Source organism: Parasedimentitalea psychrophila (assembly GCF_030285785.1).
In the GTDB taxonomy this organism is placed as follows: Bacteria; Pseudomonadota; Alphaproteobacteria; order Rhodobacterales; family Rhodobacteraceae; genus Parasedimentitalea; species Parasedimentitalea psychrophila.
The window spans coordinates 1,249,821-1,359,302 of sequence record NZ_CP127247.1 but is presented as its reverse complement, the minus strand read 5'-3'; the positions used below and the strand labels follow the sequence as shown (position 1 = coordinate 1,359,302).

Sequence of the window (109,482 nt, the reverse complement as noted above, 5' to 3'; positions counted from 1 at the left end):
CGGCCCTGCGGCACCGTCGTTCGCGTCGGCGCAAGGCGGCCCGCAAGGGCGACCAGATCCATTTCCGCAAACTGATCCGCCAAAGCCTCGCAACCGGGGGTGAGCCGCTCAGCTTGCCCAAGAAACACCGCCCGGACCGGCCGCTGAAGATCGTGGCGCTCTGTGATGTTTCCGGGTCGATGACGCTATACGCGCAGGTGTTTCTGGCGTTCCTGGCCGGTCTGATGCGGGCAGATGATGCCTGCGATGCCTATCTTTTCCACACCCGTCTGGTGCGCATCGCTGACGCCCTGCGAGATAGGGATGCGTTGCGCGCCTTGGGGCGGATGTCTGTTCTTGCGGATGGCTTTGGTGGCGGTTCCAAAATTGGGGCCTCGCTGCAGCAATTTTCCCGCAGCTATGCCCGCCGTTTTGTCGATGGGCGCAGCGTCGTGCTGATCCTCTCGGATGGCTATGACACCGATGCCCCCGAATTGCTCGGCACTGCGCTGGCCAAGCTGAAAAAACGCGGCTGCAAAATCATCTGGCTGAATCCGCTCAAGGGCTGGGCTGGCTACCAGCCGATTGCCCAGGGCATGGCTGCGGCCTTGCCTCATCTCGATCTCTTTCGCGCTGCCAACCGGCTTGCCGATCTGGCTGCCCTAGAACCGGAGCTGACCCGCCTGTGACCCTCGCTGAATTGACAGATCAGGACATCGCCACATTGGCCCAGAAACTAAGGGACAAGGGGGCGCCTTTTGCCATTGCCACGGTGGTGCGCACTCTTGGTCTTACCGCTGCCAAGCCCGGCGCCAAGGCTCTGCTGAGCGCCGACGGAACCATTCAGCAGGGCTGGATCGGCGGCGGCTGCGTGCGCGCGGCGCTTGCCAAGGCGGCCAAACGGGCGATGGCCGAGGGCACCCCGCAGCTGATTTCCTTACATCCGCAAGAAGTGCTGGCCGAAAAAGGTGTGGTTGCAGGCGACGATCTCGACGGCGTGCGCTTTGCCCGCAACGGCTGCCCGTCCAAGGGCTCGATGGATATCTTTGTCGAACCGATCCTGCCGCTGCCTGAATTGGTGATCTTTGGCGCCTCGCCCGTCGCGCAATGCCTGGCTAAGCTTGGCGCGCAATTCAAATGGTCTGTTCAGGAAGCCGAAGCCAAAACTGCGATCGCGCCGTTGCCGGACGCGGCGCGGCGGATGATTGTGGTGGCGACACAGGGCAAGGATGACGCCGCCAGCCTGACCTCGGCGCTGACAGCCGAAGCTGAGTTTGTCGCCTTTGTCGGCAGTCGCCGCAAATTCAAATCGCTGTCCGAAAAGCTGATTCAGGCAGGCATCGAGTCGCAAAAGCTGGCTCAGGTGCAGGCCCCGGCAGGACTGGCCATAGAGGCGGTAACGCCCGAGGAAATCGCGCTTTCCATCCTGGCACAATTGACCCTGGTCCGGCGCCGCAACCATCGGACTGAAAGCGTGCCGGATGGGTAACACTGAAAACAAACCCGCAGCAAAGCCGGGCGCGGTGACAGCTGTGGTGCTCCGTCTGCAAGGCCTTTTTCGCTGGCCCAAACTGACCGCCGATCAGGCCGAAACCCTGGCCACAATCAAATTCCCCTGTTGTTAAGAAAGACAAGACTATGGAACTGAACGATGAAATCATCATCGATGCCCCAATGACCCGGGTTTATGAAGCACTGAACGATCCCGACATCCTTGAGCAGTGCATTCCGGGTTGTGAAGAGTTGATCAAGCATTCGGATACTGAATTGGAAGCCAAGGTTGTGCTGAAAATTGGGCCGGTCAAGGCCCGTTTTGGCGGCAATGTTGTATTGGACACTTCGGGCGCACCCGGCGCGTTTTCACTGACTGGGCAAGGCAACGGCGGGGCTGCGGGTCACGCCAAAGGCGGCGCAGATGTTACCCTGGAGGAGGTCGATGGCAAAACTGTGCTGAAATACACCGCCAAAGCAGAAATCGGCGGCAAACTGGCGCAGCTTGGTGGGCGATTGATCCAAAGCACTGCAAAAAAGCTGGCAGCAAAGTTCTTTAAGAAATTCGCGGAAGTTGTGGCCCCGGTTGAGGCCTGACGTGATTTGATCCAGCTCTGCGGCCAATGATGGACATGAGTTATAGCCTATCAGCATCGCTCTGGTGGGCTATGGCTGGACGCAAGATTGCCGGTGGTAGCGGTTGAAAATGTGCAATCCGCCCGGCGTTTTGTTCCGCGCCAGCCGCGGGGCAGCCCTTGAGGTCTCGCTCACAGGTCAAAGCTGCGGCTGTGCTTGTTTGCCGTCAGACGTCCCAGCCAAATTTCATCAATTATGCGCCTCTATCAAGGCGGCCAGCGCGGCGGTTTCTTCATCGGTCAAATCCGTCAGCGGCGAACGCACTGGCCCTGCCTCGAAGCCAACCAGGCGAACGCCTGCCTTGATTGCTGATACTGCGTAGCCACGCTTGCGATCGCGAATATCCATGAAGGGGTAAAAGAAGGATTTCAGGATTTCGTCTGTCCGGTTTTTGTTGCCGCTGCGCAGTGCCTTGTAGAATTCCTGTGCCAGCGCAGGAACAAAGTTGAACACAGCTGACGAGTAGGTGGTAAATCCGGCACCAAGGTAGGCATCAGCGAACAATTCAGCAGTCGGCATCCCCCCGAGATAGGTCAACCGGTCACCGATCACTGCAGTAATCTTGTGCACCTCGGCAATATTCCCGGTGCCATCCTTAAAGCCAATGAGATTCGGACAACTGTCACAAAGCCGCGATAGCGTGTCGGCATTCACCTGAAGAATACCACGATTATAGACCATAACCCCAATGGAGACGGAGTCGCATACCGCCTTAATGTGGGAATACAGCCCCTCTTGAGGGGCGTCGATCAGGTAGTGCGGCAATAGCAGGATACCGTCAGCCCCGGCCTTTTCTGCGGCGCGAGCGATTTCGACCGCCATCGGGGTGCCGTAGCCGCAGCCCGCGATGATGGGTGTATCGCCTGATGCCGATTTTGCACTTGCTACAATTTCCGGCACTTCAGTCGGGTGCAGTGAAAAGAACTCACCGGTGCCTCCAGTGGCAAAAAGCGCGGTGGCCTCGAAACCAGCCAGCCAGTTGATATGCGCCTCATAAGGCGCAGGATTAAACCGCCCGCCTTCGTCAAATGATGTCACCGGGAAAGACAATAGGCCCGCGCCGAGAGCTGTTTTGAGAATCTGAGGGTCCATGTCCGTGTTCCTTGTTGGTAAATGAACTTTGGACACAACATATGTTTGCAATATGACTTGTCAACAACTTATCATATAAGTTACGAGAGGGCTACCTGAGTAACTCCCGGTAACGGTCGCCTCCCCCCTTTAGGTGCTGGCGCATGGCGGCGCGGGCTCCATCCTCATCCTGATCTGAGATAGCACGGGCAATTTTTCCATGTTCCAGAACGATCTGCTGAAGGTATCGACCTGTGGCGGCTTCACCCTCGCTGGGTGAGAGTTGCTTGCGGGGGATGACGCGCCCGCCCATGAGATCGAGGAACTCCACAAAGCGGGGATTGTTTGTTGCGGCTGCAATCGCCTGATGGAAGGCATAATCGGCTTCTGCCGTTGAAGCCCCCTGTCGAATGAGCTCCTCCATTTCCTTGTGGCTCTCCAGAATGGCGCCTTCCTGCGCCGGTGATCGCCGCTTGGCAGCAAGGGCAGCGGCTTCAACTTCAACAGCAGTGCGGAGCTCCAGCATTTCAATAATTGATGAAATCTTGTTTAAATCAAATGATTTAAGCATTCCATCTGAGGGCATTGTCTGGCGGATGACAAAAACGCCGGCCCCCTGTCTTGCCTCAGCCAGCCCGTCAGAGCGAAGCGAGGCGATGGCCTCGCGGACCACCGTTCTGCTGACCTTGTAGGCAGACGTTAACTCAGCTTCGCTTGGTAGCTTTTCGCCGACCTGGACGCTGCCGTTGAGAATTAGCCCACGCAGAGTGGAGGTTAGCGTCTCAACCAGATTGGTGCGCCGCTTTCGGGGTTGGGTGTTTTCTGTGGCGGTCATGGCTCGGGCGCGCTCCTGCTTTCACTTGCATGTCATTCTTAGCGTGAGGGAGGGCAATCGACAACAATTGATAAATATGTTGACATCACTTATCTTATATATGCATTTTGCGAGGCAAATATATATGATGACTTCGGGATGGTAGGGCGGATCTCATGCCTTCGCTGACAGCACCGCCGCAGTAAGAATTTTTGCTGTCCCCCTGGAGCCCTAATCTCCACCGCGCTTTTGATGAAGGAATAATAAATGCCCACTGGAAATCACTTGATCGCTGGAACTTGGGTCGCGGGAGATGAGACATTCAAATCGGACCCCATCCAGGGGACATCCCATGCATACTCGGTTGGAACGCCCGCCCATGTGGACGCTGCGGTGGAGGCCGCAGAAGCTGCGTTTTGGAGTTTCGGATTTTCCACCCGCAAACAACGCGCCGTCTTTCTGAATACGATTGCCGACGAAATCGAGGCCCGGGCCGAAGAGATCACCAAAATCGGCTGTCAGGAAAGTGGCCTGCCCGAAGCCCGCCTGCAGGGGGAACGCGGCCGTACTGTCGGTCAGTTGCGGCTGTTCGCGGATCACATTCTGCAAGGCAACTACCTGGATGCCCGTCACGACAAAGCCTTACCGGACCGCGCGCCCTTGCCGCGCCCGGATCTGAAACTGTTTCAGCGGCCGGTTGGCCCGGTTGCCGTATTTGGCGCCTCTAACTTCCCGCTGGCCTTCTCCACCGCCGGTGGAGACACCGCCGCTGCCTTGGCGGCCGGCTGCCCGGTGGTGGTCAAAGGCCACTCGGCGCATCCAGGAACAGGCGAAATCGTGGCCGAGGCGATCGACGCTGCAATTGTCAAATGTGGCATTCATCCCGGCGTCTTTTCCCTGGTTCAGGGCGGCAAGCGCGATGTTGGAACCCGCCTTGTGCAGCACACGCTGATCAAGGCCGTTGGCTTTACCGGTAGCCTTGCCGGTGGCCGCGCGCTCTTTGATCTTTGCGCGCAGCGCCCTGAACCTATTCCGTTTTTCGGCGAACTGGGGTCCGTCAATCCGATGTTCCTGCTGCCTGCGGCGGCGAGAGCACGGGGCGCTGAAATCGGCTGCGGCTGGGCGGGATCGCTAACCATGGGCGCCGGCCAGTTCTGCACCAAACCCGGCATTGCCGTGGTCTTGAAAAATCAGGCCGCAGCCTTTGTTTCGGCCACCCAAGAGGCGCTGTCACAGGTTGGCGCTCAGACCATGCTGACCGACGGTATCGCCCAGGCTTACCGCGCCGGACAGACCCGGATAGCCTCAGGCGCCGGGGTTCAGGACCTGCTGACATCCAGCTGCGATCAGCGCAATGCCACACCTTATCTCTATCAGACCACCGCGTCTGACTGGCTCGGCAACCCTGCATTGGGCGAAGAGGTATTCGGCCCGCTGGGCCTGGTTGTTGTCGCGGATGATCTGGACCAAATGCACCAGGTGGCGCGGGCTCTTCAGGGGCAGCTGACCTGCACCATACACATGGATGACGGCGACATCGAAGCCGCCCGGACATTGATGCCGATCCTCGAGCGCAAAGCAGGCCGTATTCTTGCCAACGGGTTCCCCACAGGTGTGGAGGTCGCCGATACAATGGTCCACGGCGGCCCTTATCCGGCTTCGACCAATTTCGGGGCCACGTCCGTCGGTACGCTGTCTATCCGTCGCTTTCTGCGTCCGGTTTGTTATCAGAACATTCCAAACGAAATTTTACCGGCGAACTAGGGGCTGTTGCCGTTGCAATGTAGACGGCAGGGGGGCTAGGCCGAGGCGTTCTGCAGGATCAACCGACTGCTCACCGAGTCGAGATGGACCCGCATCGCCTCGGCTGCGTCGTCTGGTTTTTTCTGCACGATCGCGTCATAAATTGCATTGTGCTCGGCATGAGACGGATGGCTGGCAGAGGGTCCTGAAGTTGTCCGTTGCGTCTGCCAAACATGAGAGCGACGCACAGCGTTCAGGGTTTCAAAAACGGTCATCAGCAACTTGTTCCGCGTCGCGGTCGCAACTGCGTAGTGGAAGCGGTTGTCCCATGCTTCAAATATGCGCCAATCCTTCGCCTCGCGACAACGCCGATTGCAGCGCCTAAGTTCGCCATGCTCCGTCGAAACACCGTTCAGTGCGGCCAGTCCTGCCAGTTTAGGCTCAATAACCAGCCGTGCGTCGCCGATCTCTTTCGGTGTGGTAATGCCGCTGAGATATCGGACCTCGGAGAGGTTCAGGACCGAACGTGCCCCGATAAAGGTTCCGCGCCCGACCTGACGCCAAACGCGCCCTTCGCCCTCCAGAACGCTCATCGCGCTGCGAAAGTCAGAACGGGTCATTCCGAGTTCTTCGCACAGCATCCGTTCCGGTGGGATCCGGGCGTTCAGAGAGAAATTATGCTCTTCAATATAGGAGCTTAGCTTTTCGAGTGCTTCGGAGGCGCGTTGTGAGGGCATGGAACTACCAATGACACAATTGGTCACGGTTTTCATCTGTTAATTTTCCGCAGTGGAACTGAAAATCGGAATAAGTTTTCGAGACTTAGGCATCCGGCTGACTGGATAGCATGACGTCTCTGTCCGGTCTTGCCCATGGGCAGCTTTTAAGGAAAATATGATGAACAAGCTCACACTCTCGCTCGCATGTACGCAGACGGACCGGGCGGCGCCGATCCTTGATGGTCGGATTTCCATCTCTGGCTGCGATGTCATCCCTTTGCCGGGGATAACACAGACGATCTTTCGCCAAGTGCTGGATGAGCAGGCGTTTGATATAGCCGAGATGTCTATGGCCAGCCATTTGATCCAGGTCGATCGGGGGGTTCGCGATTACGTCGCGATCCCGGTCTTTCTGTCGCGTAGCTTTCGCCATTCCTCTATCTACATCAACAAAGACAGCGGTATCAAAAAGCCAGAGGATCTTCGCGGGCGAACGATTGGCGTCCAGCAGTTTCAGCAAACCGTGGGACTGTGGGTGCGCGGCATGCTCGGGGACCAGTACGGGGTGCGCAGTCAGGACGTGAAGTGGATGAATGGCGGGTTTGAAGCGCCAGGCGGCGGCGAGCGGTTGCAGCTTGATCTGCCCGAGGCCATCAGCCTGGAACCAATTCCGGCAACCGAGACATTGAACGAAATGTTGGCCGACGGTCGCCTTGACGCGCTGATCGCAACCAAGCCGCCCTCGTCTTTTGCCAGCGGTGATCCGCGGGTCGGGCGCCTGTTTCCCGATTATCCCAGCGTGGAGAAAGAGTATTACCGCAACACCGAGGCCTTTCCGATCATGCATTGCGTCGTCATCCGGCAGAGCCTTGTGGATGCGCACCCCTGGCTGCCCGCCGAAGTGTTCAAGGCGTTTGTACAAGCCAAGGCCCTGGCGCTTGAGGAAATGAAGCAGGTCAACATCCTGCGGCTAACTTTGCCGTGGATCGCCGAAACCGCCGCTGAAGTCCGCGACCTGATTGGCGAGAACGTATGGAAATACGGCTTCAAGGAGAGCAAACCAGAGATGGAAACTATGCTGCGCTATGCGCATGGCGATGGTCTTACGGGGCGGCTTTTGGCACCCGAAGACGTCTTTCACGCAAGCCCCCTAACCCTGGCCGATAAAATTTAACTTAGGAGAATACTGATGCCCGATACATATAAATCTCAAGAAGATCCGCTTTTTTCCGGACTGTTCGATCCGACGATTACCAGCATTCCAGAGGGTGTGTCGCAGCCGAATCCTGACCCGGTTCCGCAAGCCGCAAACATGGGCGTGTGGAAGGAAGAGCCGCGCATGCCAATTGCAACAGCGGAAATGGGCGTTGTCGCTTGCAACGGAAAGGTCCATGTCATTGGTGGCTATGCACGCGGCAAAGCCAACAGCGACTACCATCAGGTGTTTGACCCGGCCACCGGAGAATGGACGCTGAAAGCGCCGATCCCCTATGCCTGCAATCACCTTTGTATGACGGTGATCGGATCGAAAATTTACAGTTTCGGCGGTTTTATCGAACAGAACCGCTGCCCGCATTCAAACTGCTTTGTCTACGATGCCGATGCGGATGAATGGGAAAGAATTCCAAACCTGCTGCGCCCCCGTGGGGCGATTTCATCGGTTGTTCTGGACGGGAAAATTCATCTTTTGGGTGGTCGCAATGTGCGTTCGGTCGATTGGCATGAGATCTACGATCCGGTGACCCGGACCTACGAATTTCTGAACGAAATGCGCGGCTCGACGCCGACTCAGCCCTTCGCCGGTCAGCGCTGCCATATGGGCGCAGTTGTTGCGGATGGAAAAATTCACTGCATCGGCGGTCGCAAGGATTCCTACGATTTCAACACTGGCCTGCATTCTGTCTTTGATCCCGAGATGCGCACCTGGTCGTTTCGTGGCGGCATGCCGACCATTCGCAGCGGCCATTGCGCGGCCTATGTAGATGGCAAGATCCTTGCCTTTGGCGGCGAGGCACGTGGATTGGTCTTCGAGGCGAACGAGGCTTACGATCCGGCAACTGACAGCTGGGAGGTCGTTGCGCCAATGCCCGTTCCACGGCACGGCCTGCATGGCCAAACAGCGGCCGTCATCGGCAATAAGGTTTACGTGCCGGGTGGTGCGCCAATCACCGGCGGCAGCGTGCAGGGCGCTTACCACGACTCGTTTACTTTCGGATAACCCCGTCAATAAACTGAAAACTTGCCGGGGCCGCACCAGCCATATCTGGGTGCGGCCCCGGCTTTGTATTGATTGGTGGAAAAAACGCTCGCCAGTCCCAGTTCCAGTCCCAGTGCATGGCGGAGAACCGTCTGACTGCGGTAATGTTTGTGCTTTTTCGAGCATCCGCAGGCTCCCCAGTTATCAGGTGCTGAGATGCAGCAATTCACGGTTTTTGGGAGGAGGTGAGGCGGCAACCAATGCAGCAATTGGTGTGCAATCTGCCTATTCACAGGCGCTCTGGTGGCGATATGTTTCCTATATGTCAAGCGCGCCGGTCCCGATCCAAGAGGGCAGGATTGAGCGCACAGATGCGAGGAAGAGAGGAAAGATAACAGGCATGGGTTCGGGGGGGAGATCGAACGATCCAGGCAAAAGAATAATGGAAGCAATATGTAAGGGGAGACTTAAAAATGAAAAATTTTCTAAAGACAACGCAGAGCATTCTTTCTGCCGCAGCGCTGGTGGCGCCTGCGACGATGATGTTCGCAACTGCGTCAACCGCTCAGGATGGTGACTATCCGTCCAAGCCGATGGAACTGGTTTGTACCACCTCTCCGGGGTCTGGTACCGCGGTATGGTGCGAAATGCTGGCCGTTGAACTGGCGAAAGACGACTATCTGGGCGTTCCTATTAAGGTTACCTATATGAACGGCGGCTCTAATCACGAACCCACGGTCTATTTGTCGGATCAGGCGGCTGATGGCTATACGTTCATGCACATGAGCCGCAGCTTTACCAGTTACTTCAACCTGCCACACTTCACCAAAACGCCGGATGATTTCCATCTCCTGGCCAAGTTTGAAGAGACGGTTTACGGCGTTGGCGTAAGGTGCGACGATCCTGACATCAGCAGCTGGGACGATCTGGTCGCATACAACGAGGCCAATCCGGGTGAGCTGGCCATGGGCTCAAACAAGGTGGGATCAACGCACCACCTGCAGCACACCATGATTGGTCTGGATCCAGCCGGGGCCGATATGCGCTTTGTGCCCTACAAAGGCACCGGCGAAGTGGTGAAGGATGTTGTGGGGGGCCACCTTCGCGTTGGCTTCGCTCAGCCTGGCCGGTGGAATACACATATCGAAGCAGGCACGATTTGCCCGATTTTGATCCTCAATGAAGAACGGTTGGATCATCCGCTGTGGGCCGAGGTTCCGTCGATCCGTGAGGCCGGAATGAGCTATGATGTGCCGCACCAGTGGCAGGGCTTTATGGTGAAAGCCGGCACCCCGCCAGAGCGCATGGATATTCTTGCAGCGGCAATGGAAAAAGTGACCACTTCCGACCAGTACAGAAACGTCTACATGGCGCAGAACCCGCATGTTGTTCCTGCGTTTGATGCTGCGGATCGTGACAAACTCATGGCCGATTTCAAGACCGCTGTGGGTGTGACACGTGAGTTCCTGCTTGAGATTGGAATGATCGAGGGAAGCTGACGTCTGACTTTGGTGTTGTGACGTTACTCAACCCAGCCCCGCAGGTTCGCCTGCGGGGCAAGGAACGGCGGGGGCTAGCCGAAGGGCCCACCTCGTTTTACGCTTCGAAATTATACAAGTTGGACTAATCTCAATGCTCGTTCATTTAAGATCGTTGAGGCTCCCGCGGCGCCTCTGCCTACTGATTTCCGTGGCCGCGACACTGGCAGCTGCTGCCTTTCTATACTGGAAGGCCGCGCACTTGCCGCCGTCTATTCTGCTGGGCTACCCCGGCGATGGTTTCTTTCCCAAGATTTCCCTGGCGGTGATATTGATCTTTGGAAGCCTGCTGCTGGTGAGCACATTTTTTGCGTCTGATGCTGAGGCGGCTCACACACCGGAAAATGCCGAAGAGGCCGACGAAAACAGCAGCGGTCCGATCAAATTCGACCTTGTGGAAGCAAGTTTGATCCTGGGCGTTTCGCTTGCATATATGAGCCTGCTTCGGCCGCTCGGGCTAGAGATCGCAACGACTATATTCATGTTTGTGCTGCTGTTTCCAAGATTGCTTATGCCTGCACCAAAAGCGGCCGCCGTTGCACTGGGCGGCGCACTGATCACCATGGTGCTGGTGTACTTTGCTTTCGTCATCGGTCTGAATGTGCCTCTGCCGTTGAAATTCCTTCCCGTTTTCCTAGGCGAGTACTAAAAAATCATGGAAAATCTATTTCTATATCTCGGACCTGCATTGCTGAATATGGGCAGTATTCCTGTGCTCGTCGCGATCATATCAGGCGTTACATTCGGGGTGGTCCTTGGTGCCCTTCCGGGCTTTGGAAGTTCCCAATCTCTGGCGCTGCTGTTTCCACTGACATTTGCCATGCCAGCAGATGTGGCGATCATATTCTTTCTCGCGGTCTATTCCGCAGCAGAATACGGCGGCTCTATACCCGCAATTCTAATAAGAACGCCCGGTACGCCAGCGCAGGCTGTTACAGTTTTGGATGGCTATGCACTTGCTCAAAAAGGTTATCCGAACCGCGCCCTTAAGATTTCACTGGTTTCCGGGGTGATTGGCGGCATCTCCAGCACCCTGATTTTCATCTTCGTTGGCGGCTGGATTGCCAGTATCGCGCTCGAGTTCGGTCCGGGCGAAATGTTTGCTTTAGGACTTTTTGGCCTGTCGATCATCGGCAGCTTCTTTGGGCGGGATCCAACCCGAGGCTTTCTTGCCGCAGGGCTTGGTTTGTTCCTGTCCACAATAGGCAGTTCCGATTTCGGCGGGATGCGCTTTACCTTCAATCAGGGCTTCCTTACCGATGGTATCCCGCTTGTTGTCGTCATTATCGCCTTTCTTGCCGGCCCCGAGGCGCTTCGGCTGCTGATCTCTCACCGCAAAACTGTGGAGACGCCAAAGACCGTCCTTCAACACGACGCTCAGAAGACTGATGACCGGCTGCAGAAGGGCGACATGATCAGGCTGATCCCGACTTGGATTCGCTGCAGCTTGATTGGCACGGCGATTGGCGCAATCCCAGGTGCCGGGGCCTCAATTGGCTCGCTTATCGCTTATGGCGAAGAAAAGCGCTGGTCGAAGCGGCCAAAGGAAGAATTCGGCACCGGCATTCCCGAAGGCCTGGCTGCGCCGGAGACCGCCAACAATGCCGTAGTGGCGGGTACACTTGTGCCCTCTCTGACGCTGGGTATTCCCGGATCGGGGTCTGCCGCCATCCTTCTGAGCGTGCTCATTAGCAAGGGGATCGTACCTGGGCCGCTGTTGTTCGGGGCAGAGCCAGAGCTTATCACCACGATCTTTGTTGGGCTGATATTCATCAACATCTGGTTGCTGATACTGGGTCTGATCTACACCCGCGGCTTTGCCTATATCTCAAACGTCGCGCGGCGCATTCTCGGACCGTTTGTGTTCATCCTGATCCTGCTGGGCACCTATGCCTATGCCAATTATACCGCGCATGTGGTTATGGTCATTGTCTTTAGTCTTGTGGCTTATTGGATGGTCAAGATCGACATCCCCGTTGTTCCGGTGGTTCTTGCCTTTGTTATGGGGCCGATTATCGAGACAAACATGTCGCGCGCGATGACGATCCATGCAGGCGATCTTAGCGTGGTGCTGGCGCGACCGATCACACTTACCATTCTGGCGCTCGCCCTTGCCACCTTTCTCTACAGCGCCTTTGGCAGCATGCGAAGCAAGGCAGTAAGCCAGGGCAAATTGCAGGAATAAGCGGCGAACGAACTGCCTGCCGGTTCCGCTTGGACGGCGTCACAACCTGTTGGCGCCCAATTGAAGACTTGAAGGACAACGAAGATGGACAAACCCAATCTCGATATCGTTCTGCGTATGCAGGACAATGTCACGCCGCTAAGGGACGGACAGGTGTCCGTCGATGGATTCGACCTGACAATCCATGACGAGGAGGCGATGGACGGGGCCTTTCGACGCATGGTCCGCACCAACGAATTCGCGATCAGCGAGCTGGCGTTGACGACCTATGTTGCGGCCCGCGAACAGGGCGCCGAGTTTACTGCACTTCCCATATTCCTGGTGCGGGAGTTCCACCACGGGGCCATCCTGTTCAACCGCAATGCCGGGATCACCGACCCCAAACAATTGGCCGGCCAGAGCGTCGGCGTTGACCGGGGCTACACGGTCACCACCGGTGTATGGGCGCGCGAGATCCTGGCCAAGGAACACGGGCTTAGCCCGGAAAGCGTAAACTGGGTGCTGACCAGCGACGATCATGTGGCAGAGTTTCGCCCGCCGGCGAATACCCGACAATTGGAGGCCGGACGTGATCTGAGGCAAGAGCTTCAGACCGGTGCGTTGCCGGCGACCATTGGGTTTTTCAAGGAAGATATCCCCGCGGAATATGACAATGTGGTGCCTCTGCATGCCGATGGGCTTGCCGCCGGGCTGAACGCATTCGACCAGCGCGGACACTACCCGATCAATCATCTGATGGTGGTGCGCAATGATGTGCTGGCGCGTTATCCTGAGTTGCCAAAAGCCCTGTTCAAGGCTTTCACCGCCTCCAAGCAGATCTACATCAATCGGCTGCGGGCTGGCGATATCGAGACCCCAACGCCTATCGACAAGATGCACCAACGGATACTGGAGCGCGGTGCCGACCCCCTTCCCTACGGCATCGCCCCCAACCGGGCATTGCTTGAGGGCTATCTGGACCAATGCTTGTCGCAGGGCGTGCTGACCCAACCGGTGACGCTTGAGGACCTCTTTGAGCCATCGACGTTTGACCTTATTGGCTGAAATGTCCGGGTGCCAATTGCAATTGGGCCAAGACAGATGCTGGCCTCTGTGTCGCAATTTACATCTCACCACTGATTATAGTCATCAGCGGCCAAAGGCTAAGGGGGGCGTCCAGTGAACGCCTCCCTCTAACGGATCTGTCGAAACGCCTGTTGCTAGGCAATCAAGCGGCCAAGACGATTGCTTCAGCCACCATCACCGCGCAACCCAGCCGCCTCAATTCCAGCCATGGCACAGATTTCGTCATTGTCGCCGGTGTCGCCCGAGATCCCGACAGCGCCAATGATCTGGCCGTTGGAATTCTTGATCAGGACACCGCCCGGGGCCGGCACACAGCGCCCGCCAGAGGCGTCAGAGGCGGCGCTCATGAAACCGGGTACTTTTTGCGCCCGCTTGGCAAGATCGCGGGAGCCCAATCCGAACCCCAGCGCTCCATAGGCCTTACCATTTGCCAGCTCATACCGCAGGATTCCGCTGCCATCCTCGCGCTTGGCGGCCACAATATGCCCGCCGGCGTCCAAGATGATGACCGTCAGCGGATCATAGCTGTTTTCACGGCCCGTTGCGAGCGCGGTATCCACAATGACAGAGGCGTCCTTGAGTGAAATAGTGGTCATGTTTGTATTCCTTTTTTCAGGCAGTTTTCTTTAGGCAGTGGTGTTCAGAGATTGCTGGGCACGCTCCAACAAGGTCTTGGTGATCTCAATCCCTTCGGCGCAGACCTCGTAGGGAGAGCGCTGCCAAAACTCGGGGTTCGGCGCTTCGTAACTCAGGTAGCCGTGGTAGCCGATCTCGCTCAGCCGGGTGAACAGGTGGTTCCAGTCAATGATGCCCTTGCCCGGAACCAACCGGTCAATCGGTCGCCGCACCCCTGGTGCCGGCTGAGGCGGCACATCGCTGTACTGAAAGGCAAATAATTCCGCGCCGCTGACAGTGCTCAGGCCACCCCGAATGCCTTCGCTGCGCTGCAGGTGATAGGCATCCAGCAACATGCCGCAGTTTTGCTGACCCGCTCCGGTTATGATCTGCCGCAATACCTCGGTGCGATTGACAACCGGGTGCTGGGAATTGAACTCCAGCGCCAGTTTCAGCCCGTGTTCGGCGACGATAGCCCCTGCGGTCCGGGTGGCGGCGGTGGCGTCGGCGACGGTGCCGGTCACCTGACCCGGAGCGCTCATGATCATGTCACAGCCAAGTGCGCTGGCAATCTCGCAAGTCTCGTGCAGAACGTCAAACAACCGCTTCTGTTCGTCCGGAGGCGTGAAGAACCAGCCGTATTCGGTGCCCAGTACACCCAGCTGGAGGCCGCTGTCCCGGATCATTGAAATAACGTCCTGTTTGCGCATTCCGCGATCATAGCAATCGACGATGTCGCTTCTTCGGATTTCAATGGCATCAAACCCAGCCTTGGCAGCCGCATCCAGACAGACGTCAAGCGGCGTGGTATGGATGGTCCATGTGTGAAGGGCAGTTCTAAAGTTACGGATCATGATTTTCGTCTACTTCAAAGAATTATGTGAACGCATTGCGCATATCTGCTGGACCGCAATGGCTGCGGCTACAAAATGACAGTTGGGCAGGTTTGTTCGTGTCCATGTGCAGTCACATGGCTCCGAACTGGTGCCTTCATATCGGAGGTCCAAACCGAGCCGTGATTTTTCGGGTGATGACATGCGCTCCTTGCAACCAAGGCGGTTGGCGGAGCGGGATTTGCTTGCTCCAGTGATGAAATTCCCGTCTCAGACTAGGGGCATTCTGGAGTGGGCGGAATTTCAAAGCGGAACCATTTGGCCAATTGGGTCAGCGACACCCCTTACCAAGCTGCGGGTCCTGCATATAGCCAATGCAGCGAATGACTTGCCGTTTGCCGTTCCGGTTGAAGCAAGCATGCATGAGAAAACAAGCGGATGCTGAAGGGGAGAATGAAATGGGAAAAGGTGTTGCAGTGGTGACTGGCGCAGGCAGCGGAGTGGGGCGTGCGGCGGCGCTGGCGTTGTTGAACGACGGCTGGTCCGTCGGCTTGGCCGGTCGCAGATCAGATGTGCTGGAGGAAACCGCCTCCATGGCCACCGCAGGGACGCCATTGGTTGTGCCGACGGATGTGACCATGCCTGAAGAGGTGGAAAACTTGTTTGCCACTGTGACCGAAACCTTTGGGCGGTTGGACACATTGTTCAACAATGCCGGTGGCGGCGCGCCCAGCACCAATTTCGGAGAGGTAACCTATGACACCTGGCTCAGGGTTGTTGAGGTCAATTTGAACGGGATGTTCCTCTGCGCAAATGCGGCCTATCGCACCATGCGTGATCAGTCGCCTCAAGGCGGTCGCATTATCAACAATGGCTCATTGTCGGCCCATGCGCCAAGGCCGGGATCGGCGCCTTATACCACCACCAAACATGCGATCACCGGTCTGACAAAATGCATTGCCCTGGACGGTCGGGCGCATAATATCGTCTGTGCTCAGATCGACATTGGCAACGCGGCGACACCGATGACTGCCCGCATGGCAGGCGGTGTTCCACAGCCCAATGGCACAGTGGTATCAGAGCCCACGATGGACGCCGCCAATGTTGGCGACACGATCCTGCTGATGGCAAACATGGATCTGTCGGCAAACATGCAATCGGTTATGGTGATGTCCTCGCAAATGCCGTTCCTGGGCCGGGGCTGAACCAGGTAAGTCAGGCCGCTGGCTTTGATCCAGAACCCCGTCATGACAGGACTAGAGTGATGAAAATATGCATATTTGGCGCCGGTGCGGTCGGCGGATATCTCGCGACGCGATGTCATCTGGGCGGCGCCGAGACCTCTGTCATTGCCCGCGGTCAGAACCTTGCCGCAATTCGCAGCGCCGGGTTGCGGGTGCAGACCCCTGAGGGCGCGCTAATGGCCCCGGTTGCGGCGACTGAGGACCCCAGGGAGCTGGGGCCACAGGACGTGGTGATCGTGGCGGTGAAAGCGCCCGCACTTGCCGGGGTTGCCCGGGCCATCGGGCCTTTGCTTGGTCCCGGTACTGCGGTGGTCTTTGCGATGAACGGAATCCCGTGGTGGTACTTCTACCGCCACGGCGGCAACCTGGACGGCACCCAGCTTGCCACCATTGATCCCGAGCGCGCAGTCTGGGAGGCCGTCGGACCCGAACGCGCCCTGGGCTGTGTGGTCTATTCGGCCAGCGAAGTGGTGTCACCCGGCGTTGTGCGGCTGGCGCAGGCAAACAGCCGTCTGGTCATTGGCGAACCCGATGGCACCGTATCGGCCCGCGCGACCGCAGTCGCGGATGTCCTCACCGGTGGAGGGCTGGCAACATCGGTCACCGGTGACATTCGCGATGTGATCTGGTCGAAACTGCAGAACAACGTGGCCTCCGGCCTGATGGCCATTCTGACCCAATGCACCGTTGATCAGATCACAGCGCGACCCTCCTGCGAGGCCGCCATGCGGGGGCTGTTGGCTGAAATCATTGCTGTCGCTGAAGCGCTCGGTCGGGCGCCCTCACGCGATATCGACAAGGTGGTCGCGCATATGCAGGCGCTGGCGCACAAGCCCAGTATCCTCCAGGATCTTGAGCAAGGCCGGAAGATGGAGATCGAGTCGCTCTATACAATCATCCTGCGCCTGGCGGAAATGGTCGGGGTCGCAACCCCGAAGCTTGATCTGATGGTGACACTGGCAAGCCTGCGTGCCGAAGCTGCGGGGCTCAATGATTTTTCCAGCCAGCATTAGACGTTGAGTGGGACACTGTCACAGTGACCTCCTCAGCGCGCAAAGGTCTGCGAGGCTGCTGGGGTCAGGCAGGGCCTGCTACCGTGCCGCAGCTGTCGAAGACGTCCATGCGGTGCAGCGGATGGTCTGTGCCGGTGTTCACTTTGCTGCGGTTGCCTTGGCCGAGGTGGCCGGGACCTGAAGCAGGATGCTGCGCGACTGCGAGGCGAACTCGCGGCGGAACAGAACCGCCAGGGTCAGCAGGGTGGCGCCGATTAGCGCCACCGAACCGGCCAGCCAGGCCAGTGCTGCCAGCGCAAAATAGGTGGAGCGCATACCGATGTTGAAGCTGCGGGCGGCGGTGATGCTGAGCTCGGCCGCCTGGGCGGCGCGGGGCAGCGACAGCGGATCATCGGGGTCGTTGGGCACTGCCGCCATCAGCACCGAGCAATAGCCGAACAGCCGATGGGCCCAGACATATTTCAAAAACGAGTTGGTCAGCAGCAGCAGCGCGGTCAGCAGTTTGATCTCCCAGACAAAGGCAGGCACGGTGCTTTGGGTCAGGTCGTTGGCAACACCGGCCAGTTGGTCGGTATTGCCAATAAGGGCGAGGCCGCCGCCAATGGCAATCATCGAGGCCGAGGTGAAAAATATGGCGCCCTGACGCAGGCTGCTGATCAGTTGCGCGTCAAACATCCGAGGTTGCCGGGTCACCATTTGCACCATCCAGTCACGCCGGAAGTCGGCCATCAGCACCGAGACCGAGGGGCGCCCGGGTCTGGGATTTTCAATCCGCCAGCCGATCCACATCCAGCTGCCAATCAGCAGGGCAAGGGCGGTGATGTCGAGGGCGGAAAACAGGTTCAGTCGTTCGGTCCAGTTCATGCCGTAGTCTAGCGTGACATTTTGGTTCTTGCCAGCGTCCATGGATTGGTAATAATATTTTACCAAAAGGAGAGCCCCATGGAGATGCCATCCCCCAACCCCGCCATTCTGGCACGCAAAGCCGAGTTGGCCGCCAGGCTGTCAGCGGTCTTGCCCGCGGATGCGTTGATCCAGGACGAGGTCGAAACCCGCGCCTATGAATGTGACGCGCTGACCGCCTATCGCTGTCCGCCGCTGCTGGTGGTGCTGCCGCGCACCACGCAGCAAGTGTCGCAGGTGCTGCGTATCTGTCACCAGGAGGGGGTGCCGGTGGTGCCGCGTGGGGCGGGGACCTCGCTGGCGGGCGGCGCGTTGCCGACCGCGGATTCGGTCATTCTGGGTGTCGCCCGGATGAACGAGGTGCTGGAGACGGATTATGACAACCGGGTGATTCGGGTGCAGACCGGGCGCACCAACCTGAGTGTTTCGGGAGCGGTGGAGGAAGAGGACTTCTTTTATGCGCCGGATCCGTCATCGCAACTGGCCTGTGCGATTGCCGGCAATATCGCGATGAATTCAGGCGGCGCGCATTGTCTTAAGTATGGCGTGACCACCAACAATCTGATGGGGGTGACGCTGGTGATGATGGATGGCACCGTGGTCGAGATTGGCGGTGCCCATCTGGATGCAGGGGGCCTTGATCTGTTGGGGGTGATCTGCGGCAGCGAGGGTCAACTGGGCGTGGTGACCGAGGCGACATTGCGGATTTTGCACAAGCCCGAGGGTGCGCGGCCGGTGTTGATTGGCTATGACAGCAACGAGGTGGCCGGCGCCTGTGTCAGCGACATCATCAAGGCCGGTGTTTTGCCGGTGGCGATCGAATTCATGGACCGTCCGTGCATTGAGGCCTGCGAGGCCTTTGCAAAGGCCGGCTATCCCATGTGTGAGGCCTTGCTGATCATCGAGGTCGAGGGCAGCCCGGATGAGATCGATCATCAGTTGAAACTGATCACCGAGATTGCCCGCTCGCATAATCCGGTTGAGCTGCGCGAAGCACAGGATGCCGAGGAGGCTGGGCGGATCTGGCTGGGGCGCAAGTCGGCCTTTGGTGCCATGGGGCAGATTAACGATTACATGTGTCTGGATGGCACCATCCCGGTAACCGAACTGCCGATGGTGCTGCGCCGGATTGGTGAGCTGTCCAAGCAGTACGGGTTGGATGTGGCGAATGTGTTCCATGCCGGTGATGGCAATATGCATCCGCTGATTCTGTTTGATGCTAATAAACCGGGGGATCTGGAGCTCTGCGAAGAGTTTGGTGCTGATATCCTGAAGCTCTGTGTTGAGGCGGGGGGATGTTTGACCGGTGAGCATGGTGTGGGGGTCGAGAAGCGCGACCTGATGCTGCATCAATATGCGCCTGAGGATCTGGAAGCGCAGCTGAAGGTCAAGGATGTGTTTGACCCGCAGTGGCTGCTGAACCCGGCGAAAGTGTTTCCTCTGGCGGTGACCGAGGCGCGGCGCGTTGGCGGCGTGGCGGCGCAGTAGCAGTGGGGGCGCTGCCCCCGTCCTGCGGACTCCCCCGAGGTATTTGGAACAAGAAGAAGATGATGACACCTGAGACAGAAGCTGAATTGATCGAGTTTGTTGCCGGGGCTGCGGCGCCGCTGGCTGTATGTGGCGGCGGCACCCGTGGGTTTGAAGTGGCAGGCGAGACGCTGAGCACCCGTGGTTTGACAGGGGTTGAGCTGTATGAGCCGGGCGCCTTGACGCTGGTGGCGCGGGCGGGAACGCCGGTTCGTGAGATTGAGGCCCTGTTGGCGCAGAGCGGCCAGCGGCTGGCGTTTGAGCCGATGGACCATCGCGGCTTGCTGGCAACCGGTGGCGAGCCGACGATTGGGGGGGTGTTCGCGGCCAATGTCTCGGGACCCCGGCGCATTCAATGTGGCGCGGCGCGGGATTTCCTGTTGGGGGTGCGGTTTGTCGATGGCACCGGGCAGGTGGTCAAGAATGGCGGTCGGGTGATGAAGAATGTCACTGGCTATGATCTGGTCAAGCTGATGGCCGGGGCGCATGGCACCCTGGGGGTGTTGAGCGAAGTGTCCTTTAAGGTGCTGCCAATCCCCGAGGCGCAAGCGACTGTGCGTATTGCCGATGTCGATCTGGCGGTGGCGGTCCGGGTGATGTCAGCGGCGCTGGGATCACCCTATGATGTGAGTGGAGTAGCCTATGATCCTGACATCCGCAGTGCCCATATCCGGGTCGAAGGATTTGCCGGCTCGGTTGGCTATCGGGCCGATCGGCTGAGTAGTGAACTGGCGCGGTTTGGCAGCGCAGAGCAAGTGGACGGCAGTGCCGAATTGTGGCGTGGCATTTGCGATGTCGCGGCGTTTCACGGGCGCGAAGGGGATGTCTGGCGGATCTCGGTCAAGCCCTCCGATGCGGTGGCGCTGGCGGATCAGCTGCAGGCAGAGGCGCTTCAGTTTGACTGGGGCGGTGGGCTGGTCTGGGCCTTGGTTGCAAAGGACACCGACCTGCGGGCGCGGATGGCTGTGCCGGGACATGCGACACTGGTGCGCGGTAGCGCTGAGACGCGGGCACGGTTGCGGCAGTTTCAGCCGCAGCCTGCACCACTGGCGGCGATTTCCGCAGGGTTGCGGGCCAAGTTTGATCCTAGAGGGATCCTTAATCCGGGGTTGATGGGATAGAGCCATGCAAACGACATTTACCAAAGACCAACTGCGTGATCCGGCGATTGCGCGCTCAAATGAAATCCTGCGGTCCTGTGTGCATTGCGGCTTTTGCACCGCCACCTGTCCGACCTATCAGGTGTTGGGAGATGAGCTGGATAGCCCGCGCGGTAGGGTCTATCTGATCAAGGATATGCTGGAGAACAACCGGGTTCCGGACGAGAAAACGGTCAAGCATATTGATCGCTGCCTGTCCTGTCTGGCCTGTATGACCACCTGTCCCAGTGGCGTGCATTACATGCATCTGGTGGATCATGCGCGCGCCTATATTGAGACCCATTATAAGCGGCCCTTCAGTGATCGCGCCCTGCGCTGGATCCTGGCGCGGATCCTGCCTTATCCGGGGCGGTTTCGACTGGCGTTGTATGGCGCCAAGCTGGCCCGGCCGTTGCGTGGCCTGATGCCGGACCCACGGCTGAAGGCGATGCTGGAGATGGCGCCGAGGCAGATCCCTCCGGTCAGTCGCAATGATGATCCGCAGAGTTTTGCTGCCACTGAGCCGCGCAAGAAACGGGTGGCGCTGATGACTGGTTGCGCCCAGAAGGCGCTGAACACCGATATCAACGACGCCACCATCCGGCTGCTGACGCGGCTGGGCTGCGAGGTGGTTGTGGCCGAGGGGGCGGGCTGCTGCGGGGCCTTGACCCATCACATGGGACGCGAGGATGAGAGCCACGCGACGGCAGCCAAAAACATTCACGCCTGGGTGGCGGAAATGGATGGCAAGGGGCTGGATGCGATTGTCATCAATACCAGCGGTTGTGGCACCACGGTCAAGGATTACGGCCATATGTTCCGCAACGACCCGCTGGCGGCAGATGCGGCGCGGGTGTCGGAGCGGGCGATGGATGTGTCGGAGTTGCTGATGCAGCTGGACCTGCCACTGGGCGCGGACAAGGGGTTGACGGTTGCCTATCACGCCGCCTGTTCACTGCAGCATGGCCAGCAGATCAAGACATATCCCAAGACGCTGTTGAAACGGGCCGGGTTCAAGGTGGTGGAGCCGACAGACAGTCATCTGTGTTGTGGCTCGGCCGGCACCTATAATTTACTGCAGCCCGAGATCTCGGGGCAGTTGAAGGCGCGCAAGATCAAGACGCTGGAGGCCAGAAAGCCGGATCTAATCGCGGCGGGCAATATCGGCTGCATGATGCAGATCGGCTCTGGGACAGAGCTGCCGATTATGCATACGGTTGAGTTGCTGGACTGGGCAACCGGCGGGCCGCAGCCGCCAGCCCTGACGCAACCGGGCAAGCGCGCGCCACAAATTCCACGGCTGCGCTGATGCAGCATCGGTCACATATGCAGGTCACATATGCAGGAATCACCTGTACTCATGCGGGCTTTGCCGTAATTTTGCCGTGAGGCGTCTCTAGTCTGCGTTTCACAGAGTGTTGGAGGTGAGTTTTTGCGACAATTGGTGATGGTATGTTTGATGGCGCTGGCGCCTTTGGTGGCCGCCGCACAGGACAGCCGGTTGTTGCGGATGGACACCACCGATGCGGGGCGGCAATGGCAGGCTGTGGGCCGTCTTGATGTCAACGGAGAGGGGTTTTGTACCGGTGCGCTGATCGCCCCTGATCTGGTGCTGACTGCGGCCCATTGCCTGTTTGATAGCCGGACCAAGGCCCAGCTGCGGCCGGAAACCATCGAGTTTCTGGCCGGTTGGCGCAATGGGCGTGCCTCGGCCTATCGCTGGGTGCGCCGGGCTGTGGTGCATCCGGATTATACCTATGCCGGTCAGGTTTCCACCGAGCGAGTGCGCAATGATATCGCCCTGCTGCAATTGCAGCATCCCATCCGCAATACCACGGTCACCCCGTTTGAAACAGATGTTCGGCCCGGCAAGGGCGCCCGCATCGGTGTGGTTTCTTATGCCTATGACCGCGCTGAGGCGCCTTCGCTGCAGGAAGTCTGCGCGGTGATGGCCCGCCAGCAAGGGGTGCTGGTGATGTCCTGCGACGTTGATTTCGGCTCTTCCGGTGCGCCAGTGTTTTCCTTTGACGGCGGGGTGCCGCGGATCGTTTCGGTGGTCTCAGCCAAGGCCGAGGTCGACGGCGAACAGGTGTCGCTTGGCTCGGCGCTGGCTGAGGAGCTGGATCTGCTGCGGGTACAGTTGAGCGACGTGCAGATCGGCAGCCGGTTGCCGCCCGGAGTGGGCCGGGTGAAAGTCGGCGAAGGGCGCAATAGCACCGGCGCAAAGTTCATCCAGCAATGAGCGCGCTTCTGAAGGCTCTTGCTGCCTGTGCTGCGATGGCTTTGACCGGGGCCGCGCTGGCGGAAAGTACCAGCCTGCGCCAGCTTTCCGACCGCGAGGATCTTCTTGGCTGGGAGGCCGTGGGGCGGCTGGATTTTGCCGGAAAAGGGTTTTGCAGCGGCACCCTGATTGCGCCGGATCTGGTGCTCACCGCAGCCCATTGCGTTTATGACAGAGACGGGCAATTGCGCGCCGTGAGCCAGATTCAGTTCCGGGCCGGATTGCAGGATGGCAGGGCCATCGCAGAACGCCAGGCGCTGCAGATTGCGGCCCATCCGGGGTACCGCCCCGAACGTGGTCCCGATGCTGAAAATGTCATCCATGATGTGGCGCTGATCCGGCTTGAGAACCCGATCAGCAGCTTTGAGGCGGATCCTTTTGTGCTGCATTCAGGTCGCAACTACGGCGACGAAATTTCTGTCACCTCTTATGGCATGGGTCGTGCGGAGGTCCCGTCGCGGCAGCGAAGCTGCACCCTGATGGCAGAGTTTCAGCAGGTGATGATGATTGATTGCAACGTGACCTTCGGCTCCTCCGGTGCGCCGGTCTTCTCACAAGTTGGCGGCCGCGGCCGGATCTTGTCGGTGGTCTCAAGCGGCGGCATCTATCAGGGCCGCAAAGTGGCTTTTGGCATGCAGCTGGCGGATCGGGTGGCCGAGTTGAAGGCGCAACTGCGACGTAATCCAGTGGCGGCGGTGGACCGGCGGATCAAGCGGGTACGGGTTGGCGGCGGCAATGGGGTGAGCGGTGCAAAATTCATCCGGCCCGGCGGCTGAGGCCCTCTTGAAAGGCGCAATTGGGTAATTATCTCAGTGTCATCCGGATCGCCTCTGATGGGGTCCGGTGATGAGATGCCTGTCCCACTACGGGAAGGCGCACCCTATATCGCTCTGAATGAGGATAATTTATGCGTAGTTTTGATTTTGCCCCGCTGCACCGGGCTTCTATTGGTTTTGACCAGATCGCGGATCTGATGGACCGGGCGCTAAGCGCAGATGGGACGCAGCCCAGTTACCCACCCTACAACATCGAAAAAACCGAAGGTGAGGCCTATCGTATCTCAATTGCCGTGGCCGGGTTTTCCGCGGCGGACCTGAATGTGGAAGTCAAGGAAAACCGGTTGATTGTCACCGCCAAGAAAGCCCCTGACGAGAGCGAACGCAGTTATCTGCACCGCGGCATTGCCACCCGCGCCTTTGAGCGGCGCTTTACCCTGGCCGATCATGTTCGGGTGACAGGGGCCAGCCATGCGGATGGAATGTTGCACATCGAATTGCAACGCGAAGTGCCCGAGGCCCTGAAGCCCCGGCGCATTGAGATCTCCTCCATGAGCGCTAAAGCCAATCTGGTAGAGGCACAAACCGTCAACTAACGCGTTGCCAACATGCCCCCCCAACACGCCCGGCTGTTGGGGGATCTAAATCTCCGTTTTCCCGTTCGAGCCAGTGTTCAAATGCGGTGGTCAAATGCGGTGGCAAAAGGCTGTGATCAAATGCGGTGGCGCGAGGTCGTGAAAATTGATACACTGTGAACTGGAAACGCTCCGGATCGATCTTCTGCCAGAGATCGTGTGAGGACCGGGTCAACATATTTCCCTCGTTAACCCGGCCTGGATCCCCTTGGTTGCCCACCAAGGGGATTTCTCGTTGTCAGGGCTCGGGCTGCTAGGGTTCGGGCGGCTGACCGGCTGCCTCCCCCTATTGGCTGAGACTCTGTGCCAGCCGCATCAGTTGCACCGCCTGAGCGCGGTAGCCGAAAGCATCATCGCCTTTGGCACCATTGGCCAGGTCAATCGCCTGAGCGTAGGACCAGTTGCCCAAGTAAGGGCTGTTCTGCAGCAGCTGGCCAAAGCCGGCAATGGCACTGGCGAATACCATGTCCGGGGTGGCCTCGCCGCCGGGCAGGATCGGGGTTTCGATCAGGTTGCTGGTGTGCTCGCCGGGGCGTTTGTAGCGCAGCCGCAGGAAACCGTACTCTGCGCTGGTCGCGGTCTCTTCCGCGGCTTGATAGCGCAGCGGGTCACTCAGCCGGGCCGGGCTGCCAACCGGGGTGATCTCATAGATCGCGGTCACCGAATGGCCAGCGCCGATTTCGCCGGCGTCGACCCGGTCGTTGTTGAAATCCTCGCGGTTCAGGGCGCGGGTTTCATAGCCGATCAGCCGGTATTCGGCGATCTGGGCGGGGTTGAACTCGACCTGGATCTTGACGTCATTGGCAATCGGGAACAAGGCGCCGCTGAGCTGATCCACCAGCGTTTTCTGCGCCTCGGAGAGGGTGTCGATATAGGCCGCCTGACCGTTGCCGGTCTGCGCCAGCGCCTGCATGGTGGCGTCATCCAGATTGCCGCGTCCAAAGCCCAGCACCGACAGATAGGTGCCGGTTTCACGTTTCTTGGCGATGAAATCCTTCAGCGCGTCCGGGTCATGGATGCCGACGTTGAAATCGCCGTCGGTGGCCAGAATGATGCGGCTGACATCACCGTCCTCGCTCATGGCTTCGGCGGTGGCATAGGCCTGTTGCAGCCCGGCTTGTCCAGCGGTTGCGCCGCCTGCGTCCAGCCTATCCAGTGCCGCCAGGATGGTGGCGCGGTCGCTGGCTGGGGTCGGGTCGAGCACCTGACCGGCGGAACCGGCATAGGCGACGATGGCGACCTTATCCTCGGGGCGCAGCTGGGCCAGCATCAACTGGAAGCTCTGCTTGAGCAGGGGCAGTTTGTTGGGAGCATCCATGCTGCCCGATGTATCGATCAGGAACACAAGGTTTAGTGGTGGGCGCGTGTCCAGCGCCGGTTTCTCGCCCTGCAGCGCGATGTGCACCAATTGTGTGTCCGGGTTCCATGGGGTGGCGATCACCGTGGCACGGGTTGAAAACGGCACTTCTTCGAGGGGAGCGGCGTAGTCATAGGGGAAATAATTCACCATTTCCTCGATCCGTACCTGTTCGGGGCTGGGCAGGCGGCCAGTGTTGAGGCTGGAGCGCAGGATCGCATAAGAGGCGGTGTCGACGTCGATTGAAAAGGTCGAGACCGGCTCATCAGTGGTGATTTTCAGCGGATTAGGCTCTGCGTCTGGATAGGCCTCGGTGTCTGCCTCGATCCGCAGTTGGGTATCGTCGACATATCCAGGTGGAGGGCTGGGCAGCGAGCGCGCTTCCATTTTGGCTGTGGCAGATGGCCTGGCCATGACAGAGGTTGATGAGGAGAGCCCGGCAAGAGTGTCCACAGGCGCAGCCATGTCGGCTTGCTCGGCGATAACCGGGGCCTCCATTGGCGCCACACTGAGTTCTTCGGCTTCCCCTGTGGCTTGCAGCCGGGTGCGCCCGTCGCCGTCAAGCGAACCGGCGAGGCTTTCGACAACAGCGGCTTCAGGGTTGGGAGCGGTCAGCCCATCGGGGCCCTGCTGCAGGCTGGGCAGATAGGCAAACAGCCCAACGGCAACCAGAGCGGTTGAGGCGGTGAGCGCCTGACGGGTGGAAATGGCTTTGAACATGGAAACTACTCCTCTGAAGAGACCCTTTTGCGGGTGATCAGAGGTGAAACGGGGCTGCGCAGCCTTTTCTTGGCGGGCGGCAAAGTTTTTTTCCGCCAGGGCGATATTGTCGGCTTTGCGCGTCGCATCAGGCGTCGGCGTGGCGGCGCGCATGGCGGTTTTCAGATCGTCAAAATCATCGAAGTCGTCAAAGGGGTCGCTCATGGGGCGTCCTCCTGTTGTTTCAGGGCGCGCAGATGTTTCTTGGCCTCAGACACCCGCCAGCTGATGGTGCCGGGCGAGACCTGGAGGATCTCGGCGGCGTCGGCATGGGTTACCTCGTCCAGTATCAGCGCCAGCGTGTCGCGCAGATCGTCGGGCAGGCCGCGCATGGCGCCGGTGAGCCAGTCAATCTGGCTGTTGGTCTCAGCGATGGCGGCCTGACGGTCCAGCTCCCAATCGCCCCAGCCGCTGGCGGCCTTGTTGTGGGTGGCGGCGCGGCGGCGGCGGTCATGGGCGGCATTGACCACCACCCGGTAGAGCCAGGTGCTAAAGCGGGCGCTGGGCTGGTAATGTGCCATTTTGTCGGGCAGCGCGGCGCAGATGTCCTGGGTCAGATCCTCGGCCTCGGCGCGCTGGCCGGTCATCCGGTAGGCCAGTCCGAAGACACGATCATAGTGGCGACCAAGCAGGGCTGAAAACGCCTCTGCATCGCCCGCCGCTGCAGCCGCAGCCAATTGTTGATCCTCTACCATCATACGCATTACGTAAATTGTAACGCAGACCGATGCCAGTTTCTTGGCGCGATCAGGTCGATTACGTTATTTTTGGTCAGAAAGGTTTTTTGGGCGCTATACTTATCATTTTTAATTGCTATACTTATCATTTTTGAGGGCTGTACTTATCATTGACTTCAATATGAGGCCGAGTTTACAATTTATTTGCCAAGTGACTTTACGTTTTTTCCTAAGAGTTACAATATTTTAGTTGAAAAAACACATCTCTGATGCGAGCTCTATCGAGTGGGGATTGCACAGGCAATACCCGCACCATAGCGAGGCAAGCCCTTGCTCAGGCCTTGGATTATTGTCTGGAATGGAAGGAAAAAGCAGAATGGCTGAACAAGCTGAGGTTGTCCGATCCAGTTTTTCGCGGGTTTTTGCCAAAAAGGCAGAATTGACCAACCGCTTTTACCATCACTTTTTCCTGGCCCAGCCCGAAATCGAGGTCATGTTCACCAAGAATTTCGGTATCCAAAAGGAAATGTTTTCCTCCATGCTGGCACTGGTTGTGCGGGCTCTGGAGCAACCGGAATTATTTTACTTGCTGACGGACAAGCTGCGCAAACAGCATGCGCCCCTGGCGATCAATAAGGAGCAATGGAGAGCCGCTGTTGACGCCTTGATACTGGCATTTCGTGAGGTTCTGCAGGACGATCTTTCTGCCGAGGAAGATGCGGCATGGGCGGCTGCCGCAACTGCGTTGGTTGGCGCGATGGCCGTTCCTGACGATCGACCAAAGACCGGTGATCCTTTGGTCTGACGGGGCAACCCAGAGAGTTTTGGTGGCGCCGCGCTTTCGCAAGGGAGAACGTTGAACGCGCCCGCCGTGGGGCGAACGCGTTACCGTTGCTCAGCGCAACAGGATTTTGGCTCAGGGGCCGAAGCGGCTGATCAGACCGACATGCAGATGTATTTCATCTCCAGATAGTCCTCGATGCCGTGGTGGCTGCCTTCGCGGCCCAGACCCGATTGCTTGACGCCGCCAAAGGGCGCCAGTTCGGTCGAGATGATGCCGGTGTTGACGCCAACAATGCCATATTCCAGCGCCTCGGCCACCTTGTATACGCGGCTGAGATCCTTGGCGTAGAAGTATGACGCCAGACCAAAGATGGTGTCATTGGCCAATGCGATGACCTCGTCCTCATCCTCGAATTTGAACAGCGGCGCCAGCGGGCCAAAGGTCTCGTCGGTGCTGAACAGCATGTCCTTGGTGGCACCGGTGAGAATTGTCGGCTGGAAAAATGTGCCGCCCAGTTCAGACGGGTTGCCGCCCAGAATGACCTCGGCGCCTTTGGCGGTGGCGTCGGCGATATGGGCCTCAACCTTGGCCACGGCCTTGGCGTTGATCAGCGGACCAAAATGGATGCCGTCATCCAAGCCGTCACCGACGTGCATTTTCTCGACAGCGGCCTTGAGCTTGGCTGCGAAGGCGTCATAGACGCCGGACTGCACGTAGATCCGGTTGGCGCAGACACAGGTCTGGCCGTTGTTGCGGAACTTGCACATGATGGCGCCCTCAACAGCGGCATCCAGATCGGCATCGTCGAACACGATAAACGGCGCATTGCCGCCCAGTTCCATCGAGCATTTCATCACCGTGTCCGCCGCCTGACGCATCAGGATGCGGCCCACCTCGGTTGAGCCGGTGAAGGTCAGTTTGCGCACCGCGTTGTTCTCGCAGAACTCTTTACCGGTTTCGGAGGCATTTGACGTGGGCACCACGCTGAACACACCAGCCGGGATGCCGGCGCGATCCGCCAGCACCGCAAGTGCGGTGGCCGACAATGGGGTCAGTTCGGCGGGGCGGGCGACAAAGGCACAGCCGGCCGCCAGCGCCGGACCCGCCTTGCGGGTGATCATCGCATTGGGAAAGTTCCACGGGGTGATCGAGGCGGCAACACCAATGGGCTGTTTCAGCACGGTGATGCGTTTGTCACGCTGGTGACCGGGGATGGTTTCGCCGTAGATGCGCTTGGCCTCTTCGGCAAAGAATTCGATGAACGAGGCACCATAGGCGATCTCGCCCCGGGCCTCGGCCAGCGGCTTGCCCATTTCAGCGGTCAGGATGACGGCCAGATCTTCCTGGTTCGCCATCATCAGATCATACCATTTGCGCAGCACGTTGGCGCGCTCTTTGCCGGTCCACTTGGCCCAGTCTTTCTGCGCCGCTTCGGCCTGAGCAATCGTCCCTGCAACCTGCGGGCGACTGATGTCGGCAACATCAGCGATCACATCCCCACGGGCGGGGTTTGTAACCGCGAATGTAGTGTCGCCCTCGACAAACTGGCCGCCGATATAGGCGCGGGTTTCCAGCAAGCTGGGATCTCTCAGCAGGGTGGGAAGATCGGTGATGGTGTCGAGCATGGAGGCCTCCTGAAATTTCTTTCGCCGATGCAAAGCATTTAGCATTAGACTTGTCCAGCAGGACCGGTAAGTCCAGATTGAACTGATAACAGATTAAGGAAGCCCACATGGATCTCACCGAGGCATATACCAACGGGGCCTTTATCAAAGGGGCCGACGATTTTCCACCGCGCTGGAGCGCCCAGGCTGAGGGTTTTCGCAGCAGCCTAGGGGATCGCGCCACGCTGGATATTGCCTATGGCCCATCTGAGCGGAACAGGTTTGATCTGTTTCTGCCGGAAGAAAAACCCAAAGGGCTGCTGGTGTTTGTGCATGGCGGCTACTGGCGGGCCTTTGATAAGAGCTTTTGGTCGCATCTGGCGGCTGGACCGCTGGCGCGGGGCTGGGCTGTTGCAATACCGTCTTATGACCTGTGCCCGCAGGTATCGATTGCCGAAATCTCGCGTCAGATCGCAGCCTCGGTCACCCGAAGCGCGGCCGAGGTCGAGGGTCCGATTTCATTGGCGGGGCATTCGGCTGGCGGCCATCTGGTGGCCCGGATGCTGGACAAGAGCCTGCTGGCCCCCGAGGTGGCGGCGCGGCTGCGCAACGTGCTGTCGATCTCGCCGGTGTCGGATCTTCGCCCCTTGTTGCAGACCTCGATGAACGAAGATTTCAAACTGGATCAGGCCTCGGCCGAGGCCGAAAGTCCGGTGCTGATGCATGATCGCCATGACGCCGCCGTGACGGCCTGGGTGGGCAGTGATGAGCGCTCGGCCTTCCTGGATCAGGCCCGGTGGCTGGCCGAGGCCTGGGGATGTGCTCATGTGGTGGATCCGGACAAACATCATTTCGACGTCATTGATGCGCTTTGCGACGCGAATAGCGAAATGGTGGCAGTGGTCACAAAATAACACTTGCGCGGCGGAGCAATCCGCCGCAGTTTCCAGCCGAGGGTCAGGCGATGGCGTCGCCGCATGGATCTCCATGCTGCCCCCTCTCTTAAAACCGTCCTGAACGCCGGGACCTTTCTTGTAAGAAGGAAGGGTCAAACATGACTTCACGTCCTGAAATGTATCGTTTTCACAATGGTGAAAAAGCACCTTTGCAATTTGCCCAAGGCGAATATGCCAGCCGCGTAGCAGGTCTGCGCAAAATCATGGTGGACAAAGGCGTGACCGCCGCTGTTTTTACCTCGATGCATAATATCTCGTATTATTCGGGCTTTACCTACTGCGCCTTTGGCCGCCCTTACGGGTTGGTTGTCACCGCCGAGGACTGTGTGACGATTTCAGCCGGTATTGATGCGGGCCAGCCCTGGCGCCGGTGTTTTGGCGACAACATCACCTATACCGACTGGCAGCGCGACAACTACTGGCGGGCGATTCTGTCGGTCTCCGGTGCAGACGCGGTTGTCGGCTTTGAGAGCGACCACCTGTCGCTGCTACAAAAGACCAAGCTGGATAGCTACCTGAAGCCAAAATCCACCGTGGACCTGTATCAGGCCACCATGGTGCAGCGGATGGCCAAGTCCGAGGCCGAGATCGAAATGATCCGTCAGGGCGCTGCGGTGGCTGATGTCGGTGGTTTTGCCATTCGCGATGCGATCCGTGAGGGCGTGCGCGAGATCGACGTGGCGATGGCCGGGCGTGACGCGATGGAACTGGAGATTGCCAAGCGCTTTCCCGATGCCGAATACCGTGACAGCTGGGTCTGGTTCCAGTCGGGCATCAACACCGATGGCGCCCACAACCCGGTCACCGCGCGCAAGCTTCAACGCGGCGATATCCTGTCGCTGAACACCTTCCCGATGATCTCGGGCTATTACACCGCGCTGGAACGGACCCTGTTTGTCGGCGAAGTGGACGCCGCCAGCCTGAAGATCTGGGAGGCCAATGTGGCGGCCCATGAATATGGTATCTCGCTGCTGAAACCCGGTGCCAGCTGTTCTGACATCACCCATAAGATCAACGCCTTCTTTGAAGAGCGCGACATGCTGCAATACCGCACCTTTGGCTATGGCCACTCGTTCGGGGTGTTGTCGCATTACTATGGTCGCGAGGCAGGTCTGGAACTGCGCGAGGATATCGACACGGTGCTGGAACCCGGCATGGTGATCTCGATGGAGCCGATGCTGACCATTGCCGACGGCCAACCCGGTGCCGGTGGCTACCGCGAGCATGATATCCTGGTGATCCACGAAGACGACAACGAAAACGTCACTAAGTACCCCTATGGGCCTGAGTTCAACGTGGTTGGCTGAACAGGCGGAGCCCCTGCAGCCACTGTAGGGTGCGTGCTGGCACGCACCGCTGATATCCAAGGAAGCCGCGCTTAGGGCGCGGCTTTTTTATTGCGACAATACCTTTCCTTCCCTTTACCGGCCTTGTCTGCGAAGCTCTGCTTGAATTTATAGATTTAGGTCGCCCGGGGGATGTAAATTATATTTACATACCTATGTTATGGGCAAGGATTTACGGGGAAGGAAAAGGGATTATGGCGTTTTCGAATTTTGAGAACATGGTGGATGAGACCCAGAGCAAGGTGAAAGAGTCGCAAGCCAAGATCGCGAATTTGACCTCGCGGATTGAGGCGGCGCGCGACAAGATCTCGGCGGGGGAAGATGCCACCATCGACATTGAAAACGCCACCCTTGAGGACGTACATGCCCATACCGAGGTGATGAACTCAAATATTGCCGAGCTGATCATGGGTCTGGATGACGTGACCTCGGGGTTTTCGCAGGATTTCGACGAGATGCGCAACAAGACCGGCTGGGAGAGTTTTGTTGGACTCTTTGCCGCTGGCAAGTCGGATTCGATGCGTCAGGAACGTATGCGCACCGCCAGTATTGACGACAAGCTGCAGGATCTGATCGCCAAATCCGATACCATCGTTCAGCTGCTGGAGGGCCAGTTGGCGGTGCTGGACGAGCAGAAGGACAAGGTGCAGGTCAACCTGACCGAAACTCTGGACGAGCGCGAGGCCACTGTGCAAGAGCTGGAGAATGTGCGGGCAGAAATTCTGACGCTGGATCCCAAGATCATCGCGCTGGAGGGGCTGATCTCGGTTGAGCAGGACGCCGCCGCGCGCACCAAGCTGGAAACCGAACTGGCGGAGTTGAACGCCGGTTACAACGCGATGATCCAAGATGAGCAGGTCAAGCTGGCAAAGTCCCAGACGCTGGAGCGTTATATCGAGAAGGGCAAGACCTGGGTTGATAGCCTGCAGAACCAGGCGGCGACGCAGATGGTGCTGATCAACAAGCTGCAGACCGACACCCAGCAGCGGGTGGTGCTGTATGATGCGCTGACCAAGTCGTTGAAAACCGCACAGCAGCAGGACGTTGCACACCGGATCAACGAAATTGGGGTGAAAACCGACCAAGAGGCACAGACCGCAATGGCGGCGATTGGCACCGCGACCAACCAGAAGATGGCCGATATGTTAGAGGCCCACGGCGATCACATGGTGTTTGCCCGTGATGTGCTGGAGAAGAAGGCCAAGGCGGATGAACGCTTTGCCCGCCGGTTTGCCAAGATCGTCGAGAAGCATGACAAGAACCTGTATGGTGGGTGAGCTTGTCCTCAGTTACTTTTCCGACTGACAAAAGGACACGGATGATATTGGAATGAAAATTCAAGAAAGACAGATACTTCGTTCCGCCTTTTTACTTGCTTTGCTATTCGCAACAGGATGCGCCGGAGCCCTGTTCATTCTTCGAACTGATGGGGCGATGGTCGCGTGCATTGGAGCTATTATGATGTCGGCAATTATTGGCTTCATTTGGCTAGCGGCAGAGGTGACAAATGCCTTGCGTCGGATTGGGTTGGGGGAAGGAACTGCACAGCTGTATGGCCAAGCTCATGCCAAAAGAATTTTTGGAGACGATTTTGAGAGGGACCGTAAAAATGACTGATCCCGCCAAAGACCACACAGGCCTCAGTGACACCTTCGCCTCGCGCCGGTATTTTCGCAAGTTTGAGATCATTACCGGGCATCTGACCCGCGTGGCGGCAACGATGCAGGGTGAGGGGGCGCTGGGCAAGCATGATGTCAAGGCGCTGACCAGCTATCTGATGCGGCTGAACTTCACCTTTCGGGCGCTCTCCATGAAATACCTGCTGGTGGGGCGGGATACGGGGCGGTTCTTTGGATCGTTAGCGATGGACCGGCGCGACAGTGGCTTTCCGGTGGCCTCGGAACTGTTGACCATGGCCAATGATGCGCAGCAGGCAGAGCGGCATCTGGTCAATATGCCCTCGGAGGAGCAGCTCAAGGACGACATGGTGCGCAAGATCATCTCGGACCAAGAGGTGCCCACCAAGCTGCAATTCGCGCTGTCGCAGCGGCTGTATTATCAGGAGTTGCTGAAGGGCGATCTGTTCTGGACCCAGAATGATCCGGTGTGTCAGTGGCTGGGCATGGCGCAGGGGGATCGGCGCCGGTTTCTGATCCACTGGGCCGCCTATGACAGTCAAGTCAATCTGCCGGTGATCTATCTGCTGGAGCTGGAGGACAGCGGCAAGACCGCACTGCCCAAAGATCAGTATCGCTGGCCCGAAGTGCAGGCGCATCTGATGGCGCAGGGGTTGGCGGGGTTGAAGCTGCTGACCATCGCCAAGGGCTTTGACGAGGATTTTGACCAGCTGCACCCCAAACACCTGCGCCGGTATCATGTGGGACCGATGTATTCGTCGGCCTACACCGAGCAGTCGGGGCCATTGCGGCGGGTGCTGGAGGAGGCCGGATCGCCGCCCGGTCAGGACTGGGCGCTGGCCTGGACCATGGAGGAGCTGAGCAGCGAGGATGTGCGCCAAGAACGGTCGGGCTGGTTTGGCAAGGTAGAGCGCGAAGTGTTTGCGCTGGATCCCTTTGGCGGGCGTGGCGCGGACACTGGCGCGACGCATACGCAGCGCTCGATCATCCTGCCGCAGCGCCCATTTCAGGTGCTGGCTGAGCAGGACCCTCCGGGGTTTGGGGATGTGCGCAAATTTGTGGTCAGCGAGCGCGGCCAGGTGTTGCGCTATTAGATTTTGAGCCTCCGGCGGGGATATTTTTAGCCAGATGAAACTGGATCGGGATTTGAGGCGCCAGGGCTTGGTTTGGAGGGAGTTGGATTGTGAAGGGACGTCATTTGCTAGCCGTAGTGCTGTTGGGGCTGGCTGTTGCATGTACGCCAGTGGTTCGCCCCTCTGCTGAGGTGGTGTCACAACGACTGACCGAACCCGACTTGGATGTCCAAGCGTATCAGCAATGGCTGTTGCGCCGCGGCTATCGGCGTTTGGATCGTGAGGACGAAGCAGGGCCCTGGCCCACAACAGGTCCGTGTTTTGAAAAGACTAGGGGAAACATGCTTGCCGGGGCAGTTCTTGTGCGGGTGTGTTTTGCGGATGATGAGCATCCTATTGTGCTGTCGGGTGTTTCTCTGGGGTTTCGGTGGACCGAGGTCTACCCGGTCGACATGAGAACATCAGGTGACCAGGAAGGCAGCGATTTTAGAGTTTTAAGTGAGACATTGGAGACCATGACAAAATGAGCCTTTCTAGCGATCAGATGGAACTGCGTGAGGAGGAGATCCGCAAGCATTACGGTGCGGCGGCTTTGATATTGGAGGGGTTTGATCACACGCCGCGTATTGCCAAGGCGCAGGCTGTGGCGGCGCCAGAACGCTCGGCTGGGTTGGGCACGCGGCGGCGGTTTCGCTCTACCACGCCTGGGCTGGTGACGCGATCCACCGCGCGGCCCGAGGGGGTGCATCTGGTGGCGCGGATTGCGGCGGCGGATGAGGATGATCCGCTGACCTCGCCGTTGCAGGCGACGGCGCAGCATGTGTTGCGCCGGGCGCTGGCGGTGGCGCTGGCGGTGGGCGAGGCCTACTCTGAGGTTTCCGGGTTGGCAGAGTTGAAGCGGGCCAATCTGGCCGGATCGCTGGACGCCGGGCGCAAGGGTGAGTTTGGCGAGTTGCTGGCGGCGGAGGCGTTGGCGGTGTTGCATGTGTTTGCCAATGCTACGGCCTATTTGCTGGCGCCGCATGCCAGTGAGGTGCAGGTCGAGGTGGGCGATGTTGAGGAGTTGCTGACCGACAATGCTCAACTGGCGCTGCATGGTGCCTTGTGGGAGCTGGACCAGAAGCTGGCGCAATATGCACCGGATGATGCGGCGCTGATTGCCACCATTGCGGCCTACGGTGAGCAGTTGATGGAGAAGGTCAGCTTGCGGGCGCAGACTGCGCCTAGGCTGGCGCCCTTCACCGGGGCTGCCTGGCATGTGGAGGCGGATGATCTGACCATTCGCGGCTTTGAACCGGCGGCCAAGGGTAAATCAACCACGCTGACCATGAGTTTCAAGAAACCGCACGAGGTGGTGGGAAACCATATCGCCAAATATCAGGCTTTGAGGCTGTCCAAGATGCTGATGGCCTATGATTTTGAGCGCCGGTTGAACCCCTTTGCTGAACTCGGTGGGTTTATCTTTACCTTTATGGGCGATGGCAAGCCGGGCACCGGCAAGACCACGCTGATCCAGATGATGGCCGGGCTGGTGCATGATTACTGTCAGGTGGCGGGCTATCCGTTCCGCTATCAGAACCTGAGCACCGATAATATCGACAGCTATCAGGGTAAATCGGGACAGAACGCCAAGGCGTTTATCAACGGTATCATCGACCCCACCGCAATTGGTTTTGGCACCATCGACGACATCGACCAGCTGGCGGGCAAGCGCGGCGACCGGCAGTCGTCGGCCGGGCAGCTGGAGATCACTGCGGTGCTGATGGAGAGCTTTGCCGGCGCCAATACCGTAATCCGCGGCAATTGCACCTTTGGCATGTTCTCCAACTATCCGGAAAACGTCGATGATGCGCTGCGCCAGCGGGCGGGGGCGCGGTTCCTGGTCGATGGGCCGCAATCGCGCGAGGATTATATCGATATCCTGAGCCTGCTGATGGGCAAGAACCACGCCATTCCACTGGGTGAACACCAACCCTTTGCGGCGCAGGAGATCAAAGCGGCGGTGGCGCGCTCATTCGAGGCGCACGCAAAGCCGCAGGAGCCGGGATTGCTGGAGGTGTTTGACCGCGCCGAGAGCCAGATCGGCGCCCTCGATACCATCGCCAAGCTGGGCAGCTATCTGAAGATGATCCAACAGGCCGACGAGCGGTTCACTGGTCGCGCCATCAAGAACATCACCGATGCCGTGAAGGTGCGGGCGATGGATTTTGAGCTGCCGGATGACTGGATGGAGAACCCCGAGCTGTTCCTGTTTCGTGATTACGACACCAAGAAAGCAATGATCGAGGAGCTGCGGGTGCCGATTTCCGTCGACATGGTGATCCAGGAGATCAACCGCTACGCCGATTCTGAGTTCCGCTATGCCGACAAGTCGGACGAGGTGGCGATTGACACCATGGTGCGCGATTTTGAACGGCAGGAAGAGGCCAAGCGGCGGTATTTGGAGGGGAAGGGGTGAAGAATGCTGACTGATATTTTTGCTGTTCGGTACGAAGAAACGGAGCTTTTTAGGACGCTACTACGTCGTGAAAGAAGGGCATTGCATCAGTGTTTCACTGTGTTGGAAGACTTCCATCCTTACTGGGGACAGGAGAAATCAGCCTTAAAAAAGAGTAGAGCTTTCTGGGAGGAGCTGCAAAAACGACTTGCGAATGAGTTGGGAGTTCGAAGCCTGTCCCATTCTTGGTACCAAGCCGATGTGGGCTTAGGTGAGTTTCATCGCAAAGAAACCAAAAAGCGGGCGGATATTGAAATCTGTCGAAATTGGTATGAGTTAGCGATACAAGACGCCGAGAATGTAGATGAGTACATAAAGGAACGTCTCAGTCTTATTGAGCTTGGCTTACGGCTAAAATTCGAGCGCGCGGAGCACTGTAGGGAATACCTTCAATCAGGTGAGTCAGCAGTATCAATTATTGCCAGTGGCTATTCAAACGAGATTGACAACTATCACCGGATCTCCTCTGAGATTAACACCAGGTTTCGCACTGCCCGGTTTCCACTGAACTATCATAATGGATTCTTCCAAATTGAAGCAGATGAAATCATCTCAAATGAAATTGAACAGCCATTTTGGAGCTTAGTTTCTGAGCCGAAATGGAACAATGTTGATATGGACATGAAAGAAGCAGTCGATCAGCGAGATAATGGAGGCAAGGACCCTGCGTTATTTGCTGCCAAGGCTTTAGAGAGTACGATAAAAATCATTTCTGATGAACTTGGCGAAACACATGGCAGCGAAAGAGGTGCTCATAGCTATATCGACAACATTGCGAAAAAGGCAGTGGTATTCTTGAGTGAGTGGGAGAAAGAACTGCTGAAGTCCTACTTTACCAAAGTTCGCAATCAGTTAGGCCATGGGCCGGGTAGCGAGCCCATGCCACGACTGTCTCCGCAGCAGACCAGTTGGGCCATTGAAAGTGCGATGTCATGGGTAAAGCTGTTGGTTCTACGGCTGGAAAGCCTAAGTGTGGTTCCCGCATGAAGCACCTCATCCAACACGGCCTGATGTTCGGCAACCTGTTCCATGTTTCCTCACCTGCCTTGGTAGAGCGCTATAACCGGGCCCTGCAACATCTGACCGGCAAAACCACCGCGCTGACGGATTTTCATGTGGATATATCCGGTTACAGCCCTGAGATCGGCGATGAGCTAGGCGATGATCTGTACCTAAACCACAAGGGCGTCAATCGGCAGTTTATTCTGCTCAGCACCGAGCAGAAAGGCGCGCCGTTGCTGAACGCGCAGTTCTCGGTCAACCGCGATATTCTGCGGCGGTTTATTGTCGATAATGAGCGCCAGCTGTTTGCCCTGACTGCCACAGATGCGGTGGCCGGCGAGCTGGTGAACTCAGTCTTTGAAATCGACAGTCCGGCGCGGTTGTTTGATATTCATAAAATCCAGATTGAGGCAGATACCACCAAGGGCACTCTGCGTCATGCGGCGCATTTGGGGGCGCTGGTGGACCGCTTTAAAGGCGAGGATGACGGCTGGTTTGACGATGTGCTGATCGCTGAGATGATCACAACGGCAAAGCAGACCGGTGATATCACCCGCAACCCGGTGACGCTGAAGCACGAGGCATTCGGGCAGGACAATTTCTGGACCGCGCATTTTGGCGGGCTGTATCTGTTTCAGAGCCTCGCGCATCCGGCCCTGATTGCCAGCGGCACCAAACCCACCGATGAGCTGCCGATCAAATATGTGTTTGATCTGGACGAGCGGAGCCGCATTGCCAAGTTCCTCGATTACAACGATTTGGTCGAACCGGTGGTCAAGGCGCGCGGCGTCGATGGCGAGGCAATCCTGCGGCAAAAGATGGATTTCATTGCAGCGGATGCGCTGGCCGCCAAGGGCCATGATCTGACCGGGTTGCACCGCTCCAAACTGCGGCGGCTGACGGCGCAACATGCCAGCGATCTGCCGCCGGAATACGAAGGTCTGGCGGCAATGCTGCGCTGGGCGGATTCGGGCGGGAAATGGCCAAGGATCAGTTCAGAGCATCCGGCCTATTTCTACAGCCTGCGGGCGGCCGATACGCCGGACCGGGATCTGGTCAATATGCTGCTGGCGGAGCTGACCCGGCTGGATATCCGCCAGCTGTTCATCTGTCACAAGGCGCTGTTCTATCGCCTCTACCGGGATTGGCCCGAGGCAAAGCGGGCTTATGTGGTGCAGTTCCTGGCCAATGAATACGCGGTGGACAAGGCCGGCGCGCGCGACGCGCTTTTTGGCCATGAACCTGATATGTCTGGGGACGACGCGCCGCTGGGCCGCGCCGGCATGCCCAAGGTGCGGGCGCGGGATCGGCTGGTTGAGCGGGTTGGCCCCTGGGGTGCGGTGACCCGCGAAAGGAGCCGCTAGATGTTTCCGCTGATACGCCTGTTGTTCATCCTGCTGATCGTGTTGACGGTTGTCTATGTGCTGGTGTCGCTGTACTCGCGGGCCGTGCGCCGCTCCAAGCTCAGGCAGCACTGGAAGCAAAAAGGCCTGAGTGTTGATCGCGATACCTTTGTGCGGCGCGGGCTGAAAAAATACGATGGCTCGATCCGGCGCAAGCTGATCTTGCTGGTCTATATCATTCCACTGGGGGCGATTGCGCTGCTGGTTTATGTCATGAATTTCATGTGAGGAGGGCCACAGATGGTCTATGTCAAATGGGTGATCCTGGTCACCTTCTGGGTGCTGTTCGGATCCGTCCTCCACTATACGCTGCCGCAGCACGATGTGGTTCGGGTTGTCAGCACCGATGTGCGCCGGGTTGATTTTGGCGCCAACTCAATATTCTGGGCGCAACAGGATACCGCGCAGGAAACCGCGACAACGGTGAATCGCGATGTGCGTTTTGTCGAGGCATTCTATGAAAACGGCAAGCCGATGGTGTTTCGCAACGAAGACACTGGCTGGGGCTGGCCGCCGTATTTCAAGCTCGACAGCTCAAACCTGCAGGCCGAGTTGACGGATCTGGTGTCCACCAAGGCCGAGCCGCAATGGGTGGTGTTGCGCCACTACGGCTGGCGCAATGAGTTCTATTCAATCTACCCCAATGCGATTTCGGTCAAACCGGTTGACGGGCCGGACTACAGCGCCACCAATTGGTTCAACATCGTCTTCCTGACCCTGCTGGCGGCACTGTTCTGGGCGATCTACGTACGCTGGCGCCGGTTCCGCCGGGCGCGGATTGATCCGGTGCTGGCGGATGTGGAGGACAGTCTCTATGCGGCGGGGGATGCCCTGTCCGAGAAACGCAGTGGTGTTCGCCGTTGGCTGGGCAGTTGGAAGAAAAAGTGATTAGGGGCCGCCAGTTACGCGGCCCTCAGCCCGTTTAGGACGGATACGCTCTGGCGGAGATAACCGGGCTGATTAGTCCTCAAACAGGTGGCGCGTCTGCGCCAGCTGCAGTGCCTTGTCCTGCGATACGCCAAAGAACGCCATCAGTTTAGCAGAGTTGATCTCGCTGCTATCGGACTGGCGGATGCGAAAATGGCGGCTGAAACCGGCGTCACGAATGCGATCTGCCTCGTGGGTAATGTCATTGCGTATGGTCGGAAGCAGCCGACCTAAGGTCGCGGGCGAGGTCCGCTCACCGGCCAGACCAACCCGTCGCGCATGTCCACTCAGGTAGTCGTCGGAAAAGTCACAGTCGATCTGCAACAGCCGGGTCAGCGAGCGGTCGGAAAAGAAGTCATGCATCAGCTCCAGATTGGACGGATCCATGCAGACAACCAGCTGGTCGCTGTCGTGATGCTCGAACAGCATCCGCATCAATGCGCGGCGATGGCGGGTGCGTTTGCCAAGAGAGGATTGAATGCCGCCCAGATCGGGCAGGACGGTGCTGTCTTCGTCGAACAGGTATTCGATGGTTGGTATTTCGGTCACCTGGCTGACCTGTTCGACCAGCCGTTTGGCCACATGCCATTTCTTGCAGACCACAATCATCAGCTGGCGCTCCCGCCCCAGCGAGCTTTCGGTCTCCCAGAAGCGCGTCCCAAACCGCCGACCGGCCCGGCCCTGATCGGTGAGAAATTTAAACAGGCTGCGGCCTTCGTTGGAGATCTGAAAATCTATGTTGCGAGAGGCATATAGCTTGCCCAACCGGGATTTCAGCCGTTTTGCGCCGGGGCTGATTTTACGCGCAAACAGGAAATCCTGGCTGAGCAACAGGTCATAGTGGTCGTTGTGAAAGGTCACCGGCATGCCATAATCGGTGAACATCAAAAACGTCAGCGTGCGAGGGTCGATTTCGCTTTCCTTGACCAGATGGCGCACCAGCGTCTGGAAAAAGGTCTCGTCCGGGATCCAGCTGGTGCGGAAAAACCGCATCACGTCCTTGCGGGCGCGGGTGAAGTCCAAAATCCACTCAATGGTGCGCCGCCGCAGGCACCACCACTGGCTGCCGATCTGGACCTGAATGTCGCCGGGGATGTCGCGTTTGAGTCCGAGGCGTTTTTGCAGCTCTAACGCCGCATAGAACAGGGTCTTGTGGTTGCGCTCGTTGAAGAAGTGGCGATAAATCAGCCGCTCCTCCTTCATCCCGGTTTTGATCCAGTCGCTGTCAAAAAAGTCAAAACTCTCGATAAAATCGCGGTCGTTCTGATCCAGGTAATTATGGGTGAACTCGGCGGTCTTGATGGCCATGCAATCGCCGGACAGCATGTAGAAATGGGTGGCGCGGGGGAAATCCGCTGCGGCGGCTTCAACCGCCAGCAGGGTGGCCTGAACCAGCGACCATTCGCCCCAGCCGCATTTGATGCGCTTGCCCACAAAGGTGACATTGGGGTTATGGTCCAGCGCCGCGCGGATCAGCGCATAAGAGGCAGGATCGGCGCTGGCATCAAAGTGGATCGCCATGCAATCGCCGACCGCAGTCAGCTGTTCCGCCTGCTGAATAATTGCCTCAGGATCTTTATGGCAGAGCAGAATATATGCGATTTTTGCCATTATGAGGACAATACACCTGAATTCTTTACATTGTATCCCTTGATAGGGGCGAAGTCCGATTGAATAAACCAGTTAGTTCTGGTTTTTTCATATAGATGTCTGCAATCGTCAGTAACCGCAAAAATTGCAGCACGGGTGGAGGTTAGAGTCTATGGGGTTTCCGGGCACTTGGATGACGAGTAGCGAAAGCGTGGTGTACCGTGTGGTGCCCAAATGCGCCTGTTCGACCATTGGTCAGATCATGTATTATTCCGATCACGGCGAATTCTTTGACGGCGATATCCATGATGCCAAGTCCGGCATGCACAAATGGGCACTGGACGACAGCCAGGGGCCAATATCGCGCAATGTGCAGGGCCATCAGTCTTATGCGTTCACCTGTGTGCGCAATCCCTACACCAGGGTTCTAAGCTCGTTCTTCGACAAGATATGCGGCATCCAGCGCAATGGGCGGCGCTATCGCGGTAATCTGGTGCCAAAGCTCACTTATGAATATGGCATCGAGGTTGGCGGTGACGACGGCAAACAAGAGTTTGACCAGATCCGCAGTTTCCGCCGCTTCTTGCTGTTTGTGCGCGATACCGTCCGCTATCGCCGCCCGATGGATCCTGACATTCACTGGTCCGCGATGTCGGGCCATGTGTCCACCTTCATCTGGAACGGCGGAAAATACGACAAGATCATCTGGACCGAGAACTTTAACGACGGCATGGCGGATGTTCTGAATGCGATCGAGACGCCGCAGACGGTCGATCTGAGCGCAATCCCGCGGTTCAACGAAAGTGAAGGCCACGGGCCCAAACGGGCGCATCCGGTGGAGGATTACTTTGACGATCTGTCGATGCATCTGATCTATGAAATCTACAAACGCGACTTTGATCTGTTCAAATATGATTTTGAGGATCCGTCCAACAAGATGCCAATCGGCGAGATTGATCTGGACGAGGTCCACGCCAAGCTGGGCGACTAGCACCTATCTGCCCTGATGCGGGATTCGCGCATCAGGATGGGGCTTTGCGCGTGATCGACCGCATATTTTCATTTGTACTTCTCCAGTTTGCGCATTTTGCGCATGGGTTTTCCGCTATCAGGGATGGGAACACGACAGGAGAAAATACCGATGAGTAGTAAGATGCATGTCTATCAAACAATAGCCGAAGCGGTCAGCGACCACAGCGTCGATACGATGTTTGGGCTGATGGGCGACGCCAATCTATTCATGGTGGACAGCTTTGTGCGCGACTGCGACGGGCGGTTTGTCCCGGCTGCACATGAGGGCAGCTCGGTGCTGATGGCGCTGGCCTATGCCCAGGTCTCAGGCCGGGTCGGGGTGGCGACGGTGACCCACGGCCCCGCCCTGACCAATTGCATCACCGCCCTGACCGAAGGGGCGCGCGGCCATATTCCCATGGTTCTGCTGGCCGGCGACACCCCGGTGGCCAACCCGCGTCACCTGCAGGGGATTGATCAGCGCGAGTTGGTCAAAGCCTCGGGCGCCGGGTTTGTGCAGCTGCGCGCCCCCGAAACGATTGGCATGGATGTCGCCCGCGCTTTCTACCGGGCGCAGGTCGAACGCCGCCCCATCGTGCTCAACATGCCGGCCGATTTCATGTGGGAAGAGGCCAACCACAAGACACAGGTGCTCGACGTGTTCACTGCACCTGGTGGGGTGGCGCAGGGCGACACTCTGGACGAGGCCATCGGCATGATCGCCTCGGCGCGGCGTCCACTGATCCTTGCCGGCGGCGGCGCGGTGGCGGCGCGGGATCAGTTGATCCGGCTGGCCGACCGGCTTGAGGCGCCACTGGCCACAACGCTCAAGGCCAAGGGTCTGTTCAACGACCATCCCTATAACATCGACATCTTTGGCACCCTGTCGACCCCCGCTGCCTATGATCTGATCGCCCAGTCCGATTGCATCGTCTGTTTCGGCACCGCGTTGCATGATTTCACCACCGACCGTGGCAAATTGATGAAGGACAAGCGGATCGTGCAGGTGGATATCGAACCCACCGCCATCGGTGGCGGCTTGCACCCGGACGCCGCACTGGTGGCCGATGCGGGGCTAACCGCCGAGACCATTCTGTATTGGCTGGATGAGGCCGAGATCCCCGCCAGCGGCTTTACCCGCGAGCTGAACATTGAAACGCTGACCACCCATCCCACTGGCTCGGACAAAACAGCCGATGGCTGTGTGAACTATGTCCAGGCGCTGGAACGGCTGGAACAGGCGCTGCCAAAGGACCGGGTGCTGGTCACCGACGGTGGCCGCTTCATGACTGAAGTCTGGTGCCGCATCTCGGCGCCCGATCCACAAAGCTTTGTGGTGACAGCGAATTTCGGCTCTATCGGGCTTGGCCTGCAAGAGGCCATAGGCGCCGGGCTGGCCGCGCCGGAGCGGCCGGTGGTGCTGTTTAGCGGTGACGGTGGTTTCATGATGGGTGGCATCAATGAATTCAACACTGCCGTGCGTCTAGGGCTCGACCTGATCGTTATCGTCGCCAATGATTCCGCTTACGGCGCCGAACATATCCAGTTTCTCGATCGCAAGATGGATCCCAGCCTGACGGAATTCCACTGGCCATCGTTCGCCGGAATTGCCACCGCGCTTGGCGGTCAGGGATTTGAGGTCCGCAGCAGTGAGGAACTGGAGGCCGCCCTTGCGGCGCTGGGAACCCGCAAAGGCCCGGTGCTGATCGAGCTGCGGCTTGATCCGCACGACGTGCCGCGCATGCGCCTCTGACGCGCGCCGATTGAAACACCACAGCGCAAGCGCCCAAAGCGGCGCTTGCCACTTATCACGTCAGGCGCCGTGCACCGCATCCGGGTGGGCCGCAGCAAAAGCCGGGTGCTGCGAACAGGCCGCGTCCACTGCGACCAACCGGGGCAGATCGGCAAAATCAACACCCCAGCGCCGGGCGTTATACAGCTGTGGCATCAGGCAGATGTCAGCCAGCCCCGGTGCCTTGCCGGTGCAATAAGGCTGCTGCTCAAACGCCTCTAGCAGGCTCTCAAACGCCTCAAGTCCGGGGCGGATAAACCGCGCCATCCAGGCCTCGCGGGTGACAGATGGATCGGCAGCGATTGAGGCCGCATAGGCAACCACCTGCAGATTGCACACCGGATGCAGATCCACCGCGATGCACTGCGCCAGCGCCTGGGCCTGCACGCGCAATGCGGGGTCTTTGGGCAGCAGTCCCATCTCGCGGGTTTGATCCAGATAGTCGAGGATCGCCAGGGACTGTGTCAGCTGCAACCCGTCGATCTCCAGCACCGGCACCAGCCCTTGCGGATTGCGCGCCAGATGGGCCGCAGATCGCTGCTCGCCCTTGACCAGATCAACCGAGACAGCCCGATAGGGGATCGCCGCCAGGTTCAGCGCAATGCGCAGCCTATAGCTGGCGGAGGATCGCCAATAATCATACAGAACTGTCTCACTCATGCCTTATCCCCCACTCGGTGTGCTAATCAGTCAGTGTAGGGTGCGTGCTGGCACGCACCCCTGTCCAGCCTATACGTCGCTGAGCTCTTTCGAGTGCATCCACTCGGCGTGTTTGGGTGCTTTTTTGGTCTTCGACCATTCCTCCAGCATATCCCACTTCACCGCGTCCAGCTTGGCCAGCATCGCCTCTTCCTTTGGATCAGCACAGGCCAGCTCTACCCGGTGACCATTGGGATCAAAGAAATAGATCGAATGGAAGATCGAGTGGTCGGTGACGCCGAGAACCTCGACACCATTGCTGACAAGATGATCCCTGAATTCCAGCAGCGTGTCGCGGTCTTTGACCTTGAAGGCGATATGCTGCACCCAGATCGGAGTGTTTGGGTCACGGCCCATTTCCGGCTTGGTTGGCAGCTCAAAGAACGCCAGCACGTTGCCATTGCCCGCATCCATAAAGACATGCATGTAGGGGTCCGGCTCGTGGGTTGAGGGCACATGGTCCTCGGCAATCGCCAGCACAAAGTCCATCTTCAGCATGGTGTTATACCATTCCACGGTCTGCTTGGCATCTTTGCAGCGATAGGCAACGTGGTGGATCTGTTCGATTTTCATGTCGTTATTCCTCCGGGGTTTGGTTCAAAGCGGCGGCAGCCAGCGCCTGGGTCAAAATTGCGCGATTGCCCACATGGTTGGCCAGCACCAGTACCAGCCGGGCGTTCAGCGCATCGCTTTGTGGCTTGCTGAGACCCTCGTGGTTGGCCAGCAGCTCGGCGTAAAAGTCATCACCACCGTCGATATTCGGGGTCAGGATCAGTTGGTCGGACATCGGGCTACTCCTGGCCTGTGGCGCGGCGGATGGCGGCGCGGAATTGGTTTTCATCAAAGCTGGGGCGGCGAGCTGCGACATGCTGATCCGGCCGGATCAAATAGACGCCAGTTTCGCAATCCCCCAGATAACGCTCTTTTAGGGCCAGGGATTTGTCGTCCTTGACCGATAGGGCCAGTCGGGTGACGGTGATGCCACCCTCCTCGATCAGATCGGGGGCCTCCGCGTCAATGGTCAGCAGGGTGAACTTGTTCGCCAGTTTCGGCAGCAGATAACCATCCTCTAGCAGCACATCGGGGCAGGCCGATCCGGGCCTTGTGCGGTCCGGACCGCTCAGCGCATCCGCCGAGTTCAGGGTTGAGCCGTCATAGGTGCAGGGCACCGACAGTCGGCCTGAGTTGACCAGTGGGCGGGCAAACTCATGATGCTCGGACAGATCCAGCACCGCATCGCGCAACAGGCGTGACATTTCCGATTTTGGGGTGATGAAATCGGTCGAGCGGCTGGAGTTCAGGATGTTCTCATCGGCACCGTAAACCCGCTCAGCATCGTAGGTGTCCAGCAGGCTTTCGGGGGCCTTGCCATCAATCACCAGCTTCAGCTTCCAGACCAGGTTGTCGGTATCCTGCAGGCCTGAATTGGCCCCACGGGCGCCAAAGGGGCTGACCTGATGCGCCGCATCGCCGGCAAACAACACCCGATCATGACGGAACTGTTCCATGCGGCGACACTGGAAGGTATAGATCGACACCCACTCCAGCTCAAACTCCACATCGTCACCCAGCATTGCTTTCAGGCGCGGAATGACGTTCTCGGGACGCTTCTCGCGCTCCTTGTCGATATCCCAGCCCAGTTGCAGGTCAATGCGCCAGACGTTATCGGGCTGCTTGTGCAGCAGGGCAGACTGGCCCTTGTTGAAGGGCGGATCAAACCAGAACCAGCGCTCGGTGGGGAAATCGGCTTCCATCACCACATCGGCAATCAGGAAGTTATCCTCGAACACCCGGCCGACAAAATCCTTGCCCAGCATCGTCCGCGCCGGAGATCCGGCCCCATCACAGGCAATCAGCCAGTCGGCCTCAAGATTATATGAGCCTTCGGGGGTGTCGATCTCAATGGTGACATGGTCCGGGTGGGTGCCAATGGCTGAGACTTTGTTGCGGCCGCGGATCTCGATCGGCGCGCCCTTGGCCTGCATTTCGCGGACCCGGTTCACCATGTATTCCTCAAAATAATATTGCTGAAGATTGATGAAGGCGGGGAATTGGTGGCCGTCTTCGGACAGCAGATTAAAGTCATAGACCGGGCGCTCATCAAAGAACACCTTGCCGACATTCCACTGCACACCTTTGTCGACCATCGGGGTGCCACATCCCAATCGGTCAAGGATTTCCAGCGGCCGTTTGGCAAAACAAATGGCCCGCGAGCCAAAGCTCACCTTGTCATTGTCATCCAGCACCACAACTTCAACGCCCTGCTGGGCCAGGTCGATGGCAGCGCCCAGACCAACGGGTCCGGCGCCTATCACAATGACCTTATGGCGCACAGGTGTGGATGCATCCTGATCCGCATGACGCGCGTAGGGGTACATAGGGACTTCAAAAATCTTATTCATCTGGTCTCCTCCCAAGATGAGTGTGCGCAGGGCACAGTTTCACCGGCTCCCGGCGACAGGTCGCCGGGAGTATTTGCTTATTTTCTCATTATTCAGGCTACGGCGACACGATCTGGATCAATGCCTTTTGCCTGTTTCATTGGTTTTTTTTGGGCTTGGTTGCGGTCGAACCCCGCAAAGGTTCAACCGCAGCCAGGTGTTGAAAAAGCGACCCTTCGCTTTAGCCCTGCAGGGCCTCCCACATTTCGATGTCACGCTGGGCGGTCCAGATGCGCGGGTTTTCGATGCCGCGGGCCTCGTCAAAGGCGCGGGCGACGTTGAAGGGCAGGCAATGCTCGTAGATGGCGTAATCCTTGAATTTTGGATCACATTCTTCGCGCACCGCGTCCCAGGCCTCTTTCAGGGTGCCGTTGCGGGCCGCAACCCGGGCGGCGGGGCGATAGGTGCTTTCGACAAAATCACGGGTGTTTTCAATGGCAGCAGAGACCATGTCCTTGCCGATCAGCGCATCGCCGCGACCCGGTGCAATGGCGTCGACGTCAAAGGATGAGATCGCATCCAGAGTATCACCCCAGTCGCTGAAATGTCCGTCGCCGCAATAGCAGGCCGAGTGGTATTCGACGATGTCACCGGTGAACATGACGTTTTCATCCGGCACATGGATGACGATATCGCCCGCAGTATGGGCGCGGCCCAGATGCATCAGGTCGATGCGGCGGTTGCCCAGATAGACGGTCATGTCTTCGCTGAAGGTGGTGGTGGGGTAGGTCAGGCCAGGAATGCTCTCATGGCCCTCAAACAGGCGCGGGAAGCGCTGGAATTCGCTGTCCCAGTCTTCTTGTCCGCGTTCCACCACCATGGCGCGGGCCCTGTCGCCCATGATGATCTGTTCGGCGCCAAAAGCCGAGGCCCCCAGCACCCGCACCGCGTGGTAGTGGGTCAGCACCACGTGGCTGATCGGCTTGTCGGTGACCGAGCGCACACAGTCGATGACCTTGTTGGCCAGCCGCGGGGTGGCCTGCGCCTCGATGATCATCACGCTATCGTCGCCGATGATGACGCCCGAGTTTGGATCGCCCTCGGCGGTGAAGGCATAAATGTCCTTGCCGATTTCATCAAAGGTGATTTTCTTTTCCGACATGTCCCCTTGGGACGCGAATGCTTTGGCCATGGTATTAGTCCTTATGTGTCAGCGCCAGTGGAGGGTTTGGGAGCCTCCGGCGGGAGTATTTTCTCAAAGAAGAAGCCGGTTAGTTTTCTTGCAGGAATTCTAGGCGGTTGCCGAACGGATCTTTGGTAAAGAACCGTTCGCGCCCCTTTATTGTGGTGTCCCAGGTCAACGCGTGACCTGCGGTTTCAAGCCGCGCAGCAAGCGCGGCTATGTCGGTGGTGCGAAAGCCAGGATGGGCTTTCAGTGCTGGAGCAAACGGCTCTTCGACGCCAAGGTGCAACTCGGCTCCAGCCAGCGCATACCAAAGCCCGCCACGCGCCTGCAGAGTTTTGGGTTTGGGGATCTCGCACAAGCCGACCAACTCTCCCCAAAAGGCGCGGCACTGGTCCTCGCCTCCCTTGGGGATCGCAATCTGGATATGGTCAAGCGCGAGAGTCATGATTTAGCCCCAGGTTTTCGCAGGCAGGATTTTGCCGCTGCAGTCGCCAAAGCCGATGGTGAAGCCCTTGCCTCGGGCATTGCCGCGCAGGGTCAGGGTATCGCCGTCCTCGATGAAACCACGGGTCTCGCCGGTGTCGAGGGTGAAGGGTTCACGTCCGGCCCAGCTCAGCTCCATCAGCGAGCCGAATTCAGAGCGGTCAGGTCCAGAGATGGTGCCCGAGCCCAGCAGATCGCCGGTGTTCATTTCGCAGCCACCACTAGCGTGGTGGCACAGCTGTTCGGCGGCTGAATAATACATGCGGCTATAGTTGGTCTTGGACAGCGAGGTGGCTTTGTCGGCGCCCTCGGGCTGCATCAGCACCTCAAGCTCGATATCAAACAGCCCGTCTTTGCTGCCGTGCAGATAGGGCAGTAGCTGTTTTTCGCGCGGCGGTGTTGGGGCGCGGAAATCTTCCAGCGCTGCCGAGGTGACAATCCACGGCGAGATCGAGGTGCCAAAGGCCTTGCCCTGGAACGGGCCCAGCGGCTGGTATTCCCAGCCCTGGATGTCGCGCGCCGACCAGTCGTTCAGCAGCACATAGCCAAAGATCATTGCGTCCGCTTCGTCGACGGTGATTGGCTGGCCCAGTTCACTACAGGTGCCAACAATCGCGCCCATCTCCAGCTCGATATCCAACCGTTTGCTGGGCCCGAACGAGGGCATCTCGGCATCGGGGGCTTTGGTCTGGCCATTGGGGCGGTGGATGTCGGTGCCCGAGACCACCACCGAGGAGGCGCGGCCATTGTAGCCGATGGGGATGTGCAGCCAGTTGGCTGGCAGATCGGGTGAGCCGCGCAGGATGGCGCCCATGTTCTTGGCGTGCTGCATCCCGGCGTAGAAATCGGTGTATTCGCTGACCGCAAGTGGCATGTGCAGATCGGCATCACCCATCGGCACCAGCAGCACTTCCACTTTAGCCTGCTCGGCAGCCCCCTTGCCCAACAGTGCAGTCAGCCGTGCCCGCAGGGCGGCCCAGACAGCGGGACCTTCCTCCATCAGGGCGTTCCAGAACGGCACGTCAAACAGCGGATCGTCGGTCAGCGCGATCAGGCCCGATTCCTCGGCGATCTGCATGTCCAGGATCATGTCGCCAATGGCAACGCCACAGCGTGGTTCGCCGTCAGCGGTGGAAAACACGCCGTAGGGCAGGTTGTTCAGCGGAAAGGGGTGGGCGGCGTCATTGGCCGAAGCGACCCAGCTTTTCATCAAAGACATGTGGGGGGTTCCTTTTGGTCGAGGGAAATGGTCAGCCCGTCGGTTCCGATAAACAGCGGGCCCGACCATTCACGGCAGGTTTCGGTCTGCCAGTCTGTTTCAGTGAAATCGGGGTCGTCACAAGGGACGAGGTGATTCAGGGCGAGACGTTTGACGCCGGCTTGGCTGGCGATGCGGCCCACCTGGTCGGCGGGGCTGTGCGAGCGCTCCAGATGGTGGCGCAACCGGTCATCGCCATTGCCAACCCGGGCACAGAGCGCGTCGATGCCGGCCGAGAGCATGGCCTCATGTACCAGCAGGTCCGCGCCCTTGGAGAAATCGATCATTTCGGGGATCGGGGCGGTGTCACCGGACAGCACAACGCTGTGGTCCTTACCGGTCAGGCGCAGGGCAAAGCTGTCGGAGATCGGCGGATGGGCGTTGCGGATTACATCCATGGTCAGCGGGCCCAGCTGCATCTGCCCCGGTTCGATCACCTGAATATCGGCCAATGGCGCAAAGTCAGGGCGGCCCTCATCGCGCAGGCGCAGGGAAATGTCGAACTCCATCGATTGCTGAAATCCGGCCCAATAGGCATCTAACCCCTTAGGGCCGATGACCGGCACGGGACGGGTCAATCCTGCGGTCCAGGCGGTGTGCAGCAGTGGCCCCAGTTCAAGATAGTGGTCGGAATGCAGATGGGTGATCACGATGGCATCCAGATCGGTCAGCGCCACGCCGGCGTCGCAGAGGCCGCGCGACACGCCTAGACCGGCATCCACCAGAATTGTCTGCCCATCCATCTGCACCAGAATAGCAGTGGGCATCCGGGTGCCGGGGCGGATGGCGGGGCCGCCTTTGGTGCCCAGCAGTACAACTTGGTTTTTGCGCATCAATCGCCGCCTTTTTCCTTAGGGCCTGCCCGCTACGAAGCGGGTCAATCTGGACAGGTTATTTCTTGCCGGGCGTGCCGTCGAACTTCTTTTCGAGATCCGACCAGCAATCAATATAGTCATCCTGCAACGGCGCCTCATTGGCTGCAAAGGCGGTTAGATGCTGCGGGAAGCGGGTTTCGATCATGAACGACATGGTATTGTCCAGTTTTTCGGGGCCGAGGTTGGCATTCGAGGCGCCCTCAAAGGCGTTTTTGTCCGGTCCGTGTGGGATCATCATATTATGCAGGCTCATGCCGCCGGGGATGAACCCCTTGGGTTTGGCATCATACTGGCCGTAGATATTGCCCATCAGTTCCGACATGATGTTCTTATGATACCACGGCGGGCGGAAGGTGTCTTCGGCCACCATCCAGCGCTCGCGGAACAGCACAAAGTCGATATTGGCGGTGCCCGCTTGGCCGGAAGGAGCCGTCAGCACGGTAAAAATCGAGGGATCCGGGTGGTCGAACAGGATGGCGCCCACCGGGCAATAGGTGCGCAGGTCGTATTTCACCGGCGCATAATTGCCGTGCCAGGCCACCACGTCCAGCGGCGATTGGCCAATCTTAGTCTGGTGGAATTGGCCGCACCATTTGATGGTCACGGTTGAGGGCACCTCGCGGTTCTCATACGCCGCAACCGGCGCTTTGAAGTCGCGCGGGTTGGCCATGCAGTTGGCGCCAATCGGGCCGCGGCCGGGCAGCTCGAATTTCTGGCCGTAGTTCTCGCAGACAAAACCGCGCGCCGGACCTTCCAGCACCTCGACCCGGTACAGCAGACCGCGTGGCAGAATGGCGACCTCCTGCGGTTCCACGTCGATGATCCCCAGCTCGGTGCAGAACCGCAACCGGCCCTCTTGGGGGATCACCAGCATCTCGGAATCGGCGGAATAGAAATAGCTGTCGACCATCGAATCCGTCACCAGGTAGATATGTGTCGCCATGCCGACCTGGGTGTTCACATCCCCCGCCGTGGTCATGGTGCGCATGCCGGTCAGCCAGGTCAGGGGGGTGTCGCTGTGCGGCATTGGGTCCCAGCGGTACTGGCCCAGGCTGATCACAACCGGGTCCACATTGGGCGCAGATTTCCACTGTGGCAGGTCAATCTTGCTGTAGCGGTGGCTGTGCTTGACGCTGGGCCGGATGCGATAGCACCAGGTGCGTTCGTTCTGATGGCTGGGCGCGGTAAAGGCGGTGCCCGAGAGCTGCTCGCCATACAGACCGTACTCGCATTTCTGTGGCGAGTTCATGCCCTGGGGCAGCGCTCCGGGCAGCGCCTCGGTTTCATAATCGTTGCCAAAGCCGGACATATAGCCTTGGTGCGGGCCCGCCAGCGAGGGGGCCTGGATCATCTCATGGGGATCAACAGGTCGGGTCATTGCGCGTTCCTTTTCGGTCTCGTTGCTTCGATAATAGTTGATTTTGTAACTAACAAGGGATAGGAGGCCCGGATGACAGAAAAAGATGACTTTACGCTGCAGGATTTCCTGCCCTTCCTGCTGAACCGCGCCGCCGAGGAGTGTTCGCTCGAGTTTCAGGGCGAATATAAGAACCGGTATGGCATGCTGCGGACCGAGTGGCGGGTGCTGTTCCATCTTGGCATTCATGGCAGCATGACTGCCAAAGACATCAGCTTGCGGGCGAAAATCCATAAGACCAAGATTAGCCGGGCGGTTGCCAAACTGGCGGCGCGCAGGTTTGTGACCCGTGATCGGGACGAGAATGATCGCCGTGCGGAACATTTGGCGCTGACACCTGCGGGGGAAATGGCCTATCGTGACCTGCGTTCGGTTGCCAAAACTTATGACGCAAAACTGACGTCCCAATTCAGCGCAGACGAGGCCGCCCTGCTGCGCCGTCTGCTGAAGAAAATTTCCGGGATAGACCCATAGTAATTTGGTATCGGCATGCCCACATCACGGGCGAACCAAAAGAGGCCTGAATGACTGAGACTGATAACATCGCGGCACCGCTGATTGCCTGGATAATTGAGCAGGGGCTCCACGGTGTCAGCCGTGAGGACATTCTTAAGGGCTACTGCGAACGCCTGGTTCAGGCGGGTATTCCACTGTTGCGGTTTCATGTCGCGCAGCGGGCCTTTCATCCCAAGTTCGGCGGTATTGGCTTTAGCTGGACCGGTGCCGAGGGCCTGTCTCACCAGTATTTTCAACGTCAGGAAACGCCAATCGACGCTTGGCTGCAAAGTCCGTTCTACAGGATGCTGGAGCTGGGCAGCGAAGAATTCCGCTCCTCCTTTGGGGCCGCGGACATGACCGATTTCCCTTTGATGCGAGACTTGTCGAAAACCGGCGCGACAGACTATTTTGCAACCAGACTGATGTTTGGCGCGCCGGACGATGGGGCAAATGATCCCAATAACCCCGCCGAAGGCATGATGGTATCCTGGACCTCGGATCAGGAGGGCGGATTTTCCGACGCTGATCTGTCGCTGTTCCGCACCTTATTGCCCTATCTAGGGCTGGCGCTGAAATCGTCGTCGCATCGGCAGATGGCCAGCGACCTGCTGCAGGTCTATTTGGGCCGGGATGCGGGTCGGCGGGTGCTGTCAGGCGAGATCCAGCGTGGCTCATCGCAAAAAATCGACGCGGTGATCTGTTACTTCGACCTCAAAGGCTTTACCCGCCTGGCCGAGCAGCTGCCCGGGCCGGATCTGATCGACATGCTGAACGACTATTTCGCGCTGGCTGTGGCCACCATTCAGGGCTTCGGCGGCAATATCCTCAAATTCATGGGCGATGGCATCCTGACCATGTTTGACCTTGGCAGCGTTCAAGAGGATGCAAAGGCGGCGCTGGATGCGGCCAGCGAATTGCGGACAAAAATCGCAGAGCGCAATATCGAGCGGGCCAGTGCGGGCCTGCCAGTGGCGGATTTCACCCTGGCGCTGCATGCGGGTGAAATCCTGTACGGCAATATCGGCGCCGAGAACCGGCTGGATTTCACGGTCATTGGACCCACCGTCAACCTGACCTCGCGGATCTCGGGACTGCACCGCGAGGTGGGGCAAAGCATTATCGTGTCCGAGGTGGTGCAACGGGCGGCGCAGCCGTCGCCACATGATCTGGTGTCGCTGGGGCGCTATATGCTGCGCGGCGTTGCCGAGCCGATTGAGCTCTATACGATTTTTGATGGCGCCAAGTGAGAGCCACCGCCAAAGCAGCGGCTCCTTGCGTCAGATATTGACGTCGACGCCGGGCAGCTTGACCGCCTTCATCATGTCGCGCAGCTCTTGCCGGGCGGCGATGTTGGAAATGTTCAGCTGCTTGACGCCGATGTCTTTCAGATCCAGCAGCGTCAGCCCACGCGGGAACAGCTCACGGAAAATCACCCGCTCGGAAAAACCCGGGGCAACCCGAAAGCCGATGCGCTTGGACAGCATGCTGATGGCGCGCTCCATCTTTTCCTTGTTGAGCATCCGCTGGGTGCCAACCCGGTTGCGGATCACCACCCAGTCAATCGGCCTTAGCCCGGCCTGGGCGCGCAGTTGACGGGCGTTCCAGACCATCTCGGAATAGACCGACGGGCCAAGGATCTTTTCGCCCTTCTGGTCGATATGCGCCAATAGGTCGAAATCGACAAAACTGTCGTTCAGCGGCGTCACCAGGGTGTCAGCCAGCGAATGCGCCACCTGACTGAGCCGGGTGTGCGAACCGGGGCAGTCGATTAGGATAAAATCGTTGTCCGGCTCCAGCGCCGCCACTGCTGCGGACAGCCGGTGGTCATAGATATTTTCGCCGGGTTGCAGCGAGTCCGGGTCGATCTCGGGTAGGTCGTGACACTCAACCGTTGGCAGATCCAGCTCGGACAGCGCCATGAACTCGCGACGGTTTTCTAAGTACCGCGCCATTGAACGCTGACGCAGATCCAGGTCCAGCGCCGCCACCTTATGGCCAAGCCGCGCCAGCGCGGTGGCCAGATGCATCGACACGGTGGATTTGCCTGCGCCACCCTTTTCGTTCCCGACGACAATGATATGCGCCATCTGATGTCCCTTCGTTGCCACGCCATGCTGCGCGATTGTTGGCGCGACTATAGAAGCGGTTGGATTCGATGAAAAGCGCACAAAGCCCTTTATTAGGGCCTGTTTTTACCGATTTTGACGGATCTGTTGCCAATAAAAAACGCCGCCCCCAATGGAGCGGCGTTTTTCGAAACTGAATAGAAGCGGTGCTTAGAAGCCCAGACCTTCGTATTTCTTTTTGAACTTCGATACACGGCCACCGGCGTCCATCAGACGGGTGTTGCCGCCGGTCCAGGCAGGGTGAACCGAGGGATCGATATCCAGCGCCATCTGGTCGCCTTCTTTGCCCCAGGTCGAGCGCATTTCCAGAATGGTGCCATCGGTCATTTTGACTTTGATGCCGTGGTACTCGGGATGGATGTCTTTTTTCATGATACCACTCCTTACGCTTTTTTGGATTTGTAGTTCGTGTCTTCGGCGATCCGTGCCGACTTACCGCGACGGGCGCGCAGGTAGTACAGTTTGGCGCGACGAACGCGGCCACGACGGATCACTGTGATGGCATCGATGTTGGTCGAGTGCAGTGGGAATACGCGCTCAACGCCTTCACCGAAGGAGATCTTGCGAACGGTGAACGAACCGGCAATGCCCTTGCCGTTCTTGCGCGAGATGCAAACGCCTTCGTAGTTCTGAACACGGGTGCGCGACCCTTCGGTCACTCGAAAGCCAACGCGGATGGTATCACCGGCTTTGAAATCGGGGATATCATTCCCCAGGGCGGCAACTTGTTCCGCCTCCAGCTGTGCGATCAGGTTCATCGCAAACTCCTAATTTTTAGCTCGTGGTTTCCCACGAAGATTTATGCAGTCCGAGAGCTCTTGGTCTTCACCGGGTCCGCAAGCCGCGCCCGCCAGAGATCGATCTGTCCATTCCTGTGTGCCGGTCTTGATCCGCTGCCCGTGACCGAAGAAGGTCGAGGCAGATCAGCTGAATGCAAAACCAAACGGCCCGGAGCCACCAAAGTGATTCCAGACCCGCGGAGCATTAGGCCGTCGCGGCGGCCAGATCAAGCCAAATATGTGCTTTCCTTGGGGCCGCACGCGGTTCTTGCCAGATTTGCAGAAGACAGCGTCAGCGCCGTCACTCGGCAGGACTGTTTCCGGGGGGCTACCGGGAAGATACCCCAGCCTGTTGCCGGAATGAGGGCACGGCCTATCCGAGTGGCCAGGGCTAAGAACGCTTGGTCTATTTTGGCTTGGCGTAGGCATCCCACAGGTCGGGGCGCCGGGCTTTGGTGATCTCTTCGCTCATCTCATGGCGCCACTTGGCGACATTGCCATGGTGGCCTGACATCAGAACATCCGGGATCCTGCGCCCCTGCCACTCAGCCGGGCGGGTGTATTGCGGATGTTCCAGCAGGCCCGAGGAAAAGCTCTCTTCCTCGGTCGAGGCGGAATTTCCCAGCACATTGGGGATCAGTCGCACAGTGGCATCAATCAACGCCTGCGCGGCGATCTCGCCGCCGGTCATCACAAAATCACCAAGGCTGACCTCCTGGATGCCATAATGCTGCAGCACCCGCTCGTCGACGCCTTCAAAGCGGCCACAGAGCAGGGTCACACCGTCAGCGCAGGCCAGGTCCTGCATCATCTGCTGGTCCATCGGCCTGCCGCGCGGCGACAGGTAGATCAACGGGTGATTGCCAGTCACCCCCTCCATCGCATGGTCGATAGCCGCGCCCAGCACATCGGCCCGCAGCACCATTCCAGCACCGCCGCCGGCCGGGGTGTCGTCAACATTGCGATGTTTGCCGATGCCAAACCGTCGCAGGTCGATGGTCTCCAGCTGCCACAGGCCCTCTTGCAGCGCCTTGCCGGTCAGGCTTTCGCCCAGCACTCCGGGGAAGGCGGTTGGGAACAGCGTCAGAATCTTGGCCTTCCAGACGCCGACCAGATCCGGGGTGTCGGTCATCAGTGCGCGCGGTTTCAGCGTCGGGCGAATGGCCTTGCGGCCGTGGGATTTATTTGGGCGTTCGGTCATGGCGCTTTCATAGGCGAGGGGCGGCCGGAAGGAAAGGCAGCGCAACTGCGAGGCTCTGCCTCGCGCTCCGGGATATTTAGGGCCAGATGAAGAGGCGGATCTGCCTTTCATCTGGCCCTAAATATCCTGGGGGTGAGCGCCTGTGGTGCGAGGGGGCAAAGCCCCCTGCAGGCATGGGTCAGAACAAGCCATCAGGCGGATCAGCAATGATACGGCGCTGACCCATGTCGACCGTTGGCACCGCGGCCTGGGTGAACGGCAGCAACACAGTATCCTTCAGACCCGGCGCCTGGACCTCTAGCAGGTCGCCGGCACCATGGTTCATCACCGATTTCACCTGCCCCAACAGGGTGCCGCCGGTGTCAAACACCTGCAGTCCGGTCAGGTCGGCATAATAATATTCATCATCGGGCAGATTGGGCAGCGCATCGCGCGGTGCAAACAGTCGCAGGCCCTTGATGGCATCCGCCTGTTCCTTGGTCTCAACACCGCCCAGAATGGCCACAAAACCGTTGTTGGTCACCCGGGTCAGCGACACCGTATAGCTTTGGCTGCCATCCTCGTTTTGCAGCGGAGAGTAGCTCTCGATGTCTTCGGGCACCGCGCAAAAGCTTTTCAGGCGGACCTCGCCACGGACTCCAAAAGAGCCTGCGACTGCGCCGATACAGATTAGATCACTCATTGTTTTCTCCTGTGCATAGTCCGGCCTCTACCGAGCCGCCGGCAATATGACACCGCTCACTGTGTTTTATACGGTCAAAGCCTATCCCGGTCGCAAAGGCCAGCGCCATCATCATCACGGTTCGGATGGGACGCAGAAGCAGGCTCATCGGCGCTCGATGAAAAGCGCCTGCTGGCGGGTCTCCCAGCCTTTTTGTTCCAGCTCGGGCGTTTCGCTGATCTGTTCGGGGTGGCCCAGGCAAAAATAGCCGATCAGCTGCCAGTCCGCGGGCACATTCAGATCCCGGTTCAACTGGTCCGGGTCCAGCACCGAGACCCAGCCCAATCCCAATCCTTCAGCGCGCAGGGTCAGCCAGAACAGGGTGATGGCGGTGACCACCGAATAGCGGCGCATTTCCGGCATGGTGGCGGCGCCCAGCCCGTGGCCCTGGGTTGTGGAGTCATCGCAGTAGATTGCCAGTTGCACCGGGGCGTCCTGCATGCCGGTCAGTTTCAGCTGTGAATAGGTCTTGGCACGGTCGCCGGAATAGCCGGCCAGTGCCTGTGCATTGGCGGTCTGAAAATTGGTCAAAGCGGCGGCGCGGGCCGTCTCGCTGTCAACGCGCAGGATGCGCCAGGGTTGGCTGAGCCCCACCGAAGGGGCCAGCCGGATGGCGTCGAGGCAGCGCGTCAGCACCGCCTCGTCCACCGGTGTGTTGCGGAACCGGCGCACGTCACGCCGGAGCCGCATCAGCAGATCAAACTGGCTGCGGAAATCCTCGGAAAATTCAGAGTCCCGCCGCGTCATGATCTTATTCCGCGTCGGCAGCGTCGGCTGCCTTGGCGGCTTTTTCTTCAGCGCGCGCAACGGCTTTCTTGCCTGGAACACCCTTTTTAGGGTTGCTGCGGGAAGTCTTTGGAATAACGCCAGCGGCTTCCAGCATACGGGCGATACGGTCGGTTGGCTGGGCGCCCTGGCCAATCCAGTACTGGATGCGCTCGACGTTCATTTTAACGCGCTCTTCGCTGTCTTTTGGCAGCAGCGGGTTATAGGTGCCCAGTTTTTCGATGAAGCGGCCATCGCGGGGCATGCGGCTGTCAGCGGCAACGATACGATAGAAGGGGCGTTTTTTGGAACCGCCGCGGGCGAGACGAATTTTCATAGCCATGAGAGTTTCTCCTTAGTTAAGTCGCGGTGTCGGTGGTTCGTCCACCGGCATCTTTGGTTGTCGTGGTGCGGTGCGTGCAAGCACACACCCTACGTTGGTTATGCCTGATGCTTCTTGTGGTGATGGATCACCTCGGTGATGATGAAGTTCAGGAATTTCTTGGCAAAGTCGGGGTCGAGATCGGCTTGTTCGGCCAGTTCTTCGAGACGGGAAATCTGATTGGCCTCGCGGGCCGGGTCCGATGGCGGCAGGTCATGTTCGGCCTTGAGCTTGCCAACGGCCTGGGTGTGCTTGAACCGCTCGCCCAGGGTATAGACCAGGATCGCATCGAGCCGGTCGATGCTTTCGCGGTGACCTTTCAGGATGTCCGCGGCGCGTGTGGTGTGATCAGTCAAGGGCCCATCCTTTTGGTTTGAACAGCGGGTCGGCGTAGTGGCTGATTTCCATCTCGATGCCATGTGCGATCTGGCTGCCCATCAGCGCATCGGGGGAGGGATGGCGATAGACCGCGTCATTGCCGTCAATGGTTTTGGCGGTTTTGTCTTTGGTGGCCCCAAGGCGTTCCGCCAGGCGGATCGAGTCGAGGTTCTTGGGGTCGATATAGCTGACCGCCCCGTCCCAGCCCTGCTGGCTATAGAAATAGTCGCGTGCGGCATGGGTTGCCTCAAGCGCATAGCCATGACCGGCCGCATCGGGCCAGATGATCCAGGCGATTTCCTTTTCCGGCCAGCCTGCGGGCATCCAGCCACCGGCCATGCCATAGGTCGCGTCTGTCACACGATCGTGGATCATCCACATGCCAAAGCCGTGGATCTGCCAATGGCCGATTTCCGCCGCATAGAGCATCCAGGTCTCATAGGTGTTCAGCGGGCCGCCCATGAAACGGGCGCGGTAGGAGCTGAAGGTGGCCTTGAAATTCGGGTAATCATCGGGCTCGGGGCCGCGCAGGATCAGGCGATTGGTTTCGATTGTGGGGATGTTCTGCAGGCTCATGCGTAGGCCTCCACCGATCCGTCACTGTCGGTGCCGTCTGGATCCGGGTGGCGATAGATCATATCTTCGCCCATTTGCACGTTGGTGTAGCTGCCTTCGTATGTGGCACCCAGCCGTTCGGCCAGAGCGACCGAGCGGCTATTGCCCGGCACAATGTGCGAGCTGAGGGTGGTGAAGCCAAGATCCTCATAGGCCCACTGGCGCACCCGCAACGCGGCCTCATAAGCGATGCCCTTACCTTCGGCATTGGCAAAGGCGACCCAGCCCAGTTCGGCTTCGGGCCAGCCTTCGGGGTTCCAGATGCCAGCCATGCCAAGCGGCGTGCCGCTGTCCTTGTCGGTGATGGTGAAAAAGCCATAGCCGTGGATATGCCAATGGCCCACGTTCAGAGCAAACCAGCGCCATGCGTCGCCACGGGTGCTACAATGCCCAAAGCCCTCGGCGCGCGCTTCATCGCACAAGAATGCGATCACCGCCTCGGCATCCGCTTTCGCGGGGCTGCGCAAGATCAGGCGATCGGTGTCCAAGGTGGGGGCGTTGGTCAGCATGTCAGTCATTTCTTCTTGCCAAAGCCGCTGAGGCCAGCGGGCAGGCCCATGCCGCCGCCCATGCCGGGCAGTTTGCCGCCCATCTGCTTGGCCGCCGCTTCCAGCGCCGCCTGATCCATGCCGCCCATATCGCCAGCGCCGGGCATGCCGCCGCCCTTGCCCATCATGCCCTTCATGGCTTGCTTGAGCATGCCACCTTTGCCCATCTTGCCCATCTTCTTCATCATGTCGCCCATCTGGCGGTGCATTTTGAGAAGCTTGTTGAGATCGGCGACCTCCATACCGGCGCCGCGCGCGATGCGCTTTTTGCGGTTGGCCTGCAGCAACTTGGGGTTGGCGCGTTCTTTCTTGGTCATCGACTGGATCAGCGCGATCTGGCGTTTCAGGGCCTTGTCGTCAAAGCCGGACTCCTGCACCTGTTTGGCCATTTTGCCCATGCCGGGCATCATCGACATCATGCCTTCCATGCCGCCCATCTGCTGCATCTGTTCCAGCTGGGTGCGCAGGTCGTTCATATTGAACTGACCCTTCATCATGCGCTTCATCATCTTTTCGGCCTGCTCGGCCTCGATGGTGTCCTGGGCCTTTTCGACCAGCGCCACGATGTCACCCATGCCGAGGATACGGCCGGCGATGCGTTCGGGCTCAAAGGTTTCAAGCGCGTCCAGTTTTTCGCCGACGCCGACAAAGCGGATCGGCTTGCCGGTGACCGCACGCATCGACAGGGCGGCACCGCCGCGACCATCGCCGTCCATCCGGGTCAGCACCACGCCGGTGACGCCAATCTTGTCGTCGAATTCCTGCGCCACTTCGACCGCGACCTGACCGGTCAGCCCGTCAACCACCAGCAGCGTTTCGCGCGGGGTGACGGCGTTGCGGACGTCTTCGACCTCTTGCATCAGAAGGGCGTCGATGTGAAGGCGGCCGGCGGTGTCGAGGATGTAGACGTCATAGCCGCCAAGGCTGGCCTGCTGTTTGGCGCGCTTGGCAATATCGACGGGTTTCTGGCCGGCCACGATCGGCAGGGTATCCACACCCAGCTGCTTGCCCAGAATCGCCAGCTGCTCCATCGCCGCCGGGCGATAGATATCCAGCGAGGCCATCAGCACCCGCTTGCCCTCACGCTCTTTCAGGCGTTTGGCCAGCTTACCGGTGGTGGTGGTCTTACCCGAGCCCTGCAGGCCAACCATCAGAATTGGAGCGGGCGGGTTGTCGATCTTAAGCTGGCCGGGATCGCCGTCGCCCTGCAGGGTGGAGATCAGCGCGTCATGCACGATCTTGACGACCTGCTGGCCCGGTGTGACCGATTTGGTCACCGCCTGGCCAGTGGCCTGATCCTGTACTTTCTTGATGAACTCACGGGCCACCGGCAGCGAGACATCAGCCTCAAGCAGCGCAACCCGGACTTCGCGCAGCGCGGTCTTGACGTCTTCGTCGCTCAGTGCGCCCTGCTTGGTCAGCCGGTCAAATACACCGGATAGGCGTTCGGATAGATTTTCAAACATGCCTATCGGGCTCCTTTGCCGTTTCAGTCTTGGCGCCCCATAAGATAGGGGCAAATGGTCCATACACAATTGCCCCCACGGGCGTAACACGCTGGTGGGGGGCGATCCCTGACGCAAGGTCCGGGACCGGAAGATTAGAGTTCTCCCGGATGTTGAGGCTGGCGTTACGCCTGATCGGTGGCGGAGTCAAGCAAAGGCGGCCAGGGCCGAGGGTAAGGCAGTGGGTAAGACTGTGGCCAGCGCCGAGGGCAGGACTGTGGGCAGGAATATGTGATCTGACCCTTGACGGCAGCGCGGCCTTGGCAAAGACTTGGCACTGTACCGTCATGGCCCGACTCCCGAACCGGGGTGTTGCCTTGCGACCTGACGGGCTGAGGCAGAGCTCATATTCAGACAGTCAACGCGGCTGAGATACGCCGCGCTTTTCCTTCGTGCAGCCTATTTGGACGCCGAAGAGGGATATGAGCATGAGAGTATTTACGATTTTGGGGCCGTCGCAGTCGGGTAAGTCGACACTTGCGGCCGCTTTGGCCGCGCTGGAGGGCACGGCTGGCAGGCGTCAGGACGTGGCGCAGGTGGCGGCGTTGCAGCCGTTCCAATTTATGGGCGAAGACTGGGCCGCGATTGATATTGCCGGCGGGCCGGAAAACCTGGCGCAGGCGGGGCCTGCATTGGCGGCCAGTGATGCGGCGGTGCTGGTGGTCCCGGCAGATGCCGAGGCGGCGGTGCTCAGCGCACCGTATCTCAGGTTGGTTGAGGAGGCGGGCATCCCCGCCTTTCTTTTTGTCAACCGAATGGATGTGGCCCTGCACCGGGTGGCGCGGATTGTCGAATCGCTGCAAACCTACTGCGGTCATAATCTGGTGCTGCGGCAGGTGCCGATGCGTCGGGGCGGCGAGGTGGTGGGGGCGGTTGACCTGATCTCGGAACGGGCCTGGAAATATAACGAGGGAAGGCCCTCGGCGCTGGTGGCGCTGCCCCGCGACATGATGAGCCGCGAGCAGGAGGCGCGCGGCGAGATGCTGGAGGCGCTGGCGGATTTTGATGATCATCTGATGGAGGAGTTGATCGAGGATCATAAGATCCTGACCGCTGAGGTCTACGATGTCGCCACCAAGGTGCTGCAGCACAATGATCTGCTGCCAGTGCTGCTGGGATCGGCGAGCCATTGTAATGGTGTGATGCGGTTGATGAAATCGCTGCGTCACGAGGCACCTGATGTCGGGGTGACGCTGGAGCGGCTGTCACGCAGATCTAAACCGGGCGGCGAGGTGGTCGCGGTTGGTTGTCTGGCGGATCTGGTCAAACATCTGGGCAAGACAGTGACGGTGCGGGCGATGGATGGCGGCATGGGCAACGGGGTGCCGGTGGGCGGCGCGACGCTGGGGTCGCTGACCGGGTTGACGATGGGGTCTAACGGGCGCGGGCTGGCCTCAGGCGATCTGGGGCAGGCGGTGAAGTCCGATCATCTGAATTTGGGCTATGCCTATCTGCGCGATGGCAGTGCGGCACTGCCGGATTGGGCGCAGCCGCATCCCTCGACCTTTCGGCGGCTGGTGACGCCGGTGCGGGACCGCGATGATGCCCGGCTGTCGGTGGCACTGGAAAAGATGGTGGAAATTGACCCGGCGCTGCTGGTCGAGCACCATGAGCAGACCGGGCATGTGGTGTTGAATGCGCAGGGACCCCTGCACATGCGCCGTATGCTGCGGGTTTTGAAGCAGGGGTTTGGTATTGACGTTGACGAGTCCAGAGTGCCGCCCGCCCTGCGCGAAACGATCACCCGGTCGGTTGAGCTCCAGTATCGCCACCGCAAGCAATCCGGCGGTGCCGGCCAGTTCGCCGATATCAAGATCGAGCTGCGCCCCGAGCCGCGCGGCAGTGGATTTCACTTTGAGGAGCAGATCAAGGGCGGCGCGGTGCCCAAGAACTATATCCCCTCGGTCGAGGCGGGCGCGCGGGAGGCGCTGCTGGAGGGGCTGAACGGTCATCCGGTGGATGATCTTTGTGTGATCCTGAAGGACGGCAAACATCACGCGGTGGACAGCTCGGACTTTGCTTTCCGCACCGCGGGCAAAAACGCAGTACGCGAGGCGCTGCGCGAGGCCGGGCCGGTACTGTTGCAGCCGATCATGCGGGTAAATATTCATGTGCCCTCGATATTCACCGGGGGATTGGTGCCAGTGGTCAGCGGCATGAAGGGGCAGATACTGGGGTTTGAAAACAACCCGGATGCGGCCGGCTGGGATGTGTTTGAAGCTCTGCTGCCGATGGCGGTGCAGGACGAGCTGTGCAGCTCACTGGCCAGTATCTCACGCGGGACCGGTTGGTTCAGCAGTGATTTCGACCACTACCAAGAGGCCAAGCGGGCGGATTTTGTTGAGGCATAGGGGCTGCCAAGGAAGCGTCCGGTGCTGCTGCCGGGCGTTTTCCATATTGCAATTGCCTGTCATTCCGCGTGATCTGCGCTGATTGTTTAATCAGGCGTGGACGGATGACATGGACATAATACCTCAGGATCTGGATCAGATGCCGCTATCGTCAGACGCGCTGTTGGCGCAACTGGATGGCTGGGGGCTGGGATATATCCTGCACGAACACCCGCCGCTGCATTCGGTTGGCGAGGCCAAAGAGGTTGAGGCGGCGATGGTGGTGCCCGGAGAGCAGGCACTGCGGGTCAAGAACCTGTATCTGCGTGATGGCAAAAAGCGCAATTATCTGGTGACGCTGGAACAGGACCGCAAGATCGACCTAAAGGAGCTGGGCGCGGAACTGGGCGTGGGCAAGCTGTCGTTTGGTTCGCCCAAGCGGCTGATGCAGCATCTGGGTATTCTTCCCGGCGCGGTGACGCCTTTGTCGATGATCACCGGAGTGCAGAACGAGGTGGTTTTTTATATGGACGGTGCGGCGCAGCAGGCTGATGTGATCTATATGCATCCGCTGATAAACACCCGCACCGTTGCGATGACCCGGGCGGATCTGCTGGCGTTCTTTGATCGTATAGATTGTGCGGTCAACTGGCTCTGACACCGCGCAGGCCCGTGAGCCGCCAAGGCGGCGGCCCGGCCAGTCAAGCTGGTCCTGATACTGTCTGCCTTGATTTTGTCAGGTTCTATACTGCCTGACCGTATGTCATCTCACCTCAGGTAACAGCCGCGACGTCGCCAAAGCGAATGCGCACGGGGATTTTATCCCCCATGCGCAACGCTCCAGTTGATCGATCAGGGTGTAGAGCGGCGTTGTGTCATGAGTATTGGGGGCAAAAAAAACTAGGGCGGTTCCGCGCCTCTCATTGTTTCTTTTTGCTGAAAATACTCACATGCGAAGGTCAGGCCGCAAGCGCCTCGATTGCTGTTCTGGCGCGTTTCAGTGCCGCCTCAGCATCCGCCATTATCGCATCGGCGGCAACAAACTGCACATCTGTGATGCCCAAGAAGCCCAGAATATGGCGCAGATAGCCGGTGGCAAAGTCGATGTCCGATCCGACCTGAGTGCCGCCTGATGCCACCGCAATAATGGCGCGTTTGCCTTTCAGCAGGCCTTCGGGGCCGGTTTCGGTATAGTGGAAGGTCAGGCCAACGCGGGCAAGCAGATCAATCCAGGCCTTAAGGCTGGCGGGAACTGCAAAGTTGTAGATCGGCACGCCGATCACCAGGGTATCAGCGGCTTTGACCTCTTCGACCAGTTGGTCGGAGAGGGCCAGCAAGTCGCGCTGCACGGCGTCGCGGTCATTGGCTGGGGTGAAATTGGCATTGATCCAGTCTTCGGTGAGCTGCGGCAGCGGGCTGGTCAGATCGCGGCGGATCACCTGATCGGCGTTCAGCCGCTCGATGATTTGCGCGGTCAAATCGCGTGAGGTGGAGCCCTGGATACGGGCGGAGGCGTCGATGTGAAGGATGGTCTGGGTCATCTCTTTGGTTCCTGTGTTTGGGGTGCTGGCCTGATACTTGGATCCTTGCAATTTCGAACGCAATCGCCGACAACTCACATGTACTGTGCAAAAATGCGCATATGGGCGCAAAAACCGGAGAGCAGAGAATGGAAAACTGGGACGAGGTTCGCACCGCATATCAAGTGGCCCGTATGGGCACCGTCAGCGGCGCGGCCGAGGTGCTGGGCGTACACCATGCCACGGTGATCCGTCATATTGATGCCATCGAGGCGCGACTGGGGGTGAAACTGTTTCAGCGTCATGCGCGGGGCTATACCGCGACCGAGGCTGGCGCTGACCTGCTGCGGGTGGCGCAGGCGACCGATGATCAGTTCAGCCAGTTGGTTGGCCGCCTCAAGGGGCTGGGTGACGATGTCTCGGGCGAGCTGGTGGTGACGTCACTGGCCACCCTGGCGCCGATGATGGTGCCGGTGCTGGCCGAATTTCAGGCGCTGCATCCGGGGCTGATCATACGATATCTGACCGGTGACCGGTTGTTCCGGCTGGAATATGGCGAGGCCCATGTGGCGGTGCGGGCCGGGGCGGCGCCGGATCAGCCCGACAATGTGGTGCAGCCCTTCGTCAAACAGCGGATCGGCCTGTATGCCTCACAGGGCTATGTGGCTCGTCACGGGGTGCTAAAAGGCGTCGAGGATTTTGCCAATCACCGCTTCATTGGCACCGATGATGACAATAGCCGGGCGCCGTTCAGCAAGTGGCTGCGAAACCATGCGCCAGCCGAGGCGATCACCTTTCGCTGCACCAATGGCTTTACCATGCAAGAGGCAGTGCGGTGCGGCGCCGGGATTGGCTTCATGTCTGTCTGGGAGGCGGAGCGGCACGCCGATCTGGTGCAGATGATGGAGCCACAGCCGGAATGGGAAGGCGCCTTGTGGCTGGTCACCCATGTGGATCTGCACCGCACCACCAAAGTGCAAGCCTTTCTGACCTTCCTGAAGGACCACGCCAAGGGCTGGTGCAAATGAGCAATGCACTGCGCGGCCATCTGGCGATGCTGGTGTTTTCAGCGCTGGTGGCCGGATCGTTCTCGCTGGGCTCGATGATTGCCAACGACATTGCCCCGGCAGCACTGAACGCGGCGCGATTTGTCATTGCGGCGGTGGTGATAGGCACGGTGGCCATGGCCACCCACGGATTGCGGCGGCAGCAGTTTCGCGCGCCTTGGCGGTTTGTGCTGCTTGGCGGCCTGTTCGCCGGCTATTTTGTGTTGATGTTCTACGGGCTGAAGAGTGCTGCGCCCGTCAGTGCTGCGGCCGTGTTCACCCTGACCCCGGTGCTCAGCGCTATTGCAGGCTGGTTTCTGTTGCGCCAGATCACCACAGCGCGCATGGCGCTGGCGCTGGCCATCGGCGGCGCTGGTGCCCTGTGGGTGATCTTTCAGGCCGATTGGGCCGCCTTTCGCGCGTTCCAGTTCGGTCAGGGTGAGGCGATCTATTTCTGGGGCTGCGTGGCGCATGCGCTCTATACCCCGCTGGTGCGCAGGTTGAACCGGGGCGAGCCGCCGGTGGTGTTTACTTTTGGCATGCTGGTCGCCGGAGCGCTGATCCTGTTGCTGTTCGGCTGGTCCGATATCCGTGCCACCAACTGGCTGCAACTGCCGATGATGGTCTGGATCGGGCTTGGATACCTGGCGATCTGCGCCAGTTCGATAACTTTTGTCCTGCTGCAGTTCGCAACGTTGCATCTGCCCTCGGCCAAGGTCATGGCCTATACCTATCTGACTCCCAGCTGGGTGATCCTCTGGGAAATTGCTCTGGGTCGGCCGGCCCCTGTTGGCATGATCCTGGTGGGTATTGTGATGACGGTGATCGCGCTGGGGATACTGCTGGAAGGTGATGTCAAACCAACGCGGGCCAAGGCGTGACCCTTACAGGGCGTTGGTATCGCCCAGTTCGGCGGCCAGAAACCGCTCGAATGCGTCCAGGTTGATCGGCTCAAACTGACCAAACCCCTGCATCCAAATACTGGTGCCGCGCATGGCGTCGGGCTGCAGTTTGCACCATTTCACCCTGCCACGCTTTTCCTGCGCGATCAGCCCGGCCCGGCTGAGGATCATCAGGTGCTTGGATATCGCCGCCAGCGAAATCTCAAACGGCTCGGCCACATCGCTCACCGCCATGTCATCCTCCAACAACATGGTCAGGATCGCCCTGCGGGTTGGATCGGCCAAAGCGGCAAAGACAGTATCAAGCGGATTATTCATCCGCCCACCTCTAAACCGCAAGTTCTGGATCGACAATGCCGATGGCGCGCGGTCATAACATGCGAAACAGCAGGAGTTGCACGAAATGGCACTAAAATATTGGGCAGTGATCTTTGTGCTGGGCATTGGCTGGGGCATGTCATTCATGTTCAACGCCATTCTGCTGCGCGAGTTGGGGCCGCTGTCGGTGTCCATGGGGCGGGTCGGATTGGGCGCTCTGGGCTGCTGGATCTATGTGCTGGCCTGCCGCAAGCCGGTAAGGATATCCCTGCACCGCGCGGTGGCGTTGCTTGGCTTTGGGGTGCTCAGCTATGCCGCGCCTTTTGCCTTCTATGCGCTGGGCCAACAGCATATCGCCAGCGGTGTGGCGGGCATTGTCAATGCCATCACCCCGGCCTTTGCAGTTGTCGTTTCACATTTCTGGCCCGGCGGAGAACGCGCCACCCTGCTCAAGTCCTTCGGCGTGCTCTGCGGCATTGGCGGCATTGTGGTGCTGTCCTTTCCTGTGCTGCAATCGGGGCAGACGTCAGCGCTTTGGGCGGTGCTGCTGACCCTCTGCGCGCCGCTCTGCTATGCGTTCTCGGTCAATCTGGCACGCGCCTTTCGCGATATGGAGGCGGTGGTGCTGGTTGCCCTGGCGCTGACCGGGGCGACGCTGGCGATCACCCCGCTGGCGCTGTGGAGCGAAGGCCTGCCGGTGATCACAAAGGCAGAGACCTGGGCCTCTCTGGCGGTGATCGGCTTTATTCTGACTTCGGCGGCCTTCATTGTCTTTTACTGGGTGCTGCCCAAGGTCGGGCCGACCAATATCACCATGGTCACCTTTATCGCGCCGATTTCAGCGCTGATCCTCGGCGCCTGGATCCTGGACGAACGGTTGCTGCCTGAGCAGCTGTTCGGCATGGCGGCGATCCTGGCTGGATTACTGCTGATCGACGGCAGGATCATACGCGCCATGCGACCAAAATCCGCGCCAAACCAAAATCAACCCAACGGTTGAATATGGGTTTTACCGGGTGGGGCCACCAACATCGGCGGCCCTGCTGCTGGCGTTGGATTTCTTTTTGCTAAAAATACTCAATATAACAATGGCTTGCAAAAAACACGACGAGTCAAACTGAACAATTGACTCTACAGCCGCCGCGCCTTAGCACCACAGACAGATTTCGCGTGAGGATGGCGCCGTGACCGATGACGATCAAAAGCAGCGCATGGCGCAGCTCGAGAATCGGCTCTCGGCGGCGCGTAAGGCACAAGCGCCCAAGCCGCGCGCGGATGAACACTACTCGATGGCCAATATGGCCTGGCGGATGGTGATAGAGTTAGTAGCCGGTCTGGGGATCGGTTTTGGCATCGGATATGGGCTGGATCGCCTGTTCGGGACACTCCCGATATTCATGGTGCTGTTTATAATGCTGGGTCTTGCGGCCGGGGTGAAGACAATGCTTCGCAGCGCGCAGGAAATCCAGGAAAAGACACTGGCCGATGAGGCCGCAAAAAATGCGAAAGACCGGGATCAACCCCCGGCGACAGGAGACACAGACTGATGGGCAAGATTTTCTTTTTCGCAATGGTGGGACTGGCCCTTATTTCTGGTGTGTTCTTTGCACCTGAGACCGCCGCACTTGCCATTCATCCAATGGACCAGTTCATCGTGCAGCCGCTGTTCGGCCACGGTGAGATTTCCTGGTACACCCCAACAAACATGACCCTTTGGTTGCTTCTGGCGGTTGCTGCGGTGTTTGCGCTGATGGTGCTGGGCTCGTCGCGCCGCGCCATTGTGCCATCGCGTGGCCAGTCGATCGCCGAACTGGCCTATGGCTTTGTCTACAAGATGGTCGAAGACGTGGCTGGCAAAGACGGCGTCAAGTTCTTCCCCTATATCATGACCCTGTTCATGTTCATCGTGATGTCCAACGCCTTGGGCCTGTTGCCCATGAGCTTCGCAACCACCTCGCATATCGCGGTAACCGCAGTGTTGGCGCTGCTGGTGTTCCTGACCGTGACTGTTCTGGGCTTTGTCAAGAACGGCACCGCGTTTCTGGGTCTGTTCTGGGTCTCCAGTGCGCCACTGGCGCTGCGTCCGATCCTGGCCGTGATCGAGCTGATCTCGTATTTTGTGCGCCCCGTGAGCCATTCCATTCGTTTGGGCGGCAACATCATGGCGGGCCACGCGGTTCTGAAAGTGTTCGCCGGATTTGCTGGCGCACTGGGACTGTTCAGCTTCCTGCCGATCTTTGCGATCACCGCAGTTTACGCCCTGGAGGTCCTGGTGGCCTTTATCCAGGCCTATGTCTTCACTATCCTGACCTGTGTGTATCTGAAGGATGCATTGCACCCGAGCCACTAAGGCAGGATTTGAAAGTTTACCGGGTGAGCATCCTGTTCATCTGAACCTCATCACTCATTCCATCGTAAGGAGAATACACTATGGAAGGCAATATCGCAGAAATGGGACAGTTCATCGGCGCAGGCCTGGCAGCAATCGGTTCCGGCGCAGCCGCAATCGGTGTTGGCCACGTTGCTGGCAACTTCCTGGCTGGCGCATTGCGCAACCCGTCGGCAGCCGCCGGCCAAACCGCCACTCTGTTCATCGGCATCGCCTTTGCAGAAGCCCTGGGCATCTTCTCGTTCCTGGTCGCTCTGCTGCTGATGTTTGCGGTCTAAGACTCTTCGGAACCTAAATCCTTACGGTCGGGCAGTGTGAATTTCATACTGCCCGATGTAACGGCAAGTTCCCTAGGAGGACGACATGTCAACTGAGACAAACGCAGCTGAGGTAGCACAGGCTGCAACCGACGCCGCACATGGGTCCGCTCCGGGCATGCCGCAGCTGGACTTTTCTACTTTTTCGAACCAGATTTTCTGGCTCGCGGTTGCGCTGGTCGCAATCTATCTTATCCTGTCGCGCGTGGCGCTGCCGCGTATTGCGGCCGTTCTGACCGAGCGTCAGGGCACCATCACCAATGACATCGCGGCGGCTGAGGCTCTCAAAGCCAAGGCGGTTGAGGCTGAGAATATTTACAACAAGGCGCTGGCGGATGCCCGTGCCGAGGCACAGCGTATTGCTGGCGAAGCCCGGGCTGAAATTCAGACCGAGCTGGACGAAGCGATTGCCAAAGCGGATGTGGAAATCTCTGCCAAGGCAGCCGAGTCCGAGAAAGCCATTGCCGAGATCAAGGCCGGTGCACTTGATAGCATCAAGATTGTTGCCTCTGACACTGCGGCCGAAGTTGTGGCTGCAATGGGCGGCAAAAGTGATGCCAAAGCTATTGCGGCTGCGGTTTCTGACCGGATGAAAGGATAAGACTATGCGTAATGTAATTGCTCTTGCCCTGACATTTGGCGCCGCCAGCCCGGCGCTGGCTGCATCGGGTCCATTCTTGTCGATGAGCAACACCAACTTTGTTGTGTTGCTTGGCTTCCTGCTGTTTGTCGGCATCCTGCTGTACGCTAAGGTCCCCAGCATGCTGGGTGGCCAGTTGGACAGCCGCGCTGCTGGCATCCAGTCGGATCTGGACGACGCCCGGGCGCTGCGTGAAGAGGCCCAGACCCTTCTGGCGTCTTACGAGCGTAAGCACAAAGAGGTTCAGGAGCAGGCAGACCGCATCGTTGCGGCCGCTCGCGTCGATGCCTCTGCGGCGGCGGATCAGGCCAAAGCCGATCTGGAATCTTCGATTGCGCGCCGTTTGGCCTCAGCCGAAGACCAGATCATCTCGGCTAGGGATGCTGCGGTCAAGGACGTTCGCGATCAGGCAATCTCGATTGCCATCGCGGCAGCAGATCTGGTGATCGCCAAGCAAATGACAGCGACCGAAGCCAACAAGCTGATCGACGCCGCCATTTCGGATGTGGAGACAAAGCTGCACTAAGCTTTGTTGTATTTGTTGAGTTTTAAAAGACCCGGGCCTTGGCTCGGGTCTTTTGCTGTTCGGGGGGGTGGTGCGTGCAAGCACACACCCTACGCTGGTTGTGCTGTCTGGTTTGGTATTTGAGAGGCCGGAGGGAGTTGAGAATTTTGAGGAGTGATTATGGCTGAAGATGACATTTGGGTTTCGAATGTTTTGAACAACTCGAACCTCGTGATCGGTACAGATATTGACCGAGAAGAGCCTGCGTGGGTGACAATCGGTAAGGGGGAAAAGCCAGCTCAAGCGGATTTGCCGATCCGGATCTATGCCATGTACAAAGATCAGACCTTCACCAAAAAATTCCCAGATCTGTTCGACGGAGGCGGGGGAACAAAGATTTCGCCGCCGCTAGAGGCAATTTTTCGGAAATTTAACCTTGGCTCTTCTTGGATATGCCCGGCTCAGCTGTTTCTCTATGATCGAATGACCCTAGTTGACCACACATTCTCTATTTTTGCCGGCTGGGAGACGCTGCAGTTTCTTGTCCCGGAAGAAAGTGAAGGGCTTAGAGGGTATCCTGTAACCCGGCAGCAACCTAATCCGCCGCCGCCCGACGTCTGGGGGGTGCCCTGGGAATTGAAAGATGGCGATATCGCCATTGCGCCGAGGGATCTTGATGGTTTGGATTTCTGGTATGATTCTAGGCTGCGTGGGGCTGTGTTCTTTAGTGACCCGTTGAAGCAGTCACTATGTGACGGCGGGTATTGCCGGTTGTTCAAGTTCCGCAAGTGCAAGGTCATCGCGGTTCACTGACATCTGGATCATCTGATTGCGAGCGAGCCTGCGTAGGGTGCGTGCTGGCACGCACCGCGGATCACTGCTTCTCGGCCTCGTGCTGTAGCCGCAATTGCGCCACGGCGGCATTGCGTTCGGCTTTTTGATGATCTGTCAGCGACTGTTTCACATAATCCATATGGGCCTCGACGGCGGCGCGGGCGGCGGCAGGGTCGCGGGCCTGTAGCGCCGCATTGATGGCGCGGTGTTGGTCCAGCAGCACTCCGCGCGAGGTGTGCTGGTGGAACATGATCTTGCGGTTGTAGAACACGCCCTGGCGCAGCAGGTCGAACATTGAGCGCATCATGTGCAGCATCACCACGTTGTGGCTGGCGTCGATGATGGCGGAATGGAACTGCGCGTCCAGGTCGGAATCCGCTTCCGACAGTGACGGAGCGGGCGCGGGAGACTGCTCCGCCTCCATCTTGTCAAAACAGGTCTGTATGACCTGAAGGTCATAGTCCGATCCCAGTCGCGCGGCGCGTTCCGCGGCCAGACCCTCCATGTCGCGGCGAAACGACAGATAGTCGAACACCGCCTCGTGGTGACTGGAGAACAGCTGGATCAGGGCGGGCGAAAACGCCGAGCCTAGCATGTCGGCGATGAACACCCCGGAGCCGGCCCGGGCGCAGAGCAGACCGCGGGTCTGCAACTCAGAGATGGCGTCGCGCAGCGAGGGGCGGGAGACGCCCAGCCGGTCTGCCAGCTCGCGCTCGGCTGGCAGCCGCTCACCCGGTGACAGAATTCCACGCAGGATCAACTGTTCAATCTGGCGCACAACCGAGGTCGAGAGTTTTTCAGGCTGGATTTTTTGAAAGGGCATTTGGGCACTCGGGTTGAATTGGCCAAATCATTTGACCACGCTTAGCGCGAACTCGCAAGTGGATGGAACGGTCGACTGGATCACGAAGATTGAAACATTAGGTCAGCATTGTTGACTCTATTTGCAAGATCCTTAGCTTGATAGTGAAGCCAACCTTTAGGAGACAGCATGACATTGCCTCAAATCTTTGCCAGCCGTGCGTCGCGGATGACGGCGTCGGAAATTCGCGAGTTGCTGAAACTGCTGGATAGACCGGGACTGATTTCCTTTGCTGGTGGTATTCCTGATCCGGCATTGTTCCCGGCACAACAGTTCGCTGCGGCATTTGCCAGGGGATTGGCGCCGGATCAGCAGGCGCAATCGCTGCAGTACTCGGTTAGCGAAGGGTACCTGCCTCTGCGCGAATGGATTGTGGGCGAGATGGCCAAGATTGGCGTTCCCTGCAGCGTGGACAACATTCTGATCACCTCGGGGTCACAACAGGCACTGGATTATCTGGGCAAGCTGTTCCTGTCGCCCGGCGATACCGCACTGGTGGGCTGGCCGACCTATCTGGGCGCGCTGGCGGCGTTTAATGCCTATGAGCCGCGATATGACCAGCTGAGTGTGACCGGCAATCGCACTGCAACCAGCTATGCCACCGGCGCTGAGGCTGCAGGCGGGCAAGTGAAACTGGCCTATTTGTCGGCGGATTTTGCCAATCCGACCGGGGAGACGCTGGATCAGCAGGGGCGTGATGCACTGCTGGACCTGGCCGAGGAACTGGGCTGTGCGGTTGTTGAAGACGCGGCCTATCAGTCCCTGCGCTATGATGGCGAAGCCGTGCCGCCCATTTTGGCCACGGAAATCGCCCGGAAGGGATCCATCGAGCACTGCCGGACGATCTTTTGCGGCTCGTTTTCAAAAACTCTGTCGCCGGGGCTGCGGCTGGGATGGGTTGTGGCGGCCAAGCCGGTGATCTCGCAACTGGTGTTGATGAAGCAGGCCGCGGACCTGCATACGGCGACCTTGAACCAGATGGCGGTGCATGACGTGGCCTCGCGCATATTCGACAGCCATGTGGAAACCCTGCGGGGCGCCTACCAACATCGGCGGGATGTGATGTTGGAGGCGTTGCAAATACACATGCCCGAAAGTGTGACCTGGACGCGCCCAGAGGGCGGCATGTTTATCTGGCTGACCCTGCCTGCCGGTATCAATGGGGCCGAATTGCTGGAGCGGTCACTTGACAGTGTCGGGGTTGCTTTTGTTCCGGGCGTTGCGTTTTTTGCCGACAAATCCGGTGGAAACACCATCCGGCTCAGCTTCTCTTGCTCGAATGAGGCGCAGATCAACCAAGGGATCAGGTTGCTGGGGCAGGTGATGCGCGGCGCATAGGCGCAGCGGTTCAGTAGGGAATTAGTAACCAAGTTGCGAGATCCTGTGGCAGAGGGAACCTGTTATGCGCCTGTCTGTCGTTATGAGCCTTTGCCTATTGGCCAGTTGTGCCACCGAGACCCGGCATTTTCGCGGGGTCGATCCGCTGCGACTGACGGTGGATGGCAGTACCTTTGACATCAGGCTGCGCGGCAATCTGGCCGAGGCGATCCGCATCAATCCACAATACGCGCCCCGGCTGGGGCCGTTGCAGGCGCGGGCGGGGTTTGCCATGGCGCAGGTGAGCGGTTGTCAGGTGACCGGGGTGCTGGGGGATCAGGCGGTTCTGACCGGGGTTCTGCAGTGTCGCGATGCAACGCTGATTGCGATGCGGACCGACTATGGCTGTGGCGACGTTGTGCAGTGGCTTGAAGCCCGGCGGGGGGGTGGTTTTGCGGCCTACGCCTGTTCGCCTTTGCACTGAAACTATCCCAGTTGCGCAACATACGGTGGTGGATCTGGTCGGGGTTGCCGGATTGTGGGGCAACATCATTGACACAATTGACTTGAATTGCTCAGCTTTCCGGCAGACGGAATCAAAAAGGGGCGGTTTTGCGCTTTTCCAAACTCAGGCTGACCGGCTTCAAGAGCTTTGTGGATCCCACCGATCTGATCATCTCGGACGGGTTGACCGGCGTGGTCGGGCCCAATGGCTGTGGCAAGTCCAATCTGCTTGAGGCGCTGCGCTGGGTGATGGGCGAGAACCGCCCCAAGTCGATGCGCGGCGGCGGTATGGAAGACGTGATTTTTGCCGGTGCCGCCTCGCGCGGGGCACGCAACTTTGCCGAGGTCAGCCTGCAGATCGACAATACCGATCGGCTGGCGCCCTCGGGATTTAACGACAGTGACACTCTGGAGATCGTGCGCCGGATCACCCGCGACGTGGGCAGCGCCTATAAGGCTAACTCCAGGGATGTGCGCGCCCGCGATGTGCAGATGCTGTTTGCCGATGCCTCGACCGGGGCGCATAGTCCGGCGTTGGTCGGGCAGGGCCAGATCGCCATGCTGATCAACGCCAAGCCCAAGGCGCGGCGGCGCATTTTGGAGGAGGCGGCGGGGATTTCGGGTCTGTATCAGCGGCGCCACGAGGCCGAGTTGAAGCTGAAGGGGACCGAGACCAATCTGCTGCGGGTCGATGATGTGATTGAGCAACTGGCAGCTCAGCTGGCGCAGCTGGCGCGGCAGGCCCGGCAGGCGCAGCGGTACCGTGACATTGGTGCGCAATTGCGCCGCGCCGAGGGCATGTTGCTATATCGCCGCTGGCGCGAGGCCGATGAGGCGCGGCTGGCGGCCGAGCAGGTGGACCGGACGCGTGTCAGCCAGGCGGCCAGGGCAGCGGCGATGGCGCGACTGGCGGTAGAGCAGCGCAGCGAGGCCGAAGGTAAACTGCCGCCGTTGCGCGATGAAGACGCCATTGCCGCCGCCATTCTGCAACGGCTGGTGGTGCAGCGGGACGCGCTCGGCGCCCAAGAGGCGCAGGCGCGCCAAGCGATTGAGACCCTAACCAACCGGGTGCTGCAGCTGGGCCGCGATATCGACCGCGAAAGCGGCCTGAACCGGGATGCCGGCGAAACCATTGAGCAGCTGGAATGGGAAGCGCGCGAATTGTCCAAGGCCGGTGAGGGCCATGACGATCGTCTGGGCGAGGCGGTGACGCTGTCTCGCGATGCCACCAGTGTTTTGCAGGGCCACGAGGACCATCTGGCGCAGCTGACCGAAGATGTGGCGCGGCTGGCGGCGCGGCATCAGTCGGCGCAGCGATTGGTGGAAGATCACAACCGCGCCCTGATGCGGGCGATCGGCGAAGGCGACCGGGCACGGGCCGCCGTAGACGAGGCAAAACAGTCTCTGATCCGGGCAGAGGCCGCGTTTGAAGCCTCGGTCGAGGCCGAGGAAGAGACCCGCGAGGCTGCGGAGCTGGCCGAAGAGTCGCTGGCAGCGGCGGATGATTTGCGCAGCGAAACGCAGGCGCGGGAATCGGATGCACGGGCGCAGCGCTCTGAGGCCGAGGGCGAGTTGGGGGCGTTGCGGGCCGAGGTGACGGCGCTGGCCAAATTGCTGGAACGCGACACCGCCGAGGGCGGCCAGGTGCTGGACCAGTTTCAGGTCGAGCCGGGCTATGAGAAGGCGCTGGGGGCGGCGCTGGCGGATGATCTGCGGATGCCGCTGGTGGCGGAGGATGGCGCCTCGGGCTGGGTGAAACTGCCGGGCTATGCGCGCGACCTGCCGATGCCCGCAGGATCACAGCCGCTGGCGCGACATGTGTCCGGCCCCGAGGTGCTGGGGCGGCGGATCGCCCAGATTGCTCTGGTTGACGGCGATATCGGGCCCCGCCTGCAGCCGCAGTTGCAGCCTGGTCAGCGTCTGGTCTCGCTCGAAGGTGATCTGTGGCGCTGGGACGGGTTCCGGGCCTGGGCTGAAGACGCGCCAAGTGCGGCGGCGCTGCGCCTGGAGCAGCTGAACCGGCTGGAAACGCTGAAACAGGACATGGAGCGGGTTGGGGCGCGAACCGAGGGGGCGCGCGCCGCACATGAGATGTTGGTGCGCAAGCTGGAGCAGGTTGCCCTGGCCGATCAGGATGCCCGTCAGGCCCGCCGCGCCGCGGATCAGCGGGTGGCAGACAGTGCGCGCGCATTGAGCCGGGCAGAGGCCAACCGCAACCTGGCAGAGGGCAAGTTAGAGACTCTCGGCATCGCGGTGGCGCGCCATGACGAGGATGCCGAGGCGGCGCAGGAGCAATTGTCCGAGGCGAAAGAGGGGCTGGAGGATCTTGGCGACCTGGAGACGGCCAGGGTCAGTGTCGAGGACATCAAGCAGGCGGTTGAAGCCGCCCGCATCACCATGCTGTCGCACCGCTCTGCCCATGATGAGCTGCGCCGGGAGGGCGAGGCGCGCACCAAGCGGGCGCAGCAGGTGACCAAGGAGGTCAGTGGCTGGAAGCACCGGCTGGACAGTGCAGACCGCCGCATCACCGAACTGGCCGAGCGCCGGGAGACCTCGCAGGAGGAGCTGGAAGAGGCCAATGCGGTGCCGTTTGAGATCGCCGAGAAACGTGAAGAGCTGACAGAGGCTATCGAGGATGCCGAGGCGCGCAAGGCCCATGCCAGTGACGCGCTGATCGGGGCGGAAACGTTGCTGCGCGACAAGGTGCAGACCGAGCGGGAGGCCGAGAGGCTGGCGTCAGAAGCCCGTGAGGCCCGCGCCCGTGCCGAGGCGCTGAGCGAAGCGGCGCGTGAAACCGTGGCTCATGCGGCTGAACGCATTGCCGAGGATCAGCAGCTGACGCCGCAGCACTTGCTGGACCAATTGGATGCCAATCCCGATGTGATGCCCGCCGCCGAGGTGCTGGAAACCGAAGTGAACCGCCACAAACGTCAGCGCGATGCTTTGGGGGCGGTCAACCTGCGGGCCGAGGAAGACGCCCGCGAGATACAGGAAGAACATGATACGCTGGTCACTGAGAAATCGGATCTGGAAGAGGCGGTAAAGACCCTACGCAACGGGATTGCCAGTCTGAACCGCGAAGGTCGCCAGCGGCTGTTGACGGCGTTTGAACAGGTTAACGGCAGCTTTTCGTCGCTGTTCCGGCATCTGTTTGGCGGCGGTGAGGCCAGCCTTGTGATGGTCGAAAGCGACGATCCGCTGGACGCCGGGCTGGAAATCATGTGTCAGCCGCCGGGCAAGAAGCTGTCGACCCTATCGCTGCTGTCCGGGGGCGAGCAGACGCTGACCGCACTGGCGCTGATCTTTGCGGTGTTCCTGGCCAACCCGGCGCCGATCTGTGTGCTGGACGAGGTCGACGCGCCGCTGGATGATGCCAATGTCACCCGGTTCTGCGACCTGCTGGACGAAATGTGCCGCCAAACCGAGACCCGGTTCTTGATCATCACTCACCACGCGGTAACAATGGCCCGGATGGATCGGTTGTTTGGTGTTACCATGCAGGAACAAGGGGTCAGCCAGTTGGTGTCGGTGGATTTGAAAAAAGCCGAGGCAATGGTGGCCTGATCTTCTTTTGGTTCCGGCGGGTCTGGGACTGTCTAAACGAGCGTTATTTTGTAAGCAGAAGGAAATACACATGAAAAACATTGCGAAGCTGGCCGTTGTGGCCGCTCTTTCCCTGCCATCTTTGGCCTCGGCCGAGATGCTGGTGGCGACGGACCCCGATACGCTGCTGGCGTTCTTTGTCGAAGAAGGTGGCGATGTGGAGCGCACCGTGGACAATGCCGGTGATCCGAAACTAAAGATCGAATACTACGGTTCGGACTTTGTGTTGTATTTCTATGATTGCACCGACAATGCGGATTGCAAATCAATCCAGTTCTTCTCGGGGTATAAGACCGAAGGCAGCGTGCGCAAATCCAAGGTCAACAGCTGGAACGCCGACAATCGTTTTTCCCGCGCCTATATCTCTGACAGCGGATCCGCCCGGATCGAGCATGATCTGTACCTTGGCAATGCGGGCATCGACGCCGATGATTTTGCGGTGCTGGTCAGCAAATGGACCAAAGCCGAAGCCGAGTTCGAAGCCTTCATCGACTGGTGAGCCTGACCGGGCGGGGGACACCTCCCCCGCCTTGGCGCTGATCAGAGCCTGTTCAACAGGGCGGGCGTTGGCCAGGCATCAGCCGGCAGGCCAAGGCGTTGTTGCTCAGCCTGCACCGCAATGCGGGTTTTAGAGCCTAAAATCCCGTCGACCTCACCCACATCATGGCCCCGCGCCTGCAATTTCTTTTGCAGTTGCTTCATCTGGCCACCGTCAAGACCCTGATCGGGGTTGTCGGCCCTGTAGACACTGGCGCCTTCCAGTCGGGTGGCGAAATAGGCGGCGGTTAGCACATAGGTAAAGCTCTGGTTCCACTCAAAATAGACGTCGAAATTCGGGTAGGCGAGAAAGGCCGGCCCTTTGTGACCCTGTGGCAGCAGCAGCGATGCCTGCAGGCTGCCGCTGGCGAGGGTGCCTGAGCGGGGCTGAACGCCCATTCTGGCCCAGTTAGAGACTGAATTCTTTTGCGAAGGGCCTGTTTTTGTAAGATCCAACCCGCGCGGGATCGTCACCTCTTGCAGCCAGGGTTGGCCCGGGGTCCAGCCCAGATGCGACAGCATATTGCCGCCCGACATCAGCGCATCCGGGGCCGAGGTTTTCAGGCTGACCTTACCGTCGCCGTCACCATCCACCCCGTTTTGCAGAATGTCGCGGGGCAGCATCTGCACCATGCCGATTTCACCGGCCCAGGCGCCAGTGGTTTTGCGCGGATCAAAACCGCCCTGCTCATAAAGCTCCAGCGCGGCAAAAATTTGCGGGCGGAACAGCTCCGGGCGGCGACAATCATGCGACAGGGTCACCAGTGCGTTCAGGGTGTTGAAATCGCCCTGAAAGGCGCCATAGTCGGTTTCAAAAGCCCAGAACGCCAGCAGCACGCCCCGGTCAATGCCATAGGCAGCCTCAATCCGATCAAAGGTGGCGTCGTATTTTTTGGCCATTGAACGGCCACGGTCCACCCGGTTCTGTGAAATCAGGTGGCGGCTGAACTCGATAAAGGGTTTCTGGAAAATCCCTTGGGCGCGATCTGCGCGCAGCACTTTGGGGTCTTGTTTGACGGATTTGAAAAAGGCCTTGGTGCTGGCGGCACTGTGGCCGCTACTGATGGCCTCTCGTTTCAGGTCTTTGACAAACCCCGAGAAACTGCCGCCGCATTGGGCAAAGGCAGCGGCGGGCAACAGGCAGGCAACAAGGGCAAGGGGCAAAAGGCGCATGAAATGGCAATCCATAATGAAAAGGCTGCCCCTTGTTAGCTAGAACAGCAGGACCAAGGCAACCGTCATGGTCAGCACAAGGCCCCAGACCTGCCAAAGTCGGGCGCTGCAGGCGTCGATGTCATGGGCGCCGATGGCTTTGTTTGCCGTGCCATTGACCCAAGGAAATTCCCGCATCTGCCCGTCATAAGAGCGTGGCCCCGACAGCGCCAGGTTCAAGGCGCGCGCCATGGCCGCCTCGGGCCAGCCTGCATTGGGCGAACGGTGGCCTTTGGCGTCGCTGACGATGGCGCGGCAATGGCGCAACTGGCCGCTGATGACGGCAATCAGCAGACCGGTCAGCCGGGCAGGGATCAGGTTCAGCAGGTCATCGGTGCGGGCAGAGACCTTGCCAAATTCCTCGTAACGGTGATTGCGATAGCCAATCATGCTGTCGGCGGTGTTGATCATCTTATAGGCCAGCAGCCCCGGCAACCCGGCAACCAGAAACCAAAAGGCGGGGGCGATGACCCCATCAGAGAAGTTCTCGGCGCCGCTTTCGATGGCCGAGCGGGCGACCTGTGGACCGGTCATCGTTCCAGTGTCACGACTGACGATCATCGCCACCGCACTTTGGCCATCAGCCAGTGATCGGCGCAGGCCCGAGGCAACGGCGCCGACGTGATCAACCAGCGAGCGTTGGGCGATCAGAATGGCGGCGCAAATGATCTCAGCCACCGGGCCCAGAAGCGACAGCAGCCAGCCAAGGAGCAGAGCGATCACGATCAGGATGGCGGCGGTAAGCCCGCCCTTGAGGCGGCGAAAATCGCCCCTGTTCAGGCTCTGATCCAGGGCATTCACCAGTTTCCCCATCAGCACCGCCGGATGCGGCAGCCGCGACCACAGCCATTTTGGTTCTCCCAGAACGGCATCCAGCAGTAGGGCTGCAACCAGCAGGGTGGCGGTGCTCATAGGGCGGCCTTTACCCGGTCCCAGCCATCGGAGGGCGGCAGCCCTAGACGCAGGTAGGTTTTGGAATAGGGGAAAATCCGGCTGAGGATATGGGCGCGGGCAAGACGGTCGTGCCAGGCGGCTGCGTCGTCGACCTGGTACAGACGGAACAGCGGGGTACCTCCGGCCAGACGGCCCCCACGTGCCAGCACCAGTGCATCCAGACGGGCGGCGTCGCGGGTCAGCCGGCTGCGTGTGGCGGCGGCCCAGTCGTGATCCTGCAGGGCCTGCGCCCCGATTTGCAACGCGGGGCCAGAGACCGCCCAAGGGCCCTGCCATGTGGCAAGTCGCGAAATCAGATCCGGGTGGCCGATGGCAAATCCCAGCCGCAGGCCGGCCAGCCCCCAAAACTTGCCAAAGCTTTTCAGCACCACAACGCCGGGGCGCTCTGCCAGCGAAATCAGGCTCTGATCCGGGCAGATATCGCAAAAGCTCTCGTCGATCACGGTCAACGGCGCGGTGACATCCTGCGCCGTCCACAGGCGCCCATCAGGGTTGTTGGGGTGGACCAGCACCCGCGCCTGGGCCGGGCCATGATCGCTGACGGCCCAGCCGTGGGCGCGAAATCCGGCGGCGTGTTCATTGTATGTGGGCGCGGTGATCTGCACGGTTTGCGGCGGCGCCAGAGCGGGCAGGCTGGCGATCAGCGCCGAGGCCCCGGGGGCTGCCAGCACTGCTGCCTGTGCTGGTATCTGCCAAAAAGACCGGGCTGATTCGATCAGGCTCTGGTGTGCGTTGTGGTCCGGCAGTGCGGTCCAGGCTTGCGGTTGCATTTCGGGTAGGGGGAAAGGTAATGGATTGATCCCCGTTGACAAATCAATCCAATCGGATCGACTGCCGCCATATCGCGTCACCCCCGCATCAAGGCCGCCGCCGTGATCTCGTTGAGTTTGCGGAATTTTATTGGATAAACTGGGCATGGCAAGGCCTGATGAACACTGGTGAAAGTCCAGCCACGTTGACTGTGGCTAAGCGCATATTGCGCAAGACCGCGCATGAGGCAACCGTGCTTGGTGGTTAGCGTAAAATTTGCTAAGATGTTTTTAACGGTTCCCGAGTTGGAGAGTGGCACTGTGTTTTGTAAGTGTGCCCGGTTATTGTATGAATGTTTTAATTGTCGAGAGCAGTTTAGAACTCGGGGTGCTTTGGAAAAGGCACCTTGAACGGCAAAGGGTGATGGTCACCCGGGTGGAGACCCAAGAGGCGGCGATATTTGCGTTATCTGCCGGGGCCTATGACATTATCGTTCTGGATCTGGTGCTCAAAGAGGGCAGCGCGCTGGCGGTGGCCGATTTTGCCAGCTATCGCCGACCAGAGGCGCGGGTGATTTTTGTCACCAACACCAGCTTTTTCTCGGACGGGTCGATATTTTCCCATAGTCCCAACGCCTGTGCCTTTGTGCAGAGCGGTACGCCGCCAGAAGATCTGGCGGCGATGGTCGAACATTACGCGGGTGGCCATTAACCTGCAGGGCGGGCGCTGGTGCGTCCATGGGCTGCGGTCCAGTCCAGCACTGGGTTGGTCGGAATAATCCGGTACGGATTGATGGAGTTGTGACTGTAATGGTAGTGGCGCACGATATGCATCATGCCGACGGTTTCAGCAACGCCGGGCCATTGGTACAGCTCGCGGCAGTAAGCCCAGAGGTTGGGGTAGTCGATCAGCCGTTTGCGATTGCATTTGAAATGCAGGTGATAGACGGAATCAAACCGGGCAAGGGTGGTGAACAGCCGCCAGTCGGCCTCGGTCACTTTGTCGCCCAGCAGATAGCGGTGCTCGGACAGCAGATCCTCAAGCCACTCTAATGTGTCAAAAAGCGGCTCTATTGCGGCGTCATAGGCGTCTTGCGTGGTGGCAAAGCCGCATTTGTAGACGCCGTTGTTCAGGCTGCTGTAGACACGGGCGTTTATTGTCTCGATGGGTTCACGCAGCTCTTGCGGGTAGTAATCCTCGCGGTTGCCGGTCAGATCGTCGAAAGCCGCGTTCAGCATCCGGATGATTTCGGAACTTTCGTTCGACACGATGGTGTTGCGGTGTTTGTCCCATAGAATGGGAACGGTGACACGTCCGGTGAAAGCCGCATCGGCGCGGGTGTAGATCTGATGCAGATGGCTGAGGCCAAACAATGCGTCCCCGGTGGCGCCGTGCTCGTCGGTGTCAAAGCTCCAGCCTTCACCCAGCATGTCCGGGTGCACGACCGAGACGCTGATGTGGTCTTGCAGCGATTTGAGCTGGCGAAAGATCAGGGTGCGATGGGCCCAGGGGCAGGCCAGCGAGACATAAAGATGGTAGCGGCCGCTTTCCGCCTTGAACCCATCGCGGCCCGAGGGTCCGGCCTGACCATCCTTGGTGATCCAGTTGCGGTACTTGGATTCGCTGCGCTTGAAGGTGCCGCCGGTGGTTTTGGTGTCATACCACTGGTCGTGCCATTTTCCGTCGATCAACAGTCCCATGCCGCTGCTCCTCTGTGTTGCCTGTTGTGTTTCCTGTAGCAAAGATACTGTGAAACACGCGCCGGGCCTATCGCCGGTTGCGCGCAACAGCTCTGCGTGGCTGCACAGCTTCGGGGGGCTCTGCTCTGTGGGGGGAAAAAACATCCAGCGGAAGGTCGATTTTAGAAAAAGTTCACTTGATTTTATACATTGGAAAAGCACTCTTAGACTTGGAATAGCAAAGGTCCGCCAGATGTCGACATACCTGCCGAAAGAAGTTCAAGAGGGATTGGACGCCGCCCGTTTAGCCGCGATGAAAAAGTCCAGCCGCCTGCGGGTTTGCGTCGGGGGCGAGGTCTACCGTGTGCTGCGGATGTGGAAAGATGGCTTTGCCGTTGAAGAGGGGATTGTCCCGAAGCTGCGCGGTCTGGTTGATATATATGACGGCACAAATCACCTGTATCAGTGCCTTATTGTAGGGACCGAGGTCGAGGCTGGTGAGATGCAATACGAATTCAAGCGCGCCACGGCGGTTGCGGATAAACCGGCGCTGGATTTCTACCGGGCGCCGGATGCTCCGGTGGCGCTGCTTGGGCATGACGCGGCCTAGGCCGGTCGACCACAGATCACATGGAAAAGGCCCCGACTGCGGGGCCTTTTTTACGCTCTGAAACCAATCACCTCGCTGGGGTGACTCGCCGGGCGGCTTTTATTGCAGATCCGAAAATGCCCGGGTCATCCGCTCGCAAGCCTCAATCACCCGGCTGCGCTGGGTGGCCAGATTGAACCGTTGGAACATTTCGCCCCCGGCGCCAAAGCTGGGGCCTTGTGACACCGCGATCTTGGCAGTGTCGCGGATGCGGGCGGCGACTTCGTCGTGGCTCATCCCGGTGCCCTCAAAGTCGACCCAGGCCAGATAGGTGGATTGCAGCGGCAGTGATTTCAGGCCGGGAATCGCATTGATCGCCTGATCAAAGATGCGCCGGTTTTCATCGAGGTAAGCAATCTGGGCGTCCACCCATTTGGCGCCGTCCGGTGAATAGGCGGCGGTGATCATATTGATGGCCAGGCTGCCGGCGCCGTAGTCCAGTGTATTCATGCGGTGCTTCATCGCAGCGCGCAGGCTGTCGTCGGCAATGATCATGTTGCCGGTGCGCTGACCCGCAATGTTGAAGGTCTTGGACGAAGCGGTCAGGGTGACCGTCCAGCTGCGGGCCTCGGGGGCGGCGACGTCCATCGGCACAAAGGTGCTGCCGGGGAAAACCAGATCATGGTGGATCTCATCGGCGACAAGGATCAGATCGTTGCGCTTGGCAAAGGCACTGATCTCGCGCAGCTCTTCCGGGGTCCAGACCCGGCCTGATGGGTTCTGAGGCGAGCACCAGAGCAGTAGTTTCTCATTGCCCGTCAACCGGCTTTGGGCATCGTCCAGATCCAGAACATAGGTGTCGTCGGCGCGTTTCAGCGGGCATTCGGTCAGGCTGCGTCCGGTCTTGGCAATCTTATGGGCAAACTCGTGGTAGACCGGCGAGAAGGTCACGACCCCGTCGCCCGGATCGCTCCAGACATCCAGACACAGGGCAATGGCGTTGCCCAGACCCTGCGAGGTGAGAATCCAGTCCTGCTCGATCGCCCAGTTGTGGCGGGTCTGCATCCACCACTGCACCGCCGAGAGATAGTCGGGATGGTCCCATGAGTAGCCAAACACCCCATGATCGGCAGCTTTGTGGATCGCGTCGATGACGCAGGGGGCAGTGGCGTAGTCGGAATCAGCCGTCCACATGGAAAGACCGTCCTCAGGCGAGACGCCATAGAGGGTCTCCATCTTGTCCCATTTGGTGCTATGGGTGCCGCGACGGTCGATGGGATCGTCAAAATTCATCGTGAAATCTCCTGCTGTTTGGGCCTGAAGCTACTGCGAAACACGGCAGGTGCAAGGGGGGCGTTGCGGTGGCTGGGGCAATGGCCTAAATCGGGGGCATGAAACGTAATATTTTGATCCATCCCGACCCTCGCCTGAAAAAGGTTTGCACCTCCGTCGCTGACATGACGGATGAGTTGCGCAAGCTGGCTGCTGATATGCTGGAAACCATGTATGACGCGCCGGGCATTGGTCTGGCCGCGCCGCAGATCGGCGTCATGGATCGGTTGATCGTGCTGGACTGTGTCAAGGAAGAGGGTGAGACGCCGCGGCCGCTGGTGATGTTCAACCCGGTGATCCTGTCCGCCTCGGATGAGACCAATGTCTATGAGGAGGGCTGTCTGTCGATCCCCGAGCAATACGGCGAAGTGACCCGCCCCGAGGCTGTAAATGTGGAATGGATGGACCGCGACGGCAATGCCCAGCGTGAGACCTTTGACGGGTTGTGGGCGACCTGCGTGCAGCACGAGATTGACCACCTGCAGGGCAAACTGTTCATCGACTACCTGAAACCGCTGCGTCGTCAGATGATCACCCGCAAGATGCAAAAGCTGAAACGCGAAATGGCCCGCGGGTGAGCGTGCTGCCGATCCTGATCTGGCCCGATGCCCGTTTGACCCAGCGCTGTGAGCCTGTATTGGCCGAGCCGCTGGATGATCTGATCGCGGATATGTTCGACACCATGTACGGCGCGCAGGGCCGCGGGCTGGCGGCACCGCAGGTGGGCGTGATGAAGCGGCTGTTTGTGATGGATTGCAGCTGGAAAGAGGGCACACCCTCGCCGATGGTGATGATCAATCCAACCATCATGGCCGCCGAGCGCTCTCCGGTTGTGGCAGACGAGGGCGGTCTGTCGATCCCCGGTGTACTGGTGTCGGTTGAACGCCCCAAGGCGGTGACCGTGCAATGGACGGCGGCTGAGGGCGACATTCATATGGCGGATTTTGACGGGTTTGAAGCCCGTTGCATTCAGCATGAATTTGATCATTTGAACGGCACGGTGACATTTGATCACCTGTCAGGCGCCGATCGCGCCAGGGCCGAGGCCGAATTTTTGGAGAGAAACACGTGACAACCCGTATCTGCCTGCCCTGGCCCGACAAACGCCTGCGCAGCAAAGCCGAAGAGGTGACTGAGATCACCGATGAGATCCGTGCCATCTGGGACGATATGGTGGAGACCATGGAGGCGATGCCCGGCGTCGGGCTGGGGGCGCCGCAGATCGGGGTGATGCTGCGACTGGCAGTTGTCGATGGCTCGCGCCAGCGGGGCCGCGCTGTGAAAATGGCCAACCCGGAGGTGCTGCATGCCTCGATCGAGCTGCGCGAACATGACGAGGCCAGCCCCAATTTGGCCGGCGTCTCGGCCAAGATCAAACGACCGCGGGCGGTGACGGTGCGGTTCATGAACGAGGCCGGGCAGGTTGACCGGCGCGATTTTGTCGGCATTGAAGCCACCAGCGTGCAGCATCAGATCGATCATCTGAACGGCAAGATGTATTTTGATCATCTGAGCAAGGTCAAACGCGACATGCTGTTGCGCAAGGCCAAGAAGCTGAACGGCTAATCACTGGCGAGGCACGGTGCGTGCCAGCACGCACCCTACACAGAAAGCAGAGCGATGCGCGTCATATTCATGGGAACACCCGATTTTTCGGTTCCGGTGCTGGAGGCCTTGGTTGGCGCTGGGCATGAGATTGCCGCGGTCTATTGCCAGCCACCGCGCCCTGCCGGGCGCGGCAAGAAAGACCGGCCGACGCCGGTGCATGCGCGCGCAGTTGAGTTGGGCTTGCAGGTGCGCCACCCGGTGTCGCTGAAAGCCCCGGAAGTGCAGGACGAATTTGCCGCGCTGGGCGCCGATATCGCGGTGGTGGTGGCCTATGGGCTGATCCTGCCGCAGGTTATTCTGGATGCGCCCAGCCAGGGCTGCCTGAACATTCACGCCAGCCTGCTGCCGCGCTGGCGCGGCGCCGCACCGATCCACCGGGCGATCATGGCCGGGGACGCGGCGACCGGCATTTGCATCATGCAGATGGAGGCCGGGCTGGATACCGGGCCGGTATTGCTGCGTCAGGCGACGGACATCGGGGCTGAGGAGGTCACGGCGCTGCTGCATGATCGGCTGTCAGAGATGGGCGCAAAGCTGATTGTCAGCGCATTGGACCAGCTGCCGGACTTGCGGGCCGAGGTGCAGCCTGAGCAGGGCGTGACCTATGCGAGTAAGATCGACAAGGCTGAGGCGCGCATTGACTGGACCCGTCCCGCGGTTGAGGTGGATCGCCAGATTCGGGGGTTGTCGCCGTTCCCCGGAGCCTGGAGCGAGATCGGGGGGCAGCGGGTCAAACTGCTGGCCTCGCGTTTGGCGCAGGGGCAGGGACGCCCTGGCGAAGTGTTGGATGAAAACCTCACCATTGCCTGTGGTTCGGGCGCGGTAGAGCTGCTGCGCTTGCAACGGGCAGGCAAAGGCGCGCAGGATCGTGACATCTTCTTGCGCGGTTTCCCGATGACGCCGGGCGATTGTTTCTAACCGGAGCGCCTGCATGTTTTTAACCTTGATGGGCACCGTGGTGATTGCCGGGATGGTTGGCTATGGGGCTGAGCGCTCCGGCTTCACAGCAAATGGCTACCTGGCGTCGATCATCATCTGTGTCGGTGGCGCTTTCTTATTCTATTTCGTGCGGCTGATGTTTGGCATCGGCTTTCATGCGGCGGGCTGGAATGCCATTGCGTCGTCAATCGGGGCGCTGATCATCGTGCCCTTTCACTGGAAAAGGTGAGCGCAATGCCCATTATTGCCCTGATTATCATCGGAGCCGCCGCTGGATTTCTGGCCACACGGCTGATGCGGATTGACGCGAATGTGGTGACCACTGTGGTGATCGGCATGGCTGGGGCGCTGATTGGCGGGCTGCTGTTGCGGTTTCTGGTGACGGTGATGGGGATGCTGGCGGGATTTGTCGGCGCGGTGCTGGGGGCATTGCTGCTGATCTGGCTGTGGCAGACCTATATTCAAAAATAGCCTAGCGGCGCGGTGGGCGGCTTTTGTAGACTGGCAGGTGCCAGCCAAAATGGATTGATCCGGCCCGCAGGGCCCAGCAGGTGACGGCACAGGCGATCAGGGCGCTGTGCTCGGGCAGGCCTAGATCCTTGGCAAGGCTCAGGGTGTCGAGGCTGACGGCGGTGATGGCGCCCGCCATGGCGCAGGTGATGTAAAGCTCGCCCTGTCTCAGCACCAGCGGAACCTCGTTACAGACCACATCGCGCATCAACCCCCCAAGAGAGCCGGTGGCCATGCCCATCAGCACCACAATGACCGCTGGTTTGTCCAGCTCCATCGCGGCACCGGTTCCGGCAGAGACCGCAACCGCAAGGGCAAAACTGTCCAGCCAGATCAGCCATTTTTGGCGGCTTTCTACCCGGTGTGCGTTGAAGAACACCAAGATCGCAGCACCGGTGGCCAATAGGATGTAAGTGGGCTCACCCACCCAGAATACCGGGTGGCGATCCAGTAACAGGTCGCGGATGGTGCCGCCGCCGACCGCCGTAAGGCAGGCGACAAAGGCAAAGCCGACGATATCCAGCTGGGCGCGACTGGCGACCAGCGCCCCGGTCAGGGCAAAGACCAGAACCGAGGCATAATCCAACAGGGTCAAAAAGCTCATGAGCCGAGCCTATCAGAGCTTTGGGGTGGTCACGACTTTGATTTTTTCGGCTTGAAGGGCGCCATGCCTGCGCGGGCCAATTCGTCCGCCTTTTCATTTTCGGCGTGGCCTGCGTGGCCCTTGATCCATTTCCAGGTCACCTGATGACGGACCTGCGCCTCGTCCAGCCGCATCCACAGATCGACATTCTTGACCGGTTTCCGGGCCGAGGTTTTCCAGCCGTTTTTCTTCCAGCCAAAGATCCAGCCGGTGACGCCATTTTTCACATAGGCCGAATCGGTCACTACGGTCAGCGTCGAGGGGCGGCTGAGGCTTTCCAGCGCGTTGATCGCGGCCAGCAGCTCCATCCGGTTGTTGGTGGTATCGGGCTCGCCGCCTTTCAGCTCGCGCTGTTTGGCAATTTTGCCGTCATCATCAAGGGCGCGCAGCAGCACGCCCCAGCCACCGGGACCGGGATTACCGGAGCAAGCTCCGTCGGTATATGCATATAGTTCAGACATGCGCGGTCATTACTACGAAGGTATCGTCACTGCCAGCCAATCCTTTGCCATTTCCAACTCTGGAGCGGGTGACCGTGAAACCAGCCTCGGTGAGCAGTGCGCGCAGCTCGTCTTCGCGGTAATAGGCATAGAATCGGCCAAGACTGTCGCGGTGTTCTCCGCTGCCCAGTTTCATACCGATGGAAAGGGTGCCGCCAGGGCGCAAGGCGCGGTGGACGCGGCCTAGGTGGCCGGGAAAATCGGCGCGAGAGGCGTGCAGCAGGCTGAAATTGGCCCATATGCCGTCATAGTGGTCTTCAACGGTCAGTTGTTCGAAAGTGGCAAGTTTGGCATTGAGCCGGTAATTGGCTATGGCGAGTTGCACCATTTCAGGTGAGGCGTCGGTTGCGTCGACGATCAGGCCGGCGTCGCGCAGCCGGGCGGCCCATTGGCCGGGGCCGCATCCGAGATCGAGAACAAGCCCGCCTTTGGGAACTCGCGCGAAAAAGGCGTCGAGGTCGGCCTCTTGGTTCATGTCTATGGCTTTGGTGTCAGAGAAATTTCTCGCGTAGTCGTCGGCTGCTTTGGCGTAGACATCCATTGTTTCGCGGTCGGTCATCGGGGCTCCAATTTAGGGGGTATCAGGCCGGTTGGCGCAGCACGCGGGGGACTTTGAACTCGATATCCTCAATGGCGGTTTCCACCACTTCGACGGTGACGTCATAGCGGCTGCGGAAGGCGTCGATCACCTCGTCCACCAGCAGTTCAGGGGCCGAGGCGCCGGCGGTGATGGCGATGCTGCGGATACCGTTTAGGGCGCGCCAGTCGATATTTTCAGCCCGCTGCACCAGTTGCGAGTATTTGCAGCCGGCCTTGGCTCCGACCTCGACCAGACGGCGCGAATTTGATGAATTTGGCGCCCCGACCACCAGCAAGGCGTCGCTTTTGGGGGCCACCGTTTTCACCGCTTCCTGGCGGTTGGTGGTGGCGTAACAAATGTCTTCCTTGTGGGGGCCGATGATGGCGGGGAAGCGGGCGTGCAACGCGGCCACGATGCCCCTGGTGTCATCGACCGACAGGGTGGTCTGAGTGACAAAGGCCAGTTGGTTTGGGTCGCGCACCGCAACAGTGGCCACGTCCTCGACCGTTTCCACCAGCAAAACCTCGCCCTCGGCAAGCTGGCCCATGGTGCCGATTGTTTCCGGGTGGCCCTTGTGGCCGATCATGATCATCTGCAATCCGGCCGCCGCGTGGCGCTGCGCCTCGATGTGCACCTTAGAGACCAGCGGGCAGGTGGCATCCACATAGATCATCTGGCGCAATGAGGCTGCCGCCGGTACCGATTTGGGAACCCCGTGGGCGGAGAAGATCACTGGCCGGTCGTCGGGGCAATCCGCCAGCTCTTCGACAAATACCGCGCCCTTGTCGCGCAGACCGTCCACCACAAACTTGTTATGGACGATCTCATGGCGCACATAGACCGGAGCGCCCCATTTCTCGATCGCCATTTCAACGATCTTGATCGCCCGGTCGACTCCGGCGCAAAATCCGCGCGGGGCGGCCAGGTACAGGATAAGGGCGGGCTTGGTCATGGCGGTCTCCTTGGGGTGCAGAGCTACGGCTTTCCCGGCGTCAGGTCCATAGGCAGAGGTGATCGCGGCGATTTGATTGGAGCTTCCAGCGCGGGAAGGGGCAGGTGGGGGCAAAACTGAGGTAAAAAGAACTGGCAATGAAGATTATTTTGGGTGGCGTCGCGATCGGGGCGGTGGCCGTGACCGCATTGCTGTGGAGCCAGGGCGCGGGCGCTCAAGCGACTGGACTGATTCCGTATCAGGACGCAGCTGCTGTGACGCGCGGAGCAGAGCTGTATCAGGACTATTGCGCCAGCTGCCACGGGGATAAGTTGCAGGGGCAGGAAAATTGGCGTGAACGCGATGCCGAGGGGTATTTGCCGGCGCCGCCGCATGACGTGACCGGTCACACCTGGCACCATGGCGACGCCCAGCTATTGGCGATCACCCGGCAGGGGACGGAGGCCCTGGTGGGGTCCGGCTATCGCAGTCGTATGCAGGGATATCAAGGCGTGCTGAGCGAACGCGATATTCTGGCGGTGCTGGCCTTTATCAAAAGCAGCTGGCCACCTGAGATCATAGAGCGCCACAATGATATCAATGCGCAGGTCAAAGGCTGACAGGGGCTGCTGACAGGGGCTGAGGGTGGCAGGGCCGCTCGGGGCACCGGCCTGATGGCAACAGGCAGGCTGATGGCAACAGACAGGCTGATGGCAACAGACAGGCGTCGGATTTTCACCCGGCGCCTGTTTGATCGTCACCTCAAGGAACTTGAGGCGCGTTACTTGCCAGCAAAGGCAACACTGCGATCTTCGGCAGGCATTTCGCGTGGAGGACGGCCAATAACATCCTTCAGTTCTTCGAGTTCGATGAAATTGTCGGCTTGACGACGCAGCTCATCTGAAATCATCGGCGGTTGGCTACGAATGGTTGACACCACAGACACCCGAACACCTTGACGCTGCAAGCTGGCAACCAGCGGCCGGAAATCCCCATCCCCGGAAAACAGCACAATGTGATCAACGCGCGACGCCAGTTCCATGGCGTCCACGGCCAGTTCGATATCCATGTTGCCCTTAACCTTACGGCGGCCCATGCTATCGGTGTATTCTTTGGCCGGTTTGGTCACCATGGTAAAACCATTGTAATGCAACCAGTCTACCAGCGGTCGGATCGGCGAATATTCATCGTTTTCAAGCAGCGCAGTGTAGTAGAACGCCCGCAGCATCTTGCCGCGGCGCATGAATTCCTGACGCAATAACTTGTAATCGATATCAAAGCCGAGCGCCTTGGCTGCAGCATAAAGATTCGATCCATCGATGAACAGCGCTAGCCGTTCGTCTTTGTAAAACATAATAATGTCCTTCCGGTATAAATCGCACCTTGCTGAGTGGTCCGTGAGTGAATGCTAAAATTACACGATGCGAGTGGACTTAATGTAAGTTATTTGTCACTTGCTGCAAGTGTAATGCATATATGAAATGGGGTCAAAAATGACCGAATTCCGGTCAAAATCGTTAATCGCACTCGGCGGAAACCTGCCCTCGGCAGCCGGAGCGCCGCAAAGCACGTTAGTCTCTGCCATTGCAGAGCTTTCCCGTCGCGGATTGTATGTACAGTTACTGTCTCGCTTTTTTCACACACCGTGTTTTCCCGCCGGGGCGGGGCCTGACTATGTCAATGCGGTAATACAGCTCAGTACGGATATCTCGTCAGCGGATCTGTTGGCGATTTTGCATGATGTCGAGGCGCAGTTTGCGCGGGTCCGGGAGCAGCGTTGGGGGATGCGGACCCTGGATCTGGATCTCATTGCCCGCGAGGATCAGGTGTCGCCCGATCTGGCCACCTATCGGCACTGGCAGGCTCTGCCGCTGGCTGCTCAGACACGCCGGGCGCCTGAGCAGCTGATATTGCCGCACCCGCGTCTGCAGGATCGTGGATTTGTGCTGGTGCCGCTGTGCGACATCGCCCCGGATTGGCAGCATCCGGTGCTGGGTCTGTCGGCGCGTGAAATGTTGGCCGCCTTGCCGAAAGCTGCGGTTGCCGAGGTGCAGCCGCTATGACGGGGGCGAAACTGTCGTATTCAACGCTTGTCAAGGCGCAGAATCGGGCTTACACACCAGCGTTCTGGATCCTTACTCATTTGGAGAGTCGCTGATGGCCCGCGTAACGGTTGAAGACTGCGTTGATAAAGTTCCCAACCGCTTTGAGCTGGTGATGCTGGCAGCCCATCGCGCTCGTGAGATTGCGGCCGGTGCGCCGATCACCGTTGAGCGTGACAATGACAAGAACCCTGTCGTGTCCCTGCGTGAAATCGCCGACGAAACACAAAGCGCCGATGCGCTGCGTGAACGGCTGATCGAGAGCAACCAGACGCAGATCGAAGTCGATGAGCCCGAAGAGGATTCGATGGCGCTGTTGATGGGTGGCGAGGCTGACAAGCCGGCCGATGACGACATGTCCGAAGAAAAGCTTCTTCGGGCGCTGATGGAAGCCCAAGGACAGGGCTGAGCCGCATATATAAATAAGGCTGCGGACCGGAAATGATATCAACTGAAGATCTGATTGCGCTGGTCCGCAACTACAATCCCAAGACCAACGAACAGCGGCTCGCCGAGGCTTTTGCCTATGGTGAAGAGATGCATCTGGGCCAGTTCCGGCATTCGGGTGAACCCTACTTCACCCATCCGGTTGCGGTTGCTGCCATCCTGACCGAACAGCGGCTGGATGATGCCACCATCATCACCGCGCTGCTGCATGACACCATCGAAGACACCAAGGCCAACTACGAAGAGGTCTCGGAACGGTTCGGCAAAGAGGTCGCCGAACTGGTCGACGGTGTCACCAAGCTGACCAATCTACAGCTGTCCAGCCGGGAAACCAAACAGGCCGAGAATTTTCGCAAGCTGTTCATGGCGATGTCCAAGGACCTGCGGGTGATTCTGGTCAAGCTGGCCGACCGGTTGCACAATATGCGCACCATCAAGGCGATGCGGCCGGACAAACAGGCGCAAAAAGCCCATGAGACGATGGATATCTATGCGCCGCTGGCCGGTCGCATGGGGATGCAGTGGATGCGCGAAGAGCTGGAGGATCTGGCCTTTCGGGTGCTCAACCCCGAGGGCCGCCAGTCGATCATTCGCCGCTTTATCACCCTGCAACGCGAAACCGGCGATGTGATCCATCGTATCACCGGCGATATGCGCAGCGAGCTGGAAAAGGCGGGCATCGAAGCCGAAGTATTTGGCCGCGCCAAGAAACCTTATTCGATCTGGCGCAAGATGCAGGAAAAGGATCAGGGCTTCTCGCGGCTGTCCGACATCTATGGATTCCGCATCATCACCGCCACCGAGGAAGACAGTTATCGCACGTTGGGTGCTATTCACCAGCGCTGGCGGGCAGTTCCGGGACGGTTCAAGGATTATATCAGCCAGCCGAAATCAAACGGCTACCGGTCAATCCACACCACGGTGTCGGGGCGCGACGGCAAGCGGGTCGAGGTGCAGATCCGCACCCGGCAGATGCATGACGTTGCCGAAACCGGGGTGGCGGCCCATTGGTCGTACCGGGATGGGGTGCGCACCCAGAACCCCTTTGCGGTGGACCCGGCCAAATGGATTGCCTCGCTGACTGAACAGTTCGACGCCGAAGAGGATCACGACGAATTCCTCGAAGCAGTCAAGCTGGAGATGTATTCGGATCAGGTGTTCTGCTTCACCCCCAAGGGTGATGTGATCAAGCTGCCCAAGGGGGCGACGCCGATCGACTATGCCTATGCGATCCACACCCGGATCGGCCATGCCTGTGTCGGGGCCAAGGTGGATGCCATTCGGGTGCCGCTGTGGACCCGGCTGCGCAATGGCCAATCGGTGGAGATCATCACCGCCGAAGGTCAGACGCCTCAGGTCAGCTGGCTGGAGATTGCCACCACCGGCAAGGCAAGGACCGCCATCCGCCGCGCCTTGCGGGATGCGGACCGTGAGCGGTTTGTCAAGCTGGGCCATGAGCTTGCGCGGTCGGCGTTTGAGCATGTTGGCCGCAAGGCCACCGATAAAACGCTGGAGACTGCGGCGCGGGCCTTGCGGCTGGGCAACGCCCATGAACTGCTGGCGCGTCTTGGGTCTGCTGAAATCACCGGCCATGATGTGGTGCAGGCGGTTTACCCGGATCTGGTTCCCGACAAGAGCGATGAGATCTCACCGCGCCGCGCGGTGATCGGCCTGGAGCCGGGGCAAGGCTTTGAACGCGCCGCCTGCTGTCAGCCGCTGCCCGGTGAGCGGATCATCGGGATCACATATCGCGGTCGCGGTGTGGTGGTTCATGCGGCAGATTGTGACCATCTGAGCAATTACGAAGATCAGCCAGAGCGCTGGGTAGACGTGCATTGGCATAGCGGCAATCACCCTGCGGTTTACGGCGTGACCCTGGGGCTGACCATTGGTAATGATGCCGGGGTACTGGGACGAATTTGCACATTGATTGGCGAGAAAAAGGCCAATATCTCGGACTTGGAATTTATCGACCGGAAACCAGACTTTTACCGTTTGGTGATAAACGTCGAGCTGCGCGATGTTGAACAGTTGCATTCGCTGATTTTGATGCTGGAGGCAGAAAATGACGTGGCCGCGGTTGAACGACTGCGGGATTATCCTGCGAAACAGAGCGCAAACTAGAAGCCCCAGCGCTAAGTGGGGCCATTAACTGGACCTTAATCGGGGCCACAACTTGGAAGGATGCATTCGTTGGTATTCAGGCGCCGTGACCGACGTTCGCCGCTACGTGCGACTGCGGATTTTCTCTGGCCGCGTGGCGGTTGGACGCGGGCATTCCATTACGTAAAACACCGGGTGCGGCGGCTGCCTGATTCGCCGGAACGCATTGCGCGTGGCATCGCGGCGGGGGTGTTCACTGCCTTTACGCCGTTTTATGGGCTGCATTTTGTGGTGGCGGTGATGTTGGCGCGGTTGTTCAACGGCAATATCCTGGCGGCGCTGAGCGGCACCTTTTTTGGCAATCCGCTGACCTATGTGCCGATCGGAGTAGCATCGCTGCAAACCGGCCACTGGTTGTTGGGCACCGAATTTGACACCGAGGTGGATCATTCGCTGATCGGCAAGTTCTTTGGGGTCAGCAAGGATCTGTGGAACAATCTGCTGGCGCTGATCTCGGACCGCGAGGCGGACTGGCATGGGTTGCAGATATTCTACAACGAGGTGTTTCTGCCCTATCTGATCGGCGGGGTGATTCCCGGCCTGGTGGCGGCGGCAGTCTGCTATGGTCTCAGCGTGCCGCTGATCCGGGCCTATCAGCACCGCCGCCGCTCTAAGATCAAAGCCAAATTCAAGGCGATCAAAGCGCGGGCCAGGGTGGAAAACGGCCTCCCCGGCACTGCGGTTTCGATCAAAGTGGCCTCGCATAAGTTGCCTTAGGATTTTGCAGTTTGCTCTTTTCGCCTAGCCGTCTACTGTCTGGTCAAACTGGGCTTTTTAGGACTAACAGCAATGGCCAAAAACTCTCTTCGACTGGGTCTCAACATTGATCATGTGGCGACGCTGCGCAATGCGCGTGGTGGTTCCAATCCAGACCCGATTCGGGCTGCAAAAATGGCGGAAGAGGCCGGCGTTGATGGCATCACCGCCCACCTGCGTGAGGATCGCCGCCATATCACTGACGCCGACATCGAAGGCCTGATGCAGGCGCTTACCCTGCCGCTGAATTTTGAAATGGCAGCCACCGACGAAATGCAGGCCATTGCGCTGCGGCATCGCCCGCACGCGGTTTGCATCGTGCCCGAGAAACGCGAAGAGCGCACCACCGAGGGTGGGCTGGAAGTGGCGCGTGAGCAAAACAAGCTGACCGATTTCATTGCGCCACTGCGTGAGGCTGGTAGCCGAATATCGCTTTTTGTCGCTGCTGACATGAAGCAGGTCGAAGCCGCGCACCGGGTTGGTGCTGATATTATCGAGCTGCATGTGGGGGCTTATTGCGATGCCCATGCCGAAGGTGATTTCAAATTGCGTGACGCGGAATTTGAGAGCCTACGTGAAATGTCCACCTATGCCCATTCGCTTGGGCTGGAGGTTCATGCCGGCCACGGGCTGACCTATGACTGCGTTGCACCTATCGCGGCTTTCCCCGAGGTGCAGGAATTGAACATTGGTCATTTCCTGATTGGGGAAGCGATTTTCAGGGGGCTAACCCCCGCGGTTCGTGAAATGCGACGCCTGATGGACGAGGCGCGAGGCTGATGGGGCTTGCCGTTTTCTTGCCAGAAAACGGATCGGAATTTTCAAAAATTCCGGGCAGTTACGGAGGTCGGCCATGATTCTCGGCATCGGCAGTGATCTCGCCAATATCGAGCGGATACAACGCACGCTCGATCGGTTTGGCGACCGGTTTAAAAACCGGGTTTTCACCTCGGTCGAGCAGCGCAAGGCCGAACGCCGTCTGGATGTGGCGGGCACCTATGCCAAACGCTGGGCCGCCAAAGAGGCCTGCTCCAAGGCTCTGGGTACCGGATTGCGCATGGGCATCGCCTGGAAGGACATGGCGGTCAGCAACCTGCGCAGTGGCCAACCGGTGATGCATGTCACCGGCTGGGCCGCCGCGCGATTGGGCGAGATGACGCCTCCGGGTCACGAAGCGGTGATCCATGTGACCCTGACCGACGATCATCCCTGGGCGCAGGCCTTTGTGGTGATCGAGGCGCGGCTGATTGCCGGTCTTACGGTCGATGAGGCCAGCCAAGCTTGACTTACCCCCATCCGGGCCGCATGTAGCCTCGGACCTATTTTAGAACCGGAGTGCCTGATGGCGACCAAAGTCCAAGCCGGAAATTCGATCGTCGAGACGATCAAAACCATTGTTTATGCGCTGTTGATTGCCGGTGTTTTCCGCACCCTGTTTTTTCAACCGTTCTGGATTCCGTCCGGATCGATGAAGGAAACTCTGCTGATCGGCGATTTTCTGTTCGTCAACAAGATGGCCTATGGCTATTCCTATGCCTCCTGCCCCAGTGTGAAACTGGGGCGTATCGGCATCGACATAGACGCCGAAGACATCTGTGGTTTTCTGGACGGAGACAACACCCGACTGTTCGGCGGCACGCCGGAACGCGGCGATGTGGCCGTGTTTCGGCACCCGGTGAACAACACCGACTTTATCAAGCGGTTGATTGGTCTGCCGGGCGATAAGATTCAGGTCAAGAACGGTGTTCTGTTCATCAACGACAAACCGGTGGCTTTGAAAGAGGCAGCTGATTTCGAAGAAGTCATGCAGCGGCAGGGGCCACAGGGGCGGTTCCCGCGCTGCCAGAACGATGCGGCAGTGGGGGACGGCGGGACCTGCAAGAAGACGCGCCAGATCGAGGTCCTGCCCAATGGTGTCGAACATGCAATCCTGAACATCGGCAATCAGTCCACCGACCATACCGGTGTGTATCTGGTGCCGGAGGGGCATTATTTCTTTATGGGGGACAACCGGGACAACTCGACCGATAGCCGGGTGCCGCAATCGGCGGGTGGCGTTGGTTTTGTGCCTTATGAGAACCTGATCGGCCGGGCGGATCGTATTATGTTCTCATCTGCGGGCCGTTCGATGTTGTACTTCTGGACCTGGCGTAGTGATCGTTTCTTCAAGGGGATCAAGTGAAGCTGTCAAAAGAAATGCGGGGCTTTCAGGATCGGATCGGGCATCAGTTTGCCCAGCCCGAACTGTTGGTGCGGGCGCTGACCCATGCCTCGATCTCGTCTGCGACGCGCAGCGACAATCAGCGGCTGGAGTTTCTGGGCGACCGGGTGCTGGGGCTGGTGATGGCGACGGCGCTGCTCGACGATGACAAATCTGCATCCGAGGGCCAGTTGGCGCCACGGTTTAATGCTATGGTGCGCAAAGAGGCCTGTGCGGATGTGGCCCGCGAGATCGACCTGGGCGAAGTGTTGAAGCTGGGGCGGTCGGAAATGATGTCGGGTGGGCGGCGCAAGCTGGCGCTGCTGGGCGATGCCATGGAGGCGGTGATTGCCGCGGTCTATAAGGACGCCGGGTTTGAGGCGGCGCAGGCGATGATCCTGCGGCTTTGGGCCAGCCGGATTAACGCGGTCGAGGATGACGCGCGGGATGCCAAGACCTCGCTGCAAGAACTGGTTCAGGCCAAGGGGGAGACGCCTCCTGCCTATCAGCTGGTGTCGCGCACCGGGCCAGATCATCAGCCGGTGTTTACCATTATGGTACGGCTGAACGACGGGGCCGAGGCGCAAGCCACGGCTGGATCAAAACGACAGGCCGAACAGGCCGCAGCCACTGCGCTGCTAAGTAAACTGGAGCAAAAATAATGAGTACTCGTGCCGGATTTGTGGCTCTGATTGGTGAACCAAACGCAGGCAAGTCGACGCTGCTGAACCGCATGGTCGGGGCCAAGGTTTCGATCGTCACCCATAAGGTGCAGACCACCCGCGCGCGCATTCGTGGCGTGGCGATGGACGGTCAAAACCAGATCGTGTTTGTCGATACGCCGGGCCTGTTTGCACCGCGCCGCCGGTTGGACCGCGCCATGGTTGCGGCCGCCTGGGGCGGCGCTGCGGATGCGGATGTGATCGTGCTGATGGTCGAGGCCCACCGGGGCGTCACCGAGGGGGTGGAGAAGATCCTGGAAGGCCTGGCCGAGATTGGCAAGGGCCGCACTGTGACGCTGGCCATCAACAAGATCGACAAGGTTCCGACCGAAAAACTGTTGGGTCTGGCGCAGAAGCTGAACGAGAGCTACGATTTTTCCGAGACCTTTATGATTTCGGCGGAAAAAGGTCATGGGGTTGAGGATCTGCGCAGCTGGTTGGGGGCTAAGGTGCCCGAAGGTCCGTGGCTGTATCCCGAGGATCAGATTGCCGATCTGCCACTGCGGATGATTGCCGCTGAGATGACCCGAGAAAAGCTGACGCTGCGGCTGCATCAGGAATTGCCCTATCAGATGACGGTCGAGACCGAAGGCTGGGAAGATCGCAAGGACGGCTCGGTCAAGATTGATCAGGTGGTCTATGTGGTGCGTGACGGCCACAAGGGCATTGTGCTGGGCAAGGGGGGCGAGACCATCAAAGCTATTGGTCAGGCCTCCCGGACCGAGCTGACGGAGTTCCTAGACCGCAAGGTTCACCTGTTCCTGCAGGTCAAAGTGCGGCCGAACTGGCAGGACGAGTCCGAGCGTTATTCGCAGATGGGGCTGGACTTTAAGGACGGCAACTAGGGCCTTGATTAACGCGGGCGCATCAAGATCGGTGGCCGCCGGGGCGAGTGGTGGTTCTTTTTGCTATCGATCACGCCCGGCGGCATCGCCGGGCCGAGTCCGGCCCTGTGTTGCGGGATCTGCACCATGACCCGTCTGACAGCCGAATTCTGGGTGCAGGCCTATCTGACGCGGCTCAGGCTGCAGGGAATTCCGGGTTTTGTGGTGGCCCATGGCGATGACACGGCCGGCACGGTCCTGGTCAAGCTGAACACGTTGGACGGTCAGGCGATTGCGTTTCAGCGCTCCTATGATTTGATGAGCAATGAACGCCGATGGATCGAACTGGTCAGCGGCGATGAGCGCGAGGTGGATGTCTCGGTGCGCAAGCAACAGGATTTCGACCCCGATCTATGGGTGATCGAGGTCGAGGATCGCCAAGGCCGTCATCTGTTGGATGAACCGGGGCTGGCGTAGCTACCAGCCGCTGCTTTTGAACGCGATGTCATGTGCCGTGGCTGATGGTGCGCCACTGGCAAACCCCCGAATGTGTCCGGCGAAGGTTTTGAAATACTCTTGCGCCTGAAGGTGGGCCAGGGTTTCACCCTTGTCCCAGCGGCCCCAGTGAACCCGGGTTTGCTTGTCGTCGGCGATCGCCACCTGATAGATGAACTTGCCCGCAATCACCGGATCATTGTTGATGGCGGTGATGAAATCGGAGACGGCGCTTTGCCAAGGGGCCTCGGCGCCGCTGTATTTGTAAGTGATGGTGATGCCGCGCATTGTGGGAGTCCTTTGATTAACGGATGTGTTAATTAGAGGTAGGCAATGGGCTGGAGCAATCAAGGGCCAGCTTGCGGATTGGCGGCGGTTGCGGTCTGGTGCTTGCCACAGACCCAAGGGAGGACAGCCATTGGAGTGGCTTGATCACGGCATCTTGCTCAGCCTGCGCCGCCATGGCGAAAGCTCGGCGATTATTGATGTCTTTACCAAGGAACACGGTCGTCACGCGGGCGTGGTGCGGGGGGGGACCAGCCGCAGGCAGGCACCGGTGTTGCAACCCGGCGCGCAGCTGGACCTGATCTGGCGGGCCCGGCTGGAGGATCATCTGGGGCATTATCAGGCCGAGCTTTTGCGCAGTCGGGCAGCGGCGGCGCTGTCGGGGCGGTTGGCGCTGGCCGGGCTGAATGCAGTGACGGGTTTGCTGTCCTTTTGCCTGCCGGAGCGCGCCCCACATGCCAGTCTCTATGCCAAATCCGAACAGTTGCTGGACCTGCTGGAGCATGAAGAACTGTGGCCGCTGGCCTATCTGCACTGGGAGATGACACTGCTGGAGGAGATGGGGTTTGGTCTGGACCTTTCCGCCTGCGCGGTGACCGGGGCGAGTCGAGGGCTGATTTATGTCTCACCAAAATCCGGTCGGGCGGTGTCGGCTGAGGGGGCCGGTGACTGGGCCAGCCGGTTGCTGCCACTGCCACCGGTGCTGCTGGGGGAGGGCGAGGCCGACGACGCCGAGATCGAACAGGGGCTGCGCACCACCGGGTTTTTTCTTGAAGCCCGGCTGGCCCCGTCGCTGGGCCGTCACCCATTGCCCGAGGCGCGGGGGCGTTTTGTCGATGCCTTTACCCGGCGGCGGTAACGATCATTTGGGGCCACGTCACTGGCTCTGAATGATCTGTGCGATTCTGGTGCCAATGGCGCTGCTGGCCTTGACCGAGGGGTGGATCATGTCCACCGCGTGATATGAGCGATCGCCATGCGGAACCAGATCGCGCAGCGACAGAAAGTAGATATCGTTGTCGAGGTCGGCCAGCCGGGCAACCCGCTGCTCTAGAATGTCGCCCTCGCTGCGGCAGTGCTCAATCGCCGAGCCGACACCGGGGCTGCGCAGGTATCCGACATAGATGATCCGTGCTCCGGTTTGGCGAAGCTGCGACAGCATGCCGGGAATGGCGCCCTTGCGACCGTCGTCCGAGACCAGTTTGTCCAGTTTGCGATCACAGGCGAAACAACCACAGCCCAGCAACAGATCGTTGCCGCCTCCGTTGACAATGATCCAGTCCCAGTCGCCGGGCCTATACTGTTTGCGGATGTTCAGACCGGCGCTGCCTGAAATCGGCAGGTTATAGATCACCCGCGCGGCAGACACAGAGCGATCCTCCACCGGTTCCCCCAGGGTATCGGCCACCATATCGGGGATCGACTGGCCGCTGTTGCTGTTCCAGGCCATCAGCGAATCGCCCATCGCCAGAATACGGCTGGGCTGATCCTTGGGGATGGCCCCGGAACAGCCAGTTATGAGGGCCGTCACGGCAAGCAGGTGGGCAAGAAATCGCATGAGCTCTTATAGCGAGAATACCGGGCCAAGATACCACATCAGGCGGAAACAGTCTCTTTCCAGGCAGGGCCTATCCGGCGGGCAAAGAAACGCCCGGCACAGTGGCCGGGCAGGTATGGGGAAGCCCCGGGGAAGTGAAACGACGGTCAGGCCAGCAGGCGGCGGGCGATAACCTGCGCCTGAATTTCGGCGGCGCCTTCAAAGATGTTGAGAATGCGGGCATCACAGAGCACACGGCTGATTTTATACTCCATGGCAAAGCCGTTGCCGCCGTGGATCTGCAACCCGTTGTCCGCCGCCGCCCAGGCGACGCGGGCGCCCAGCAGTTTGGCCATGCCAGCCTCCAGATCGCAGCGATGGCCGTTGTCCTTTTCCCAGGCCGAGAAATAGGTCAGCTGGCGCGCGATCATGATTTCCACCGCCATCATCGCCAGTTTGCCCGACACCCGGGGGAATTCGATCAGTGATTTACCAAATTGCTTGCGGTCCTGAGCGTATTGGGTGGCAAGATCCAGCGCCGATTGCGCCACGCCAATGGCACGGGCGGCGGTCTGGATGCGGGCGGACTCAAAGGTCTCCATCAATTGCTTGAAGCCCTTGCCCTCAGCCCCGCCCAGCAGGTTTTCACCTTTGACCTGAAAGCCGTCGAAGGCCAGTTCGTATTCCTTCATGCCGCGATAGCCCAGCACCTCAATCTCGCCGCCACTCATGCCCTCGGTGGGGAAAGGGGCGTCGACAGTGCCGGGGGTCTTTTCCGCCAGGAACATCGACAGCCCACGATGGTCGGTCGAGTCGGGGTCGGTGCGGGCCAGCAGGGTCATCACATGGGTGCGGGCCGCATGGGTGATCCAGGTCTTGTTGCCGGTGATCTGGTAGTCGCCACTGGCGTCCTTGACGGCGCGGGTGCGCAAGGCGCCAAGGTCAGAGCCGGTGTTGGGTTCTGTGAAAACGGCGGTCGGCAGGATCTCGGCGCTGGCGATCTTGGGCAGCCAGTTTGCTTTCTGCGCGTCAGTGCCACCGCAGATGATCAGCTCGGCCGCGATTTCCGAGCGGGTGCCCAGCGAGCCAACCCCGATATAGCCGCGCGACAGCTCCTCGGAGACCACCACCATCGAGGCCTTGGATAGGCCAAAGCCGCCGAATTCCTCGGGGATGGTGAGGCCAAAGACCCCCATTTCGGCCAGCGCGTCGATGATCTCCATCGGGATCAGCTCGTCCTTAAGGTGCCAGTCATGGGCATGCGGTTCGACCCGCTCGACCGAGAACCGGCGGAACTGTTCGCGGATCATCTCCAGCTCGTCGTCCAGCCCGGTGGCGCCGGTGGTCAGATTGGCGGATTGCTGCTGCATCAGCTCGACCAGACGGCTGCGGGCGGCCTGGGTGTTGCTGGTCTGGGTCAGAGTTATCACCGCAGGCTGCATCAGCGCGCTCAGGTGGTCGGGGCCAAGCCCCATGTCCTGCAGGCGGACAACCTCGCCCTGGTTCATCTGAATGCCGCCGTGGATCTGGTTGAGGTATTCCCCAAAGCCGATCTGCAGGATCAGCTGCTCCACCTCGCCGAATTTTCCATCATCCTGCAGGCGTTCGGCCCATTTCTGCATCTGCACAAGGCTTTGCTGATAGGTGGCCAGCCAGGCCAGCCCATGCGCCGCGGTTTGGTTCTGTTCGATCAACCGCCCCGAGACACGACCGTTTTCACTGACCAGTGCAGCCACAGCCGTGCGGGCGGCCTGGAACACTGTATCCACCGGCGGCAGTGCAGCATTGGTCAGCGCCAGAAGATCACTAAGAAGGGTCGGGGTCATATGCAGGTCCAGTTCATCTTGGCGATGGGTCACATCTATACAGTCCTGACAGGTGGTAGTCACTTTGCAGCCGCAGCGCAACATAAAGACGCTGCATCGCGGCATTTTGGACAATTGTTGCGCGGGTATTTTTCGCGTGCAGCTATTTCTGGATATGGTACTGGAAATTCATGGATAGCTTATTTTTGATATTGTCGCCTGCGCAACTGGCTGCTGCCGTTGGCGTTGCCCTGTTCGCCGGTGTGATCAAAGGGTTGGTTGGCTTTGGCATGCCGATGATCCTTATTTCCGGCCTGAGTGTGTTTCTCAGCCCGGAACTGGCGCTGGCCGGTCTGATCCTGGCGACGGTGGCCAGCAACGGCATACAGGCGCTGCGACAGGGCTGGGCTGCGGCCTGGCAATCGGTGCGCCGGTTCCGGGTGTTCCTGCTGGTTGGGCTGGTGTTTCTGCTGTCCAGTGCGCAGCTGGTGCGGGTGCTGCCAACCCAGGTGCTGTTGCTGGTGCTGGGTGTCCCGATTACCATCTTTGCCTTCCTGCAATTGTTTGGCCTGCGCTTTCACCTGCAGAAACCCTCGGCCCGGATCGAGGCGGCGGTGGGGGCCTTTGCTGGCTTTACAGGCGGTTTGTCCGGCGTCTGGGGGCCTCCGACGGTGGCCTATCTGACCGCATTGGATACCCCCAAAGGCGAACACATCCGGGTGCAGGGGGTGATCTATGGCTTGGGGGCTGTGGCGCTGCTGGTGGCCCATACCGGGTCAGGGGTGCTGCGGGCTGAAACCCTGCCCTTGTCGCTGGCGCTGCTGCCGCCGGCCATGCTGGGCATGTGGGTCGGGGTGCGCTGGCACGATAGTATTGATCAGGCCACATTCCGCAAGGCGACACTGGTGGTGCTGGCGGTGGCCGGGCTGAACCTGGTGCGACGCGGCGTGTTCGGATGAGGTTAGAGGCGCTGTCTGCTGAGCGCTTAGCGTTAGGCTCTATCGCGGTGTCATTGCTGGTGCTGGGGCTGAAATATCTGGCCTGGTGGATGACCGGATCGGTGGCGCTGTATTCTGACGCGCTGGAATCGCTGGTCAATGTCGGAGGGGCGGTTCTGGCCTTGCTTGCGGTGCGCTATGCGCAACGCCCGGCGGATCGCGGCCACCCCTATGGCCATCACAAGGCCGAGTATTTTTCGGCCGTGGCCGAAGGCACCATGATCGTGCTGGCGGCGCTGATGATCGTACATCAGGCACTGGCGGCACTCGCCACTCCGGATCTCAGCGGACTTGGCCCGGTGGGCATGGTGGTGAATGGGCTGGCGATGGTGATCAACCTTGGCTGGGCGCGGATCCTGATCACCTGGGCCCGCAAATATCACTCGCCGGCCATGGCCGCCGGTGGCCGCCATTTGATGAGCGATGTCTGGACCTCGGTTGGAGTGCTGGCGGGGCTGCTGCTGGCGCTGTTGACCGGCTGGGCGATATTGGATCCGCTGCTGGCCATCATCGTGGCGCTGAATATCCTGCGTGAGGGCGTCATGGTGATCCGCTCCTCGATCGGTGGGCTGATGGATTCGGCGGCTGACCCGGTTGAACAGGCCCAGATCGAAAAGATCATTGACTCGGCGGCCATTGGCGCGCTGCAGGTGCATGACATCCGCACCCGCCGCGCGGGGCAGGCGCTGTTCGTCGAGTTTCACATGGTGGTGTCCGGCGCGATGACAGTGGCGGCCTCGCATGAGATCTGTGACCGGGTCGAGACGGCGCTGCAGGCGCAGATTCCGGGGGTCAACACCACCATCCATGTGGAGCCAGACAGCAAGCTGGAGCCGGTAGGCTTGAACCCGGCCTAGGCCACTCTACGTCTGGAGCAGTGTAGGGTGTGTGCTGGCACGCACCACGCGGGTCTCGAAAACATGTTGCACTTTTGCTTATGCGTTTTGGCCGCCAGCCCCAGATACCGGGGGAGGGGCGTCGAGACAGAGATAAAGAGGTGACAGATGACTGAAGTTCACAAAGGCCAGTGTTTTTGCGGCGCCGTGGCAATCGAAGTGAGCGGCACCCCCGAGGCTATGGGCTATTGCCACTGCGCCTCCTGCCGGTCGTGGTCAGCAGGGCCAGTCAATGCTTTTACCCTGTGGAAACCGGACGCGGTGACCGTGACCAAAGGGGCCAAGCATTTGACGACTTTTGAGAAAACGGAAAGCAGTCAGCGCCAGTTTTGTGCTCTTTGTGGCGGCCATGTGATGACCGGCCACCAGGGGTTCGGTCTGGTCGATGTCTACGCCGCCTCGATCCCAACTCTGACCTTCGCGCCAGCCTTGCATGTGAACTATGCCGAGACGGTGTTGCCAATCAAAGACGGGCTGCCAAAACTGTGCGATTTTCCCGCCGAACTGGGCGGCAGCGGCGATACCATGGATGAATAGGCCGGGAGGCTGACATGCAAAAGGCCCCGAAAATACGGGGCCTTTTTTGTGTGTGTGATCTGGCTTAGCTGATCGCTGCGGATTTTACGTCGTCATCAATGAAAGGCAGATACTGCTCAAAATTCTTCGAGAACATCTGCACCAGCTTGGCCGCCTGGCTGTCATAGGCGGCCTGATCGTCCCAGGTGCGGCGCGGATCCAGCAGCACCTCGGCAACGCCGGCAACAGAGACCGGAACGTCAAAGCCAAAGTTACTGTCCTTGCGGAACTCGGTCTCGGCCAGAGATCCGTCCAGCGCCGCAGTCAGCAGCGCCCGGGTGGCACGGATCGGCATCCGCGAGCCGATGCCATAGGCGCCGCCGGTCCAGCCGGTGTTGACCAGCCAGCAGGTGGCGCCATGTTCGGCGATCTTTTTGCGCAGCAGATTGCCATAGACCTCGGGACGGCGCGGCATGAAGGGGGCGCCAAAACAGGTGGAGAAGGTCGGCTCGGGTTCGGTCACACCACGTTCGGTTCCGGCCACTTTCGAGGTAAAGCCGGACAGGAAGTGATACATCGCCTGCGCCGGGGTCAGCCGGGCAATCGGCGGCAGCACACCAAAGGCATCACAGGTCAGCATGATGATATTTTTGGGGTGGCCGCCCATCGCGGTTTTTGAGGCATTGGCGATATAGTCGAGCGGGTAGGCGCAGCGCATATTGGCGGTCAGGCTGTCATCCTTGAAGTCCAGCTCTTTGGTGTCCGCATCGAACACCATGTTTTCGATCACGGTGGCGAATTTTGAGGTGGTGGCAAAAATTTCCGGCTCGGCCTCGGCGTTCAGGTTGATGGTCTTGGCATAGCAGCCGCCCTCAAAGTTGAAGGTGCCGTTGTCGGACCAGCCGTGCTCGTCATCGCCGATCAGGGTGCGCGACGGGTCTGCCGACAGGGTGGTTTTACCAGTGCCGGACAGGCCAAAGAAAATCGCCGAGTCAACCGGGTTGCCGGTGGCATGGTTGGCCGAGCAATGCATCGGCATGATGCCTTTTTCCGGCAGCAGGTAGTTCAGCAGGCTGAACACCGATTTTTTATTCTCGCCGGCATATTCGGTGCCGCCGATCAGGATCAGCTTGCGCTCAAAGTTCATCGCGATGACGGTTTCGGAGCGGCAGTTGTGGCGCTTTGGGTCAGCCTGAAAGCTGGGGCAGTTGATCACGGTGTAATCGGCCAGAAAGTCGTCCAGGTCTTC

The 109,482-nt window shown here is 59.4% G+C and carries 120 protein-coding genes (2 of these 120 running past the window's edge); 73 read left to right on the top strand and 47 right to left on the bottom strand.

Annotation, left to right across the window (positions count from 1 at the left end):
• The 4 genes in view from QPJ95_RS06580 to QPJ95_RS06565 are tightly spaced (at most 13 nt apart) and all read left to right on the top strand, a layout consistent with a single transcriptional unit that may run on beyond the window.
• Nucleotides 1–668, top strand: the 3' portion of a protein-coding gene (locus QPJ95_RS06580; RefSeq protein ID WP_270917689.1) for a vWA domain-containing protein. It extends 517 nt beyond the left edge of the window; only the last 668 of its 1,185 coding nucleotides appear in the window; its start codon lies off the left edge, out of view; its stop codon occupies nt 666–668.
• On the top strand, nt 665–1,468 hold the full coding sequence (locus QPJ95_RS06575) for an XdhC family protein (protein WP_270917690.1): 804 nt from the start codon (nt 665–667) through the stop codon (nt 1,466–1,468). The genes QPJ95_RS06580 and QPJ95_RS06575 overlap by 4 nt, the downstream gene beginning before the upstream one ends.
• Nucleotides 1,461–1,604 (top strand): hypothetical protein, encoded by a 144-nt coding sequence (locus QPJ95_RS06570; protein ID WP_286018248.1) that lies wholly within the window; start codon nt 1,461–1,463, stop codon nt 1,602–1,604. Before QPJ95_RS06575 ends, QPJ95_RS06570 begins: the two co-directional genes overlap by 8 nt.
• A 13-nt stretch (nt 1,605–1,617) precedes the next feature.
• Nucleotides 1,618–2,067 (top strand): CoxG family protein, encoded by a 450-nt coding sequence (locus tag QPJ95_RS06565; RefSeq protein ID WP_270917691.1) that lies wholly within the window; start codon nt 1,618–1,620, stop codon nt 2,065–2,067.
• Nucleotides 2,068–2,295: 228 nt separating this feature from the next.
• On the opposite strand, the gene kdgD is transcribed toward QPJ95_RS06565, so the two are convergent.
• Both kdgD and QPJ95_RS06555 read right to left on the bottom strand, forming a co-directional pair.
• A complete protein-coding gene (kdgD, locus tag QPJ95_RS06560; RefSeq protein WP_270917692.1) occupies nt 2,296–3,198 on the bottom strand; it encodes a 5-dehydro-4-deoxyglucarate dehydratase in 903 nt (300 codons plus the stop codon).
• A 91-nt stretch (nt 3,199–3,289) separates the two neighbouring features.
• Nucleotides 3,290–4,012, bottom strand: a complete 723-nt coding sequence (locus tag QPJ95_RS06555) for a FadR/GntR family transcriptional regulator (protein WP_270917693.1) — start codon at nt 4,010–4,012, stop codon at nt 3,290–3,292.
• A 246-nt stretch (nt 4,013–4,258) separates the two neighbouring features.
• Between QPJ95_RS06555 and QPJ95_RS06550 the strand changes: the two genes are divergently transcribed.
• A complete protein-coding gene (locus tag QPJ95_RS06550; RefSeq protein ID WP_270917694.1) occupies nt 4,259–5,755 on the top strand; it encodes an aldehyde dehydrogenase (NADP(+)) in 1,497 nt (498 codons plus the stop codon).
• A 35-nt stretch (nt 5,756–5,790) separates the two neighbouring features.
• Here QPJ95_RS06550 and QPJ95_RS06545 read toward each other — a convergent pair whose 3' ends face one another.
• Nucleotides 5,791–6,507, bottom strand: a complete 717-nt coding sequence (locus tag QPJ95_RS06545; protein WP_270917695.1) for a FadR/GntR family transcriptional regulator — start codon at nt 6,505–6,507, stop codon at nt 5,791–5,793.
• Between the two features lie 124 nt (nt 6,508–6,631).
• On the opposite strand from QPJ95_RS06545, the gene QPJ95_RS06540 reads away from it, so the two are divergent.
• The 6 genes from QPJ95_RS06540 to QPJ95_RS06515 all read left to right on the top strand — a co-directional run bounded on the left by QPJ95_RS06540 (nt 6,632) and on the right by QPJ95_RS06515 (nt 13,417).
• On the top strand, nt 6,632–7,627 hold the full coding sequence (locus QPJ95_RS06540; RefSeq protein WP_270917696.1) for an ABC transporter substrate-binding protein: 996 nt from the start codon (nt 6,632–6,634) through the stop codon (nt 7,625–7,627).
• Nucleotides 7,628–7,642: 15 nt separating this feature from the next.
• Entirely contained in the window at nt 7,643–8,671 is a 1,029-nt protein-coding gene (locus QPJ95_RS06535; RefSeq protein WP_270917697.1) for a Kelch repeat-containing protein, read from the top strand.
• Between the two features lie 452 nt (nt 8,672–9,123).
• The gene (locus tag QPJ95_RS06530) at nt 9,124–10,149 is read left to right on the top strand and encodes a Bug family tripartite tricarboxylate transporter substrate binding protein (protein ID WP_270917698.1); all 1,026 of its coding nucleotides are present in this window, start codon (nt 9,124–9,126) and stop codon (nt 10,147–10,149) included.
• Between the two features lie 190 nt (nt 10,150–10,339).
• Nucleotides 10,340–10,837 carry a tripartite tricarboxylate transporter TctB family protein gene (locus tag QPJ95_RS06525; protein ID WP_270917699.1) on the top strand — a complete coding sequence of 166 codons (498 nt, stop codon included), beginning with the start codon at nt 10,340–10,342 and terminating at the stop codon, nt 10,835–10,837.
• Between the two features lie 6 nt (nt 10,838–10,843).
• Nucleotides 10,844–12,373, top strand: coding sequence for a tripartite tricarboxylate transporter permease (locus QPJ95_RS06520; protein ID WP_270917700.1), 1,530 nt, complete (start codon nt 10,844–10,846; stop codon nt 12,371–12,373).
• Between the two features lie 84 nt (nt 12,374–12,457).
• On the top strand, nt 12,458–13,417 hold the full coding sequence (locus tag QPJ95_RS06515; protein WP_270917701.1) for a substrate-binding domain-containing protein: 960 nt from the start codon (nt 12,458–12,460) through the stop codon (nt 13,415–13,417).
• A 185-nt stretch (nt 13,418–13,602) separates the two neighbouring features.
• Here QPJ95_RS06515 and QPJ95_RS06510 read toward each other — a convergent pair whose 3' ends face one another.
• Both QPJ95_RS06510 and QPJ95_RS06505 read right to left on the bottom strand, forming a co-directional pair.
• Nucleotides 13,603–14,034: a GlcG/HbpS family heme-binding protein gene (locus QPJ95_RS06510; RefSeq protein ID WP_270917702.1), complete on the bottom strand. Its 432-nt coding sequence runs from the start codon at nt 14,032–14,034 to the stop codon at nt 13,603–13,605.
• Between the two features lie 30 nt (nt 14,035–14,064).
• On the bottom strand, nt 14,065–14,907 hold the full coding sequence (locus tag QPJ95_RS06505; protein ID WP_270917703.1) for a sugar phosphate isomerase/epimerase family protein: 843 nt from the start codon (nt 14,905–14,907) through the stop codon (nt 14,065–14,067).
• Between the two features lie 437 nt (nt 14,908–15,344).
• On the opposite strand from QPJ95_RS06505, the gene QPJ95_RS06500 reads away from it, so the two are divergent.
• Together QPJ95_RS06500 and QPJ95_RS06495 are read left to right on the top strand one after the other, a co-directional pair.
• Nucleotides 15,345–16,091, top strand: a complete 747-nt coding sequence (locus QPJ95_RS06500) for an SDR family oxidoreductase (RefSeq protein WP_270917704.1) — start codon at nt 15,345–15,347, stop codon at nt 16,089–16,091.
• 59 nt (nt 16,092–16,150) lie between these two features.
• Complete coding sequence (locus QPJ95_RS06495; protein ID WP_270917705.1) at nt 16,151–17,143, top strand: ketopantoate reductase family protein; 993 nt, start codon at nt 16,151–16,153, stop codon at nt 17,141–17,143.
• Between the two features lie 138 nt (nt 17,144–17,281).
• On the opposite strand, the gene QPJ95_RS06490 is transcribed toward QPJ95_RS06495, so the two are convergent.
• Nucleotides 17,282–18,007, bottom strand: a complete 726-nt coding sequence (locus tag QPJ95_RS06490; RefSeq protein WP_270917825.1) for a DUF599 domain-containing protein — start codon at nt 18,005–18,007, stop codon at nt 17,282–17,284.
• 78 nt (nt 18,008–18,085) lie between these two features.
• Here QPJ95_RS06490 and QPJ95_RS06485 point away from each other — a divergent pair, with 78 nt between their 5' ends.
• From QPJ95_RS06485 to QPJ95_RS06460, 6 genes are all read left to right on the top strand, one after another.
• Nucleotides 18,086–19,534 (top strand): FAD-linked oxidase C-terminal domain-containing protein, encoded by a 1,449-nt coding sequence (locus tag QPJ95_RS06485; RefSeq protein ID WP_270917706.1) that lies wholly within the window; start codon nt 18,086–18,088, stop codon nt 19,532–19,534.
• A 62-nt stretch (nt 19,535–19,596) separates the two neighbouring features.
• Nucleotides 19,597–20,694 carry an FAD-binding protein gene (locus tag QPJ95_RS06480; protein ID WP_270917707.1) on the top strand — a complete coding sequence of 366 codons (1,098 nt, stop codon included), beginning with the start codon at nt 19,597–19,599 and terminating at the stop codon, nt 20,692–20,694.
• Between the two features lie 4 nt (nt 20,695–20,698).
• Nucleotides 20,699–22,021 (top strand): glycolate oxidase subunit GlcF, encoded by a 1,323-nt coding sequence (gene glcF, locus QPJ95_RS06475; RefSeq protein WP_270917708.1) that lies wholly within the window; start codon nt 20,699–20,701, stop codon nt 22,019–22,021.
• Between the two features lie 138 nt (nt 22,022–22,159).
• Nucleotides 22,160–22,954 (top strand): trypsin-like serine peptidase, encoded by a 795-nt coding sequence (locus tag QPJ95_RS06470; RefSeq protein WP_286018276.1) that lies wholly within the window; start codon nt 22,160–22,162, stop codon nt 22,952–22,954.
• Nucleotides 22,951–23,769, top strand: coding sequence for a trypsin-like serine peptidase (locus QPJ95_RS06465; RefSeq protein WP_270917710.1), 819 nt, complete (start codon nt 22,951–22,953; stop codon nt 23,767–23,769). The genes QPJ95_RS06470 and QPJ95_RS06465 overlap by 4 nt, the downstream gene beginning before the upstream one ends.
• 131 nt (nt 23,770–23,900) lie before the next feature.
• On the top strand, nt 23,901–24,365 hold the full coding sequence (locus QPJ95_RS06460; protein WP_270917711.1) for an Hsp20 family protein: 465 nt from the start codon (nt 23,901–23,903) through the stop codon (nt 24,363–24,365).
• A 325-nt stretch (nt 24,366–24,690) separates the two neighbouring features.
• On the opposite strand, the gene QPJ95_RS06455 is transcribed toward QPJ95_RS06460, so the two are convergent.
• Together QPJ95_RS06455 and QPJ95_RS06450 are read right to left on the bottom strand one after the other, a co-directional pair.
• Nucleotides 24,691–26,634: a vWA domain-containing protein gene (locus QPJ95_RS06455; RefSeq protein ID WP_390923784.1), complete on the bottom strand. Its 1,944-nt coding sequence runs from the start codon at nt 26,632–26,634 to the stop codon at nt 24,691–24,693.
• Between the two features lie 47 nt (nt 26,635–26,681).
• Entirely contained in the window at nt 26,682–27,218 is a 537-nt protein-coding gene (locus QPJ95_RS06450; protein ID WP_270917826.1) for an RNA polymerase sigma factor, read from the bottom strand.
• Nucleotides 27,219–27,447: 229 nt separating this feature from the next.
• Between QPJ95_RS06450 and QPJ95_RS06445 the strand changes: the two genes are divergently transcribed.
• Entirely contained in the window at nt 27,448–28,002 is a 555-nt protein-coding gene (locus tag QPJ95_RS06445; RefSeq protein ID WP_270917713.1) for a globin domain-containing protein, read from the top strand.
• A 131-nt stretch (nt 28,003–28,133) separates the two neighbouring features.
• Here QPJ95_RS06445 and QPJ95_RS06440 read toward each other — a convergent pair whose 3' ends face one another.
• Nucleotides 28,134–29,606 carry an NAD-dependent succinate-semialdehyde dehydrogenase gene (locus QPJ95_RS06440; protein ID WP_270917714.1) on the bottom strand — a complete coding sequence of 491 codons (1,473 nt, stop codon included), beginning with the start codon at nt 29,604–29,606 and terminating at the stop codon, nt 28,134–28,136.
• A 107-nt stretch (nt 29,607–29,713) separates the two neighbouring features.
• Here QPJ95_RS06440 and QPJ95_RS06435 point away from each other — a divergent pair, with 107 nt between their 5' ends.
• From QPJ95_RS06435 to QPJ95_RS06385, 11 genes are all read left to right on the top strand, one after another.
• Entirely contained in the window at nt 29,714–30,499 is a 786-nt protein-coding gene (locus QPJ95_RS06435; protein WP_270917715.1) for an alpha/beta hydrolase, read from the top strand.
• Between the two features lie 140 nt (nt 30,500–30,639).
• The gene (locus QPJ95_RS06430; protein ID WP_270917716.1) at nt 30,640–31,848 is read left to right on the top strand and encodes a M24 family metallopeptidase; all 1,209 of its coding nucleotides are present in this window, start codon (nt 30,640–30,642) and stop codon (nt 31,846–31,848) included.
• Between the two features lie 233 nt (nt 31,849–32,081).
• Nucleotides 32,082–33,164, top strand: coding sequence for a coiled-coil domain-containing protein (locus QPJ95_RS06425; RefSeq protein ID WP_270917717.1), 1,083 nt, complete (start codon nt 32,082–32,084; stop codon nt 33,162–33,164).
• 52 nt (nt 33,165–33,216) lie between these two features.
• Nucleotides 33,217–33,504, top strand: coding sequence for a hypothetical protein (locus tag QPJ95_RS06420; RefSeq protein WP_270917718.1), 288 nt, complete (start codon nt 33,217–33,219; stop codon nt 33,502–33,504).
• Nucleotides 33,497–34,618: a hypothetical protein gene (locus QPJ95_RS06415; protein ID WP_270917719.1), complete on the top strand. Its 1,122-nt coding sequence runs from the start codon at nt 33,497–33,499 to the stop codon at nt 34,616–34,618. The genes QPJ95_RS06420 and QPJ95_RS06415 overlap by 8 nt, the downstream gene beginning before the upstream one ends.
• An 89-nt stretch (nt 34,619–34,707) precedes the next feature.
• Complete coding sequence (locus QPJ95_RS06410) at nt 34,708–35,124, top strand: hypothetical protein (protein ID WP_270917720.1); 417 nt, start codon at nt 34,708–34,710, stop codon at nt 35,122–35,124.
• Entirely contained in the window at nt 35,121–37,055 is a 1,935-nt protein-coding gene (locus QPJ95_RS06405; RefSeq protein ID WP_270917721.1) for an AAA family ATPase, read from the top strand. Before QPJ95_RS06410 ends, QPJ95_RS06405 begins: the two co-directional genes overlap by 4 nt.
• 3 nt (nt 37,056–37,058) lie before the next feature.
• The gene (locus tag QPJ95_RS06400) at nt 37,059–38,081 is read left to right on the top strand and encodes an AbiJ-NTD4 domain-containing protein (protein ID WP_270917722.1); all 1,023 of its coding nucleotides are present in this window, start codon (nt 37,059–37,061) and stop codon (nt 38,079–38,081) included.
• Nucleotides 38,078–39,460: a DUF6638 family protein gene (locus QPJ95_RS06395; protein WP_270917723.1), complete on the top strand. Its 1,383-nt coding sequence runs from the start codon at nt 38,078–38,080 to the stop codon at nt 39,458–39,460. Before QPJ95_RS06400 ends, QPJ95_RS06395 begins: the two co-directional genes overlap by 4 nt.
• Complete coding sequence (locus tag QPJ95_RS06390) at nt 39,461–39,727, top strand: hypothetical protein (RefSeq protein ID WP_270917724.1); 267 nt, start codon at nt 39,461–39,463, stop codon at nt 39,725–39,727.
• 12 nt (nt 39,728–39,739) lie between these two features.
• Complete coding sequence (locus QPJ95_RS06385) at nt 39,740–40,387, top strand: DUF1523 family protein (protein ID WP_270917725.1); 648 nt, start codon at nt 39,740–39,742, stop codon at nt 40,385–40,387.
• 72 nt (nt 40,388–40,459) lie between these two features.
• Here QPJ95_RS06385 and QPJ95_RS06380 read toward each other — a convergent pair whose 3' ends face one another.
• On the bottom strand, nt 40,460–42,037 hold the full coding sequence (locus QPJ95_RS06380) for a DUF5928 domain-containing protein (RefSeq protein WP_270917726.1): 1,578 nt from the start codon (nt 42,035–42,037) through the stop codon (nt 40,460–40,462).
• Between the two features lie 151 nt (nt 42,038–42,188).
• Here QPJ95_RS06380 and QPJ95_RS06375 point away from each other — a divergent pair, with 151 nt between their 5' ends.
• Nucleotides 42,189–43,007, top strand: a complete 819-nt coding sequence (locus QPJ95_RS06375) for a sulfotransferase family protein (RefSeq protein WP_270917727.1) — start codon at nt 42,189–42,191, stop codon at nt 43,005–43,007.
• Between the two features lie 150 nt (nt 43,008–43,157).
• A complete protein-coding gene (locus QPJ95_RS06370) occupies nt 43,158–44,780 on the top strand; it encodes a thiamine pyrophosphate-binding protein (RefSeq protein WP_270917728.1) in 1,623 nt (540 codons plus the stop codon).
• Nucleotides 44,781–44,840: 60 nt separating this feature from the next.
• Here QPJ95_RS06370 and maiA read toward each other — a convergent pair whose 3' ends face one another.
• The 9 genes from maiA to hmgA all read right to left on the bottom strand — a co-directional run bounded on the left by maiA (nt 44,841) and on the right by hmgA (nt 53,079).
• The gene (maiA, locus tag QPJ95_RS06365; RefSeq protein ID WP_270917729.1) at nt 44,841–45,479 is read right to left on the bottom strand and encodes a maleylacetoacetate isomerase; all 639 of its coding nucleotides are present in this window, start codon (nt 45,477–45,479) and stop codon (nt 44,841–44,843) included.
• A 69-nt stretch (nt 45,480–45,548) separates the two neighbouring features.
• Nucleotides 45,549–46,091 (bottom strand): VOC family protein, encoded by a 543-nt coding sequence (locus QPJ95_RS06360; RefSeq protein WP_270917730.1) that lies wholly within the window; start codon nt 46,089–46,091, stop codon nt 45,549–45,551.
• A gap of 4 nt (nt 46,092–46,095) precedes the next feature.
• Nucleotides 46,096–46,305, bottom strand: a complete 210-nt coding sequence (locus QPJ95_RS06355; protein ID WP_270917731.1) for a DUF2783 domain-containing protein — start codon at nt 46,303–46,305, stop codon at nt 46,096–46,098.
• 4 nt (nt 46,306–46,309) lie between these two features.
• Entirely contained in the window at nt 46,310–47,920 is a 1,611-nt protein-coding gene (locus QPJ95_RS06350) for an FAD-dependent oxidoreductase (RefSeq protein ID WP_270917732.1), read from the bottom strand.
• Nucleotides 47,921–48,140: 220 nt separating this feature from the next.
• Nucleotides 48,141–49,091, bottom strand: a complete 951-nt coding sequence (locus QPJ95_RS06345) for an MBL fold metallo-hydrolase (protein WP_270917733.1) — start codon at nt 49,089–49,091, stop codon at nt 48,141–48,143.
• Between the two features lie 79 nt (nt 49,092–49,170).
• Nucleotides 49,171–49,530: a VOC family protein gene (locus tag QPJ95_RS06340; protein ID WP_270917734.1), complete on the bottom strand. Its 360-nt coding sequence runs from the start codon at nt 49,528–49,530 to the stop codon at nt 49,171–49,173.
• Nucleotides 49,531–49,533: 3 nt separating this feature from the next.
• Complete coding sequence (gene fahA, locus QPJ95_RS06335) at nt 49,534–50,787, bottom strand: fumarylacetoacetase (protein ID WP_270917735.1); 1,254 nt, start codon at nt 50,785–50,787, stop codon at nt 49,534–49,536.
• Nucleotides 50,778–51,659, bottom strand: coding sequence for an MBL fold metallo-hydrolase (locus QPJ95_RS06330; RefSeq protein ID WP_270917736.1), 882 nt, complete (start codon nt 51,657–51,659; stop codon nt 50,778–50,780). The genes fahA and QPJ95_RS06330 overlap by 10 nt, the downstream gene beginning before the upstream one ends.
• A gap of 58 nt (nt 51,660–51,717) precedes the next feature.
• The gene (gene hmgA, locus QPJ95_RS06325; protein WP_270917737.1) at nt 51,718–53,079 is read right to left on the bottom strand and encodes a homogentisate 1,2-dioxygenase; all 1,362 of its coding nucleotides are present in this window, start codon (nt 53,077–53,079) and stop codon (nt 51,718–51,720) included.
• A 72-nt stretch (nt 53,080–53,151) separates the two neighbouring features.
• Between hmgA and QPJ95_RS06320 the strand changes: the two genes are divergently transcribed.
• Nucleotides 53,152–53,592, top strand: coding sequence for a MarR family winged helix-turn-helix transcriptional regulator (locus tag QPJ95_RS06320; protein WP_270917738.1), 441 nt, complete (start codon nt 53,152–53,154; stop codon nt 53,590–53,592).
• Between the two features lie 50 nt (nt 53,593–53,642).
• Nucleotides 53,643–54,863 (top strand): adenylate/guanylate cyclase domain-containing protein, encoded by a 1,221-nt coding sequence (locus tag QPJ95_RS06315; RefSeq protein ID WP_270917739.1) that lies wholly within the window; start codon nt 53,643–53,645, stop codon nt 54,861–54,863.
• 30 nt (nt 54,864–54,893) lie between these two features.
• On the opposite strand, the gene QPJ95_RS06310 is transcribed toward QPJ95_RS06315, so the two are convergent.
• The 11 genes from QPJ95_RS06310 to ffh form a co-directional block, all read right to left on the bottom strand.
• Nucleotides 54,894–55,703, bottom strand: a complete 810-nt coding sequence (locus tag QPJ95_RS06310) for a division plane positioning ATPase MipZ (protein WP_270917740.1) — start codon at nt 55,701–55,703, stop codon at nt 54,894–54,896.
• A 189-nt stretch (nt 55,704–55,892) separates the two neighbouring features.
• The gene (gene rpmE / locus QPJ95_RS06305) at nt 55,893–56,114 is read right to left on the bottom strand and encodes a 50S ribosomal protein L31 (protein ID WP_270917741.1); all 222 of its coding nucleotides are present in this window, start codon (nt 56,112–56,114) and stop codon (nt 55,893–55,895) included.
• Between the two features lie 11 nt (nt 56,115–56,125).
• Entirely contained in the window at nt 56,126–56,500 is a 375-nt protein-coding gene (gene rplS, locus QPJ95_RS06300) for a 50S ribosomal protein L19 (RefSeq protein WP_270917742.1), read from the bottom strand.
• A gap of 427 nt (nt 56,501–56,927) precedes the next feature.
• Nucleotides 56,928–57,722: a tRNA (guanosine(37)-N1)-methyltransferase TrmD gene (gene trmD, locus QPJ95_RS06295; protein WP_270917743.1), complete on the bottom strand. Its 795-nt coding sequence runs from the start codon at nt 57,720–57,722 to the stop codon at nt 56,928–56,930.
• Between the two features lie 178 nt (nt 57,723–57,900).
• Complete coding sequence (gene rimM, locus QPJ95_RS06290; protein WP_270917744.1) at nt 57,901–58,404, bottom strand: ribosome maturation factor RimM; 504 nt, start codon at nt 58,402–58,404, stop codon at nt 57,901–57,903.
• A 144-nt stretch (nt 58,405–58,548) separates the two neighbouring features.
• Complete coding sequence (gene bluB, locus QPJ95_RS06285) at nt 58,549–59,190, bottom strand: 5,6-dimethylbenzimidazole synthase (protein ID WP_270917745.1); 642 nt, start codon at nt 59,188–59,190, stop codon at nt 58,549–58,551.
• A 4-nt stretch (nt 59,191–59,194) separates the two neighbouring features.
• Nucleotides 59,195–59,551 carry a 30S ribosomal protein S16 gene (gene rpsP, locus QPJ95_RS06280; RefSeq protein WP_270917746.1) on the bottom strand — a complete coding sequence of 119 codons (357 nt, stop codon included), beginning with the start codon at nt 59,549–59,551 and terminating at the stop codon, nt 59,195–59,197.
• 98 nt (nt 59,552–59,649) lie between these two features.
• Nucleotides 59,650–59,946 (bottom strand): chorismate mutase, encoded by a 297-nt coding sequence (locus QPJ95_RS06275; protein WP_270917747.1) that lies wholly within the window; start codon nt 59,944–59,946, stop codon nt 59,650–59,652.
• A complete protein-coding gene (locus QPJ95_RS06270; protein ID WP_270917748.1) occupies nt 59,939–60,544 on the bottom strand; it encodes a GNAT family N-acetyltransferase in 606 nt (201 codons plus the stop codon). Before QPJ95_RS06270 ends, QPJ95_RS06275 begins: the two co-directional genes overlap by 8 nt.
• A complete protein-coding gene (locus QPJ95_RS06265; RefSeq protein WP_270917749.1) occupies nt 60,541–61,101 on the bottom strand; it encodes a GNAT family N-acetyltransferase in 561 nt (186 codons plus the stop codon). Before QPJ95_RS06265 ends, QPJ95_RS06270 begins: the two co-directional genes overlap by 4 nt.
• Nucleotides 61,098–62,597, bottom strand: a complete 1,500-nt coding sequence (gene ffh, locus QPJ95_RS06260) for a signal recognition particle protein (RefSeq protein ID WP_270917750.1) — start codon at nt 62,595–62,597, stop codon at nt 61,098–61,100. The genes QPJ95_RS06265 and ffh overlap by 4 nt, the downstream gene beginning before the upstream one ends.
• A gap of 467 nt (nt 62,598–63,064) precedes the next feature.
• On the opposite strand from ffh, the gene QPJ95_RS06255 reads away from it, so the two are divergent.
• On the top strand, nt 63,065–64,987 hold the full coding sequence (locus QPJ95_RS06255) for an elongation factor G (protein ID WP_270917751.1): 1,923 nt from the start codon (nt 63,065–63,067) through the stop codon (nt 64,985–64,987).
• A gap of 109 nt (nt 64,988–65,096) precedes the next feature.
• Nucleotides 65,097–65,624: a prolyl-tRNA synthetase associated domain-containing protein gene (locus tag QPJ95_RS06250; protein ID WP_270917752.1), complete on the top strand. Its 528-nt coding sequence runs from the start codon at nt 65,097–65,099 to the stop codon at nt 65,622–65,624.
• A gap of 301 nt (nt 65,625–65,925) precedes the next feature.
• On the opposite strand, the gene QPJ95_RS06245 is transcribed toward QPJ95_RS06250, so the two are convergent.
• Complete coding sequence (locus tag QPJ95_RS06245) at nt 65,926–66,507, bottom strand: FMN-dependent NADH-azoreductase (RefSeq protein ID WP_270917753.1); 582 nt, start codon at nt 66,505–66,507, stop codon at nt 65,926–65,928.
• Between the two features lie 128 nt (nt 66,508–66,635).
• Here QPJ95_RS06245 and QPJ95_RS06240 point away from each other — a divergent pair, with 128 nt between their 5' ends.
• Together QPJ95_RS06240 and QPJ95_RS06235 are read left to right on the top strand one after the other, a co-directional pair.
• The gene (locus QPJ95_RS06240; protein WP_270917754.1) at nt 66,636–67,514 is read left to right on the top strand and encodes a LysR family transcriptional regulator; all 879 of its coding nucleotides are present in this window, start codon (nt 66,636–66,638) and stop codon (nt 67,512–67,514) included.
• A complete protein-coding gene (locus QPJ95_RS06235; protein ID WP_270917755.1) occupies nt 67,511–68,413 on the top strand; it encodes a DMT family transporter in 903 nt (300 codons plus the stop codon). Before QPJ95_RS06240 ends, QPJ95_RS06235 begins: the two co-directional genes overlap by 4 nt.
• A 3-nt stretch (nt 68,414–68,416) precedes the next feature.
• On the opposite strand, the gene QPJ95_RS06230 is transcribed toward QPJ95_RS06235, so the two are convergent.
• Entirely contained in the window at nt 68,417–68,752 is a 336-nt protein-coding gene (locus tag QPJ95_RS06230) for an ArsR/SmtB family transcription factor (RefSeq protein WP_270917756.1), read from the bottom strand.
• Between the two features lie 85 nt (nt 68,753–68,837).
• On the opposite strand from QPJ95_RS06230, the gene QPJ95_RS06225 reads away from it, so the two are divergent.
• The 7 genes from QPJ95_RS06225 (at nt 68,838) to QPJ95_RS06195 (ending at nt 73,416) form a co-directional block, all read left to right on the top strand.
• Nucleotides 68,838–69,752: a DMT family transporter gene (locus QPJ95_RS06225; protein WP_270917757.1), complete on the top strand. Its 915-nt coding sequence runs from the start codon at nt 68,838–68,840 to the stop codon at nt 69,750–69,752.
• Nucleotides 69,753–69,936: 184 nt separating this feature from the next.
• Complete coding sequence (locus QPJ95_RS06220) at nt 69,937–70,299, top strand: AtpZ/AtpI family protein (RefSeq protein ID WP_270917758.1); 363 nt, start codon at nt 69,937–69,939, stop codon at nt 70,297–70,299.
• Entirely contained in the window at nt 70,299–71,102 is an 804-nt protein-coding gene (locus tag QPJ95_RS06215; RefSeq protein ID WP_270917759.1) for a F0F1 ATP synthase subunit A, read from the top strand. Before QPJ95_RS06220 ends, QPJ95_RS06215 begins: the two co-directional genes overlap by 1 nt.
• An 80-nt stretch (nt 71,103–71,182) precedes the next feature.
• A complete protein-coding gene (locus tag QPJ95_RS06210) occupies nt 71,183–71,419 on the top strand; it encodes a F0F1 ATP synthase subunit C (protein ID WP_138163833.1) in 237 nt (78 codons plus the stop codon).
• A gap of 85 nt (nt 71,420–71,504) precedes the next feature.
• On the top strand, nt 71,505–72,059 hold the full coding sequence (locus QPJ95_RS06205) for a F0F1 ATP synthase subunit B' (protein WP_270917760.1): 555 nt from the start codon (nt 71,505–71,507) through the stop codon (nt 72,057–72,059).
• Nucleotides 72,060–72,063: 4 nt separating this feature from the next.
• The gene (locus QPJ95_RS06200; RefSeq protein WP_270917761.1) at nt 72,064–72,624 is read left to right on the top strand and encodes a F0F1 ATP synthase subunit B; all 561 of its coding nucleotides are present in this window, start codon (nt 72,064–72,066) and stop codon (nt 72,622–72,624) included.
• A 159-nt stretch (nt 72,625–72,783) separates the two neighbouring features.
• Nucleotides 72,784–73,416, top strand: coding sequence for a hypothetical protein (locus tag QPJ95_RS06195; protein ID WP_270917762.1), 633 nt, complete (start codon nt 72,784–72,786; stop codon nt 73,414–73,416).
• A gap of 61 nt (nt 73,417–73,477) precedes the next feature.
• Here QPJ95_RS06195 and QPJ95_RS06190 read toward each other — a convergent pair whose 3' ends face one another.
• Nucleotides 73,478–74,260 (bottom strand): FCD domain-containing protein, encoded by a 783-nt coding sequence (locus QPJ95_RS06190; protein ID WP_270917763.1) that lies wholly within the window; start codon nt 74,258–74,260, stop codon nt 73,478–73,480.
• 168 nt (nt 74,261–74,428) lie between these two features.
• Between QPJ95_RS06190 and QPJ95_RS06185 the strand changes: the two genes are divergently transcribed.
• From QPJ95_RS06185 to QPJ95_RS06170, 4 genes are all read left to right on the top strand, one after another.
• Nucleotides 74,429–75,637 (top strand): aminotransferase-like domain-containing protein, encoded by a 1,209-nt coding sequence (locus QPJ95_RS06185; RefSeq protein ID WP_270917764.1) that lies wholly within the window; start codon nt 74,429–74,431, stop codon nt 75,635–75,637.
• Between the two features lie 64 nt (nt 75,638–75,701).
• Complete coding sequence (locus tag QPJ95_RS06180; RefSeq protein WP_270917765.1) at nt 75,702–76,100, top strand: hypothetical protein; 399 nt, start codon at nt 75,702–75,704, stop codon at nt 76,098–76,100.
• Nucleotides 76,101–76,228: 128 nt separating this feature from the next.
• A complete protein-coding gene (locus QPJ95_RS06175) occupies nt 76,229–79,684 on the top strand; it encodes an AAA family ATPase (protein ID WP_270917766.1) in 3,456 nt (1,151 codons plus the stop codon).
• Between the two features lie 70 nt (nt 79,685–79,754).
• Nucleotides 79,755–80,222: a YbjN domain-containing protein gene (locus QPJ95_RS06170; RefSeq protein ID WP_270917767.1), complete on the top strand. Its 468-nt coding sequence runs from the start codon at nt 79,755–79,757 to the stop codon at nt 80,220–80,222.
• 41 nt (nt 80,223–80,263) lie between these two features.
• Here QPJ95_RS06170 and QPJ95_RS06165 read toward each other — a convergent pair whose 3' ends face one another.
• The 3 genes from QPJ95_RS06165 to cobD are packed head-to-tail and all read right to left on the bottom strand — an operon-like array spanning nt 80,264 to nt 83,343.
• Nucleotides 80,264–81,433, bottom strand: coding sequence for a lytic murein transglycosylase (locus QPJ95_RS06165; protein ID WP_270917768.1), 1,170 nt, complete (start codon nt 81,431–81,433; stop codon nt 80,264–80,266).
• Between the two features lie 39 nt (nt 81,434–81,472).
• Nucleotides 81,473–82,384 carry an adenosylcobinamide-phosphate synthase CbiB gene (cbiB, locus tag QPJ95_RS06160; protein WP_270917769.1) on the bottom strand — a complete coding sequence of 304 codons (912 nt, stop codon included), beginning with the start codon at nt 82,382–82,384 and terminating at the stop codon, nt 81,473–81,475.
• Entirely contained in the window at nt 82,381–83,343 is a 963-nt protein-coding gene (gene cobD, locus QPJ95_RS06155; protein WP_270917770.1) for a threonine-phosphate decarboxylase CobD, read from the bottom strand. The genes cbiB and cobD overlap by 4 nt, the downstream gene beginning before the upstream one ends.
• Nucleotides 83,344–83,524: 181 nt before the next feature.
• Here cobD and QPJ95_RS06150 point away from each other — a divergent pair, with 181 nt between their 5' ends.
• On the top strand, nt 83,525–83,887 hold the full coding sequence (locus QPJ95_RS06150) for a response regulator transcription factor (protein WP_270917771.1): 363 nt from the start codon (nt 83,525–83,527) through the stop codon (nt 83,885–83,887).
• On the opposite strand, the gene QPJ95_RS06145 is transcribed toward QPJ95_RS06150, so the two are convergent.
• A complete protein-coding gene (locus QPJ95_RS06145) occupies nt 83,884–84,876 on the bottom strand; it encodes a glutathione S-transferase family protein (protein WP_270917772.1) in 993 nt (330 codons plus the stop codon). The two genes, QPJ95_RS06150 and QPJ95_RS06145, sit on opposite strands and share 4 nt — an antisense overlap.
• A 232-nt stretch (nt 84,877–85,108) precedes the next feature.
• Between QPJ95_RS06145 and QPJ95_RS06140 the strand changes: the two genes are divergently transcribed.
• A complete protein-coding gene (locus tag QPJ95_RS06140) occupies nt 85,109–85,465 on the top strand; it encodes a hypothetical protein (protein ID WP_270917773.1) in 357 nt (118 codons plus the stop codon).
• 99 nt (nt 85,466–85,564) lie between these two features.
• Here the strand turns inward: QPJ95_RS06140 and QPJ95_RS06135 are convergent, their stop codons facing one another.
• The gene (locus QPJ95_RS06135; RefSeq protein WP_270917774.1) at nt 85,565–86,737 is read right to left on the bottom strand and encodes a MalY/PatB family protein; all 1,173 of its coding nucleotides are present in this window, start codon (nt 86,735–86,737) and stop codon (nt 85,565–85,567) included.
• 98 nt (nt 86,738–86,835) lie between these two features.
• On the opposite strand from QPJ95_RS06135, the gene def (QPJ95_RS06130) reads away from it, so the two are divergent.
• The 6 genes from def (QPJ95_RS06130) to QPJ95_RS06105 are packed head-to-tail and all read left to right on the top strand — an operon-like array spanning nt 86,836 to nt 89,794.
• Nucleotides 86,836–87,354 carry a peptide deformylase gene (def, locus tag QPJ95_RS06130; RefSeq protein ID WP_270917775.1) on the top strand — a complete coding sequence of 173 codons (519 nt, stop codon included), beginning with the start codon at nt 86,836–86,838 and terminating at the stop codon, nt 87,352–87,354.
• On the top strand, nt 87,351–87,848 hold the full coding sequence (gene def / locus QPJ95_RS06125) for a peptide deformylase (RefSeq protein ID WP_270917776.1): 498 nt from the start codon (nt 87,351–87,353) through the stop codon (nt 87,846–87,848). Before def (QPJ95_RS06130) ends, def (QPJ95_RS06125) begins: the two co-directional genes overlap by 4 nt.
• Nucleotides 87,845–88,342 carry a peptide deformylase gene (gene def / locus QPJ95_RS06120; RefSeq protein WP_270917777.1) on the top strand — a complete coding sequence of 166 codons (498 nt, stop codon included), beginning with the start codon at nt 87,845–87,847 and terminating at the stop codon, nt 88,340–88,342. The genes def (QPJ95_RS06125) and def (QPJ95_RS06120) overlap by 4 nt, the downstream gene beginning before the upstream one ends.
• A gap of 54 nt (nt 88,343–88,396) precedes the next feature.
• Nucleotides 88,397–89,302: a methionyl-tRNA formyltransferase gene (gene fmt, locus QPJ95_RS06115; protein ID WP_270917778.1), complete on the top strand. Its 906-nt coding sequence runs from the start codon at nt 88,397–88,399 to the stop codon at nt 89,300–89,302.
• Nucleotides 89,303–89,315: 13 nt separating this feature from the next.
• Nucleotides 89,316–89,552, top strand: coding sequence for a hypothetical protein (locus tag QPJ95_RS06110; protein ID WP_270917779.1), 237 nt, complete (start codon nt 89,316–89,318; stop codon nt 89,550–89,552).
• Between the two features lie 5 nt (nt 89,553–89,557).
• Nucleotides 89,558–89,794 carry a GlsB/YeaQ/YmgE family stress response membrane protein gene (locus QPJ95_RS06105; protein WP_270917780.1) on the top strand — a complete coding sequence of 79 codons (237 nt, stop codon included), beginning with the start codon at nt 89,558–89,560 and terminating at the stop codon, nt 89,792–89,794.
• 1 nt (nt 89,795) lies between these two features.
• Here the strand turns inward: QPJ95_RS06105 and QPJ95_RS06100 are convergent, their stop codons facing one another.
• From QPJ95_RS06100 to ispH, 4 genes are read right to left on the bottom strand one after another with little or no spacing between them, the layout of a single operon-like run.
• Nucleotides 89,796–90,437 carry a trimeric intracellular cation channel family protein gene (locus tag QPJ95_RS06100; protein WP_270917781.1) on the bottom strand — a complete coding sequence of 214 codons (642 nt, stop codon included), beginning with the start codon at nt 90,435–90,437 and terminating at the stop codon, nt 89,796–89,798.
• A gap of 29 nt (nt 90,438–90,466) precedes the next feature.
• A complete protein-coding gene (gene rnhA / locus QPJ95_RS06095) occupies nt 90,467–90,937 on the bottom strand; it encodes a ribonuclease HI (protein WP_270917782.1) in 471 nt (156 codons plus the stop codon).
• Nucleotides 90,930–91,535 (bottom strand): class I SAM-dependent DNA methyltransferase, encoded by a 606-nt coding sequence (locus tag QPJ95_RS06090; RefSeq protein WP_270917783.1) that lies wholly within the window; start codon nt 91,533–91,535, stop codon nt 90,930–90,932. Before QPJ95_RS06090 ends, rnhA begins: the two co-directional genes overlap by 8 nt.
• Before the next feature lie 22 nt (nt 91,536–91,557).
• Nucleotides 91,558–92,508: a 4-hydroxy-3-methylbut-2-enyl diphosphate reductase gene (gene ispH / locus QPJ95_RS06085; protein WP_270917784.1), complete on the bottom strand. Its 951-nt coding sequence runs from the start codon at nt 92,506–92,508 to the stop codon at nt 91,558–91,560.
• 137 nt (nt 92,509–92,645) lie between these two features.
• Between ispH and QPJ95_RS06080 the strand changes: the two genes are divergently transcribed.
• Nucleotides 92,646–93,107: a c-type cytochrome gene (locus QPJ95_RS06080; RefSeq protein WP_270917785.1), complete on the top strand. Its 462-nt coding sequence runs from the start codon at nt 92,646–92,648 to the stop codon at nt 93,105–93,107.
• Between the two features lie 161 nt (nt 93,108–93,268).
• Here QPJ95_RS06080 and QPJ95_RS06075 read toward each other — a convergent pair whose 3' ends face one another.
• A complete protein-coding gene (locus tag QPJ95_RS06075) occupies nt 93,269–93,841 on the bottom strand; it encodes a LabA-like NYN domain-containing protein (protein WP_270917786.1) in 573 nt (190 codons plus the stop codon).
• Between the two features lie 127 nt (nt 93,842–93,968).
• Between QPJ95_RS06075 and folK the strand changes: the two genes are divergently transcribed.
• The 10 genes from folK to QPJ95_RS06025 all read left to right on the top strand — a co-directional run bounded on the left by folK (nt 93,969) and on the right by QPJ95_RS06025 (nt 102,178).
• The gene (gene folK / locus QPJ95_RS06070) at nt 93,969–94,550 is read left to right on the top strand and encodes a 2-amino-4-hydroxy-6-hydroxymethyldihydropteridine diphosphokinase (protein ID WP_313860122.1); all 582 of its coding nucleotides are present in this window, start codon (nt 93,969–93,971) and stop codon (nt 94,548–94,550) included.
• Nucleotides 94,551–94,644: 94 nt separating this feature from the next.
• Entirely contained in the window at nt 94,645–94,998 is a 354-nt protein-coding gene (rpoZ, locus tag QPJ95_RS06065) for a DNA-directed RNA polymerase subunit omega (protein ID WP_270917788.1), read from the top strand.
• Nucleotides 94,999–95,030: 32 nt separating this feature from the next.
• Nucleotides 95,031–97,160 (top strand): RelA/SpoT family protein, encoded by a 2,130-nt coding sequence (locus QPJ95_RS06060; protein ID WP_270917789.1) that lies wholly within the window; start codon nt 95,031–95,033, stop codon nt 97,158–97,160.
• Nucleotides 97,161–97,229: 69 nt separating this feature from the next.
• A complete protein-coding gene (locus tag QPJ95_RS06055) occupies nt 97,230–97,916 on the top strand; it encodes a DUF2062 domain-containing protein (protein ID WP_270917790.1) in 687 nt (228 codons plus the stop codon).
• A gap of 72 nt (nt 97,917–97,988) precedes the next feature.
• The gene (locus tag QPJ95_RS06050; RefSeq protein WP_270917791.1) at nt 97,989–98,735 is read left to right on the top strand and encodes a pyridoxine 5'-phosphate synthase; all 747 of its coding nucleotides are present in this window, start codon (nt 97,989–97,991) and stop codon (nt 98,733–98,735) included.
• Nucleotides 98,736–98,808: 73 nt separating this feature from the next.
• Entirely contained in the window at nt 98,809–99,240 is a 432-nt protein-coding gene (gene acpS, locus QPJ95_RS06045) for a holo-ACP synthase (protein WP_270917792.1), read from the top strand.
• A gap of 57 nt (nt 99,241–99,297) precedes the next feature.
• On the top strand, nt 99,298–100,137 hold the full coding sequence (gene lepB, locus QPJ95_RS06040; protein ID WP_270917793.1) for a signal peptidase I: 840 nt from the start codon (nt 99,298–99,300) through the stop codon (nt 100,135–100,137).
• A complete protein-coding gene (gene rnc, locus QPJ95_RS06035; RefSeq protein ID WP_270917794.1) occupies nt 100,134–100,817 on the top strand; it encodes a ribonuclease III in 684 nt (227 codons plus the stop codon). Before lepB ends, rnc begins: the two co-directional genes overlap by 4 nt.
• Nucleotides 100,817–101,722, top strand: a complete 906-nt coding sequence (gene era / locus QPJ95_RS06030) for a GTPase Era (protein WP_270917795.1) — start codon at nt 100,817–100,819, stop codon at nt 101,720–101,722. Before rnc ends, era begins: the two co-directional genes overlap by 1 nt.
• Nucleotides 101,723–101,848: 126 nt before the next feature.
• Complete coding sequence (locus QPJ95_RS06025) at nt 101,849–102,178, top strand: DUF1491 family protein (RefSeq protein WP_270917796.1); 330 nt, start codon at nt 101,849–101,851, stop codon at nt 102,176–102,178.
• On the opposite strand, the gene QPJ95_RS06020 is transcribed toward QPJ95_RS06025, so the two are convergent.
• Nucleotides 102,179–102,484: a hypothetical protein gene (locus QPJ95_RS06020; protein WP_270917797.1), complete on the bottom strand. Its 306-nt coding sequence runs from the start codon at nt 102,482–102,484 to the stop codon at nt 102,179–102,181.
• 130 nt (nt 102,485–102,614) lie between these two features.
• On the opposite strand from QPJ95_RS06020, the gene recO reads away from it, so the two are divergent.
• Nucleotides 102,615–103,340, top strand: coding sequence for a DNA repair protein RecO (gene recO / locus QPJ95_RS06015; RefSeq protein WP_270917798.1), 726 nt, complete (start codon nt 102,615–102,617; stop codon nt 103,338–103,340).
• A gap of 18 nt (nt 103,341–103,358) precedes the next feature.
• Here the strand turns inward: recO and QPJ95_RS06010 are convergent, their stop codons facing one another.
• Together QPJ95_RS06010 and QPJ95_RS06005 are read right to left on the bottom strand one after the other, a co-directional pair.
• Nucleotides 103,359–104,039, bottom strand: a complete 681-nt coding sequence (locus QPJ95_RS06010; RefSeq protein WP_270917799.1) for an SGNH/GDSL hydrolase family protein — start codon at nt 104,037–104,039, stop codon at nt 103,359–103,361.
• Between the two features lie 146 nt (nt 104,040–104,185).
• Nucleotides 104,186–105,844, bottom strand: a complete 1,659-nt coding sequence (locus QPJ95_RS06005) for an acyl-CoA dehydrogenase family protein (RefSeq protein ID WP_270917827.1) — start codon at nt 105,842–105,844, stop codon at nt 104,186–104,188.
• 170 nt (nt 105,845–106,014) lie between these two features.
• On the opposite strand from QPJ95_RS06005, the gene QPJ95_RS06000 reads away from it, so the two are divergent.
• The 3 genes from QPJ95_RS06000 (at nt 106,015) to QPJ95_RS05990 (ending at nt 108,254) form a co-directional block, all read left to right on the top strand.
• Nucleotides 106,015–106,782, top strand: coding sequence for a sulfite exporter TauE/SafE family protein (locus tag QPJ95_RS06000; protein WP_270917800.1), 768 nt, complete (start codon nt 106,015–106,017; stop codon nt 106,780–106,782).
• Complete coding sequence (locus tag QPJ95_RS05995) at nt 106,779–107,678, top strand: cation diffusion facilitator family transporter (protein ID WP_270917801.1); 900 nt, start codon at nt 106,779–106,781, stop codon at nt 107,676–107,678. The genes QPJ95_RS06000 and QPJ95_RS05995 overlap by 4 nt, the downstream gene beginning before the upstream one ends.
• Nucleotides 107,679–107,825: 147 nt before the next feature.
• On the top strand, nt 107,826–108,254 hold the full coding sequence (locus QPJ95_RS05990; RefSeq protein WP_270917802.1) for a GFA family protein: 429 nt from the start codon (nt 107,826–107,828) through the stop codon (nt 108,252–108,254).
• 64 nt (nt 108,255–108,318) lie between these two features.
• Here the strand turns inward: QPJ95_RS05990 and QPJ95_RS05985 are convergent, their stop codons facing one another.
• On the bottom strand, nt 108,319–109,482 hold the 3' portion of the coding sequence (locus QPJ95_RS05985; RefSeq protein WP_270917803.1) for a phosphoenolpyruvate carboxykinase. Its footprint extends 435 nt past the window's final position; only the last 1,164 of its 1,599 coding nucleotides appear in the window; its start codon lies off the right edge, out of view; it ends in the stop codon at nt 108,319–108,321.

What these genes read in the sequence shown, in the direction of transcription:
- QPJ95_RS06140 (WP_270917773.1), top strand. Translation starts at nt 85,109, where the DNA reads ATGTCGACATACCTGCCGAAAGAAGTTCAAGAGGGATTGGACGCCGCC.
- QPJ95_RS06005 (WP_270917827.1), bottom strand. Translation starts at nt 105,844, where the DNA reads ATGACCCCGACCCTTCTTAGTGATCTTCTGGCGCTGACCAATGCTGCA.
- QPJ95_RS06235 (WP_270917755.1), top strand. Translation starts at nt 67,511, where the DNA reads ATGAGCAATGCACTGCGCGGCCATCTGGCGATGCTGGTGTTTTCAGCG.
- QPJ95_RS06460 (WP_270917711.1), top strand. Translation starts at nt 23,901, where the DNA reads ATGCGTAGTTTTGATTTTGCCCCGCTGCACCGGGCTTCTATTGGTTTT.
- QPJ95_RS06440 (WP_270917714.1), bottom strand. Translation starts at nt 29,606, where the DNA reads ATGCTCGACACCATCACCGATCTTCCCACCCTGCTGAGAGATCCCAGC.
- rpmE (WP_270917741.1), bottom strand. Translation starts at nt 56,114, where the DNA reads ATGAAAAAAGACATCCATCCCGAGTACCACGGCATCAAAGTCAAAATG.
- QPJ95_RS06500 (WP_270917704.1), top strand. Translation starts at nt 15,345, where the DNA reads ATGGGAAAAGGTGTTGCAGTGGTGACTGGCGCAGGCAGCGGAGTGGGG.
- QPJ95_RS06340 (WP_270917734.1), bottom strand. Translation starts at nt 49,530, where the DNA reads ATGACTCTCGCGCTTGACCATATCCAGATTGCGATCCCCAAGGGAGGC.
- QPJ95_RS06480 (WP_270917707.1), top strand. Translation starts at nt 19,597, where the DNA reads ATGACACCTGAGACAGAAGCTGAATTGATCGAGTTTGTTGCCGGGGCT.
- ispH (WP_270917784.1), bottom strand. Translation starts at nt 92,508, where the DNA reads ATGACCAAGCCCGCCCTTATCCTGTACCTGGCCGCCCCGCGCGGATTT.
- QPJ95_RS06565 (WP_270917691.1), top strand. Translation starts at nt 1,618, where the DNA reads ATGGAACTGAACGATGAAATCATCATCGATGCCCCAATGACCCGGGTT.
- cbiB (WP_270917769.1), bottom strand. Translation starts at nt 82,384, where the DNA reads ATGAGCACCGCCACCCTGCTGGTTGCAGCCCTACTGCTGGATGCCGTT.
- fahA (WP_270917735.1), bottom strand. Translation starts at nt 50,787, where the DNA reads ATGTCTTTGATGAAAAGCTGGGTCGCTTCGGCCAATGACGCCGCCCAC.
- QPJ95_RS06415 (WP_270917719.1), top strand. Translation starts at nt 33,497, where the DNA reads ATGACTGATCCCGCCAAAGACCACACAGGCCTCAGTGACACCTTCGCC.
- lepB (WP_270917793.1), top strand. Translation starts at nt 99,298, where the DNA reads ATGGCGACCAAAGTCCAAGCCGGAAATTCGATCGTCGAGACGATCAAA.
- QPJ95_RS06185 (WP_270917764.1), top strand. Translation starts at nt 74,429, where the DNA reads ATGACATTGCCTCAAATCTTTGCCAGCCGTGCGTCGCGGATGACGGCG.
- QPJ95_RS06435 (WP_270917715.1), top strand. Translation starts at nt 29,714, where the DNA reads ATGGATCTCACCGAGGCATATACCAACGGGGCCTTTATCAAAGGGGCC.
- QPJ95_RS06190 (WP_270917763.1), bottom strand. Translation starts at nt 74,260, where the DNA reads ATGCCCTTTCAAAAAATCCAGCCTGAAAAACTCTCGACCTCGGTTGTG.
- QPJ95_RS06135 (WP_270917774.1), bottom strand. Translation starts at nt 86,737, where the DNA reads ATGAATTTTGACGATCCCATCGACCGTCGCGGCACCCATAGCACCAAA.
- QPJ95_RS06420 (WP_270917718.1), top strand. Translation starts at nt 33,217, where the DNA reads ATGAAAATTCAAGAAAGACAGATACTTCGTTCCGCCTTTTTACTTGCT.
- maiA (WP_270917729.1), bottom strand. Translation starts at nt 45,479, where the DNA reads ATGAGTGAGACAGTTCTGTATGATTATTGGCGATCCTCCGCCAGCTAT.
- QPJ95_RS06250 (WP_270917752.1), top strand. Translation starts at nt 65,097, where the DNA reads ATGGACATAATACCTCAGGATCTGGATCAGATGCCGCTATCGTCAGAC.
- QPJ95_RS06545 (WP_270917695.1), bottom strand. Translation starts at nt 6,507, where the DNA reads ATGAAAACCGTGACCAATTGTGTCATTGGTAGTTCCATGCCCTCACAA.
- QPJ95_RS06390 (WP_270917724.1), top strand. Translation starts at nt 39,461, where the DNA reads ATGTTTCCGCTGATACGCCTGTTGTTCATCCTGCTGATCGTGTTGACG.
- QPJ95_RS06520 (WP_270917700.1), top strand. Translation starts at nt 10,844, where the DNA reads ATGGAAAATCTATTTCTATATCTCGGACCTGCATTGCTGAATATGGGC.
- QPJ95_RS06110 (WP_270917779.1), top strand. Translation starts at nt 89,316, where the DNA reads ATGTTTTTAACCTTGATGGGCACCGTGGTGATTGCCGGGATGGTTGGC.
- QPJ95_RS06425 (WP_270917717.1), top strand. Translation starts at nt 32,082, where the DNA reads ATGGCGTTTTCGAATTTTGAGAACATGGTGGATGAGACCCAGAGCAAG.
- QPJ95_RS06240 (WP_270917754.1), top strand. Translation starts at nt 66,636, where the DNA reads ATGGAAAACTGGGACGAGGTTCGCACCGCATATCAAGTGGCCCGTATG.
- era (WP_270917795.1), top strand. Translation starts at nt 100,817, where the DNA reads ATGAGTACTCGTGCCGGATTTGTGGCTCTGATTGGTGAACCAAACGCA.
- QPJ95_RS06050 (WP_270917791.1), top strand. Translation starts at nt 97,989, where the DNA reads ATGGCCAAAAACTCTCTTCGACTGGGTCTCAACATTGATCATGTGGCG.
- QPJ95_RS06020 (WP_270917797.1), bottom strand. Translation starts at nt 102,484, where the DNA reads ATGCGCGGCATCACCATCACTTACAAATACAGCGGCGCCGAGGCCCCT.
- glcF (WP_270917708.1), top strand. Translation starts at nt 20,699, where the DNA reads ATGCAAACGACATTTACCAAAGACCAACTGCGTGATCCGGCGATTGCG.
- QPJ95_RS06265 (WP_270917749.1), bottom strand. Translation starts at nt 61,101, where the DNA reads ATGACTGACATGCTGACCAACGCCCCCACCTTGGACACCGATCGCCTG.
- QPJ95_RS06360 (WP_270917730.1), bottom strand. Translation starts at nt 46,091, where the DNA reads ATGAAAATCGAACAGATCCACCACGTTGCCTATCGCTGCAAAGATGCC.
- QPJ95_RS06315 (WP_270917739.1), top strand. Translation starts at nt 53,643, where the DNA reads ATGACTGAGACTGATAACATCGCGGCACCGCTGATTGCCTGGATAATT.
- QPJ95_RS06385 (WP_270917725.1), top strand. Translation starts at nt 39,740, where the DNA reads ATGGTCTATGTCAAATGGGTGATCCTGGTCACCTTCTGGGTGCTGTTC.
- QPJ95_RS06350 (WP_270917732.1), bottom strand. Translation starts at nt 47,920, where the DNA reads ATGAATAAGATTTTTGAAGTCCCTATGTACCCCTACGCGCGTCATGCG.
- QPJ95_RS06060 (WP_270917789.1), top strand. Translation starts at nt 95,031, where the DNA reads ATGATATCAACTGAAGATCTGATTGCGCTGGTCCGCAACTACAATCCC.
- rpoZ (WP_270917788.1), top strand. Translation starts at nt 94,645, where the DNA reads ATGGCCCGCGTAACGGTTGAAGACTGCGTTGATAAAGTTCCCAACCGC.
- QPJ95_RS06320 (WP_270917738.1), top strand. Translation starts at nt 53,152, where the DNA reads ATGACAGAAAAAGATGACTTTACGCTGCAGGATTTCCTGCCCTTCCTG.
- QPJ95_RS06215 (WP_270917759.1), top strand. Translation starts at nt 70,299, where the DNA reads ATGGGCAAGATTTTCTTTTTCGCAATGGTGGGACTGGCCCTTATTTCT.
- QPJ95_RS06570 (WP_286018248.1), top strand. Translation starts at nt 1,461, where the DNA reads ATGGGTAACACTGAAAACAAACCCGCAGCAAAGCCGGGCGCGGTGACA.
- QPJ95_RS06400 (WP_270917722.1), top strand. Translation starts at nt 37,059, where the DNA reads ATGCTGACTGATATTTTTGCTGTTCGGTACGAAGAAACGGAGCTTTTT.
- cobD (WP_270917770.1), bottom strand. Translation starts at nt 83,343, where the DNA reads ATGCCCAGTTTATCCAATAAAATTCCGCAAACTCAACGAGATCACGGC.
- rplS (WP_270917742.1), bottom strand. Translation starts at nt 56,500, where the DNA reads ATGAACCTGATCGCACAGCTGGAGGCGGAACAAGTTGCCGCCCTGGGG.
- QPJ95_RS06255 (WP_270917751.1), top strand. Translation starts at nt 63,065, where the DNA reads ATGAGAGTATTTACGATTTTGGGGCCGTCGCAGTCGGGTAAGTCGACA.
- QPJ95_RS06495 (WP_270917705.1), top strand. Translation starts at nt 16,151, where the DNA reads ATGAAAATATGCATATTTGGCGCCGGTGCGGTCGGCGGATATCTCGCG.
- QPJ95_RS06485 (WP_270917706.1), top strand. Translation starts at nt 18,086, where the DNA reads ATGGAGATGCCATCCCCCAACCCCGCCATTCTGGCACGCAAAGCCGAG.
- QPJ95_RS06075 (WP_270917786.1), bottom strand. Translation starts at nt 93,841, where the DNA reads ATGTTTTACAAAGACGAACGGCTAGCGCTGTTCATCGATGGATCGAAT.
- QPJ95_RS06010 (WP_270917799.1), bottom strand. Translation starts at nt 104,039, where the DNA reads ATGCGATTTCTTGCCCACCTGCTTGCCGTGACGGCCCTCATAACTGGC.
- trmD (WP_270917743.1), bottom strand. Translation starts at nt 57,722, where the DNA reads ATGACCGAACGCCCAAATAAATCCCACGGCCGCAAGGCCATTCGCCCG.
- QPJ95_RS06330 (WP_270917736.1), bottom strand. Translation starts at nt 51,659, where the DNA reads ATGCGCAAAAACCAAGTTGTACTGCTGGGCACCAAAGGCGGCCCCGCC.
- QPJ95_RS06490 (WP_270917825.1), bottom strand. Translation starts at nt 18,007, where the DNA reads ATGAACTGGACCGAACGACTGAACCTGTTTTCCGCCCTCGACATCACC.
- QPJ95_RS06550 (WP_270917694.1), top strand. Translation starts at nt 4,259, where the DNA reads ATGCCCACTGGAAATCACTTGATCGCTGGAACTTGGGTCGCGGGAGAT.
- QPJ95_RS06540 (WP_270917696.1), top strand. Translation starts at nt 6,632, where the DNA reads ATGAACAAGCTCACACTCTCGCTCGCATGTACGCAGACGGACCGGGCG.
- QPJ95_RS06150 (WP_270917771.1), top strand. Translation starts at nt 83,525, where the DNA reads ATGAATGTTTTAATTGTCGAGAGCAGTTTAGAACTCGGGGTGCTTTGG.
- QPJ95_RS06370 (WP_270917728.1), top strand. Translation starts at nt 43,158, where the DNA reads ATGAGTAGTAAGATGCATGTCTATCAAACAATAGCCGAAGCGGTCAGC.
- QPJ95_RS06455 (WP_390923784.1), bottom strand. Translation starts at nt 26,634, where the DNA reads ATGCGCGCCGCCACGCCGACGCCTGATGCGACGCGCAAAGCCGACAAT.
- QPJ95_RS06310 (WP_270917740.1), bottom strand. Translation starts at nt 55,703, where the DNA reads ATGGCGCATATCATTGTCGTCGGGAACGAAAAGGGTGGCGCAGGCAAA.
- QPJ95_RS06200 (WP_270917761.1), top strand. Translation starts at nt 72,064, where the DNA reads ATGCGTAATGTAATTGCTCTTGCCCTGACATTTGGCGCCGCCAGCCCG.
- ffh (WP_270917750.1), bottom strand. Translation starts at nt 62,597, where the DNA reads ATGTTTGAAAATCTATCCGAACGCCTATCCGGTGTATTTGACCGGCTG.
- QPJ95_RS06450 (WP_270917826.1), bottom strand. Translation starts at nt 27,218, where the DNA reads ATGATGGTAGAGGATCAACAATTGGCTGCGGCTGCAGCGGCGGGCGAT.
- QPJ95_RS06145 (WP_270917772.1), bottom strand. Translation starts at nt 84,876, where the DNA reads ATGGGACTGTTGATCGACGGAAAATGGCACGACCAGTGGTATGACACC.
- fmt (WP_270917778.1), top strand. Translation starts at nt 88,397, where the DNA reads ATGCGCGTCATATTCATGGGAACACCCGATTTTTCGGTTCCGGTGCTG.
- bluB (WP_270917745.1), bottom strand. Translation starts at nt 59,190, where the DNA reads ATGACGCGGCGGGACTCTGAATTTTCCGAGGATTTCCGCAGCCAGTTT.
- QPJ95_RS06530 (WP_270917698.1), top strand. Translation starts at nt 9,124, where the DNA reads ATGAAAAATTTTCTAAAGACAACGCAGAGCATTCTTTCTGCCGCAGCG.
- QPJ95_RS06230 (WP_270917756.1), bottom strand. Translation starts at nt 68,752, where the DNA reads ATGAATAATCCGCTTGATACTGTCTTTGCCGCTTTGGCCGATCCAACC.
- QPJ95_RS06105 (WP_270917780.1), top strand. Translation starts at nt 89,558, where the DNA reads ATGCCCATTATTGCCCTGATTATCATCGGAGCCGCCGCTGGATTTCTG.
- rnhA (WP_270917782.1), bottom strand. Translation starts at nt 90,937, where the DNA reads ATGTCTGAACTATATGCATATACCGACGGAGCTTGCTCCGGTAATCCC.
- QPJ95_RS05995 (WP_270917801.1), top strand. Translation starts at nt 106,779, where the DNA reads ATGAGGTTAGAGGCGCTGTCTGCTGAGCGCTTAGCGTTAGGCTCTATC.
- QPJ95_RS05990 (WP_270917802.1), top strand. Translation starts at nt 107,826, where the DNA reads ATGACTGAAGTTCACAAAGGCCAGTGTTTTTGCGGCGCCGTGGCAATC.
- QPJ95_RS06000 (WP_270917800.1), top strand. Translation starts at nt 106,015, where the DNA reads ATGGATAGCTTATTTTTGATATTGTCGCCTGCGCAACTGGCTGCTGCC.
- QPJ95_RS06470 (WP_286018276.1), top strand. Translation starts at nt 22,160, where the DNA reads ATGGTATGTTTGATGGCGCTGGCGCCTTTGGTGGCCGCCGCACAGGAC.
- QPJ95_RS06165 (WP_270917768.1), bottom strand. Translation starts at nt 81,433, where the DNA reads ATGCGCCTTTTGCCCCTTGCCCTTGTTGCCTGCCTGTTGCCCGCCGCT.
- QPJ95_RS06025 (WP_270917796.1), top strand. Translation starts at nt 101,849, where the DNA reads ATGACCCGTCTGACAGCCGAATTCTGGGTGCAGGCCTATCTGACGCGG.
- QPJ95_RS06380 (WP_270917726.1), bottom strand. Translation starts at nt 42,037, where the DNA reads ATGGCAAAAATCGCATATATTCTGCTCTGCCATAAAGATCCTGAGGCA.
- QPJ95_RS06505 (WP_270917703.1), bottom strand. Translation starts at nt 14,907, where the DNA reads ATGATCCGTAACTTTAGAACTGCCCTTCACACATGGACCATCCATACC.
- hmgA (WP_270917737.1), bottom strand. Translation starts at nt 53,079, where the DNA reads ATGACCCGACCTGTTGATCCCCATGAGATGATCCAGGCCCCCTCGCTG.
- QPJ95_RS06170 (WP_270917767.1), top strand. Translation starts at nt 79,755, where the DNA reads ATGAAAAACATTGCGAAGCTGGCCGTTGTGGCCGCTCTTTCCCTGCCA.
- QPJ95_RS06345 (WP_270917733.1), bottom strand. Translation starts at nt 49,091, where the DNA reads ATGGCCAAAGCATTCGCGTCCCAAGGGGACATGTCGGAAAAGAAAATC.
- kdgD (WP_270917692.1), bottom strand. Translation starts at nt 3,198, where the DNA reads ATGGACCCTCAGATTCTCAAAACAGCTCTCGGCGCGGGCCTATTGTCT.
- QPJ95_RS06100 (WP_270917781.1), bottom strand. Translation starts at nt 90,437, where the DNA reads ATGAGCTTTTTGACCCTGTTGGATTATGCCTCGGTTCTGGTCTTTGCC.
- QPJ95_RS06535 (WP_270917697.1), top strand. Translation starts at nt 7,643, where the DNA reads ATGCCCGATACATATAAATCTCAAGAAGATCCGCTTTTTTCCGGACTG.
- QPJ95_RS06555 (WP_270917693.1), bottom strand. Translation starts at nt 4,012, where the DNA reads ATGACCGCCACAGAAAACACCCAACCCCGAAAGCGGCGCACCAATCTG.
- QPJ95_RS06355 (WP_270917731.1), bottom strand. Translation starts at nt 46,305, where the DNA reads ATGTCCGACCAACTGATCCTGACCCCGAATATCGACGGTGGTGATGAC.
- QPJ95_RS06080 (WP_270917785.1), top strand. Translation starts at nt 92,646, where the DNA reads ATGAAGATTATTTTGGGTGGCGTCGCGATCGGGGCGGTGGCCGTGACC.
- QPJ95_RS06430 (WP_270917716.1), top strand. Translation starts at nt 30,640, where the DNA reads ATGACTTCACGTCCTGAAATGTATCGTTTTCACAATGGTGAAAAAGCA.
- rimM (WP_270917744.1), bottom strand. Translation starts at nt 58,404, where the DNA reads ATGAGTGATCTAATCTGTATCGGCGCAGTCGCAGGCTCTTTTGGAGTC.
- QPJ95_RS06515 (WP_270917701.1), top strand. Translation starts at nt 12,458, where the DNA reads ATGGACAAACCCAATCTCGATATCGTTCTGCGTATGCAGGACAATGTC.
- rpsP (WP_270917746.1), bottom strand. Translation starts at nt 59,551, where the DNA reads ATGGCTATGAAAATTCGTCTCGCCCGCGGCGGTTCCAAAAAACGCCCC.
- folK (WP_313860122.1), top strand. Translation starts at nt 93,969, where the DNA reads ATGGGGTCAAAAATGACCGAATTCCGGTCAAAATCGTTAATCGCACTC.
- acpS (WP_270917792.1), top strand. Translation starts at nt 98,809, where the DNA reads ATGATTCTCGGCATCGGCAGTGATCTCGCCAATATCGAGCGGATACAA.
- QPJ95_RS06180 (WP_270917765.1), top strand. Translation starts at nt 75,702, where the DNA reads ATGCGCCTGTCTGTCGTTATGAGCCTTTGCCTATTGGCCAGTTGTGCC.
- QPJ95_RS06395 (WP_270917723.1), top strand. Translation starts at nt 38,078, where the DNA reads ATGAAGCACCTCATCCAACACGGCCTGATGTTCGGCAACCTGTTCCAT.
- QPJ95_RS06465 (WP_270917710.1), top strand. Translation starts at nt 22,951, where the DNA reads ATGAGCGCGCTTCTGAAGGCTCTTGCTGCCTGTGCTGCGATGGCTTTG.
- QPJ95_RS06205 (WP_270917760.1), top strand. Translation starts at nt 71,505, where the DNA reads ATGTCAACTGAGACAAACGCAGCTGAGGTAGCACAGGCTGCAACCGAC.
- QPJ95_RS06225 (WP_270917757.1), top strand. Translation starts at nt 68,838, where the DNA reads ATGGCACTAAAATATTGGGCAGTGATCTTTGTGCTGGGCATTGGCTGG.
- QPJ95_RS06195 (WP_270917762.1), top strand. Translation starts at nt 72,784, where the DNA reads ATGGCTGAAGATGACATTTGGGTTTCGAATGTTTTGAACAACTCGAAC.
- QPJ95_RS06210 (WP_138163833.1), top strand. Translation starts at nt 71,183, where the DNA reads ATGGAAGGCAATATCGCAGAAATGGGACAGTTCATCGGCGCAGGCCTG.
- QPJ95_RS06375 (WP_270917727.1), top strand. Translation starts at nt 42,189, where the DNA reads ATGGGGTTTCCGGGCACTTGGATGACGAGTAGCGAAAGCGTGGTGTAC.
- QPJ95_RS06405 (WP_270917721.1), top strand. Translation starts at nt 35,121, where the DNA reads ATGAGCCTTTCTAGCGATCAGATGGAACTGCGTGAGGAGGAGATCCGC.
- QPJ95_RS06090 (WP_270917783.1), bottom strand. Translation starts at nt 91,535, where the DNA reads ATGACCGACCGCGAAACAATGGATGTCTACGCCAAAGCAGCCGACGAC.
- QPJ95_RS06270 (WP_270917748.1), bottom strand. Translation starts at nt 60,544, where the DNA reads ATGAGCCTGCAGAACATCCCCACAATCGAAACCAATCGCCTGATCCTG.
- QPJ95_RS06245 (WP_270917753.1), bottom strand. Translation starts at nt 66,507, where the DNA reads ATGACCCAGACCATCCTTCACATCGACGCCTCCGCCCGTATCCAGGGC.
- QPJ95_RS06510 (WP_270917702.1), bottom strand. Translation starts at nt 14,034, where the DNA reads ATGACCACTATTTCACTCAAGGACGCCTCTGTCATTGTGGATACCGCG.
- def (WP_270917775.1), top strand. Translation starts at nt 86,836, where the DNA reads ATGAAACGTAATATTTTGATCCATCCCGACCCTCGCCTGAAAAAGGTT.